The 111,953-nt window shown below is 63.2% G+C and carries 111 protein-coding genes and 1 pseudogene (2 of these 112 cut by a window edge); 52 read left to right on the top strand and 60 right to left on the bottom strand.

Features of this window, described 5'->3' with window-relative positions:
• Window positions 1-1,234, bottom strand: the 5' portion of a protein-coding gene (gene argH / locus WBF69_RS02415) for an argininosuccinate lyase (protein WP_424260830.1). It extends 182 nt beyond the left edge of the window; only the first 1,234 of its 1,416 coding nucleotides appear in the window; the start codon lies at window positions 1,232-1,234; its stop codon lies off the left edge, out of view.
• 83 nt (window positions 1,235-1,317) lie between these two features.
• On the opposite strand from argH, the gene WBF69_RS02410 reads away from it, so the two are divergent.
• Window positions 1,318-1,656 carry a P-II family nitrogen regulator gene (locus WBF69_RS02410; RefSeq protein ID WP_424260885.1) on the top strand — a complete coding sequence of 113 codons (339 nt, stop codon included), beginning with the start codon at window positions 1,318-1,320 and terminating at the stop codon, window positions 1,654-1,656.
• Here WBF69_RS02410 and WBF69_RS02405 read toward each other — a convergent pair.
• Window positions 1,595-2,203 (bottom strand): chorismate--pyruvate lyase family protein, encoded by a 609-nt coding sequence (locus tag WBF69_RS02405; protein WP_424260828.1) that lies wholly within the window; start codon window positions 2,201-2,203, stop codon window positions 1,595-1,597. The genes WBF69_RS02410 and WBF69_RS02405 overlap by 62 nt on opposite strands.
• A gap of 44 nt (window positions 2,204-2,247) precedes the next feature.
• Here WBF69_RS02405 and WBF69_RS02400 point away from each other — a divergent pair, with 44 nt between their 5' ends.
• The gene (locus WBF69_RS02400; protein WP_424260883.1) at window positions 2,248-2,979 is read left to right on the top strand and encodes a pseudouridine synthase; all 732 of its coding nucleotides are present in this window, start codon (window positions 2,248-2,250) and stop codon (window positions 2,977-2,979) included.
• Window positions 2,980-3,083: 104 nt separating this feature from the next.
• Here WBF69_RS02400 and WBF69_RS02395 read toward each other — a convergent pair.
• Together WBF69_RS02395 and ugpQ are read right to left on the bottom strand one after the other, a co-directional pair.
• Window positions 3,084-3,938, bottom strand: a pseudogene (locus tag WBF69_RS02395) (23S rRNA (adenine(2030)-N(6))-methyltransferase RlmJ); the annotation flags it as partial.
• A gap of 7 nt (window positions 3,939-3,945) precedes the next feature.
• A complete protein-coding gene (gene ugpQ / locus WBF69_RS02390; protein WP_424260826.1) occupies window positions 3,946-4,713 on the bottom strand; it encodes a glycerophosphodiester phosphodiesterase in 768 nt (255 codons plus the stop codon).
• Window positions 4,714-4,985: 272 nt separating this feature from the next.
• On the opposite strand from ugpQ, the gene WBF69_RS02385 reads away from it, so the two are divergent.
• A complete protein-coding gene (locus WBF69_RS02385) occupies window positions 4,986-6,941 on the top strand; it encodes a SurA N-terminal domain-containing protein (RefSeq protein ID WP_424260824.1) in 1,956 nt (651 codons plus the stop codon).
• 119 nt (window positions 6,942-7,060) lie between these two features.
• Here WBF69_RS02385 and WBF69_RS02380 read toward each other — a convergent pair whose 3' ends face one another.
• The 8 genes from WBF69_RS02380 to WBF69_RS02345 form a co-directional block, all read right to left on the bottom strand.
• Window positions 7,061-9,325, bottom strand: a complete 2,265-nt coding sequence (locus tag WBF69_RS02380; protein WP_424260822.1) for a RelA/SpoT family protein — start codon at window positions 9,323-9,325, stop codon at window positions 7,061-7,063.
• 17 nt (window positions 9,326-9,342) lie between these two features.
• Entirely contained in the window at window positions 9,343-9,546 is a 204-nt protein-coding gene (gene rpoZ / locus WBF69_RS02375; protein WP_424260820.1) for a DNA-directed RNA polymerase subunit omega, read from the bottom strand.
• Window positions 9,547-9,557: 11 nt separating this feature from the next.
• The gene (gene gmk / locus WBF69_RS02370) at window positions 9,558-10,220 is read right to left on the bottom strand and encodes a guanylate kinase (RefSeq protein WP_424260818.1); all 663 of its coding nucleotides are present in this window, start codon (window positions 10,218-10,220) and stop codon (window positions 9,558-9,560) included.
• A complete protein-coding gene (locus WBF69_RS02365) occupies window positions 10,217-10,561 on the bottom strand; it encodes a hypothetical protein (protein WP_424260816.1) in 345 nt (114 codons plus the stop codon). The genes gmk and WBF69_RS02365 overlap by 4 nt, the downstream gene beginning before the upstream one ends.
• A 33-nt stretch (window positions 10,562-10,594) precedes the next feature.
• Complete coding sequence (xth, locus tag WBF69_RS02360) at window positions 10,595-11,389, bottom strand: exodeoxyribonuclease III (protein WP_424260814.1); 795 nt, start codon at window positions 11,387-11,389, stop codon at window positions 10,595-10,597.
• A gap of 190 nt (window positions 11,390-11,579) precedes the next feature.
• Window positions 11,580-12,140 carry a type I restriction endonuclease subunit R, EcoR124 family gene (locus WBF69_RS02355; RefSeq protein ID WP_424260881.1) on the bottom strand — a complete coding sequence of 187 codons (561 nt, stop codon included), beginning with the start codon at window positions 12,138-12,140 and terminating at the stop codon, window positions 11,580-11,582.
• A complete protein-coding gene (locus WBF69_RS02350) occupies window positions 12,133-12,567 on the bottom strand; it encodes a nucleotidyl transferase AbiEii/AbiGii toxin family protein (protein ID WP_424260812.1) in 435 nt (144 codons plus the stop codon). The genes WBF69_RS02355 and WBF69_RS02350 overlap by 8 nt, the downstream gene beginning before the upstream one ends.
• A complete protein-coding gene (locus tag WBF69_RS02345; protein WP_424260810.1) occupies window positions 12,560-13,156 on the bottom strand; it encodes a DUF6088 family protein in 597 nt (198 codons plus the stop codon). Before WBF69_RS02345 ends, WBF69_RS02350 begins: the two co-directional genes overlap by 8 nt.
• A 259-nt stretch (window positions 13,157-13,415) precedes the next feature.
• Here WBF69_RS02345 and WBF69_RS02340 point away from each other — a divergent pair, with 259 nt between their 5' ends.
• On the top strand, window positions 13,416-13,610 hold the full coding sequence (locus WBF69_RS02340; protein WP_424260808.1) for a hypothetical protein: 195 nt from the start codon (window positions 13,416-13,418) through the stop codon (window positions 13,608-13,610).
• A 32-nt stretch (window positions 13,611-13,642) separates the two neighbouring features.
• Here the strand turns inward: WBF69_RS02340 and WBF69_RS02335 are convergent, their stop codons facing one another.
• Window positions 13,643-14,260: an ABC transporter ATP-binding protein gene (locus WBF69_RS02335; protein WP_424260806.1), complete on the bottom strand. Its 618-nt coding sequence runs from the start codon at window positions 14,258-14,260 to the stop codon at window positions 13,643-13,645.
• 143 nt (window positions 14,261-14,403) lie between these two features.
• Here WBF69_RS02335 and asnB point away from each other — a divergent pair, with 143 nt between their 5' ends.
• Entirely contained in the window at window positions 14,404-16,383 is a 1,980-nt protein-coding gene (gene asnB, locus WBF69_RS02330; protein ID WP_424260804.1) for an asparagine synthase (glutamine-hydrolyzing), read from the top strand.
• Between the two features lie 6 nt (window positions 16,384-16,389).
• On the opposite strand, the gene WBF69_RS02325 is transcribed toward asnB, so the two are convergent.
• The 12 genes from WBF69_RS02325 to WBF69_RS02270 form a co-directional block, all read right to left on the bottom strand.
• Complete coding sequence (locus tag WBF69_RS02325; protein WP_424260803.1) at window positions 16,390-17,388, bottom strand: quinone oxidoreductase family protein; 999 nt, start codon at window positions 17,386-17,388, stop codon at window positions 16,390-16,392.
• Between the two features lie 56 nt (window positions 17,389-17,444).
• The gene (locus WBF69_RS02320; RefSeq protein ID WP_424260801.1) at window positions 17,445-18,671 is read right to left on the bottom strand and encodes an ABC transporter substrate-binding protein; all 1,227 of its coding nucleotides are present in this window, start codon (window positions 18,669-18,671) and stop codon (window positions 17,445-17,447) included.
• A 91-nt stretch (window positions 18,672-18,762) separates the two neighbouring features.
• On the bottom strand, window positions 18,763-20,145 hold the full coding sequence (locus tag WBF69_RS02315) for an MFS transporter (RefSeq protein ID WP_424260799.1): 1,383 nt from the start codon (window positions 20,143-20,145) through the stop codon (window positions 18,763-18,765).
• A gap of 12 nt (window positions 20,146-20,157) precedes the next feature.
• The gene (locus WBF69_RS02310; protein WP_424260797.1) at window positions 20,158-20,847 is read right to left on the bottom strand and encodes a hypothetical protein; all 690 of its coding nucleotides are present in this window, start codon (window positions 20,845-20,847) and stop codon (window positions 20,158-20,160) included.
• Between the two features lie 127 nt (window positions 20,848-20,974).
• Window positions 20,975-22,261, bottom strand: coding sequence for a GDSL-type esterase/lipase family protein (locus tag WBF69_RS02305; RefSeq protein WP_424260795.1), 1,287 nt, complete (start codon window positions 22,259-22,261; stop codon window positions 20,975-20,977).
• Window positions 22,258-23,619, bottom strand: a complete 1,362-nt coding sequence (locus tag WBF69_RS02300) for a DUF459 domain-containing protein (RefSeq protein ID WP_424260793.1) — start codon at window positions 23,617-23,619, stop codon at window positions 22,258-22,260. The genes WBF69_RS02305 and WBF69_RS02300 overlap by 4 nt, the downstream gene beginning before the upstream one ends.
• A complete protein-coding gene (locus WBF69_RS02295) occupies window positions 23,606-25,006 on the bottom strand; it encodes an MBOAT family O-acyltransferase (RefSeq protein WP_424260791.1) in 1,401 nt (466 codons plus the stop codon). The genes WBF69_RS02300 and WBF69_RS02295 overlap by 14 nt, the downstream gene beginning before the upstream one ends.
• 2 nt (window positions 25,007-25,008) lie before the next feature.
• Complete coding sequence (locus tag WBF69_RS02290) at window positions 25,009-25,692, bottom strand: ABC transporter permease (protein ID WP_424260789.1); 684 nt, start codon at window positions 25,690-25,692, stop codon at window positions 25,009-25,011.
• Complete coding sequence (locus WBF69_RS02285; RefSeq protein ID WP_424260787.1) at window positions 25,689-26,405, bottom strand: ABC transporter permease; 717 nt, start codon at window positions 26,403-26,405, stop codon at window positions 25,689-25,691. Before WBF69_RS02285 ends, WBF69_RS02290 begins: the two co-directional genes overlap by 4 nt.
• A 116-nt stretch (window positions 26,406-26,521) precedes the next feature.
• Window positions 26,522-27,337: a transporter substrate-binding domain-containing protein gene (locus WBF69_RS02280; protein WP_424260786.1), complete on the bottom strand. Its 816-nt coding sequence runs from the start codon at window positions 27,335-27,337 to the stop codon at window positions 26,522-26,524.
• Between the two features lie 60 nt (window positions 27,338-27,397).
• On the bottom strand, window positions 27,398-28,762 hold the full coding sequence (locus WBF69_RS02275) for a TrkH family potassium uptake protein (RefSeq protein WP_424260784.1): 1,365 nt from the start codon (window positions 28,760-28,762) through the stop codon (window positions 27,398-27,400).
• Window positions 28,763-28,771: 9 nt separating this feature from the next.
• Window positions 28,772-29,428, bottom strand: coding sequence for a potassium channel family protein (locus tag WBF69_RS02270; RefSeq protein WP_424260782.1), 657 nt, complete (start codon window positions 29,426-29,428; stop codon window positions 28,772-28,774).
• Window positions 29,429-29,571: 143 nt separating this feature from the next.
• Here WBF69_RS02270 and WBF69_RS02265 point away from each other — a divergent pair, with 143 nt between their 5' ends.
• Entirely contained in the window at window positions 29,572-30,588 is a 1,017-nt protein-coding gene (locus WBF69_RS02265) for an alkene reductase (RefSeq protein ID WP_424260780.1), read from the top strand.
• Window positions 30,589-30,599: 11 nt separating this feature from the next.
• Here WBF69_RS02265 and WBF69_RS02260 read toward each other — a convergent pair whose 3' ends face one another.
• Both WBF69_RS02260 and WBF69_RS02255 read right to left on the bottom strand, forming a co-directional pair.
• Window positions 30,600-31,061 carry a GatB/YqeY domain-containing protein gene (locus WBF69_RS02260; RefSeq protein WP_424260778.1) on the bottom strand — a complete coding sequence of 154 codons (462 nt, stop codon included), beginning with the start codon at window positions 31,059-31,061 and terminating at the stop codon, window positions 30,600-30,602.
• A 57-nt stretch (window positions 31,062-31,118) separates the two neighbouring features.
• Window positions 31,119-31,916 (bottom strand): NRDE family protein, encoded by a 798-nt coding sequence (locus WBF69_RS02255; protein ID WP_424260776.1) that lies wholly within the window; start codon window positions 31,914-31,916, stop codon window positions 31,119-31,121.
• Here WBF69_RS02255 and WBF69_RS02250 point away from each other — a divergent pair.
• The 3 genes from WBF69_RS02250 to fabB all read left to right on the top strand — a co-directional run bounded on the left by WBF69_RS02250 (window position 31,915) and on the right by fabB (window position 34,208).
• The gene (locus WBF69_RS02250; RefSeq protein WP_424260774.1) at window positions 31,915-32,358 is read left to right on the top strand and encodes a hypothetical protein; all 444 of its coding nucleotides are present in this window, start codon (window positions 31,915-31,917) and stop codon (window positions 32,356-32,358) included. The genes WBF69_RS02255 and WBF69_RS02250 overlap by 2 nt on opposite strands.
• Window positions 32,359-32,466: 108 nt before the next feature.
• On the top strand, window positions 32,467-32,979 hold the full coding sequence (fabA, locus tag WBF69_RS02245; RefSeq protein ID WP_424260772.1) for a 3-hydroxyacyl-[acyl-carrier-protein] dehydratase FabA: 513 nt from the start codon (window positions 32,467-32,469) through the stop codon (window positions 32,977-32,979).
• An 11-nt stretch (window positions 32,980-32,990) separates the two neighbouring features.
• Window positions 32,991-34,208 carry a beta-ketoacyl-ACP synthase I gene (gene fabB / locus WBF69_RS02240; RefSeq protein ID WP_424260770.1) on the top strand — a complete coding sequence of 406 codons (1,218 nt, stop codon included), beginning with the start codon at window positions 32,991-32,993 and terminating at the stop codon, window positions 34,206-34,208.
• 91 nt (window positions 34,209-34,299) lie between these two features.
• Here the strand turns inward: fabB and WBF69_RS02235 are convergent, their stop codons facing one another.
• Both WBF69_RS02235 and WBF69_RS02230 read right to left on the bottom strand, forming a co-directional pair.
• A complete protein-coding gene (locus tag WBF69_RS02235; RefSeq protein WP_424260768.1) occupies window positions 34,300-35,514 on the bottom strand; it encodes a CynX/NimT family MFS transporter in 1,215 nt (404 codons plus the stop codon).
• Window positions 35,511-36,737 carry an MFS transporter gene (locus WBF69_RS02230; RefSeq protein ID WP_424260766.1) on the bottom strand — a complete coding sequence of 409 codons (1,227 nt, stop codon included), beginning with the start codon at window positions 36,735-36,737 and terminating at the stop codon, window positions 35,511-35,513. The genes WBF69_RS02235 and WBF69_RS02230 overlap by 4 nt, the downstream gene beginning before the upstream one ends.
• A 193-nt stretch (window positions 36,738-36,930) precedes the next feature.
• Between WBF69_RS02230 and WBF69_RS02225 the strand changes: the two genes are divergently transcribed.
• Complete coding sequence (locus tag WBF69_RS02225) at window positions 36,931-37,800, top strand: urea transporter (RefSeq protein WP_424260764.1); 870 nt, start codon at window positions 36,931-36,933, stop codon at window positions 37,798-37,800.
• A 38-nt stretch (window positions 37,801-37,838) separates the two neighbouring features.
• Here WBF69_RS02225 and WBF69_RS02220 read toward each other — a convergent pair whose 3' ends face one another.
• From WBF69_RS02220 to WBF69_RS02205, 4 genes are all read right to left on the bottom strand, one after another.
• On the bottom strand, window positions 37,839-39,536 hold the full coding sequence (locus tag WBF69_RS02220; protein WP_424260762.1) for a cbb3-type cytochrome c oxidase subunit I: 1,698 nt from the start codon (window positions 39,534-39,536) through the stop codon (window positions 37,839-37,841).
• 13 nt (window positions 39,537-39,549) lie between these two features.
• Window positions 39,550-40,509, bottom strand: coding sequence for a c-type cytochrome (locus WBF69_RS02215; RefSeq protein ID WP_424260760.1), 960 nt, complete (start codon window positions 40,507-40,509; stop codon window positions 39,550-39,552).
• Window positions 40,506-40,766 (bottom strand): hypothetical protein, encoded by a 261-nt coding sequence (locus WBF69_RS02210; protein ID WP_424260758.1) that lies wholly within the window; start codon window positions 40,764-40,766, stop codon window positions 40,506-40,508. Before WBF69_RS02210 ends, WBF69_RS02215 begins: the two co-directional genes overlap by 4 nt.
• Before the next feature lie 326 nt (window positions 40,767-41,092).
• The gene (locus tag WBF69_RS02205) at window positions 41,093-42,001 is read right to left on the bottom strand and encodes a YicC/YloC family endoribonuclease (RefSeq protein WP_424260756.1); all 909 of its coding nucleotides are present in this window, start codon (window positions 41,999-42,001) and stop codon (window positions 41,093-41,095) included.
• Window positions 42,002-42,072: 71 nt separating this feature from the next.
• Between WBF69_RS02205 and rph the strand changes: the two genes are divergently transcribed.
• The 6 genes from rph (at window position 42,073) to ntrC (ending at window position 48,754) form a co-directional block, all read left to right on the top strand.
• Window positions 42,073-42,825, top strand: coding sequence for a ribonuclease PH (gene rph, locus WBF69_RS02200; protein WP_424260754.1), 753 nt, complete (start codon window positions 42,073-42,075; stop codon window positions 42,823-42,825).
• Window positions 42,822-43,436, top strand: coding sequence for an RdgB/HAM1 family non-canonical purine NTP pyrophosphatase (gene rdgB / locus WBF69_RS02195; RefSeq protein WP_424260752.1), 615 nt, complete (start codon window positions 42,822-42,824; stop codon window positions 43,434-43,436). The genes rph and rdgB overlap by 4 nt, the downstream gene beginning before the upstream one ends.
• A 10-nt stretch (window positions 43,437-43,446) precedes the next feature.
• A complete protein-coding gene (gene hemW, locus WBF69_RS02190; protein ID WP_424260750.1) occupies window positions 43,447-44,667 on the top strand; it encodes a radical SAM family heme chaperone HemW in 1,221 nt (406 codons plus the stop codon).
• A 218-nt stretch (window positions 44,668-44,885) separates the two neighbouring features.
• Window positions 44,886-46,298 carry a type I glutamate--ammonia ligase gene (gene glnA, locus WBF69_RS02185; RefSeq protein WP_424260748.1) on the top strand — a complete coding sequence of 471 codons (1,413 nt, stop codon included), beginning with the start codon at window positions 44,886-44,888 and terminating at the stop codon, window positions 46,296-46,298.
• 12 nt (window positions 46,299-46,310) lie between these two features.
• Window positions 46,311-47,264, top strand: coding sequence for a nitrogen regulation protein NR(II) (glnL, locus tag WBF69_RS02180; protein WP_424260746.1), 954 nt, complete (start codon window positions 46,311-46,313; stop codon window positions 47,262-47,264).
• Window positions 47,261-48,754, top strand: coding sequence for a nitrogen regulation protein NR(I) (ntrC, locus tag WBF69_RS02175; protein ID WP_424260744.1), 1,494 nt, complete (start codon window positions 47,261-47,263; stop codon window positions 48,752-48,754). Before glnL ends, ntrC begins: the two co-directional genes overlap by 4 nt.
• A 24-nt stretch (window positions 48,755-48,778) precedes the next feature.
• On the opposite strand, the gene WBF69_RS02170 is transcribed toward ntrC, so the two are convergent.
• From WBF69_RS02170 to WBF69_RS02160, 3 genes are read right to left on the bottom strand one after another with little or no spacing between them, the layout of a single operon-like run.
• Window positions 48,779-49,567 (bottom strand): ABC transporter ATP-binding protein, encoded by a 789-nt coding sequence (locus WBF69_RS02170; RefSeq protein WP_424260742.1) that lies wholly within the window; start codon window positions 49,565-49,567, stop codon window positions 48,779-48,781.
• Window positions 49,568-49,578: 11 nt separating this feature from the next.
• On the bottom strand, window positions 49,579-51,186 hold the full coding sequence (locus tag WBF69_RS02165; protein ID WP_424260740.1) for an ABC transporter permease: 1,608 nt from the start codon (window positions 51,184-51,186) through the stop codon (window positions 49,579-49,581).
• A 51-nt stretch (window positions 51,187-51,237) separates the two neighbouring features.
• Window positions 51,238-52,281, bottom strand: coding sequence for a Fe(3+) ABC transporter substrate-binding protein (locus tag WBF69_RS02160; RefSeq protein ID WP_424260738.1), 1,044 nt, complete (start codon window positions 52,279-52,281; stop codon window positions 51,238-51,240).
• 250 nt (window positions 52,282-52,531) lie between these two features.
• Between WBF69_RS02160 and WBF69_RS02155 the strand changes: the two genes are divergently transcribed.
• The 6 genes from WBF69_RS02155 to WBF69_RS02130 all read left to right on the top strand — a co-directional run bounded on the left by WBF69_RS02155 (window position 52,532) and on the right by WBF69_RS02130 (window position 58,686).
• Window positions 52,532-53,308 carry a ferredoxin--NADP reductase gene (locus WBF69_RS02155; protein WP_424260736.1) on the top strand — a complete coding sequence of 259 codons (777 nt, stop codon included), beginning with the start codon at window positions 52,532-52,534 and terminating at the stop codon, window positions 53,306-53,308.
• A gap of 70 nt (window positions 53,309-53,378) precedes the next feature.
• Window positions 53,379-53,765, top strand: coding sequence for a Rid family detoxifying hydrolase (locus WBF69_RS02150; protein ID WP_424260734.1), 387 nt, complete (start codon window positions 53,379-53,381; stop codon window positions 53,763-53,765).
• A 22-nt stretch (window positions 53,766-53,787) separates the two neighbouring features.
• Entirely contained in the window at window positions 53,788-55,851 is a 2,064-nt protein-coding gene (gene recG, locus WBF69_RS02145) for an ATP-dependent DNA helicase RecG (RefSeq protein WP_424260732.1), read from the top strand.
• Between the two features lie 25 nt (window positions 55,852-55,876).
• Window positions 55,877-56,833 (top strand): LysR substrate-binding domain-containing protein, encoded by a 957-nt coding sequence (locus tag WBF69_RS02140; RefSeq protein ID WP_424260730.1) that lies wholly within the window; start codon window positions 55,877-55,879, stop codon window positions 56,831-56,833.
• A gap of 86 nt (window positions 56,834-56,919) precedes the next feature.
• Window positions 56,920-57,444, top strand: a complete 525-nt coding sequence (locus WBF69_RS02135) for a Dps family protein (protein WP_424260728.1) — start codon at window positions 56,920-56,922, stop codon at window positions 57,442-57,444.
• Between the two features lie 120 nt (window positions 57,445-57,564).
• Window positions 57,565-58,686, top strand: a complete 1,122-nt coding sequence (locus tag WBF69_RS02130) for a branched-chain amino acid ABC transporter substrate-binding protein (RefSeq protein WP_424260726.1) — start codon at window positions 57,565-57,567, stop codon at window positions 58,684-58,686.
• Between the two features lie 81 nt (window positions 58,687-58,767).
• Here the strand turns inward: WBF69_RS02130 and WBF69_RS02125 are convergent, their stop codons facing one another.
• The 4 genes from WBF69_RS02125 to ugpB are packed head-to-tail and all read right to left on the bottom strand — an operon-like array spanning window position 58,768 to window position 62,914.
• Window positions 58,768-59,847: a sn-glycerol-3-phosphate import ATP-binding protein UgpC gene (locus WBF69_RS02125; protein ID WP_424260724.1), complete on the bottom strand. Its 1,080-nt coding sequence runs from the start codon at window positions 59,845-59,847 to the stop codon at window positions 58,768-58,770.
• A gap of 13 nt (window positions 59,848-59,860) precedes the next feature.
• Entirely contained in the window at window positions 59,861-60,703 is an 843-nt protein-coding gene (gene ugpE, locus WBF69_RS02120) for a sn-glycerol-3-phosphate ABC transporter permease UgpE (protein ID WP_424260722.1), read from the bottom strand.
• Window positions 60,704-60,718: 15 nt separating this feature from the next.
• Window positions 60,719-61,600, bottom strand: coding sequence for a sn-glycerol-3-phosphate ABC transporter permease UgpA (ugpA, locus tag WBF69_RS02115; RefSeq protein ID WP_424260720.1), 882 nt, complete (start codon window positions 61,598-61,600; stop codon window positions 60,719-60,721).
• Window positions 61,601-61,603: 3 nt separating this feature from the next.
• A complete protein-coding gene (ugpB, locus tag WBF69_RS02110) occupies window positions 61,604-62,914 on the bottom strand; it encodes a sn-glycerol-3-phosphate ABC transporter substrate-binding protein UgpB (protein WP_424260718.1) in 1,311 nt (436 codons plus the stop codon).
• A 235-nt stretch (window positions 62,915-63,149) separates the two neighbouring features.
• Between ugpB and proC the strand changes: the two genes are divergently transcribed.
• The 6 genes from proC to WBF69_RS02080 all read left to right on the top strand — a co-directional run bounded on the left by proC (window position 63,150) and on the right by WBF69_RS02080 (window position 69,039).
• Window positions 63,150-63,983 carry a pyrroline-5-carboxylate reductase gene (proC, locus tag WBF69_RS02105; protein WP_424260716.1) on the top strand — a complete coding sequence of 278 codons (834 nt, stop codon included), beginning with the start codon at window positions 63,150-63,152 and terminating at the stop codon, window positions 63,981-63,983.
• 229 nt (window positions 63,984-64,212) lie between these two features.
• Window positions 64,213-65,331, top strand: a complete 1,119-nt coding sequence (locus tag WBF69_RS02100; RefSeq protein WP_424260714.1) for a high-affinity branched-chain amino acid ABC transporter substrate-binding protein — start codon at window positions 64,213-64,215, stop codon at window positions 65,329-65,331.
• An 87-nt stretch (window positions 65,332-65,418) separates the two neighbouring features.
• Window positions 65,419-66,348, top strand: coding sequence for a high-affinity branched-chain amino acid ABC transporter permease LivH (livH, locus tag WBF69_RS02095; protein WP_424260712.1), 930 nt, complete (start codon window positions 65,419-65,421; stop codon window positions 66,346-66,348).
• Window positions 66,348-67,574 (top strand): high-affinity branched-chain amino acid ABC transporter permease LivM, encoded by a 1,227-nt coding sequence (locus tag WBF69_RS02090; RefSeq protein WP_424260710.1) that lies wholly within the window; start codon window positions 66,348-66,350, stop codon window positions 67,572-67,574. The genes livH and WBF69_RS02090 overlap by 1 nt, the downstream gene beginning before the upstream one ends.
• On the top strand, window positions 67,571-68,335 hold the full coding sequence (livG, locus tag WBF69_RS02085; RefSeq protein WP_424260708.1) for a high-affinity branched-chain amino acid ABC transporter ATP-binding protein LivG: 765 nt from the start codon (window positions 67,571-67,573) through the stop codon (window positions 68,333-68,335). Before WBF69_RS02090 ends, livG begins: the two co-directional genes overlap by 4 nt.
• A 2-nt stretch (window positions 68,336-68,337) precedes the next feature.
• Window positions 68,338-69,039, top strand: a complete 702-nt coding sequence (locus WBF69_RS02080; RefSeq protein WP_424260706.1) for an ABC transporter ATP-binding protein — start codon at window positions 68,338-68,340, stop codon at window positions 69,037-69,039.
• A 127-nt stretch (window positions 69,040-69,166) separates the two neighbouring features.
• On the opposite strand, the gene WBF69_RS02075 is transcribed toward WBF69_RS02080, so the two are convergent.
• Window positions 69,167-69,778, bottom strand: coding sequence for a glutathione S-transferase family protein (locus WBF69_RS02075; protein ID WP_424260704.1), 612 nt, complete (start codon window positions 69,776-69,778; stop codon window positions 69,167-69,169).
• A gap of 106 nt (window positions 69,779-69,884) precedes the next feature.
• Between WBF69_RS02075 and WBF69_RS02070 the strand changes: the two genes are divergently transcribed.
• From WBF69_RS02070 to WBF69_RS02045, 6 genes are read left to right on the top strand one after another with little or no spacing between them, the layout of a single operon-like run.
• A complete protein-coding gene (locus WBF69_RS02070) occupies window positions 69,885-70,859 on the top strand; it encodes a D-2-hydroxyacid dehydrogenase (protein ID WP_424260702.1) in 975 nt (324 codons plus the stop codon).
• Between the two features lie 59 nt (window positions 70,860-70,918).
• On the top strand, window positions 70,919-71,965 hold the full coding sequence (locus tag WBF69_RS02065; protein ID WP_424260700.1) for a type I glyceraldehyde-3-phosphate dehydrogenase: 1,047 nt from the start codon (window positions 70,919-70,921) through the stop codon (window positions 71,963-71,965).
• Between the two features lie 35 nt (window positions 71,966-72,000).
• Entirely contained in the window at window positions 72,001-73,404 is a 1,404-nt protein-coding gene (gene fumC, locus WBF69_RS02060) for a class II fumarate hydratase (RefSeq protein WP_424260879.1), read from the top strand.
• 3 nt (window positions 73,405-73,407) lie between these two features.
• Complete coding sequence (locus WBF69_RS02055) at window positions 73,408-73,797, top strand: DUF488 domain-containing protein (RefSeq protein ID WP_424260698.1); 390 nt, start codon at window positions 73,408-73,410, stop codon at window positions 73,795-73,797.
• A gap of 48 nt (window positions 73,798-73,845) precedes the next feature.
• Window positions 73,846-74,175, top strand: coding sequence for an NfeD family protein (locus tag WBF69_RS02050; RefSeq protein WP_424260697.1), 330 nt, complete (start codon window positions 73,846-73,848; stop codon window positions 74,173-74,175).
• A complete protein-coding gene (locus tag WBF69_RS02045) occupies window positions 74,172-75,032 on the top strand; it encodes a slipin family protein (protein WP_424260695.1) in 861 nt (286 codons plus the stop codon). The genes WBF69_RS02050 and WBF69_RS02045 overlap by 4 nt, the downstream gene beginning before the upstream one ends.
• Here the strand turns inward: WBF69_RS02045 and WBF69_RS02040 are convergent.
• Window positions 74,917-75,390 (bottom strand): redoxin domain-containing protein, encoded by a 474-nt coding sequence (locus tag WBF69_RS02040; protein WP_424260693.1) that lies wholly within the window; start codon window positions 75,388-75,390, stop codon window positions 74,917-74,919. The genes WBF69_RS02045 and WBF69_RS02040 overlap by 116 nt on opposite strands.
• Window positions 75,391-75,623: 233 nt before the next feature.
• On the opposite strand from WBF69_RS02040, the gene WBF69_RS02035 reads away from it, so the two are divergent.
• From WBF69_RS02035 to nadB, 3 genes are all read left to right on the top strand, one after another.
• Window positions 75,624-75,950: a c-type cytochrome gene (locus WBF69_RS02035; protein ID WP_424260877.1), complete on the top strand. Its 327-nt coding sequence runs from the start codon at window positions 75,624-75,626 to the stop codon at window positions 75,948-75,950.
• Window positions 75,951-76,033: 83 nt separating this feature from the next.
• Window positions 76,034-78,901 (top strand): adenosylcobalamin-dependent ribonucleoside-diphosphate reductase, encoded by a 2,868-nt coding sequence (locus tag WBF69_RS02030; RefSeq protein WP_424260691.1) that lies wholly within the window; start codon window positions 76,034-76,036, stop codon window positions 78,899-78,901.
• A 4-nt stretch (window positions 78,902-78,905) separates the two neighbouring features.
• A complete protein-coding gene (nadB, locus tag WBF69_RS02025) occupies window positions 78,906-80,543 on the top strand; it encodes an L-aspartate oxidase (RefSeq protein ID WP_424260689.1) in 1,638 nt (545 codons plus the stop codon).
• A gap of 12 nt (window positions 80,544-80,555) precedes the next feature.
• On the opposite strand, the gene nadC is transcribed toward nadB, so the two are convergent.
• Both nadC and nadA read right to left on the bottom strand, forming a co-directional pair.
• On the bottom strand, window positions 80,556-81,425 hold the full coding sequence (nadC, locus tag WBF69_RS02020) for a carboxylating nicotinate-nucleotide diphosphorylase (protein WP_424260687.1): 870 nt from the start codon (window positions 81,423-81,425) through the stop codon (window positions 80,556-80,558).
• Window positions 81,422-82,558: a quinolinate synthase NadA gene (gene nadA / locus WBF69_RS02015; RefSeq protein WP_424260685.1), complete on the bottom strand. Its 1,137-nt coding sequence runs from the start codon at window positions 82,556-82,558 to the stop codon at window positions 81,422-81,424. The genes nadC and nadA overlap by 4 nt, the downstream gene beginning before the upstream one ends.
• Before the next feature lie 209 nt (window positions 82,559-82,767).
• Here nadA and WBF69_RS02010 point away from each other — a divergent pair, with 209 nt between their 5' ends.
• The 4 genes from WBF69_RS02010 (at window position 82,768) to WBF69_RS01995 (ending at window position 86,383) form a co-directional block, all read left to right on the top strand.
• Window positions 82,768-83,331: a sterol desaturase family protein gene (locus WBF69_RS02010; protein ID WP_424260683.1), complete on the top strand. Its 564-nt coding sequence runs from the start codon at window positions 82,768-82,770 to the stop codon at window positions 83,329-83,331.
• Window positions 83,332-83,357: 26 nt separating this feature from the next.
• Window positions 83,358-83,996, top strand: coding sequence for a glutathione transferase (gene yfcF / locus WBF69_RS02005; RefSeq protein WP_424260681.1), 639 nt, complete (start codon window positions 83,358-83,360; stop codon window positions 83,994-83,996).
• Between the two features lie 261 nt (window positions 83,997-84,257).
• Complete coding sequence (locus tag WBF69_RS02000) at window positions 84,258-85,064, top strand: motility protein A (protein ID WP_424260875.1); 807 nt, start codon at window positions 84,258-84,260, stop codon at window positions 85,062-85,064.
• A complete protein-coding gene (locus WBF69_RS01995; protein ID WP_424260679.1) occupies window positions 85,061-86,383 on the top strand; it encodes an OmpA family protein in 1,323 nt (440 codons plus the stop codon). The genes WBF69_RS02000 and WBF69_RS01995 overlap by 4 nt, the downstream gene beginning before the upstream one ends.
• Before the next feature lie 27 nt (window positions 86,384-86,410).
• On the opposite strand, the gene WBF69_RS01990 is transcribed toward WBF69_RS01995, so the two are convergent.
• Together WBF69_RS01990 and WBF69_RS01985 are read right to left on the bottom strand one after the other, a co-directional pair.
• Window positions 86,411-86,836, bottom strand: a complete 426-nt coding sequence (locus tag WBF69_RS01990; RefSeq protein WP_424260677.1) for a DUF411 domain-containing protein — start codon at window positions 86,834-86,836, stop codon at window positions 86,411-86,413.
• Between the two features lie 90 nt (window positions 86,837-86,926).
• Complete coding sequence (locus WBF69_RS01985) at window positions 86,927-87,223, bottom strand: acylphosphatase (protein WP_424260873.1); 297 nt, start codon at window positions 87,221-87,223, stop codon at window positions 86,927-86,929.
• A gap of 157 nt (window positions 87,224-87,380) precedes the next feature.
• On the opposite strand from WBF69_RS01985, the gene WBF69_RS01980 reads away from it, so the two are divergent.
• From WBF69_RS01980 to WBF69_RS01970, 3 genes are all read left to right on the top strand, one after another.
• Window positions 87,381-89,267 (top strand): methyl-accepting chemotaxis protein, encoded by a 1,887-nt coding sequence (locus WBF69_RS01980; RefSeq protein WP_424260675.1) that lies wholly within the window; start codon window positions 87,381-87,383, stop codon window positions 89,265-89,267.
• Window positions 89,268-89,419: 152 nt separating this feature from the next.
• The gene (locus WBF69_RS01975) at window positions 89,420-90,685 is read left to right on the top strand and encodes an NAD(P)/FAD-dependent oxidoreductase (RefSeq protein WP_424260673.1); all 1,266 of its coding nucleotides are present in this window, start codon (window positions 89,420-89,422) and stop codon (window positions 90,683-90,685) included.
• A 92-nt stretch (window positions 90,686-90,777) separates the two neighbouring features.
• On the top strand, window positions 90,778-91,539 hold the full coding sequence (locus tag WBF69_RS01970; RefSeq protein ID WP_424260671.1) for an SDR family NAD(P)-dependent oxidoreductase: 762 nt from the start codon (window positions 90,778-90,780) through the stop codon (window positions 91,537-91,539).
• A gap of 83 nt (window positions 91,540-91,622) precedes the next feature.
• Here WBF69_RS01970 and WBF69_RS01965 read toward each other — a convergent pair whose 3' ends face one another.
• Window positions 91,623-92,408, bottom strand: coding sequence for a hypothetical protein (locus WBF69_RS01965; RefSeq protein ID WP_424260669.1), 786 nt, complete (start codon window positions 92,406-92,408; stop codon window positions 91,623-91,625).
• A gap of 196 nt (window positions 92,409-92,604) precedes the next feature.
• Between WBF69_RS01965 and WBF69_RS01960 the strand changes: the two genes are divergently transcribed.
• The 5 genes from WBF69_RS01960 to WBF69_RS01940 all read left to right on the top strand — a co-directional run bounded on the left by WBF69_RS01960 (window position 92,605) and on the right by WBF69_RS01940 (window position 97,416).
• Window positions 92,605-93,429 (top strand): RsiV family protein, encoded by an 825-nt coding sequence (locus tag WBF69_RS01960; RefSeq protein WP_424260668.1) that lies wholly within the window; start codon window positions 92,605-92,607, stop codon window positions 93,427-93,429.
• 153 nt (window positions 93,430-93,582) lie between these two features.
• Window positions 93,583-94,587: a sulfate ABC transporter substrate-binding protein gene (locus WBF69_RS01955; protein ID WP_424260666.1), complete on the top strand. Its 1,005-nt coding sequence runs from the start codon at window positions 93,583-93,585 to the stop codon at window positions 94,585-94,587.
• Between the two features lie 3 nt (window positions 94,588-94,590).
• A complete protein-coding gene (gene cysT, locus WBF69_RS01950) occupies window positions 94,591-95,445 on the top strand; it encodes a sulfate ABC transporter permease subunit CysT (protein ID WP_424260664.1) in 855 nt (284 codons plus the stop codon).
• Window positions 95,446-95,461: 16 nt separating this feature from the next.
• A complete protein-coding gene (gene cysW / locus WBF69_RS01945) occupies window positions 95,462-96,346 on the top strand; it encodes a sulfate ABC transporter permease subunit CysW (RefSeq protein WP_424260662.1) in 885 nt (294 codons plus the stop codon).
• Window positions 96,343-97,416 (top strand): sulfate/molybdate ABC transporter ATP-binding protein, encoded by a 1,074-nt coding sequence (locus tag WBF69_RS01940; protein WP_424260660.1) that lies wholly within the window; start codon window positions 96,343-96,345, stop codon window positions 97,414-97,416. The genes cysW and WBF69_RS01940 overlap by 4 nt, the downstream gene beginning before the upstream one ends.
• Window positions 97,417-97,426: 10 nt before the next feature.
• Here WBF69_RS01940 and WBF69_RS01935 read toward each other — a convergent pair whose 3' ends face one another.
• The 5 genes from WBF69_RS01935 to mltG form a co-directional block, all read right to left on the bottom strand.
• Window positions 97,427-98,305 carry an ankyrin repeat domain-containing protein gene (locus WBF69_RS01935; protein WP_424260658.1) on the bottom strand — a complete coding sequence of 293 codons (879 nt, stop codon included), beginning with the start codon at window positions 98,303-98,305 and terminating at the stop codon, window positions 97,427-97,429.
• A gap of 85 nt (window positions 98,306-98,390) precedes the next feature.
• Complete coding sequence (locus WBF69_RS01930) at window positions 98,391-99,167, bottom strand: TatD family hydrolase (RefSeq protein WP_424260656.1); 777 nt, start codon at window positions 99,165-99,167, stop codon at window positions 98,391-98,393.
• A 15-nt stretch (window positions 99,168-99,182) separates the two neighbouring features.
• Window positions 99,183-100,229 (bottom strand): DNA polymerase III subunit delta', encoded by a 1,047-nt coding sequence (gene holB / locus WBF69_RS01925; RefSeq protein ID WP_424260654.1) that lies wholly within the window; start codon window positions 100,227-100,229, stop codon window positions 99,183-99,185.
• Window positions 100,226-100,888 carry a dTMP kinase gene (tmk, locus tag WBF69_RS01920; protein WP_424260652.1) on the bottom strand — a complete coding sequence of 221 codons (663 nt, stop codon included), beginning with the start codon at window positions 100,886-100,888 and terminating at the stop codon, window positions 100,226-100,228. The genes holB and tmk overlap by 4 nt, the downstream gene beginning before the upstream one ends.
• A 4-nt stretch (window positions 100,889-100,892) precedes the next feature.
• Window positions 100,893-101,903, bottom strand: a complete 1,011-nt coding sequence (gene mltG / locus WBF69_RS01915) for an endolytic transglycosylase MltG (protein ID WP_424260650.1) — start codon at window positions 101,901-101,903, stop codon at window positions 100,893-100,895.
• Between the two features lie 179 nt (window positions 101,904-102,082).
• On the opposite strand from mltG, the gene WBF69_RS01910 reads away from it, so the two are divergent.
• Window positions 102,083-103,027: a YgfZ/GcvT domain-containing protein gene (locus tag WBF69_RS01910; protein WP_424260648.1), complete on the top strand. Its 945-nt coding sequence runs from the start codon at window positions 102,083-102,085 to the stop codon at window positions 103,025-103,027.
• 7 nt (window positions 103,028-103,034) lie between these two features.
• On the opposite strand, the gene mmsB is transcribed toward WBF69_RS01910, so the two are convergent.
• The 4 genes from mmsB to WBF69_RS01890 form a co-directional block, all read right to left on the bottom strand.
• Entirely contained in the window at window positions 103,035-103,934 is a 900-nt protein-coding gene (mmsB, locus tag WBF69_RS01905; RefSeq protein ID WP_424260646.1) for a 3-hydroxyisobutyrate dehydrogenase, read from the bottom strand.
• A 47-nt stretch (window positions 103,935-103,981) separates the two neighbouring features.
• Window positions 103,982-105,142 carry an enoyl-CoA hydratase/isomerase family protein gene (locus WBF69_RS01900; protein ID WP_424260645.1) on the bottom strand — a complete coding sequence of 387 codons (1,161 nt, stop codon included), beginning with the start codon at window positions 105,140-105,142 and terminating at the stop codon, window positions 103,982-103,984.
• Window positions 105,139-106,293, bottom strand: coding sequence for an acyl-CoA dehydrogenase family protein (locus WBF69_RS01895; protein ID WP_424260643.1), 1,155 nt, complete (start codon window positions 106,291-106,293; stop codon window positions 105,139-105,141). Before WBF69_RS01895 ends, WBF69_RS01900 begins: the two co-directional genes overlap by 4 nt.
• 199 nt (window positions 106,294-106,492) lie before the next feature.
• Window positions 106,493-107,506, bottom strand: coding sequence for a zinc-binding alcohol dehydrogenase family protein (locus WBF69_RS01890; RefSeq protein WP_424260641.1), 1,014 nt, complete (start codon window positions 107,504-107,506; stop codon window positions 106,493-106,495).
• Between the two features lie 105 nt (window positions 107,507-107,611).
• Between WBF69_RS01890 and WBF69_RS01885 the strand changes: the two genes are divergently transcribed.
• Window positions 107,612-108,010: a winged helix-turn-helix transcriptional regulator gene (locus WBF69_RS01885; protein ID WP_424260639.1), complete on the top strand. Its 399-nt coding sequence runs from the start codon at window positions 107,612-107,614 to the stop codon at window positions 108,008-108,010.
• A 22-nt stretch (window positions 108,011-108,032) separates the two neighbouring features.
• Here WBF69_RS01885 and WBF69_RS01880 read toward each other — a convergent pair whose 3' ends face one another.
• Together WBF69_RS01880 and WBF69_RS01875 are read right to left on the bottom strand one after the other, a co-directional pair.
• On the bottom strand, window positions 108,033-108,326 hold the full coding sequence (locus tag WBF69_RS01880; RefSeq protein WP_424260637.1) for an RnfH family protein: 294 nt from the start codon (window positions 108,324-108,326) through the stop codon (window positions 108,033-108,035).
• Between the two features lies 1 nt (window position 108,327).
• Window positions 108,328-108,762: a type II toxin-antitoxin system RatA family toxin gene (locus WBF69_RS01875; RefSeq protein WP_424260635.1), complete on the bottom strand. Its 435-nt coding sequence runs from the start codon at window positions 108,760-108,762 to the stop codon at window positions 108,328-108,330.
• Window positions 108,763-108,837: 75 nt separating this feature from the next.
• Between WBF69_RS01875 and smpB the strand changes: the two genes are divergently transcribed.
• On the top strand, window positions 108,838-109,302 hold the full coding sequence (gene smpB / locus WBF69_RS01870; RefSeq protein ID WP_424260633.1) for an SsrA-binding protein SmpB: 465 nt from the start codon (window positions 108,838-108,840) through the stop codon (window positions 109,300-109,302).
• Between the two features lie 27 nt (window positions 109,303-109,329).
• Here the strand turns inward: smpB and WBF69_RS01865 are convergent, their stop codons facing one another.
• Together WBF69_RS01865 and ppsA are read right to left on the bottom strand one after the other, a co-directional pair.
• A complete protein-coding gene (locus WBF69_RS01865) occupies window positions 109,330-110,004 on the bottom strand; it encodes a methylated-DNA--[protein]-cysteine S-methyltransferase (protein ID WP_424260631.1) in 675 nt (224 codons plus the stop codon).
• An 87-nt stretch (window positions 110,005-110,091) separates the two neighbouring features.
• Window positions 110,092-111,953, bottom strand: the 3' portion of a protein-coding gene (ppsA, locus tag WBF69_RS01860) for a phosphoenolpyruvate synthase (protein WP_424260629.1). It continues 517 nt past the right edge of the window; the window shows 1,862 of its 2,379 coding nt (coding positions 518-2,379); its start codon lies off the right edge, out of view; the stop codon is at window positions 110,092-110,094.

The following is a 111,953-nucleotide window of genomic DNA, read 5'->3' as shown; positions in this document are numbered from 1 at the left end:
CGCGTTGTTCGCAGGATCGCACGGCCAGCGCCACGGTTTCGTGCGCATCGCGAAACGGCAGACCACGTTTGACCAGATAGTCGGCCAGGTCGGTGGCGGTGGCGTAGCCCTGCAGGGCGGCGGCGCGCATGGCATCGGCCTTGACGCGGATGCCGCCGATCATGTCGGCGAAGATCGTCAGCGTGTCGCGGATGGTGTCGGCGGTGTCGAACAGGCCTTCCTTGTCTTCCTGGTTGTCCTTGTTGTAGGCCAGGGGCTGGCCTTTCATCAGGGTCAGCAGGGCCACCAGGTGACCATGCACGCGACCGGTCTTGCCGCGCGCCAATTCGGGCACATCGGGGTTTTTCTTTTGCGGCATGATGGAACTGCCGGTGCAGAAACGGTCGGCCAGGTCGATGAAGCCCACGCGCGGGCTCATCCACAGGACGAGTTCTTCGGACAGGCGCGAGATGTGCGTCATGATCAGCGCCGCCGCCGCGCAGAATTCAATGGCGAAGTCGCGATCGGACACGGCGTCCAGGGAATTGCGGCAGACTTCGTCGAAGCCCAGGGTGCGGGCGACCCGTTCGCGGTCGATGGGATAGCTGGTGCCCGCCAGCGCGGCGGCGCCCAGCGGCAGACGGTTGGTGCGGCGGCGGCAGTCGGCCAGGCGTTCAGCATCGCGGCCAAACATTTCGGCATAGGCCAGCAGGTGGTGGCCGAACGTCACGGGCTGCGCGACCTGCAGATGGGTGAAACCCGGCAGGATGGTGTCGGCGTGTTCCAGCGCCAGCGCGGCCAGGCGGGCGCGCAATTGGGCCAGCAGATCGATGGCCAGGTCGATTTCATGGCGCAGCCACAGGCGGATGTCGGTGGCGACCTGGTCGTTGCGCGAACGCCCGGTGTGCAGACGTTTGCCGGCGTCGCCGATCAGTTCCACCAACCGCTTTTCGATGTTCAGGTGGACGTCTTCCAGATCCAGCGACCACTGGAATTGTCCCGCCTGGATTTCTTGCAGGACCTGCGCCATGCCGCGTTGAATGTCGGCCAGGTCGGTGGCGCTGATGACGCCGACGGCAGCCAGCATGTCGGCGTGCGCCAGGGAACCCTGGATGTCGAAGGCGGCCATGCGCTGGTCAAAGTTCACCGACGCGGTGTAGCGTTTGACCAGGTCGGAAACCGGTTCCGAAAAACGGGCCGACCAGGCCTGGGACTTGTTGTCGAACTGATTGTGGGGGGGCTGGGTATTAGGCATAGTGCGGAAATTATAAGGGAGGCGCGACCTGCGCTATATTAAAAGCTTTTCAGCGGAAGCCGGAGATCATGGCGCAACCCGACATGAAGCAGATTACAGCCATCGTCAAACCCTTTAAATTGGACGAAGTGCGCGAGGCCTTGTCCGAATTGGGCGTCAATGGTTTGACCGTCACCGAGGTCAAGGGGTTCGGTCGCCAGAAAGGTCATACCGAACTGTATCGCGGGGCGGAATACGTGGTCGATTTTCTGCCGAAAATCCGTATCGATGTGGTGGTGGCCGCCGATCAGACCGACGGCGTCATCGAGGCCATCATTCGCGCGGCTCGTACCGGCAAAATCGGCGATGGGAAAATCTTCGTCACGCCGGTCGAGCAGGCGATCCGCATCCGCACCGGGGAAAGCGGCGCCGAGGTGCTGTAGCGCCGGGCTGCTCGGCCAGCAGCCAGAAGGCCGGCAAGAAATACTCCGCCACCAGCAGTGGCGCCCCTTTCAGGGTAAAGACGGAATGCCGGGCCTCGATGGGCGCGTGGATCTTGGGTACCGCCCAGGGCTGATCGGCACGCCGGGTGTGCAGGGATCCAAAGCGAAAAGCGCTGCGCAGAATGCGGGGGTCTTGATACAGGATGTCGGCCAGTGGTCGGCTGCCCAGGCCGCGCATGGCCTTCCAGGCCCCCAGGCTGGCCGTCCAGGGCGTGAAACTGCAGGCCTGCACGCAGGGGATGTCGTCGATCGTCATCAGAATCTCACGCCACCAGACCGTCGCGCCCGCCTGCAAGCCGGATTCGATCGCCCAGCAGCGGGGCAGGGCCAGCACGGCTTCGTCGCGCACGAACAGACGCACTTCGCCCAGTCGGCGCAAACCGGCCGTCAGAGCACCCGGCTGGCGCAGCCACGCCTGCTGCCGGCGGCCCAGGCTGGGGGCCGGTTCGGGGCGCCAATCGCGCGGGCAGGCAGTTTGGGGCATCATCGGGGCGACACGATAACATGCTGGACGCTACAATGCGCTTCATCATGGAACCCGTTCGAATTTCAAAATTAATGGCCCAGCGCGGCCTGTGTTCCCGCCGCGAGGCCGACGCTTATATCGAGCGCGGCTGGGTGCGGGTCGATGGCCAGATCGTGAAAGAGCTGGGCACCAAGGCCATGCCCAACGCGCGCATTTCGCTGGAACGCCAGGCGGCCCGCCGTCAGACCGACAAGGCCACCATCATCCTGAACAAGCCCGTGGGCTATGTCTCGCATCAGGCGGATCACGGCTATCGTCTGGCGGCCTCGCTGATCCGGGCCGATACCCAGTTTCATGCCGATCGGGCGCGCCGCGTCTTCGACCCGGCGCATCTGCGCGGTCTGGCGCCTGCTGGCCGCCTGGATATCGATTCTCAGGGGCTGTTGGTGCTGACGCAAGACGGGCGGATCGCCCGCCAATTGATCGGCGATGATTCCGGCATCGAAAAAGAATATCTGGTGCGGGTCGAAGGCCGCCTGTCGTCGGGCGGTCTGGCGCAGCTCAACCACGGTTTGATGCTGGATGGCCAGGCGCTGCGCCCGGCCAAGGTCCGCTGGCAGAACGAAGACCAGCTGCAGTTCATTCTGAACGAAGGCCGTAAACGGCAGATCCGGCGCATGTGCGAACAGGTCGGTCTGAAGGTCGTCGGTCTGAAAAGAGTGCGCATGGGGCAGATCGTATTGGGCGATCTGCCCATGGGCCAGTGGCGCTATTTGCGCGAAGGCGAGCGCTTCTGATGCGGGCTGCGCCCCGCCGCTGGCCGCGCGGGGCGATCCGGTCGGGCGGGTGATCCGCCGGCGGCGGGGCCCTGGGCCATCGCGGTGCGGTGGTTTCCGGCCCCAGGCTTGGCGCGGCTCGTCAGGCTAAATTTCGCCTGGTTATCCTGCTTGAGCGTCGTTTGCAGCCAGGGCAAGGCATCGCGCAGTTCGGCTTCCAGTGTCCAGGGCGGATTGACGATGAACATGCCGCTGCCGTGCAGGCCCAGGCCGTCGGCGGATGGCTTGCAGACCGTCAGGCTGGCATTGATCCAATCCACCGGCAGGCGTTCCAGGGCGCGCACCATGTCGTGCGCCTGGACGCGCTGCACCAGCGGGTACCAGACCGCGAAACAGCCCTGGGCAAAACGCTGCAAGCCATCGCGCAACACCTGCTGGACGGAGCGGTAGTCCTGCTTGTTTTCGTATGACGGGTCGATCAAGACCAGGCCGCGTCTGGACGGCGGGGGCAGCAGGCGCTTCAGGCCGGTGAAACCGTCTTCGAATGCGACCGCGACCTGGCGGCGCGAGGCATTCATTTGATGGTGCAGGGTTTCTTCCAGCACCTGGCCTTCGGTGGGGTGCAGTTCGAACAGGCGCAAGCGATCGTCAGGGCGCATGGCATGCAGGGTCAGGCACGGGGAACCGGGATACAGATTCGCCACCCCATCCGGGTTGAAATCCTGGATGGCCCGCAGGTAGCGCTCGATCAGCGCGGGCGGGTGCGCGGCGCCCAGCAGGCGGTCCAGGCCATCGGTGACCTCGCCGCTTTGGCCCGCCCAGTCGCCGTCCAGCGCGTACAACCCGGCGCCTGCATGCGTGTCGATCACCCAGTAGGGGGTGTCCTTGCGGTTCAGATAATCCAGAATCTGCACCAGGATGGCGTGCTTCAGGACGTCGGCGTGATTGCCGGCATGAAAGGCATGGCGGTAGCTGAACATGGCTTTCCTAGCGGGACGGGGCCAGAGTATCGGCGCTGAGCAGATCGAGCGCGTCGGTGAAGATCGCCTGGCAGCCCCAGGCAAGCAGCTCGCGGGCGCGGTCCAGGTCGTTGACGGTCCAGACCGACAGGGTGGCGCCCTGATCCAGAATGTCGCGCACCACGGCCTGATCGGCGTGACGCGTATCGATGTTCAGGCCGATGCAACCCAGGCCGTTCATGCGGGCGCGCCAATCCGACGGCACCGGGCCTTCGATCAACAGGGCGCGGGGCAGGTCCGGCGCGGCAGTGCGGGCGGCTTCCAGGGCGGTTTCGGAAAACGAGGACAGCAGCGGCGGCAGTGGGGCAGCGGCCCATAGCTGGGCGGCTGCCTGGGCGACGGCCAGGCCGGTGTCGTGTTCTACGCCGGTGGTCGGCTTGATTTCTATATTGCTGTGCATGCCGTTTGCCAGCGTGTAGCGAGCAATCGACAACAGGGTCGGTGCGGGTTCCCCGGCGAAATTCGGCCCTTTCCAGGCGCCGAAATCAAAGCGGGCCAGATCTTTCCAGTCCAGTTCGCTGGCCAGACCCTGGCCATCGCAGGTGCGGTCGATCCGGTCATCGTGCAGCAGGAAAGGCACCCCATCCTGGCTGAGCTTGACGTCATATTCCGCCATGTGAAAGCCGCGGGCGACGCCGGTGCGCATGGCCGCCAGGGTGTTTTCAGGAGCCAGGCGACCCCCGCCGCGATGGGCAATGAGGGCGGGCCAGGGCCAGGCAGGATGCGAGCTTGTCATGGTGATGGGCATGGCGAAATGAAGGAAACCCTTGTATTTTAGCGGTTTGCCGTGAAGCGCAGCAGACGGGCTCTTGCTCGGCAGGCCTCTCTATCCTTTTTGCAGAGAGCCGCCTGGATGGGCGCGACTCACGCAGCCGGGGCCTCACAGTGTTAAACTGCGTGGCATTTCAGGCTGTCGCTTTGCTCAGCCGGTGGGGCGACGGTGTTCGCCTTTTTTGTTTCGAATGACCCCGGCTCTGTCGTTCGCCATTCTTTGCGGGACCTTCGCCCATGTTCGATTTCATACGCACGCACCAGCGCCTGATGCAGTTGATCCTCTTGATCCTGGTGGTGCCGTCCTTTGTGTTTCTTGGCATCAGCGGGTATTCCGTCGCGACTGCCGATCCCGCCATCGCCGAGATCGGCACCTTGTCTGTGACCAAGGAAGAATTCATCCAGGCGCAGCGCAATCAGTTGCAGCAGATGCAGGAAAGCACCCAGGGGCGCTTTGATCCGGCCTTGCTGGATAATCCCCAGGCGCGCCAGGCCTTGCTGGACCAGTTGATCGATCGCAAGATCCAGATCGCCGTGGCGACGCAGGAACGCTTCAGTATTTCGGACAATACCCTGCGCCGCGCCATCGCCGCCATGCCGCAGGTGCAGGTGGACGGCCAGTTTTCCGCTGACCGCTACCACGAGGTCCTGGCATCGATTGGCGCGAGCCCCCGGGATTTCGAAGCCAGTCAACGGGCTGAACTGGCTTTGGATACCGTGTTGGGGCCGGTGCGCGATACCGCCGCCTTGCCGCAGCCGGTGCTGGATGGTCTGAAGCAGGCGCTGACGGAAGAACGCACGGTGCGCCTGCGGGTGTTTCAGGCCAAAGACTACGCCAAAGACGTCAAGGTCACGCCCCAGGACATCAAGGCCTGGTACGACGCGCACCAAGACGATCTGCGCCTGCCCGAGCAGGTGTCCGCCGACTATCTGGTGCTGGACGAAGCCGCTGCCGTGGCCAGCGTGTCCGATGTCACCGAGGCTCAGCTGAAGGATTATTACGAACAGAACAAGACCCGTTATGTGGTCCCGGCGCGGGTCAATGTCAGCCATATTCTGGTCAAGCTGCCTGCCGGGGCCTCGGACGAGGCCGACAAGACCGCGCTGAAGGCCGCCCAGGACATCAGCCGCCGGGCGCGCACGGAACCTTCGCAGTTCGGGGATCTGGCCCGCAAGGAATCCCAGGATGCGGGCACGGCGCGCGATGGCGGTCAGTTAGGCTGGATCCAGCGCGGCACCTTGCCGCTGCCCATGGAACAAGCTGTTTTTGCGCTCAAGCAAGGCGAGATTTCCGACCCGGTCAAAGGCCCGGACGGCTATCACGTCTTCATCGCCAACGAGGTTCAGCCTGAAAAGGGTGAAACCTTTGACGAAGCCCGCACCAAGGTCGAAGCCGAAGTCCGCCGACAACTGGCCGCCGAGCGTTTCGCCGATATGGCGACCAAGCTGACCGGCCTGGTCTACGACAATCCGTCCAGCCTGGACCCGGCTGGCAAGGAACTGGGCTTGCAGGTGCGGCAGGTCCAAGGCATCGCCCGCGACCGCCTGCTGAGCGCCGACGAAGCCGGCCCTCAGGCTGCTGCCGCATCCCCGGATGCCGCCATGCTGGGCGATGTGCGAGTGCGCCAGGCCCTGTTCAGCCGCCAGGTGCTGACCGACAAGCAGAATTCGGGCGTGATCGAGATTTCCCCCGATGCGATGGTGGTGGTGCGCGTGAACACCGTGACGCCGGCTCATGTGCCGGATCTGGACAAGGTGCAGGCGCATATCCAGACGCAACTGGAAGCCGAACAGGCCCAAGCCGCTGCAGTGGCCGCCGGTGAAAAAGCCTTGGCGCAGCTGAAGGAAACCGCCTCGACCGAGGGCTTTCTGGACCCGATTACGATCAGCCGCCTGGATCCTGCCGGCCTGAGCAAATCCGTGATGGATGCGGCCTTCTCGTTGCCCCGTCAGCCTCTGCCGACTTATGGCGGGGTGTCTCTGCCCGACGCCTATGCCGTCATCCTGGTGGATCAGGTCAAGCCAGGCACGATCGAGCAGCCCGCGCTGGCCGGCCTGGGCGCTCAGTTGGCCCGCGTCTGGGGCAGCGTCGAAGAGCAGGCCGTGCTGACGGACCTGCGCCGTTCCCTGGGGGTAAAGGTCACAGAGGAAGGCCGCAAACTGATTCAACAGGGTGACAGCGGATCGAACTGATCGTCGTTGCCATAGGGGGCTGCTCCAGGGGCAGCCATCCTGATCCCGGCGTGTCATTCATGCCGGAAAAACAAAGACCGCTTCATGATGAAGCGGTCTTTGTTTTCATGCCTGAGTTTTTATCCTTTTGCCCGGACGATCTTCTGGACCTGAGGGACATGCCGGATCGCCCGGATGACCTGCGCCAGGTGTTTCCGGCTGTCGACCTGGACAGTCAGGTGCAGCAGGGCGGTGGAGGCTGCCTCGTCGGGCATGGTCAGCTGCGTGATGTTCGAATCCGCTGCCGTGATTTCGGCGGCCAGGCGCCCCAGCACGCCGCGTTCGTTCAGGACGGTGACGTCCAGGCGGGTGCTGAGGTGTCGGGCCGTGGTGGAGTCCCAGATGACGGGAATCCAGCGTTCCGGTTCTTTTGCCTGCTGGCGTAGCGCCACGGGGCAGTCGGCCATGTGCACCACCAGGCCGTGGCCTAGACGGATGCCGCCGATGATGGCATCGCCCGGCAGCGGGCCGCAACACGGCGCCAACTGCACGGCCTGGCCTTCGTTGCCGTGGATGACGATGGGCGCGCCGCTGACGGCGTTGAATTCGTCCACCGCCATGGCGGTGGTTTCCAGCATGGCGTTTTCGGGCGCGAAGCGCCGCGCCACGACGGCGGCGAGACGTTTTCCCAGACCGATATCAGCCAGGATTTCGGTGCGCGAAGCGCCGCCCGAGCCTTTGGCCAGGCGTTCCCATTGGGGATCGTCGTCCTTGGGGTAGGGGATGCCCAGCTGGTCGAAAGCCTGATTCAGCAGGCGCCGGCCAAAGGCCACGGATTCCTCGTAGCGTTCGGTGCGCAGGTAGTGGCGGATTTCAGAGCGCGCCCGACCGGTGCGCACATAGTTCAGCCATTGGGCGCTGGGCCGCGAGGCCGCGGATGTCATGATCTCGACGGCATCGCCGCTGTGCAGTTCGGTGCGCAGCGGCACGAAATCGCCGTTGATTTTGCAGGCGACGGCGTGGTTGCCGACGTCGGTGTGAATGGCGTAGGCGAAATCCACCGGCGTGGCGCCGCGCGGCAGCGACAGGATTTTCCCCTGTGGCGTGAAAACATACACGGCATCGGGGAAGAGATCGACCTTGACGTGTTCCAGGAATTCACCGGAATCGCCCGTCTGGCTTTGGATGTCCAGCAGGGATTGCAGCCACTGGTGGGTGCGTTTCTGCAGGTCGTTCAGGGATGTGCCCTGTTCTTTGTAGAGCCAATGGGATGCCACGCCTTCTTCGGCGATGTGGTCCATGTCCCGGGTGCGGAACTGGAATTCCACTGGCGTGCCATAGGGGCCGATCAGCGTGGTGTGCAGGGACTGGTAGCCATTGATTTTCGGGATGGCGATGTAGTCTTTGAATTTGCCTGGCACAGGCCGGTACAGCTGGTGCAGCGTGCCCAGCGCCAGATAGCATTCCGGCAGGGTATGCACCACGATGCGAAAGCCGTAGATATCGAGCACGTCGGAAAACGACTTTTTCTGCTCGATCATCTTTTTGTAGATGCTGTACAGGGATTTCTCGCGACCGCTGACTTCAGCGTCCAGCCCTGCCGCCGGCAGTGCGGTGCGCACGGATTCTGCGATTTTGGTGATGACCTCGCGCCGGTTGCCGCGCGCCGCCATCATGGCTTTGTACAGGACGTCGTAGCGGTTCGGGTAGATGGCTTTGAAGCAGCGATCCTGCAGTTCGCGGAACAGGGCGTTCAAGCCCAGGCGATGCGCGATCGGCGTGTAGATATCCAGGGTTTCGCGGGCCACCCGGCGGCGCTTTTCGGGCACGACGGCGTCCAGCGTGCGCATATTGTGCAGCCGGTCGGCCAGTTTGATCAGGATGACGCGCACGTCGCGCGCCATCGCCAGCAGCATCTTGCGGAAGGATTCCGCCTGCTGTTCGGCTTTGGTGGCGTATTCCAGCCGTTCCAGTTTGGTCAGGCCATCGACGATGTCTGCGACGTCGGCGCCGAATTTCTCGGCCAGTTCCTGTTTGGTGACCCCTTGGTCCTCGATCACGTCGTGCAGCAGCGCCGCCATCAGGGAATCGGCGTCGAGCTTCCAGCCGGCGCAGATTTCCGTGACCGTGATGGGGTGGGAAATGTAGGGTTCGCCGCTTTCGCGGAACTGGCCCAGGTGGGCGTTATCCGCAAAGCGATAGGCCTCGCGCACCCGTTCGATATCGCGGGGCGACAGATAGCCGGAAATGATTTGCTGCAGCCCTGCCAGCGAGGCGATCGGGCTGGGCGCAGCGGCGGGCAGCGAGGCCGGGGCGCTATGGGGTTTTCGCCGGCGCAGCCTGGGGCCTTTGCGGAGGACCGCCAGCAGGCCTGATGATGCGCCGCGTATGCCGGAAAACGCCATGAGCCGCCCTTATCCGATCAGGTCGGGACCTTGCGCAGCATTTCTACGCCGACCTGGCCCTGGGCGATTTCGCGCAAGGCGGTCACGGTGGGTTTGTTGTGGCTGTCGATACGCGATTCGTGGCCCTGGGCCAGTTCGCGGGCGCGGTAGGTGGCCGCCAGAGTCAGATCAAAGCGGTTGGGGATCTGCTCGAGGCAGTCTTCGACGGTGATGCGGGCCATAGGTTTCCTGATCAGCTAGCGTTGATGTAAGGTTTGCGGATGCCTAGCTGCATGAATAGATCAGCATGGCGGACGGATTGCGACGCATAACGTAGACGAGCAGCGGCAACGATTGCCTGCAACTGCTGTGACGCGACGCTAAAGTCTTGATTAATAATAACATATTCGCAGTCTGACGCATGCGCCATTTCGCCGCCAGCCGCCAGCAGACGGCGAGCGATGACCTGGGGGGCGTCCTGGCCGCGTTTGTTCAGCCGGGTTTCCAGCGCCTCGATGGAAGGCGGCAGGATGAAGATGCCGATGGCCTGGGGATAGTGCTGGCGCACCTGGCGCGCGCCCTGCCAATCGATTTCCAGAATGATGTCGGTGCCGCCGGCAATCGCCTGGGCGACCCGGTCGCGCGGCGTACCGTAGAAATGCCCGTGGACTTCCGCCCATTCCAGCATGTCGCCCCGGTCGCGCAGCGCCAGGAAAGTATCCGTCGACACGAAGCGATAGTGTTCGCCGTCGAGTTCGCCGGGCCTGGGGTCGCGGGTCGTGCAAGAAACCGACAGGCCCAGGGTGTCGTCCTGGGCCAGCAGGGCATTGACCAGACTGGATTTGCCGGCCCCGCTGGGCGCGACCACCATGAAGAGGTTGCCGGCAGTCGGCGAGGTGTGCGTGTCGGTCGTCATTGCGGCGCCCCTTCGTGCGCATCCGGGCTTGGCGCCTGGCCCAGTTCGGCCAGCGCATCCGCGTAGGCCTGCGGCCCGGTGCACAGAAAGACGATGGCATCGCCTGGATTCAGATTGAACAGCACGTCCTGAATCTGTTCCGACGCATCGTCGCCATCGTGGATCGCCGCCACGTGCACATCGCCTTCGCCCTGGAACTGTTCCGCCGGCACCAGATCCGCCACCTGTTCGACATCAGCCTGGCGCTGCGCCACATAGACGCGGAAAGGCAGGTCTTCCAGGGTGATGTCCAGGACCATGCCTTGGTCCAGGTGGGCGATCAATCGGCTGTCAAGCGGCATGAGGATGAGATTTGTAGTTGATACTTACTACAATTATAGACGGTCGGATGGCGCAAATTCGGCCACCACGGGCGCGTGATCCGACGGTTTTTCCCAACCACGGGGTTCTTTGTCCACCACGCAGCCAGTGCAGCGTGCCGTCAGATCCGCCGTCGTCAGAATATGGTCGATGCGCACCCCGGCGTTGCGCCGGAAGGACATCATGCGGTAATCCCACCAGCTGAAGATCTTCGGCGGCTGGTCGAACAGGCGGAAGGTGTCTTTCAAACCCAGGTCCAGCAGGTCCTGAAAGGCCGCGCGTTCGGGGTCCGAGACCAGAATGCCGCCCGCCCAGGCCGCCGGGTCGTGGACATCGGCATCCGCCGGGGCCACGTTGTAGTCCCCCAGAATCGCCAGATCCGGATGAGCGCTGATTTCCTGATCCAGCCAGTGCCGCAGCGCGCCGAACCAGTCCAGCTTGTAGGCGTATTTGTCGCTGTCCACGGCCTGGCCGTTGGGGCAGTAGGCGCTGATGATGCGCACAGGCCGCCCCTGATGATCAGGCAGGGTAGCGGCGATGATGCGCTGCTGGGGGTCGTCATAGCCGGGGATGTTGCGCTGCACGTCCAGCGGTTCGGCCTTGCTGATGATGGCCACGCCGTTATAGGTCTTTTGCCCCGCCCAGCAGGCGTGATAGCCGATGTCCTGCAGCGCGGCGTGCGGGAATTTTTCGTCGGGCAGCTTCAGTTCCTGCAGGCACAGGGCGTCCACGGGATTGGCCTGCAGCCAATCGATGACGTGCCCCAGGCGGACATTCAGGGAATTGACGTTCCAGGTGGCGAGTTTCATGGGGTTTAGCGTAGCGGAAATGGGGGTATGGTATCAGGATGGCTCTTTGTATTGCCCGGTCATGACATGGTCCACTCTAGCGATTCAGGAACTGACAGGGGAGGGGCTGTCACCCGGAAGCAGTTGCGTCCGGGTGACTGGTGGTAGATTTGGCTGGAGTTGCGGGGGGCGGATTAATCGACGGGCCGCGTTAGATCTGGCCGCCCACGCCTTTGAATTTTTCCACGAAGGCGGCGATTTTCTGAAATACACCTTGCTTTTTCGTCAGGTACTGCGGATTGAGTGGACTCATCTTGGGCAGGATAGCATTCAGTTCTGTGCCGTTTTCACTGGCGAATTCGCGCTTCAGTGAGGCGCTGATGTAGCGCTTGGCGGCCTCGGCATTCAGTTGCTCGTCCTGGATCAGCATTTGTGCTTCGCGTCGTTGCTCGGCCTGAGCAAAGGTGAAGAAGGCTTCGATCAGGCTGGCTTTGTTGTCGATCTGGTTCAGGTCGGTCTGATTGATGAAATCGACCACCAAACTTTCTTTGGCGCGATTGCCCAGGCTGGCGCGGATCACACGGCGCGTGTCTTCCACCAAAGCGGCTTTGTCCTTCGTCTTCTTGTTGTTTTCGAAGATCAGTTCCAGGATGTAATCCAGATTGATCTCTTGGGACTTTAGCAGATCCACTTCGAAGACCACATCGTCCCAGTCGATGGTGGATTTGTCTTCTTCGTCAGCGTCTTTTTGGCGGCGCTGCCAATCACGGATGTCGTTGTAGATGGATCGGTAGTCCTGAACGGTCCGTTCGGGCAGAACTTTGATCGCTTGCAGCGTGGTCAGGTTCTCGTCGCTCAGGTAGCCGATGCCGTACCGCCTGGGTCCATTTGCTGGCCTGACTACGGCTGGCGGGAAGATCGCTATGCTGGCCGATCAGGTCGGGAATGAGCTTGCGGATGTTGTAAGTCAGGTCCAGGTCTTCTGAAAACCGATCGATGACCTTGTAGACTTTTGATAGCGAGGTGCCGCCTTTGAAGGTCAGATCCGCTGCAAGCGATGACCGGAAAATCGCACCCAGTGCCCAGACGACCCAGATATCCTTTTCGAGCAGGTGGGCAGGCCGCCCCGTTTTGGCGCGGCCATATTCCAGTGCCTCGCGCCGGTCTTGTTCAGTCAAGCTGAAGAAGGAGTCAGCCACGAGCGGCTTCCTTGCCGATGGCTTGCGCCATCCAGCCAGGCAGCATGGCCCGCGAAGATGCGAGTGCCTGCCATTCTGCAGCAGGCAGAGTTTGCCGCAACGAAACCAGTGACTGTTGGACAAGGCCGGGGCCTATCCAGGCCAGTGCCCGGACGGCGGCCCCTGCCTGTCGTGTGCCCAGGGCCAGCATCCAGCGGGGGGCATGCCTGACCAGGATTTCAGAGTGGTCGAGCTGCAGCTTGTGCGTGCGCCCGGATGTGAGATAGACCTCGCGGATGGGAACCTGCTGTGTGAGCCCTAGCGAGTTTGCTGCGCTGGCACCATGAGACACGACGACTTCGCCATGGTGTTCGGCCAGCGCATGGACGATCTTTTCTGGGGCAGGGGCCCGCGAGCCGAAACGGCTAGTGACGGGGGCTGTGTAGGTGCCCCGTGCAACACGCAGCAGCTTGCCTTCCTTGGCAAAACGGCAGAACGCCTGATCTACGGCGGATCGGCTGCCCAGGTGCAGGAACTCTTTGGGCGACAGTACCCCCCCTTCGGGCAGGGATAGCGCGTGTTTCAGGATGGCTTTGGGCAGCGATTTCATAAGGCACCTCATTGACAGAGAAACTATACATCAGTTTCTGACATTTTTATAGGAGATTATGGATTTGTATTTGAATGGGGTTACCCGATTTCCAGCTCGGCTTCTGTTGGGGATTGTGTCAGGTTGAGGGCATTTCGATCTGTTGCCAGTTTGGCGAAGGGTAGGGGATGGCTTGTCATCGCAGGCCCATGACCCCCCCAATCCGCAGCATTCCCCCCTTATGGCATACTCCCCCCAACCCATTCACACGGAGGCCCGTATGTCAGGACCGCAGGACAAGATCAAAGAAAGCAGAATCAGCAAAAAGAGCCGGGCGCGCGCAGCCAGGGTCGTCGGGCAGTTTCTGGCGATCAGGGATTGCCTGAAAGAAGCCGAGGCCAATGGCGACGAAATCGACGATATCGACGAAGTCGCCGCTCAGCTCACGGTCGCCGCGTTCAAGCCGGCTAAATAAGCATAACGGGCGGTCTCAGGCAGCGCTGACGCCTAACGCAGCAGCGCCGCCACGTCTACAATGCGCGCCCCGCAGGCCCGCACCAGTTCACGGTCGTGGCTGGCGAACAGCACGACGCGGCCCTGGGCCCAGATCCTGAACTGCTCGGCCAGGACGGCGCAGGCTTTGGCATCCAGGCCATTACTGGGGCCGTCCGCGATGATGACGGCGGGGTCGCCCAGGGCGGCCGCCGTCAGAAAGACTTTGCGGCGCGTGCCGGTCGACATTTGTTCAAAGCGTTTGTCCAGGTGTGGCGTCAGGCCCAGGCGGTCCGCCAGATTCAGCGCTGTGTCGTCCAGGGAAACACGCTTTTGCGCAGCGATCTGTTCCAGCAATCCGCGTCCGGTCTGTTCGGGGAATGCCAGGCAGTCGTCGGGCACCCAGGCCAGGCGGGCTTTGGCTTGTTGTGGCGTCAGGGTCAGGGAATGGCCGTCGATCCATACGTCCCCCGTATCCGGTGCGATCAGGCCCGCGACGATGCCCAGCAGGGTGGATTTTCCGGTGCTGTCCTCCTCGCAAAACGCTATGCAGCCAGGGGGGAACTGATGGGTCAGCCCTTGGAAGACCAGATGATCGCCGTAGCGTTTGCTGAGATTGTCGATGCGTAGCATGTCGGCAGTGTACGCAGGAATACGGTCCGCTGGCGAATCGCGCAGGGGCCATGCCTGAGCCGCATTCGCCTTAAAATGTCGCGTCGATGATCCGGGCAGGCCGGTCATGAGCGTCGGGACGCGAAAATCAAGGGGAAGGCCGGATGTGCGGGTTGGCAGGATTTCTGAATAGCGTGCGGGGCAGCGACCGGGCTGCGGCGAACGCCGTGCTGGAACGCATGGCTGACACCATCGTGTCGCGCGGGCCGGATGACGCCGGGGCCTGGTCGGACGAGACCGGCATCGGTTTGGCCCACAGGCGTCTGTCGATTCTGGATCTGTCGCCCGCCGGCCATCAGCCCATGGCCTGCGCGTCGGGCCGCTACATGATCGTCTTCAATGGCGAAATCTATAACCACCTGGACTTGCGGCGGGAACTGGATGCTGCCGGTGCGCTGGCCTGGCGCGGCCATTCCGACACGGAAACGCTGCTGGCGGGTTTTCTTGCCTGGGGCATCCGGGCGACGGTCGAACGTTGCACGGGCATGTTTGCATTTGCCGTCTGGGACCGCCAGGATCAGACCTTGACCCTGGGGCGGGACCGCCTGGGGGAAAAGCCGCTGTACTACGGTTGGCAAGGGCAGGGGGATGCCGCCTGCTTTCTGTTTGGTTCGGAACTGAAGGCGCTGCGGGCGCACCCGCGTTTCGCGGCGGCGATCGACCGGGATGCTTTGTGCCTGCTGATGCGCCACAACTATATTCCGGCGCCGCATTCCATCTATCAGGGAATTCGCAAGCTGCCGGCGGCTTGCTTGTTGACGGTTTCCCAGCGCCAGCGCGAACCGCGGATCGAGAGCTATTGGTCCTTGGCGGATGTCGCCGTCGCGGGCGTCCGGGCGCCGTTTGCCGGTTCTGCCGAGCAGGCTACCGATGCGCTGGAAGATCTGCTGATGTCCGCCGTGGGCCGGCAGATGATGGCCGACGTGCCGCTGGGCGCTTTTCTGTCGGGCGGGATTGATTCTTCCACGGTGGTGGCTCTGATGCAGGCGCAATCCAGCCGCCGGGTGAAGACCTTTTCCATCGGTTTCCGCGAAGACGCCTACAACGAGGCCGAGCATGCCAAGGCCGTGGCGCGGCATCTGGGTACCGATCACACCGAACTCTATGTCACTGCGCAGCAGGCGCTGGATGTCATTCCCGGTTTGCCTCGCCTGTACTGCGAGCCTTTTGCCGATTCGTCGCAGATTCCGACCTTTCTGGTGTCGCAACTGGCGCGCCGGCAGGTGACGGTGTCGCTGTCGGGTGATGCGGGCGATGAACTGTTTGCCGGTTATGGCCGCTATGCGCGCAACAGCCGGCGCTGGGCGCAGGTGGCGCGCCTGCCGTACGGGCTGCGCCGCGTGGCGGCTGCCGGGATGCGCAGCCTGTCGCCGGCGGCCTGGCAGGCGGTGTTGGGGCCTGCGCGTCCTTTGATGCCGGCTTCGTTGCGGCGCGCCCATCTGGGCGAAAAGCTGCATCAGGGCGCCGGCATGCTGGCTGCCCGGCGTATCGACGAGCTGTATCTGGAATCGATTTCCCGCTGGGATCCCGCCGATCTTGTGATCGGTGGACGTGAACCCATGACCTATCTGAATGGACAGCCGCCGGCGCTGGACGGCCTGGACCCGATGCAACGCCTGATGGCGCTGGATGCGCTGGTCTATCTGCCCGACGACATCCTGGCCAAGGTGGATCGGGCGGCAATGGGGGTATCGCTGGAAAGCCGTGTGCCCTTTCTGGATCATGAGGTGGTGGAATTTGCCTGGCAGTTGCCGCAATCCCTGAAACTGCGCGACGGCGCCGCCAAATGGATTTTGCGCCAGGTGCTGTACCGGCATGTGCCCAGGGAATTGATCGAACGGCCCAAGATGGGTTTTGGCGTGCCGGTCGGCAGTTGGCTGCGCGGCCCTCTGCGCGACTGGGCGGAACAGCTGCTGGACGCCTCGCGTCTGCGGCGAGAAGGCTTTTTCCGCCCGGAACCCATCCGGAAAAAATGGGATGAGCATCTGGCGGGCCGCCGCAATTGGCAGTACCACCTGTGGGGAGTGTTGATGTTCCAGGCATGGCTGGAGGAATGGGGCGGTGCCGACGATGGCGCCGCCTGATCGGTGTCAGGCGGCGCTTGCCGCCTGGCCGGCCTGCTGATGGACGACCACGATCTTGCCGATCTGGGTGTTGGATTCCATCAGGGTGATGGCCTGCGCCAGATCGTCAAAAGAGAACACCCGGTCGATCAGCGGCGGCATGCGTCCGCCAGCGATGGCGGGCAGCATGTCGTTGACGACGCCCTGGACGATCTGCCGCCGCTGGGCGGCGTCCAGGCCTTTGCTGGACACGCCGAACAACTGCAGGCGCCTGCCATGCAGGGCGCCCAGGTCCAGCGGGCTGCTGCGCACGCCATCGACGTGGCCGACCATGGCCAGACGCCCCTGGAATGCCAGGGAACGCACGCATTCGGCCAGCATCGAACCGCCGACGATATTGACGATCAGATTGGCCCCACGGCCATCGGTGGCCTGCATCACGGCATCGTGAAAGTCGGGGGCGCGCGTGGGAATGCCCAAGTCCAATCCCTGGCTCGCCAGAGCCGCCAGCTTGGCCGCCGACCCCGAGGTGCCGATCACTCGGGCGCCCAGTGTCTTGGCCAGCTGCAGCGCCGCCACGCCCACGCCGGATGAAATGCCGGTGATCAGCAGCCATTCATGCGCGGCCAGGCGGCCCTGGGCGATCAGCATGTCGTAGACCACCATGCTGACGATGGGAATGGCCGCTGCCTGGACCCAGGACAGGGTCTCGGGCACCAGCATGGCGTCGTGCGCGTCCATCAGGGCGTAGTCGGCAAAGGCATTTTTGCAGCGCCCCATGACGCGTTGCCCGGCCTGGAAAGCGCCGCTGCCCGTGCCGACCGCGACGATTTCGCCGGCGGCTTCGATCCCCAGGCTGACGGGGGTGTCGGCGGGGGACTGGCGCAGCGTCAGGATTTCCCCCCGGTTCAGGCCGGCGGCCTGGACCCGCACCAGCAACTGCTGGGGGCCGGCGAATGGCAGGGGGGTGTCCTGTGCCGTCACGTGAAGATGGCCATCGGAGATCTGCGTCAGGTAGCGTTGCATGGCGTTTCGCAAAAAAGGGCGGATGCAGCAGTCTAACGCGACTGACGCAGCATGGTTCAGGATGCCGGGGCAGTGTGATGCAGATAGGGGCAGGTCGATTCGCTCAAGGGGCCGTAGGCGGTTTCGGCCGGGATGGTGGTGACGACCTTATGCAGATCCCAAGGGCCGGTGCTCTCGGCGGGGGTCTTGACCTGCAGCAGCGTCAGGTCGTTCATCATGCGGCCATCGGCGCGGATGACGCCGTGGTCGACGAAGAAGTCCTGCACGGGATGGGATTTCAGCCAGGCCATGATGGTGTTTGCATCGTCTGTGCCGGTCTGACGCACCGCGTTCAGATAGGCGGTGGCCGCTGAATAGTCGCCGGCCTGACCGTAGGTGGGCATGCGCCCCATCTTGCCGAAATAGCGCTGCGACCAGGCTTCTGATGCGGGGTTTTTGTTCCAATACCAGGGCACGGTGAAATACATGCCTTGGGTGACTTCCAATCCCAGCGCGTGAATATCCAGCAGCGTGGCCGTCAGACCGACTGGCGTCATGGTGCGGGTCAGGTCGAATTCCACTGCGGTTTTCAGGGAATTGACGAAATCGGCGGTGGCATTGGCCAGCGCCAATACCTTTGCGCCCGACTGCTGCGCCTGCAGCAGGAATGATGAAAAATCCGCTGCGCCCAGGGGAGTGCGCACCGACCCCAGGACCTGGCCGCCTGCCGCGCGTACGACGGCGCTGGTATCGCGTTCCAGTTCATGGCCGAAGGTGTAGTCCGTGGTCAGGAAGAACCAGGTGTCGCCGCCGTGCTGGACCAGGGCGGATCCCGTCCCCCTGGCCAGGCCTCGGGTGGAGTAGGTGTACTGGATGGTGTAGGGGTTGCATTGGGCGTTGGTAAAGGCCGATGCCCCTGCGCCGGAGGTGATGAACGGCTTTTGCTTTTCCGCTGCGACGGCGGACATGGCCAGGCTGGCGGCGGAATTGGTGCCCCCGATCAGCAGGTCCAGCTGTTGTGTGTCGAACCAGTCGCGGGCCAGGGCGGACGACACATCGGCTTTGTTGCGGCTGTCGGCGACCAGCAGCTCGATTTTTTTGCCATCGATGGCGCCGCCTGCGTCGGCGATCGCCATGCGGATGGCATGCGCGCCGCCGGGGCCGTCGCCATCGGCATACACGCCGGACATATCGGTGATGAATCCGATGCGGATCACATCGTCGGAAATCGGGGCGGCTGTTGCCGAAAAGGCGCTCAGGGCCAGCGCCAGGGCCGGGCCAAGAGAGATGCTGCGTCTGTGCATGGGGACTCCTTCAGAACCAGGCCTATGATGCCACCCTGTCAGCCGGCGCGAACCAGTATGCACGCCGGTGGCGGGGTTGATTCAGCGGACTTTACCAGGCGCCCCGGTGTTCGGGCACGCGAGCGATCAAGGGCAATGAAGCCAGGACCAGCACACTCCAGGTGCCGTAAATCCAGGCCTGGCTAAGGCCCGGGTCGGAAGACGTGGACAGCACCATGGTCACGACCGAGACGAAGGTGATGGTGCCGATCTGGATCGCCAGAGTGCGCAAGGCGGCCAGCGTAGAGGCAGCCTGCGGCGCCAGTTGCAGGCCGGCGTTGCGACTGGCCGGGTTGACCGTGCCGGTGCCCATGCCCAGCAGAAAGGCCGTGGCAGCCAGCCAGGCAAAGGGCGGCGCGCCCGGAACGGGCGGCAGCGCCAGCAGGACCATGCCCAGGGCGATCAACGCGCCGCCGACATACAGGGGCCGGCGGTAGCCGGTGCGCCGGATGGCCAGGGTGCAGAGCAGCGAGAACAGGATGGCGGCAGCGCCCTGGGAGATCAGCAGGGACCCCGAATCCAGCACTCCCATGCCGTAGCGGTTGGTCGCATACAAGGGGATCAAGGCGACGGCGCCGATGGTGACGCCGCCAAACAGCATATTGATCAGGTTGACGACGCCAAAGCCGGGGCCGTGGATCAGATGCGGGGCAATGAAGGGGTGGCTGTTGCGATGGATGTGGCGGAAGAACAGCCATCCTGCCACCAGCGCCACGGCGGCGGGCAGCAGAATCCGGGGCGAGGTAAAGGGCAGGTTTTTTTCGCCTAGAAAGCTGGTGGCCAGCATGCCGGCCAGCAGGCACAGCCCCATGTATCCCAGGCCCAGGTAATCCATGCCTGAGCGGGTCTTCTGTGTCTTGGGCGGGTCGGGCGGAATATAGCGCAGCGTCATCCACAGGATGAGCAGGCCGATGGGGACGTTGACGAAGAAGATGCCGCGCCAGTTCCAGTAGGTGACGAACAGACCGCCGAAGATCGGGCCGATCATGGCGCCGATGGGAAAGATGCTGCCGAACAGGCTGACCGCCCGGTCACGGCTGTCACCGAAATAATCCACCACGATGCCGGTCGCCGAGGGCGTGATGCCGGCGCCGCCGACTGCCTGCAGCGCCCGCAGCACGATCAGGGCGGCGATGCTGTTGCTCAGCCCGCACAGCAGAGAAGCCAGGGTAAAGAGGGCAATGGATGCCAGAAACACACGCCGTCGACCCAGGCGTTCGCTGAGTTTGCCGCTGACCGGCAACATCAGGACGAAGCCAAAGGCAAAGGCGGTGATGGTCCAGCCCGCCCAGTTGATCGATGTGTCCAGGCCCTGCTGCAGTTCGTGCAGCGCGGTTGCGACGATGGTGGCGTCCACCGACATCATCAGCAGCGCCAGAGAGATCGTGATAAAGACTGGAATGCGGCGGATGGCGGGGCTGGGCGAGTCGGGCATGCCCCCAGTCTACTACTGCTTTTGCAAGCCCTGCAGGCCTTGTAGAAGATTTTGCAGATTGACGGGCTGGGCCGGCAGGACGAACCGATCAGCGGCGGGTTCCTGGCCGGAAATGGACTGCAGGACGAAATCATTTCCCAGGCGCAGGATGCCGCGCCGGTCGGCGGGCAAGGCCCCGGCCAGTTGCTGAACCTTGGCCGGACCCAGCAAGGTCCGCATGCTGTCCAGGTAGCTGTTGCTCATGTCGACGACGCGAGGGTCGTCCGTCAGGACCGCGTCGGTGACATGCGTCTTGCCCTGAGCATCCGCCACGGTCAGTTGATAGGTGTGCCCGAGGATGCCTGCGACGGTTTCGGTCTTTCGCAGGTCCTTGATCTGCTCGACCCGTTCCGGCAGGTATTGATTGGGGCGCGACTGGGCCAGCGCGTCCAGGCCCTGCAGCAGCCCGCCGACTTCCATGACCACGGGGGCGCCGCCCCGTACAGACACGGAATAGGCCTTGCCATCGCGCACGAGCAGATAATCCGGTCTGGACGTCTGCCCCAGGCGCACGGCCCCCTGGGTTTGCCAGGCCAGTTGCGCGGTGTTGCCGCCTGCCTGCACTTGCGCGGTGCCGCCTGCCCACGCGAAAGGGGTCGGCAGCCAGGCGGTCAACAGGAAGGGCAGGCAGGCCAGGGAATGCAGCGGGAAGGGCAAGCGCATGGGGACGGCTCCTGAAGCTGGGCCGACGATCCGGTTTGGGCATGGGAGGGATCGTCGGCAGGAAAGGGCGCAGACATTGTCCGGCATCCGGGCCAGGTCCGCTGTATGGAAGGGTAACGGCGCGACGTCAGGGAGACGCCGGGTCGCGGCGCAGGAAGCGGCTGAGATCCAGGTACAGGCGTCGAGCGCTTTCCTGGTAGCCCGCCAGGGTGAAGTGCACCAGATCGCGGCCTACCCAGTCGCGCTGCTGCCAGGCCAGCATGGGGCAGTCGTCCCTGCCCATGGCCTGCTGCCAGTCCCAGTACAAGGTGCGTTCGGCTTGGGCGACGTCCAACTGGATACGCTTGACGACATCGTGCCCCGTAGGGCGCCGCGCCGCGCAAGCCAGTGACGGGTCGCTGGAGACGACCATCGCATCGGGAGAGCCGATCAGCAGAATCGCGGCCTGAGGCAAGGCTCTGCGCACCGAGCGGATCCCCTGAGTCAGGCTGTTGCGCATGGCCTCGGGGTTCAGCGTCTCGTCAAAGGCTTCATTAGTGCCGTAGGCCAGGATGATCAGGTCGGCCTGCGTGTCGGCCAGTTGGGACAGCCAGTCTGGCGACCAGCGATCCCAGATCGTCTGGCGGGCGCCATTGCTGCCGATGGGGGACACCAGAGCGCCTTGCGCCCGCTGACGGATCAGCTGGATGCCGCCCAGGGCGACCGCCTGGGTGTGCCGGGCCGTGATGGTGAAGGGCAGACGAACGGGAACGTGGACCGTCTGCCAGCTGCCGGGCGGGTGTGTCGGACCCGACGGTGCTGCCAGCAGCTGTCGCCCGCCGGCGCTGTCCACCGTCAGCGCGTCGGGCGCGGCACCCGTCTGTATGAGAACGCGTGCCAGATAGGGCGCAGCATCGGCTTGCCGGGATTCGACGCGGATGGTGGCGCCCGGTTTGTCCGGCGTGGCGATATAGCCCCCCAGGGGAAAATCGGGGTTTTCGTCGGTGCGGCTGCTGCTCAGGTGCCACTGGCGGGATTGGGTCTTGAGCCGCAGATGGCTCATGCCGCGCACGTTCATCGGCGTGATCCAGCCGATACCGGCATCGCCCAGATCCGCTTGCAGCCGCGTGCGCAGGTCCGCGGTCAGTGTGTCCGAGGCCGTGTGCGAATCCCCCAGCTGGATGACGGTCAGAATGGATGGCTCGGCGCGGGTACGCGCGCGGTGCGCGGCGGCCAGCAGGCGGTAGCGATCCGCCAGGCGTGCCGCGTTGGGGTCGCCGAAATCCTGCAGGCCGGGCGCTCGGACGGCGGCCCGGTCCGTCTGCCCGGCAGCCGACGCGGGAATGGTGTCCGGCGGACGGGTTTGGCAGCTGGCGGTCGTCAGCAGCGTGGCGGCCAGCAGCGGCAGCACTAGCAGGCGCAGGCTGTTTTTCATGGTCTGGTTTGTCCTGTCTGGGCGGCGACCGAGCCGGCGGGCCGGGGCGCTGGGGCCGGCTGCGGTTCGAGCGTCGGCGCATCAATGTGGGCCAGGATCGCCTGGGCGATCAGACGCTGGCCTTTGAGGGTGAAATGCACGCCATCGTCGATTCTGACCTTGGTTTTTTTGTCCTCTACCAGAGCATGGAAGGAAAAATCGGTATCCGGATAGCCTAGCGCCAGGTGGCCAGGAATGAACTGTCCTCCGCCCTGTTCGACCTCGGCCTGATACAAGGTATTCAAATACCGCATGCCTTTGTCGAGCACCTCTCTTTTCATCGGCGGCGCACCCACCCACAACACACGGGCGTGATGTTTTGCGGCGGTGCTCAGCAGCAGGCGGATGCGTTCCCGATAGACGGTTTCCCATTGTTCGGAACGGAATCGCAGATAGGTTTCACCCTTTTTGACCGGAAAATCCCAGGGGTCGTTGGGGCCCAGGAATACCACCATCAGAGCGATATGCGGGTGCTGCTCGAAGGCTTTTTCCACGGTTGCCGGCCAGTTGAAAAAGCCTTGATAGGACAGGCCGGTGCTTTGCTTGCTCAGATCGATGCTGTCGATGCCGTGTTTCTTCAGCAGGGCGCGGCGGACATGGGGGGCGACCCCCTGCATCATGGAATCCCCGACGAAAAAGACTTGATCGCCGGCGGTCAGCGTAATCCGGCCTGCCGCGTCCTGGGGCGGCAGCGGGTCAATGACCGGTTCGGGCGCGGCGACGGCAGTGGCGGGTCTGCTCCGCGATGCAGAGACAGATTGACGGGATGATGCAGAGGCAGCCTTGTTTGGCGCTGCAGAAGTGGCCTTGCTCGAGGATGCAGAAGTGGCCTTGTTCGACGATACCGGAGCAGGCTTGCCCGGCGCTGCCGGGGCGGGTTGGTCCGCGGATGCCGGCTCTGGAAGCACGGGCGGCGGCGCGATCCAGATCTGGTTGAGGGTGGCGATGGCCTTGTCATCGAAGCGGGACAGATCCTGTGCGCGGTCTGCGCGCCAGGTGTCCCACGCGGTTTGCCAGTGACCGCCGATCCGCCACGCCGTCCACCATGCCGCCAGCAGGGCGGTGCGAAGGTCCGCTGCATCCGCAGCGCTGGTATCGGCTGGGGCGAGGGGGCTGTGATATGTCTGCTGCCAGTACAGACGGATGGAATCCTGCATCAACCAGGCCAGCGGCAGGGCGCATAGCAGCAGGACGGCCAGCGCCCGTCCCAGCGGTGCGGGATGCTGCGGATGGGGTTCCGGGGCACTTGCGGCTGCGGGCTCGCCGACGTCGAGGCCGCCAGGTGGCAGAGGGGGGCCAAAGGCCTCAGAAGCCTGCATAGATGAACCCGGGAATGCCGGCAGGAGACAAGAACAACGCCACCCAGGCCAAGGGCGTCAGCAGCAGCGGCTGCAGTCCCCAGGGCAGGCGGCCGATGTGATCGAGCAGCCAGTCGCCGCTCTGCGCGATCAGGGGGTAGCTGCGCAGCGCCAGCCACATCAGCAGCAGGTATAGGGGTGAGTTGAACTGCAAGGGCTGGTCGAACTGCGTGCCCAGCGTCTGCAGGAACAACAGGCTTTGATCCAGGGTCGGGCTGCGAAAGAAGATCCAGGCCAGTGCGATGAACAGAAAGGTCGTCGTATTGGCCAGGACGGGCAGGCGGGCCGCCACCTGGTCCCGCCCCCACAAGCGGTCGCCCAGGTTCAGCAGCACCATGCCCGCCCCATGTACGGCCCCCCAGATCAGGAAATTGCCGCTGGCGCCGTGCCACAGGCCCGAGAGCACCATGGCCACCATCAGATTGATCTGGGTGCGTGTGAAGCCCCGGCGCGATCCGCCCAGGGGGATATAGAGATAGTCGCGGATCCAGGTCGACAGGCTGATGTGCCAGCGTGACCAGAAATGGCGCAGATTGGTCGCCAGATAGGGGGCGCGGAAATTGGGCGGCAGCTGGAACCCCAGCAGCAGCGCCAGTCCTGTGACCAGGTCGGTGTAACCGGAAAAATTCAGGTACAGCTGCCAGGTGTAGGCCAGCAGGCCTAGCAGCGCATCCAGGGCGTGGTATTGCTGCGGGTTGGCGAATACCGGATCGGCCCAGGTGTTGGCCAGCCAGGCGCTCAGCCACACCACTTTCAGGATGGCCAGCACGATCAGCAGCAGGGCTTTGGGGTATTGCGTCAGGCTGCGGGGGGCGGTGGTCTGGATCTGCGGCAGAAAATCCCGCGCCCGATTGATGGGGCCGGCCACGACGCTGGGGAAGAACCCCAGGAACAAGGCCAGATCGGCCAGGGGGACGGCGGGGATTTCCTTGCGCCAGACGGACACCAGATAGCTGACTGAATGAAAGGTATAAAAAGAAATGCCCAATGGCGCCATGATCTGGATGGCGGGTACCCAGGCCGTCAGGCCCCAGGCGGTCAGCACCGCATTGATGGCGTCGCGGAAGAAATCAAAGTATTTGAAAATGGCCAGATTCAGGACGGCCAGGGCCAGGGAAACGATCAGGCCGATGCGGCCCGGCCTGCTTTGGATCAGCCAGGCGCAGGCATGGATGCCCAGCGTGTAGAGTCCCAGGATCAAGGCGAACCAGGGGTGCAGATTGGCGAGAAAAAAGTATCCGGCAGCCAGCGTCAGCAGATTCTGTATGTCCGGGAATCGTCGGCAGGCCCAGTAGGGGATCAGAAACAGCGCAAAGGCCCCTGCGAATTCCAGAGACAGGAAGCCCATGCTCAGCGCTCCGCCTGGATGCCCAGACTACGCTCGACCAGCCATGCGCAGCCCAGCAGGGTGATGTTGATGGCCAGGTACAGCAGGCCTGCGATGATGAAAGTCTCGACGATCAGGTAGCTCTGGCTCATCAGGCGGCGGGCGAAGCCGGTGAGTTCCATGACGGCAATGGTCGAGGCCAGGCTGGTGCCTTTGATGGCCAGGACCAGTTCGTTGCTGTAGGCGGGAAAGGCCTGGCGGATGGCCAGCGGAAAACGGATCCGCCGGAGCACCTGCAGGCGATTCATGCCACAGGACAGCGCCGCGTCGATCTGCCCGGTCGGCACGGATTGCAGGCCGCCCCGGATGGCTTCGCTCATGTAGGCGCCGCTGTTCAGGCTGATGGCCAGGATGGCGCAGCGGGCGCCGTCGGAAAACAACCACCACAGCAGCGGCTGGTCGCGCACGAAGCTCAGGGTGCCGATGCCGTAATACAGCAGGAACAGTTGAATCAGCAAGGGGGTGCCGCGGAACACCGTGCTGTAGACAAAGGACAGGCCCGCAACGAGGCGATTGTCCGAGGTGCGCATCAAGGCGGCGGCCAGTCCTAGCAGCGAGGCGCACAGAATCGAGAACAGGCCGATGCGCAGCGTGATCCAGAAACCCTCGACCAGTACCGGGACGGCTTTGCCAAAGAGTTCGATCATGACGCCGACCCCTGCATGCCGCGCCCGAAATGGCGTTCAGCCCAGACGAACAGCGCCTGGCTGCAGGCGCCGATCAGAAAGTACAGGATGCCGGCCAGCAAATAGAGCGTCAGCGGCGCTCGGGTGGCAGCCGCTCCCAGCACGGCGGCGCGCATCAGTTCCACCAGGCCGACCAGGGAAATCAGGGCGGTGTCCTTCAATGCGTTTTGCCAGACGTTGTTGGCGCCCGGCAAGGCGTACCAGAACAGTTGCGGCAGGGTGATGCGGCGCAGTATCTGGTGGCGGCGCATACCGGTGGATCGGGCGGCTTCGATCTGGCCCGGATTGATGGCTTTGAACGCGCCGCGAAAGACCTCGACGCTGTACGAGCCGGAAATCAGGCCGATGGCGAGAATGCCCACCAGCATCGGGAAGACTTTGCTCATCAGGTCGTCCCATTCCAACCAATCCGCCAGATTGGCCGCCGATTGCACCGTGCCAAAGAACAGCAGGTAGATGATGAGCAGTTCGGGGACGCTGCGCACCAGCAGCGTATAGAGGCTGATCAGGCCTCGGGTCAGCCAGCCGCCATTCGATTTCAGGGCAGCGCCGGCGATGCCGATGCACATGCCCAGGGCGATGCCGCACAGACTGATGAACACTGTCATGCCGGCACCGCGCAGCAGCAGGGTGCCCCAGCCAGCGCTCAGGATGTCGTACAGGGAAGCGTTCATCGAATCAGCGGCGCGGGAACGCCGCGTCGGAGGGTAGCAGGTTGGCAGTCAGGACAGCCTTGGCTGCTGTCTGACATACGCCAGAGGGCGGCCAAGGCTGCTGAAAGAACCGGATTTTACTTGCAGGCGGCGTAGTTGGACAGGTCCACGCCAAACCATTTCTGGCTGGAGGTCTTGATGGAGCCGTCCTGGATCAGTTCACACAGCGCCTTGTCGACCTTGGCCTTGAGTTCGGTGTTTTTCTGGTTGATGCCGGCGCCGATGCCCAGGCCGAGGATTTCGGGGTCGGCGCTGCTCTTCACGACGTAGTCGGCCAGGGCGAATTTGCCCTTGCCCGTCGTATCCAGGAACTGGCTTTGCGGCGTGACTTCAGAGAACGTGGCGTCCAGGCGGCCGGCGGACAGATCCATCTGCATCTGGTCCTGGGTTTCGTAGCTCTTGAGCTTCATGTCCGGCGCATATTTCTGCAGGAAAGCACCCTGGGTGGTGCCGCTTTGCACGCCGACGGTTTTGCCCGCCAGGCCTTGCAGCAGGGCTTTCTGGTCCGCGGCTTTCAGCAGCGAGCTGCCTGCGGGCAACACGAAGGCGGAGTCTTCGGTGGCGTAGGGGATGCTGAAGGAGATCACCTTGGCGCGTTCCGCCGTGACGGACATGCCGGAGATCACCAGATCGAAGCGGTCTGCTTCGAGCGCCGGGATCAGGCTGTCGAAGGCCTGCACCACGAAACGGCATTTCATGTCGAGTTTCTGGCACAGGGCGGCGCCGACGTCGGCATCGAAACCGGTGACCTTGCCTTGGGCGTCGACCATGCTCCAGGGCGGATAGCCGCCCTCGGTGCCGATCTTCAGGGTGGCCGCCGAAGCGGCAGTGGCCAGGCCCGCGAGGCCCAGTGCGGCGCACAGCACCGCCTGTCGTGCAATGGTTGTCACCATGGATGATCCTTTGAGTGTGAGGGTCGGGAAAGAGCTAATAGTAGTACATCGATGCCGGCCTCAGCCAATCTGCATGGACGCTTCCGGATAGCGGACGCGGCTGTAGCGCTGAGTGCCCAGGCTGTAGACCAGAGTCAGGGGGCCCAGGCGACCGATGAACATCAGCAGCATCAGCACGATCTGGCTGGGCAGGCTCAATGAGCGCGTCAGATCGGGGCTGAGGCCGGTGGTGCTGAAGGCCGCCATGACTTCCATGGCGATGGCGATGAAGGGTTGGGATTCGAACAGGCTGACGAGAAAGATGCCGATGCACACCAAAAGGCCCGACACCATCAACAGCGCCAGGGCTTTGTGAATGGTTTCCGGCGTAATCGTGCGGTGCATCAGCACGACTTCCTTGCGCTGCAGGACATAGGTGCGGACCACCGCCAGCAAGATGATGAAGGTGCCCAGCTTGATCCCGCTGGCGGTGGACAGAGACCCGCCGCCGATGAACATCAGCGCCATCAGCAGCAGGCGCGAGCTGTCGCGCAGCTGATCCACGTCCATGCTGGAGAACCCCGCCGTGCGCGCGCCGACCACCTGGGTCCAGGCAGCCAGGCCCTGGCTGGGCAGGGGCAGGGGCGCCAAGGTGGCCGCATTCTGGGATTCGATCAGCCAGAAGATCGCCAGGGCGACCAGATTCAGGATCAGCGTGCCGATCAGCATCAGGCGGGTGTAATACGCCAGGGTCTGCCAGGCCCGTTTTTGGTAGATGTCCGCCAGGACGCTGAAGCCCAGGCCACCCAGGATGATGCAGCCGGTGATGACGAAGGTCGTGACCGGGTCCCCGGCGAAACCCGCCAGACTGTCGGGAAACAGACTGATGCCGGCATTGTTGAATGCCGAGATGGCATGAAAGCCCGCCATCAGAAAGGCGTGTTCCAGCGTATTGGTGCGCCACCACCAGAGCGTCAGGATGAGGATGGCCGCGCCTTCGATCGCCAGGGAAAACTTCAGGACGGTCAGCGCGGTTTGGCGGATGCGCGCCACGCTGGTCTGATTGAAGGCTTCCAGGGCCAGCGCCTGGTACTTCAGGCTGACGCGTTTACCCAGCGTCAGCGAGGCGATGATGGCGAAGGTGACGAAACCGATGCCGCCCACCTGCACCAGCCCCAATACGACCGCCTGCCCCAGGTGACTGAGATCCCGGGCGGGATCGATGACCATCAGGCCGGTGACGGTCACCGACGAGGTCGCGGTGAACAACGCTTCGAATATGCTGAGGGGCCGTTGCTGCGCCGCCGGCAGCAACAGCAGCGCGGTGCCCAGCAGGATCAGGAACAGAAAGCTGCCGGCCAGGACGGCGGGCGGGCTGGCCTGCAGCTGTCCCGTATGCCGGGCATGACGGTAGGCGCGCAGGGGATGGACGGTCAGTCTGGCCATGAGGCGGCTTCAGCTCAGTTTCGGGGCGGCGCGCTTCAGTTGCTGCAGGGGGCCGAACAAGATCAGGGTGTCTTTGGCCTGCAGGACGAATTGTTCAGGGGGGCGCGGGGTGGCTGTGCCCTTGCGCTTGACCAGCAGTGCCTGGATCAGCCCCCGGGGTTCCGTGGTCAAGGCGTCGCCCAGTGTGCGTCCGGCCAGTTGTTCGCTGGCCTCGATCTCGACGACGAAGTCGCCGTTGCCCAGGGCGATGTAATCGTTGACCATCGGGTAGCTCAGCACCTGGGCGATGCGGATGCCCATTTCTTCTTCGGGGTGGATGACGCGGTTGACGCCCAGCTTGGTCAGGATCAGGTGATGGGCGCGGGACGAGGCCTTGACCCATAATTCTTTGACCCCCAAGGACTTCAAGTGCACCGTGCAGACCAGGCTGGATTGCAGGTCTTCGCCGATCGCCACCAGGACGACATCGTATTCCTGCAATCCCAGTTCGGTCAGGGCATTGCGGTCGGTCACATCGGCGATCGCAGCGCGCGTCAGCTGGTCGGCGTGCTGGTCGATCACACGGTTGTCCGCATCCACGCCCAGCACGGAATGGCCCAGGCGCATCAGTTCCAGCGAAGTGGCGGAGCCAAAGCGCCCCAATCCGATGACGGCAAACTGTCCCATAGGTTTCGACGGCCTCTCCAATAGTCAAATGGTGAAAAATCTGGTAAAAACCCTGATGGTTTTTTAAAGATTTTTGATGTCTGGATTGTGCGTTGCAGCAAACTGTGTCGCAGTTCCGGGGTTCCTTGTTTTGATCGCATGATATGACAAGTTTGCTTGATCCGCTGCTGCTGGGCGATGTGTGGTTGCGCAACCGCATCATCATGGCGCCATCCGCAGGCATCCGGCCCGCCCAGGGGCGTGTGCCCAGTGACGCCTTGCGCACATATTACGCGCAGCGAGCGGCGGCGGGGCTGATCGTGACCGAAGCGGCATCGGTGTCGCCTCTGGGGCTGGGTTATCCGAACATGCCCGGCATCTGGAATTCCGACCAGGTTCAGGGCTGGCGTCGCGTCACCGAAGCCGTCCACGAGCGCGGCGGGCGCATTTTCCTGCGTCTGTGGCATGCCGGTCGGGTATCGGACCCCGAATTCCTGTCGGGAGAAATGCCGGTGGCCCCCAGCGCCATTCCGTGTCGGGAAACCGGCGTCTGCAGCTCGGTCGATGCTGCCGGATATGTAGTGCCACGCAGCCTGCATCCGGATGAAATCCGTCGCATCGTGGCGGATTTCGATCAGGCGGCGCGCTATGCGCGGCAGGCGGAATTCGACGGGGTGGAAATCCATGCCGGCGACGGCTACTTGATCGATCAGTTCCTGCATGATGGCTCGAACCGGCGTCAGGACGAATACGGCGGGTCGATCGGCAATCGCAGCCGCTTCCTGATGGACGTCATCGACGCCTGCATCGGTGTCTGGAGCGCCGGGCGCATTGGCGTGCATCTGTCGCCCAGAGGCGATCGGCATGATATGCGGGATTCCGACCCGGTGGCGTTGTACCGCCATGTGGCGAGCGAACTGTGCAAGCGGCGACTGGCCTTCATCTGCGTGCGGGAATATCCCGGTGCCGATGCCTTGACGCCGGTGATCCGCCAGGCCTTTGGCGGGGCGCTGATCCTGAACGAGGGCTACGACCTGGAGTTGGCGCAACAGGCGGTCGAAACCCGCGAGGGCGACGCCGTGGCCTTTGGTCGGGCTTTTGTGTCGAATCCCGACCTGGTCCAGCGCCTGGCGGACGGCGTCGCGCTGCGGCCCTGTGCCGAAGCGGCATCCGTCGCCTAGTGTGCTGAAATTTATGCTGCCAGGCGGGTCTTGACCTGCGCCGACACGGCTGCCATATCGGCGCGTCCGGCCAGCGCGGTTTTCAGTTGGCCCATGATGGCGCCCATGGCGGCTCCGCCTTGCAGGCCCTTGGCTTGCACTTGCGCCACTGCGGCGTCGATGGCGGCAGCGATCTCTTCCGGGGTGGCCCCCTGGGGCAGAAACTCCTTCAGGATGTCCAGTTCGGCGCGTTCCTGATTGGCGCTGTCGGTACGTCCGGCAGAATCAAAGGCAGCGATGGACTCACGGCGCTGCTTGGCCTGCTTTTCGATGATGGCGATGATCATGGCGTCGTCAAGCTCGATGCGCTCGTCCACCATTTTCTGTTTCATGGCCGCCTGCAAGAGACGCAGCGTTCCCAGGCGCACACTGTCGTGTGCTCGCATGGCGGATTTGATGGCGTCCGAAATCTGACTGGCAAGGCCGGTGCTCATGAGTAGTGTCCTGTAGGGGTGTAAAGCGGTATTTTAGCGTTTGCGATCCGGCTGAAATCAGGCCTGTGCCGTCAGATGCGGGTAATGGGCAGTCAGGCGCCAGTCGTGCCGTTCGGTCGGCTGGCCGGCAGCATCGAAGTTCTGTTCGCTAAACAGCGTGGCGCCGTCTGCACGGATGGCGATCAGGGTCGAGCAGCGCGTGCCATAGTCGGGGCTGATGATGAAGGGGCTGCTCAACAGTTGTTCTTGATCCGCCGCCAGTCCCGTGGCCGGCAGATCGGCCCCCTGAGCCTGGGTGGTATCGCGCAGCAAGGCGAACACGGCATCGGGCGCCTGGGCCCAGCGATCGGCGGGCAGGGCATCCAATGCTGCGCGCAGGCGTTTGGCCTTGGGCCAGGGGGTATCCAGCAGATGGTTGGACAGCACGTAGCGCCCCCGCGCCAAAAGACGGGCGGTGCCGGCAGGGTCCCGGTTGCCCAGATACCAGACCTGGCGCGCATCGCCCACAATCAGATTGAAGCCAGCACAATCCTGCGCCCGCAGGGCCGAGGCCCGACTATAATCGGCAGCGCTGGTCTGGCCCAGCAGGTAGTCGCGCACCAGCACACCGCGCGACGGCGCGCCAGGCGGCGTCGGCAAGCCGGGTTCGCGATAATTGGTCAGCAGGGCAAAGCGTCCATCCGCCGCCCATCCCAGCCAGGTTCCCCCGGCGCTCAGGTCCTGGCCGGCGATGACATCAGGGCGGGCAGGCCAAGGACCCGCCGCCCGCGTGGGGCGGGCGTGAAATTCATCCCGATTGGCGGCGATCAGGACAGGCCATTGCGGATGGCCCAGCGATAAATAGGCGATGCACATGAGGCACAATATACTCGTTCGGCTGCTGGTTCTGGCAGGAGCGACGGTCTGGTCTGGTCTGGCGGCATCAGCGTCTGCAGAGCAGGCCTGGACCAGGGATCAGGTCAGCCACGGCCTGCAATCTGTGGATCGAGCCGTGACGGTGGTTTTTCAGCCTGGAAAAACGGATGCGCCGATTCCTTCCGGGGCGCGCATCACCCGTGTCTATGCCTCGCGCGACTATGCGGGGTCCGCCCAGGTTGCTACCGACTTGTGCTGGGATTCGGGGCAGGGGCCTTGCGTTTCCCTGCAGGGCAGGCATCTGACGACGCGCGCCTTCGAGGGGCGCTCGGCCCAGGCGCCCATGCTGCTCAGGCACCGCGTGCTGCGCTGGGGCAATGACAGCCCGCCCTTGTTCGTGCGCGGGACGGTGACCGTCTGGTATGTCCTGGATCCGCCTTGATCGGGTGTCGGGAAGCCTCGGGTTATACTGCTAGGCTTATTTACTTTGTAGGCTTGCGTCCGACCAATGGGCGCAGTCGCTGGCACACCGGTTTTGACACGGGGCATCATGGAAAAAAACAGCTACAGCTACGACGAATTGTTGGCGTGCGGACGCGGAGAACTCTTTGGTCCGGGCAACGCCCAATTGCCGTTGCCACCCATGTTGATGTGTGATCGCATCGTGCATATCGATGACCAGGGCGGTTCGCATGGCAAGGGCGAAATCATCGCCGAACTCGATATTCGCCCCGATCTCTGGTTTTTTGGCTGCCATTTCCAGGGCGATCCGGTGATGCCGGGCTGCCTGGGCCTGGACGCCATGTGGCAGCTGGTCGGGTTCTTCCTGGGCTGTTGCGGCGGCCAGGGGCGCGGTCGCGCCCTGGGTGTGGGCGAGGTCAAATTCACCGGCCAGGTCCTGCCGACGGCGCAGAAAGTGCGCTATCACATCGATATGAAGCGTGTCATGATGCGCAAGCTCGTCATGGGGATTGCGGACGCGCGCATGGAAGTCGACGGCCACGAAATCTACGTGGCTCATGATCTGCGGGTGGGGCTTTTCACCCGCACGGACAATTTCTAGGAGGCCCGATTATGCGTCGTGTGGTTATCACCGGCATGGGCATCGTATCCAGCCTGGGCAACAATCAGTCCGAAGTCCTCGACAGCCTGCGCACAGGCCGTTCCGGCATCACCTATCAATCCGAATACGCCAAGCAGGGACTGCGTTCCCATGTGGCGGGTTCCGTCCATTTGGATGCGCTCGAGAAGATCGACCGCAAGCTCAGCCGCTTCATGGCCGATGGCCATGCCTATGCCTGGCTGGCCATGCAGGAAGCCATCCAGGACGCCGGCCTCACGCCGGAACTGGTGTCCAATCCTCGTACCGGCCTGATCGTCGGTGCGGGTGGCGCCTCGCATTCCGCCATCAATGACGGCATCCAGGTCCTGCACGACAAGGGCGTGCGCCGCGTCGGCCCTTATATGGTCACCAAGGCCATGGCCAGCGGCGTGTCTGCCTGCCTGGCGACCGGCGCCCAGATCAAGGGCGTGAACTACTCCATCAGCTCGGCCTGCTCCACCAGCGCGCATTGCATCGGCAATGCCGTGGAACAGATTCAGTTGGGTAAACAGGACATCGTCTTTGCCGGCGGCGCCGAAGAAGAACACTGGTCCTTGTCGTTCATGTTCGATGCGATGGGGGCTTTGTCCACGCGCTACAACGACACGCCGGACCGCGCTTCGCGCACCTATGACGCGGATCGGGACGGTTTTGTGATTTCCGGCGGCGGTGGCATCGTTGTCGTCGAGGAATACGAACACGCCAAGGCCCGGGGCGCCAACATCCTGGCTGAAATCGTCGGCTATGGGGCGACGTCCGATGGCTACGACATGGTTGCACCGTCCGGCGAAGGCGCCGAACGTTGCATGCGCCAGGCCCTGGCCGGTTTCCAGGGCAAGGTCGATTACATCAACACCCACGGCACCAGCACGCCGGTGGGCGATGTCAAAGAACTGGAAGCCATCCGTGCGGTGTTCGGTGCCGACCAACCCTGGATCGCATCGACCAAGTCCTTGTCCGGTCATGCCCTGGGGGCGGCCGGCGTGAACGAGGCGGTCTACACCTTGTTGATGATGAAGCATGGCTTCGTGGCGGCATCCGCCAACATCGACACGCTGGACCCGGCAGCCGAAGGCATGAACATCCTGCGCGAAACCCTGTCCAACACCAACATCCAGACGGCCTTGTCCAATAGCTTCGGCTTTGGCGGCACCAATGCGACGCTGGTGTTTTCGCGCGCGGATCTGTAACGCCGTGCGTATTCCGGGCTAGCCCGGAAAAGCAAAAAGGCCTGCGATATATATCGCAGGCCTTTTTGCTTTCACATGGGCGTCCAGTCGTTTAGGCGCCGCTGCTGTCCGTGACCGTGTGCGCCTGCACCAGGGCATTGCGCCCGGCATACCATCCGGCCAGGGCGGTCGCCAGCCCCAGGAAGCCGATCAGCCCGGTGGCGGCCCGAAAGCTGCCGGTCCAGGCATACAGGATGCCGATCAAGAGCGGCCCGCTGGCGGCCAGCATATAACCCGTCGTCTGCGCCATGCTGGACAGGTGCGCTGCCACGTGCGCATCGCGGGAACGCAACACGATCAGCATCAGCGCCAGAGCGAACAGGCCGCCCTGGCCCAGACCCTGCACGATGGCCAGCGGCCAGATCGCCCAGGACGGTCCCAGCACCATGCCAATCAGTGCCAGTGTGGCTGTGACGGCCAGCCAGACGGCCAGACTGCGCTGGTCACGCCCCCGCGCAGCCAGTAGCGGCGTCAGCAGGCAGGACACGACCTGCAGCAGAATGGAGGCAGAGGTGATCAGGCCGGATTCGGTGCCGCTCAGGCCCCGATCGCGCAGCATGGGCGCCATCCAGCCCAGCACACAGTAGGCCAGCGCCGATTGCAGGCCCATGAATAGCGTGACCGCCCAGGCCAGACGGTCACGGCGCAACCCCCGGACTGGAAGGATGTGGGGGCCGCTGGATTGGCGGGCGCCGGCCTTCCATGCAACGGGCGCCCAGGCAAGCAGCGCCAGCAAAGCCGGGATCGACCAGATCGCCAGCCCCCAGGTCCATTGCCCCTGCAGAGCGTCGGTCAAGGGCAGGGTAGTGGCAGCCGCCAGGGCGGCCCCGCCGACCAGGCTCATGGTGTAGAGCCCCGTCATCAGCGCCGCCCGGTCAGAGAAATCCCGCTTGACCACGCTGGGCAAGAGCACATTGCCCAGGGCGATGCCTGCCCCGCCCAGCGCGGTGCCCAGGAACAGGCCGGTGGCATCCAGCACGCCGCGCAGCGCGGTGCCGATCAGAATCAACACCAGGACCAGCAGCAGCGTGCGTTCCACCCCGATGTGTCGGGCGCAGCGCGGCGCCAGCGGGGCGAAGATCCCCATGCACAGGACCGGCAGAGTGGTCAGATAGCCGACGGCGGCTGGCGTCAGCCCCAGGCCCTGGCTGATGTCCGGCAGCAACACCGCGGTGCTGGGGAATAACGGTCGCAGATTGGCAGCCAGCAGGAGCAGACTGGCCGCCATCAGCCAGCGTCCAGGCGCGGCGGATTTATCGACGTTCATGCAGGGCGGCGCCGCATGTCGGGCAGGAAAAAGGCGGCGATGCCGAGCAGGGGCAGAAAGGCGCACAAATGGTAGACGAAGGCGATGCTGGTGGCATCCGCCAGGCTGCCCAGGAGCGCTGCACCGATGCCGGCCATGCCGAAGGCCAGCCCGAAGAACAGACCGGACACCGTACCGGTTTTACCGGGCATGAGTTCCTGCGCATAGACGATGATCGCGGGGAAGGCAGAGGCGATCATGACGCCGGCGCAAAATACCAGGATCAGCGTCCATTGCAGATCGACGTAAGGCAGCGCCAGGGAAAACGGCGCGGTACCCAGGATCGAGCCCCAGATGACACGCTTTCTACCGATGCGGTCACCCACGGGGCCGCCCACCAGAGTCCCGGTGGCCACACCGGCCAGAAAGACAAACAGGGAATATTGCGCCTGCTGGATGTTCAAACCGAATCGGTCCATCAGGAAAAAGGTGAAGTAGCTGTTGAGGCCTGCCAGATAGAAGTATTTGCTGAAAATCAGCAGCAATAGAATCAACAGCGCCCCCCGGACCTGTCGAGGGGACAGGCCGTTGTCGACCTTGCTCAGGGAACTGCGTCCGCGACTGCTGGACAGGTTGGCGGCATACCAGCGGCTGACGCCCACCAGGATGCAGATTCCGGCCAGTGCCGCCAGCGACACCCAGGCCACGCTGCTCTGGCCGTGCGGCACGATCAGCAAGGCGGCCAGCAGTGGGCCGATGGAAGAGCCGATATTGCCGCCGACCTGGAAGATCGACTGGGCCAGCCCGTGATGACCGGCAGACGCCATGCGGGCTACGCGGGAGGATTCAGGATGGAATACCGAAGAACCCGCGCCCACCAGGGTAGCGGCCAGGACGACCAGCGGGAAGTTCCAGGCCTGCGAGAGCAGCAGCAGACCGCAGCAGGTGAAGCCCATGCCGATAGGCAGGGAATACGGCATCGGGCGGCGATCCGTGAAACGCCCCACCAGCGGCTGCAGCAACGAAGAGGAAAACTGAAAGGCCAGGGTGATGAAGCCGACCTGCGCAAAACTGAGATCGAACCGCCCCTGCAAGACCGGATAAATAGCCAGCAGCACCGACTGCATCATATCGTTGAGCAGGTGGGTCAGGCTGATCGCCCCCAGCACCGGATAGGCGACACCCTGGGCCGGTGGAGAGTCAGGGCGAATCAGGGGCGCTGCGGGCGCAAGCGAGTTTTTCATAAGAGATCCGGGCAGAGGCGCACCTGCCGGATTGTACGCCGGGAAGCCCAGGCCGAGACAGTGGCGTCCGGGGAGGGGGGATCGCCCATGAATCGCATATGGCGGGTATATGCCAGGGGTGATGGAGAGAGGAGGCTGCAGGAGTACGATGGCGGATTTTCCGGCTCTGCCGCCCTTTGCTGGAGTGAGTGTCGTGACGGTTCGTGTGTTTGCCTGGACAACCGCGGTGAGCCAGCGGGTGCTGCGGGGCCTGTCTCAGGTGTTTCTGCAGGCGCATGCCGGGATGGGGGGCTGTCTGTTGGCGGCGGTTGCCTGGCAATCTCTGCTGTTGGCGCTGGGCTGCTTGCTGGGCGCGCTGGCCGGTACATTGTGCGGCCAGCGCCTGGGCGCTCGGGTGGATGCCGATGATGCGGGCCTGCATGGCTATAACGGGGCCTTGGTGGGGATCGGCGTACTGACCGTCTTGCCGCCCACGGGACTGGCCTGGGCGCTGGTGATCGTCCTATCCTGTCTGGCGACGTGGCTGGCTCAGGCATGGCGCCGTCATCTGCCGGTATCGCCCTATACGGCTCCCTTCGTCCTGATGATCTGGTTGCTGCAGGCCTTGATACCCTTGACGGGCTGGCTGACGGCGGATGTCGTGCCGCCGGGTCTGCCGGCGGATGGGTGGGGTGGCGTGGCGAACGCGGTATTGCGGGGTGTCGGCCAAGTCATGTTCCTGGCGGATCCCTGGGCTGGTGCCGTGTGTCTGCTAGGCTTGGCGTTGGCAGGCCCGCGTGTCCTTATCCGGGCGCTGCTGGCCAGCGCGGCGGCGTCTGGCCTGGCCTGGGCGGGCGGTTTTCCCGACGAGGCAGTGCTGCTGGGGCTGTATGGTTTCAATGCCGTCCTGCTGGTAGAAGCCGTGCATCAGGCGCTTCCCGGTCGGTTTTCCGCCCTCTGTCTGGGGGTGTGCGCGAGCCTGCTGTTCATGCGGGCATTCCAGTGGCTGGATTTGCCGCCCTTGACTGCGCCGTTCGTTCTGGCCACCTGGTTGACCTGCGGTGTGTATCGCGTGCGCCGGTAAGCCACAGGGCGGCTCGCAGGGCCGCCCTGTGAGGGTCCTCAGGTTTGAGCCACGGCTTCTTGTCCCAGGGCGACGGGCCTTGGCTGGATATCGGGTCGCGCCTGCAGCGCTGCCAGGAACCGCCAGACGAACAGCAATGTGATCAGCAGCAGTCCTGGGTAGCCCAGCCCCGCCAGCACATAGGGGATGGTGGGATCGCCCAGAGCCACGGATTCCAGATTGAAGCTCAGCAATCCCAGGGTGATGATGGCGCCGAAGATCCACATGCCCATCAGCCACAGACTGGCTTCGCTGCCGCGCAGGGTAGACCGCCAGCCGGTCAGGGGCGCCGTTCTGGCGCGGACAGGCAGGTCACGCGCTGCGGTCGAACTCTGCCGCAGGCCGAGGGTCAACAGATCGTAGACCAGCAGGCCGGCCCCTACGGCGAAGACCAGACCGAACAGCGGGATCAGGACCTTGAAGAACTGCATGGCTGGGAAGATCTGTCCGCCAAACCAGCTCAGCCCCATCGAACGGTATAGAAATACCTGGACCGTGCCGCCGATGGCAAAAGCGAAGGCGATGCCCAGCATGCCGGTCAGCACCAGCCAGAAGGCGACCCGTCCCAGGCGTTGGTCGAATTCCTTGACGCCGCGCAGCAGTGGCACGGCGTAGTAGGCCGCGGCAATACCCAACATGCCGAAGGTGCCGAACATGGCCAGGTGGGCATGGCTGGGCGTCACCCAGGTGCCGTGCGACCAGACATTGGTCAAGGCAAAGGTCATGGTAAAGCCCAGGATGCCGGCGCCGACCTGTTCCAACACCACCGAGCCCAGGATGAAATAGAAGGCCGGTGCGTTTTCAAGCGGGCGCTTGTCCTGGTGGGCGTCCAGATAGATGTGCCAGAAGCAGAACACCAGGGGCAAGGGTTCCAGGGCGCTGAACAGGGATCCCCAGAACTGCCAGAATTCGGGTGTGCCGATCCAGAAATAATGGTGCGCATTGCCGATCAGGCCCGACAGCCACACCATGGCGACACCCCAGAACACGGCGTAGCCGACTGCTTTGACTTCCGCCCTGAACATCAACACCAGCAGGAAACCTACCAGGCTGATGTGGATGACTTCCCAGACGCCTTCCACCCAGTAGTGCACGACATACCAGCGGAAATATTCCTGCATATCCAGACGGTCGATGAAAAATACGCCGAACAGCCAGACGAAGGTCAGAGCGGTGACGCCGATCGCCAGCCCCCAGTGGATTTCGTTCCAGTCACGACGCGGCGGAAAGGTGCGCAATACGACGTAGGCCAGGATGGCGAAGCCGATGAAAATCACGATATCGGCGGTGCGGCCTGCTTCTAGATATTCCAGTCCTTCCTGCAGCCAGGGCTGGCCTATCCACCAGCCGGCTATGCCATCCGCAGCCAGAGCCTGGGTGGCTACATTCCAGACGGTGACCGCGATCAAGGCGTAGAACAGAATGTGAATCAGCCAGGGGGCGGCCAGTTCACGGCGCGATAGCAAAGGGCCGACGAACAGGATGGTGCCGATAAAACCGGACAAGATCCAGAGTATTCCCAGATTGGTGTGTTCCGCCCGCAGGATATTGAAATTGGCAATGCCGGCGAGCAATGCAGGATCCGCGTGCTGGATGGCGATCAGCAGGCCGAACAGCATCTGGAACAGAAACAGGACCAGCATCAGCAGGAAGAATCGCAGACTCAGGCGCTGCGTGCGGTATTCGATCTTGATCATGATGGCTTCCCCGTCAAAGGCTGCGCAGATAGGCCACGATGGCCTTCATGTCGGACTCGTTGATCAGCGTGCTGTCATAAGGCGGCATCACGTGGGGCGGATAACCCGCCACCAGTTTGGCGTCGGGCTGGCGGATCGATTCGATCAGATAATTGTCATCCGCCGTCACCGAGGTGCCGTCCGCCAGTGCGACCGTGGAGTCGCTCAGACCGCCCCAGCCCGGTCCCACCAGGCGGTTCTGATCGGTCGCGTGACAGGCGACGCAGCCCAGCTCCCCGACCAGCCTTTTACCCAGCGCGACAGGGTCCTGAGCGTCGGCAGCGGCAGCGGCGGGGGCCGGCGCCGATGTCGGACCAGCAGCGGCGGCTGCGGCCACTGATTGCGCCGGGGCGGGCAGGCGCCGGTCGGTGTGCGGTTTCGGCGGCCAGCCTTCGGTGTTCATGGCGGAGGTATATTTCAGAAACGCCATCAGGGCTGTGATTTCGGACGCCTGTAGCGGCAGGTTGGGCATCAACGTGTGCCGGCCCCCGCGTTGCTGCACGCGCTCGGCGGCCCCTGGATAGCGGGTCAGGTATTCCTGCGGATCCGCTGTGCCCGCTTCTTTCTGGACCGTGGCGTTTTGCAGCTGCACCTGAATTGCGGTCGCCGTCGGCCAGCCCGCCGCCGAGGGCAGGAACGCCGCCAGCCATGCCGGCCCCGCGTCTGCATAGATGCGCGTCAGATCCGGGCCGAAGTAGGCTCCGTTACCCACGATGGTGTGGCAGCCCATGCAGTTATAGGCCTGAAAGACGCGTTTCCCCTGGACGGCATCGGCTTCGCCGTAATGGATGAGTGTGGGCAGGGCCTGCTGGCGCGATGGCAGGAATGACCACAGGGAAAGAATCAGGAAAATCGCCAGCATCAGGGCCAGGATGGCCAGCGCCGTGCGGCGTTTGGCGGTTTCCCGGCAGTCGGTTCCGTTCAGGCAGCTCATGAGCGTTTCTCCCCGGAAGAGGCGTCAGGAGCCGTTTCCTGTCGGCCCTGGCTGTCATGCAGGAACAAGGTGCGCAGACTGCCCAGGAAGGCATAGAAGACGTAGACCGCCAGGCAGTATCCCAGGATGAAATACAGCCACCAAAGGGCCGGGGATTCCGGCCAATATTCAAAGTCTCGCCAATAGGGCCAGGACAACAGAACACTGACCAGACTGGCCAGTGCGGATAAGACCAGATCAATGATGCGCTGCGCCATGTCTTCCTCCCCGATCGGGCTGATGGTCGGGCTAGTCTAGAAAGGTGGGCGAGGGGAAACGCAGATGCCCTTACTGGCGGCTTGGGGAATGCGCGCTACAGAACGAGCCCGGTTTGCAACAGACGTTGATTTTTAATATTGCATTGCAATGTCAGTTGCCGAGCCACGAGGAAGAGGGAAGTGCGGCACGACTGTGCACGCCGACATGGGATTATCGCAGATGAGAAATCATCACCTTGATTCGAATCAAGTCTGCAAGGAAACAGGGATTTTCCATTAGTCTGAGCATTCCAGAGGCGGGCGCACGCCGTATCCTGGACGGCGGATCACTCGATGTTCTGCGCCTGCTCGCGCATCTGCTCGATCAGCAGCTTCAGGTCGATGGCGGCCTGGGTCACAGTCAGGGCGGCGGCTTTGGAACCCAGGGTATTGGCTTCGCGATTCATTTCCTGGAACAGGAAGTCCAGGCGCTTGCCGCTGCCGCGCGTCGCCGAGGCATGGGCGCCGTTCAGGATATCGCGCAGTTCCTGCAGGTGCGAACGCAAGCGGGTGATTTCCTCGGCCACATCCACGCGCAGCCCGAACAGACTGGCTTCCTGGGCGATGCGGGCGGTCAGTTCGGCGCCGCTGATGGCGGAAAACCCTTCCGGACTGGCCGCCAGCAGAGCTTCGCGCAGCCGCTGGGCGATGCGGTCCTGATGCTGCCGCACCAGCTCGGGCAGCTCGGCCTGCACACGGTCCACAATGTCCGTGATGTCCTCGGCCATCTGCAGCATGGCCTGGGCCAGGCGGGCGCCTTCGCGTTCGCGGGCGGCCTGGAATTCCTTGAGAGCCTGGGTACAGGCCTGTTCGCACAGCGGTTGCCAGATTGCCGCATCCAGACCGCTGCGGGCCAGGCCTTCACGGGGCAGTTCGGCCAGGGTCGGGGCAGGCAGATCGGGGATATGGCGGCGCGCCCAGGCCAGTTGCCCGGCCAACGCCTGGACGGCGGCCTCGTCAAAGGGGCGCAGCGCATCTCGTTCAACGACGCTGTAGCTGAGCTTGATTTCGACCTTGCCACGCAGGGCATGGCGATTGACCAGCTCGCGCACGGCGCCTTCGGCGAAGCGCAGGTCCTCGGGGATCCGCAGGTTCAGGTCCAGAAAGCGGTTGTTGACGCTGCGCACTTCGGCGGCCAGGACACCCTGTTCGGCTTCCAGGCGGCTGGCGCCATAGGCAGTCATGCTACGGATCATCGGGGCGCTCTCGGGATTCTCTACAATAAGGGCGTCATTGTAGTCTGCTCCTTCAGCCTGGAAATCCACTCATGTCCGAATCCCCTCTATCCGTCTCCGCTGCCCGCCCCTCCGGGCGAGCGGCCAACGCTCTGCGTCCGGTTCAGCTGCTGACCGGCTATACGCGCCATGCCGAAGGGTCCGTGCTGGCTTGTATGGGCGATACCCGCGTGCTGTGTACCGCCAGCGTGCTGGAAAAAGTACCGCCGTTCCTGAAGGGCAAAGGCCAGGGCTGGGTGACGGCGGAATACGGCATGCTGCCGCGCGCCACGCACACCCGCGGCGAACGCGAGGCCGCCCGGGGCAAGCAAAGCGGGCGCACTCAGGAAATCCAGCGCTTGATCGGTCGCAGTCTGCGGGCGGTGTTCGATCTGCAGGCGCTGGGGGAACGTTCCCTGCACCTGGATTGCGACGTCCTGCAGGCCGATGGCGGCACGCGTTGCGCCAGCATCACCGGCGCCTGGCTGGCGGCGGCGCTGGCGGTGCGCGGCCTGCAGGCGCGCGGCTTATTGACGGCCAATCCTTTGCGCGGTCAGGTGGCGGCGGTCTCGGTGGGGCTGATCGGCGAAGCGGCTGTCCTGGATCTGGACTACGCCGAGGACTCGCAGTGCGATACCGACATGAATGTCGTCATGACCGGCGCCGGGGATTTCGTCGAAGTCCAGGGTACGGGCGAGGGCGGCAGTTTCCGGCGTCAACAGCTGGATGCCTTGCTGGATCTGGCCGATGGCGGGATCCGCCAACTGATCCAGGCCCAGTCCCTGGCCCTGGAGTCCGCGTCATGAAGCGCGTCGTCCTGGCGTCCAATAACCCCGGCAAACTCAAGGAATTTTCAGCCAGCCTGGCAGCGGCAGGGATCGACATGGTGCCCCAGGGCGCGCTGGGGGTCCCCGAGGCCGAAGAGCCGTTTGGCACCTTTGTGGAAAATGCTCTGGCCAAGGCGCGGCATGCCAGCCAAAGCACCGGCCTGCCCGCGCTGGCCGATGATTCCGGGCTGTGCGTCCGGGCCCTGGGCGGCGCGCCTGGCGTGCAATCGGCTCGATATGCCGCATCCGCCGATGGCACGCGCTCGGATGCGGCGAACAATGCGCGCCTGGTGGCCGATCTGGCAAACCAGCCGGACCGGCGCGGCTGCTACGTTGCCGTGCTGGTCTACATCCGCAGCGCCGACGATCCGCGTCCCATCGTCGTCGAGGGCAGCTGGGACGGCGAAATCCTGATGGCGCCCAGAGGCGCCAATGGCTTTGGCTACGATCCGTATTTTTATCTGCCCGATCTGGGCATGACGGCGGCTGAACTGCCGCTGGAACAGAAAAACCGGCTCAGTCACCGCGCGCGCGCGCTGCGCCAGTTGCTGCAGGCTTTGCGCAGCGAATACGGCGACTTGCCCTGCTGAAGGTGCTTCCATGAAAAAACTTGTCCGTGTACCGCAGGCCGAGCCAGCCAGCGATGGCCGTCCCGGCGTGCGAGGCCGGCCCGGTCTGGCGGCCTTGCCGCCGCTGTCCATTTATATCCACGTGCCCTGGTGCGTGCACAAATGTCCGTACTGCGATTTCAATTCGCACGAGCGCAACGGAGACATCCCGGAACAGGCCTATTTGCAGGCGCTGCAGGCAGATCTGGAACAAGCGCTGCCCGATGTCTGGGGGCGACAGGTGTCCACGGTATTTTTCGGCGGCGGCACCCCCAGCCTGCTGTCCGCCGATGCGGTAGACCAGATCATCAGCCTGCTGCGCGCGACGCTCAGCCTGCCGCCGGATGCGGAAATCACGCTGGAGGCCAATCCCGGCACGGCCGAGGCGGCCCGTTTCCAGGGCTATGCCAAGGCCGGCGTGAATCGCATTTCGCTGGGCATTCAAAGCTTCGACGATGACAAATTGAAGCGCCTGGGGCGCATTCACGATGCCGCTCAGGCCAAGGCGGCGATCGAGATGGCGCAGCGCGCCGTGGACCGTGTGAACCTGGATCTGATGTTCGCCTTGCCGCAGCAGACGTTGACCCAATGTGAACAGGACGTGCGCGAGGCGCTGGCGTTCGAGACCGGGCATCTGTCGCTGTATCACCTGACGCTGGAACCCAATACCGTATTCGCCAAATATCCGCCGCGACTGCCCGACGACGAACAGAGCGCGGTCATGCAGGATAGGGTGGCGGCCTTGGCCGAGGCCGCCGGATTCGAGCGCTACGAGGTATCCGCCTATGCGCGGCCCGGCCAGGTCTGCCAGCACAACATGAATTATTGGCAGTTCGGCGACTATCTGGGCATAGGGCCAGGCGCACATTCCAAGATTTCTTTTCAGAATCGCATCATTCGTCAGGCCCGTGCGCGCATGCCCGACGCCTGGATGCGCCTGGCTCAGGAACGCCAGGGCAAGCACATCGTCGAGCAGCGCGAACTCAATCATGGGGATCTGGGCTTTGAGTTCATGCTCAATGCCTTGCGATTGAAGCAGGGGGTCGAAGGCGGGCTGTTCATCGAACGCACCGGCCTGTCCTTGATGGCCATCTTGCCGGCCATGCGCCGCGCGGTGGATCGGGGCTTGCTGCAGCCGGGGCTGGACCGCGTGCAGGCCACTTCTCAGGGTTGGCGCTTTTTGAATGATTTGCAAATGGAATTTTTGCCCTGATGCGGTGCATCCTGTTTTAAAATGTGCACCAATTTGGTGCGTTTCGCCGTTGAATCAGGATCCTGCGCCTGGCTGGCGCGGGCAGCAGCGACGGCTCGCACGGTGCTCGATAGTTGGCACGGCATTTGCTTTATGAAAAACCGACGACGCCTCGCACCGTCGCACATGGCAAAGCCCCCGGGCTTGCATCCTTTTTATTTTTTGGCGCAGGAGCCCGTATGTCCACCCCTGAAAACGTCGTCCAGATGATTGTCGATCGCGAAGTCGCGTTCGTGGATTTCCGCTTTACCGATACCTTGGGCCGTGAGCACCACCTGACGGTGCCCGCCGGCCTGGTGGACGAAGACCGCATGGAATCCGGCGTGGCCTTCGACGGCTCTTCGCTGCCCGGCTGGAAGGGCATCGAAGCCTCGGACATGATTCTGGTCCCGGATGCCGCCACCGCCCGCATGGATCCCTTCCGCGAGGAAAGCACGCTGATCCTGACCTGCGATGTGGTCGAGCCTTCCGACCTGAAGGGCTATGACCGCGACCCGCGTTCCCTGGCGCGCCGCGCGGAAGCCTATCTGAAATCCAGCGGTCTGGGCGATACCGCCTATTTCGGCCCGGAACCCGAATTCTTCGTCTTTGACGGCATCAGCTGGAATTCCGATATGGCGGGCAGCTTCGTCAAGATCCATTCCAACGAAGGCGCCTGGTCCAATGCGGACGATGCCAACGGCACCAACCAAGGCTATCGGCCCGCCGTCAAGGGCGGCTACGTGCCCGTGCCGCCCATCGATTCTTTCGCCGACATGCGCTCCGAAATGTGCTTGTTGATGGAACAGATGGGCGTACCCGTCGAGATCCACCACCACGAGGTCGGCAACTGCGGCCAGCTGGAAATCGGCACCCGCTTTTCCACGCTGGTGCAGCGCGCCGACTGGACGCAGATCATGAAATACGTGATCCGCAACGTCGCCCACGTTTATGGCAAGACAGCGACCTTCATGCCCAAACCCGTCGTCGGCGATAACGGCTCGGGCATGCACGTGCACCAGTCGATCTGGAAGGACGGCCAGAACCTGTTTGCGGGCAACGGTTACGGCGGCCTGTCGGAATTCGCGCTGTACTACATCGGCGGCATCATCCATCATGCCCGCGCCCTGAACGCCCTGACCAATCCGGGCACGAATTCCTACAAGCGCCTGGTGCCGCACTACGAAGCCCCCGTAAAGCTGGCGTATTCGGCCCGCAACCGTTCGGCCTCGATCCGCATCCCCTACGTCAGCAATCCCAAGGCCCGCCGGGTGGAAGCCCGCTTCCCGGATCCTCTGGCCAATCCCTATCTGGCGTTTTCGGCGCTGATGATGGCGGGTCTGGACGGCGTGCAGAACAAGATCCACCCGGGCGACCCGGCAGATAAAAACCTGTACGATCTGCCGCCCGAAGAAGACGCCAAGATCCCGACCGTCTGCTCCTCGCTGGAACAAGCCCTGGAAGCCCTGGACCGCGACCGTGAATTCCTGACGCGCGGCGGTGTCTTCAGCAACGACTTGCTGGATGCCTACCTGCACCTGAAGGAAAGCGAACTCAATCGCCTGCGCGTGACGCCGCATCCCGTCGAGTTCGACATGTACTACGCCCTGTAAAAGGCCGTCCCCATGGATCCGTCCGGCTTCGAGCTGCTGCAAACGGCGGTGCTGTTGCTGGACGAATCCGAACGGATTGTGTACGCCAACAGCGCCGCCGAGGAACTGCTGGGGGCGTCCAGGCGGCAGCTGGTCGGGCAAAGTCCGGCGATCTTTCTCGGCGGCCTGACCAGCGTTTTGAAGACTCCGCTGTCGGGGCAGCCTTGGGCCTGGCTGCTGGAAATTCCGGTGCATCAGGCGGCCCGTTTCGACGACCAGCAGCAGGCGCTGGCCGATCAGGCCGCGCAACGCGAAACGCTGCGCAATCTGGCCCACGAGGTTCGCAATCCCCTGACCGGTCTGCGCGTGGCCGCGCAGTTGCTGGAGATGGAATTGGCCGACCGCAACCTGCAGGATTACACCCGGGTCATCATCGAAGAAGCCGATCGCCTGGCCAATCTGGTCGCCAGGCTGGTGTCGCCCCAGCGGCAGGACATCGAACCGCACTGCTTCAATGTGCACGAGATCTGCGAGCGGGCGCTGGCCCTGATCGAGCTGGAATTCGGCCAGCGGCTGACGCTGGTGCGCGATTACGATACCTCGGTGCCCGACATCGTCGCCGACCGCGACCGCCTGTTGCAAGCGCTGCTGAACGTGGTGCGCAACGGGGCGCAGGCCTTGACCGAGGCTGCGGATCTGTCCGCGCCTGTGCTGCAACTGCGCACGCGCATCGTGCACCAGCCAGTGCTGTTGCGCACCCCGCATCGCATGGGGCTGATGATCACGGTGATCGACAACGGCCCCGGCGTGCCCGAAGCCTTGCAAAACAAGCTCTTTCATCCCCTGGTGACGGGTCGCGCCCAGGGCACGGGGCTGGGGCTGAATCTGGCCCAGGCCTGCCTGCAACTGCATGGCGGCGTACTGGAATTCGATTCGCGGCCGGGTCATACCGAATTCCGTCTGCTGCTGCCTCTGGAGACGCCATGAAGCCTGTCTGGGTCCTGGATGACGAGCCCGGCATGCGCTGGGTGCTGGAACGCGCCCTGGGCAAGGCAGGCTGGGAGCCGCACTGCTTTGCCGACGGTGCAGCCCTGCTGGCGGCCCTGGACGATCTGGATGACCTGCAAGACCCGAAGCGTCCCGTCGTGCTGCTATCCGACGTCCGGATGCCAGGGATGGACGGCTTCGAGGTTCTGGCCGGAATTCGCGCCCGTCTGCCGGATCTGCCGGTCATTCTGATGACGGCCTATACCGATCTGGACACCACCGTCGCCGCATTTTCCCAGGGCGCTTTCGATTATCTGGCCAAGCCCTTTGATATCCAGGCGGCTATGGATTTGATCAGCCGCGCGGCGCAGGCGGCGAGGGACTCGACGACCGTCCCGTCCGCGCCTGAACAGGAAGCCGGTAGCCCGGTGGTGTCGGCGGACATCGAGCGCACGGAAGAAAGCGGCATGCTGCTTTCGCATTCGCCAGCCATGCAGGAAGTTTTTCGCGCCATCGGACGCCTGGCCCAGTCCAGCGTCACGGTGCTCATTACCGGCGAATCGGGCACCGGCAAAGAACTGGTGGCAAGAGCCTTGCACCAGCACAGCCGGCGCGCGGCTGGGCCATTCGTGGCGGTCAATGCCGCGGCGATTCCGCGCGATCTGCTGGAAGCCGAGCTGTTCGGCCACGAGCGTGGCGCTTTTACCGGCGCCGTCCAGATGCGCAAGGGCCGCTTCGAAGAGGCCGATGGCGGCACACTGTTTCTGGATGAGATCGGCGATATGCCCGCCGAGCTGCAGACGCGCCTGCTGCGTGTGTTGGCGGAAAACAGCTTTTACCGGGTAGGGGGCAGCCGTGCCATTCAGGTCGACGTCCGCATCGTGGCAGCCACGCACCAGCCCCTGGAAGACCGCGTGCAGGCCGGCCTGTTTCGCGCCGATCTGTTCCATCGCCTGAACGTCATCCGTTTGCGTCTGCCGGCCCTGCGGGCGCGGCGCGAAGACATCGAGACGCTGGCACGCCATTTTCTGGCGCGCAGCGCAGCCCAGCTGGGTGTGCCTGTGCGCACGCTCGACCCTGACGCCCTGCGGGCCCTGCAGCAGTTCGACTATCCCGGCAATATCCGCCAGCTGGAAAATATCTGCCAATGGCTGACCGTCATGACCGCCAGCCCCCAGGTGCACGCCCAGGACCTGCCGCCGGACATCCACGCGGACGGCGGCGCCCCTGGGGGGCGGTCAGACGCGGAGCCGCAAAATGACTGGCAGGCTGCTCTGGCCCACGAGGTTAGGCTCCGTTTGCAGCGGCAGGACCTTGATCTGACGGATGTCTTGCGGCAGGATTTTGAACGCGTGCTATTGCGCCAGGCCTTGGCGCTGGCGGGCGGGCAACGGGGACGGGCGGCGCTGATGCTGGGGATAGGCCGCAATACGCTGACGCGCAAATGCCAGGAATTGGGGCTGGATCCTCAGGAACCGCCGGGCGCCTGAGAAACAGCGTTCAGCCGGCTGCGGTCAGGCGGCGGCGCAGGCCGCAGGCGCGCCGCGCAGGCAGGCCTGGGTGCGTTGGGCCAGCAGCGCCTCGCGGCGGACGAAGGCCGATATTTCCGGGCTGACCGGATGATGATAGGTGTCGTAAGGGGTCGCCCATTGGATCAGGTGGCCTTGTTGCAGGATGCCGATCCTGTCGGCGACGGCAAAGGCTTCGGCCTGATTGTGGGTGACCACCAGCGCAGTGCTGCCGGCGGCCTTCAGCAGATCGCGCAGCTCGAACGCCAGTCGTTCCCGCGCATCGACGTCCAGATTCGAAAACGGCTCGTCCAGCAGCAGCAGGGCGGGGGCGGGCGCCAGCGCCCGGGCCAGCGCGACGCGCTGTTGCTGACCGCCGGATAGCTCGTGCGGATAGCGCTTGTCCAGGCCGCTCATGCCGACCAGAGCCAGCATGTCGTGGATACGCTGCCGCCGTTCGTGACTGGACTGGCGGCGCAGGCCAAAGCCCACGTTGTCGGCGATGTTCAGATGGGGAAACAGCGCATAGTCCTGGAACATCATGCCCACGCGCCGGAATTCAGGCGCCATGCAGCATTTCTGATCGGACAGCAGGCAGCCGTCCAGGCGGATCGTTCCGGCGTCCAGCGGTTCGAAGCCGGCGATGGCCCTGAGCACACTGGTCTTGCCGCACCCCGAGGCGCCCAACAGGCAGGCGATCTCGCCGCTGTCCAGAGACAGATTCAGATCTCGCAGGACGGTGTTGCGACCGTGATCTGTGGCGTAGCTCAGAGAGATGTGATCAAGTTCCAGCATATCGTGGTTTCTCAGGCGTTCGGGCGGTCAAGCAGCCGGGCCAGGATAAGGACAGGGATCAGGCCCGCGGCGACGATGCCCAGCGCCGCGATGGCGCCTTCTTCGTAAGACCCCCGGGCTGCTTCACCATATAACCAGGTGGCGAGCGTGTCAAAGTTTAAAGGGCGCAGCAGCAAGGTGGCCGGCAGCTCTTTCATGGCATCGACGAACACCAGCAATGCCGAGGCGATCAGGGCCGGGCGCAGCAGCGGCAGGTGCACGCGTCTCAAGGTGCCATGCACATTTTCGCCCAGCAGGCGGGCGGCCTGCTCAAAAGAAGGGGGAATCCGATCCAGCCCGGATTCCAGCGTTCCTACCGGGATGGTCAGAAAACGGATCACATAGGCCAGCGTCAGCGCGACGGGCGTGCCCAGCAAAATCAGGCCGACAGGGTCCTGACCCATGACGGTGCGCAGCCAGGCCAGGCCGTGTTCAGCCGCCATGATCGGAAACAGCAGCCCGATGGCCAGGACGGTGCCGGGCAGGGCGTAGCCCAGGGTCGCCAATCGGGGAAAGGCCCGCAGCCAGGCCGGGACGCGGTGCATAATGCGCCGGCTCCAGACCACGATCAGGCCGATTGCCAGGGCGGCGATCGTGGCCAACGCGGACACGCTGACGGTTTGCCAGGCCGCGTTCAGCAAAGCGGATGAGGGCCATAGCCCGGATCCCAGACGTTCCAGCGTCAGCGCCAGCAAATATCCTGCCGGCGCGACAAAGCCGATCAGGATCGGCACCAGGCAGAGCACGGTGGCCAGCCATCCGGCTGAACCGTGCAGCCGGCGCGGGTGGATGGCGGCGCTACGTCGGCTGCCCGTGTAGCGCAGATGGCGGCGACCGTGGCGCTCGATGGCGATCAGCGCCGTCACCAGCGCGAGCGCAACCAGCGCGATCTGCGCGGCGCCGGCCAGATCGGATCGCGTGACCCAGGTGGTGTAGATCGCCACCGTCAGGGTCTGGACGCCCAGAAATTCGGATGCGCCGATGTCATTCAGAGTTTCCAGCAGCACCAGGCACAGGCCGACGGCGATGGCCGGTCTGGCCATGGGCAGGGCCACACGCCAGAACGCTGCCCAGGGGCCATGACCCAGCAGGCGGGCGGCTTCCATCAGATGCGCCGCCTGATTGGCGAACATGCTGCGCGTCGTCAGATAGACGTAGGGATACAGGACAAACGCCAGCAACACGCTGGCCCCGGCCAGGCCGCGCACATCGGGCAGGCGGAATTCTCGCGGGCTGGAATAGCCCAGCAGGCCGCGGATGGCTTCCTGGACAGGACCGATGGGGTGCAAAATATCCAGGTAGGCGTAGGCGACGATATAGGTCGGCACGGCCAGCGGCAGCAACAGCCCCCAGGACAGCAGGGCGCGCCCAGGGAAATCATGGGCGGTCACCAGCCATGCGGCGCCTACACCCAAGGCGCCGGCCAGCAAGCCGACACCGGCCAGCAGGGTCAGGGTCTGAGCCAAGGCATCGGGCAACACGAACTGCAGCAGATGGCTCCAGTGTTCGCTGCCGCCCTGGGTGGCCTGGCCGACCAGCGCCAGGATCGGCGCCAGAACGGCCAGGGCGGCCACCAGCATGCCGGCATGCCATGGCCAAGACCTGATGTCGACTGCCGGCATCGCGGATGCCTACTGGTTCAGACCAGCGCGATCAACCAATTCGCTGGCTTGTTTGCGGTGACGGGCGATTTCGCCCAGCGGCAGGGTATCGATGTGCAAGGGGCCGAAGCTCTCGACGGTCGGGTCCAGCTTGACGCCTGCCTTGACCGGGTATTCGTAGTTGGCTTGGGCATAGAGGCTCTGCGCCTTGTCGGATACCAGGTATTCCAGCAGTTGAACGGCTTGCGTGCGATTGGGGGCATGCTGCGCCACCGATGCGCCGGAAATATTGACGTGGGTGCCTTGAGACGCCTTGAACGTCGGGCGGATGACGCGGATCGCGTCGCCCCAGCGGCGGGCATCGGTACCGGGCTCGGCATTCTTCATGCGACCGACATAATAGGCATTGGCGATGCCGACATCGCAGATCCCGCCCAGAATGTCGCGTGCCACATCGCGGTCGCCGCCGGTGGCCGCGCGCCCCAGATTGGCCTTCACACCCCGCAGCCATTGTTCGGTCGCCTCTGCGCCGTCATGGGCGATCATGGCAGCGATCATGGCCGTGTTGTAGGGATGTTGGCCGGAACGGATGCAGACCTTGCCCTTCCAGCGCGGATCGGCAAAGTCTTCATAGTTCATGGCCTGGATGTCCAGGTCTTTAGCGACATAGGCGACCCGGTCGCGCAGCGACAGGGTGAACCACTTGCCATCGGCACCCCGCAGGTGGGCGGGGATGGCGGATTCCAGGGCGGCGGACTGCACGGGCTGCGTGACGCCCCCATCGACCAGGTCCAGCAGATTGCCGATGTCCACCGTCATCAGGACGTCCGCCGGGGATTGTGCGCCTTCCGTGCGCACTCGCTCCAACAGGCCGTCCTTGACGAATACCGTATTGACCTTGACGCCTGTGTCCTGGGTAAAGGCGGCCAGCAGGGGTTCGATCAGTTTGGGCTCGCGCGTGGTATACAGATTGACTTCAGCCGCCATGGCCGCGCTGCCTGCCAGCAAGGGCAGTGCGACAGCCCACAGGGATAGGCGGCGAGCAAGGGCGGACGGATTGAAGCGATGCGTCATGGTCGTGGTTCCGTGAATTGGATACAATGAATGATAATGATTCTCAAAATCAGCACGAAAATTTAGCATGTCGAAGGGCCGAAAGCAAGCGCACCACGCTACAATGCCCTAAAAACAACCGCCGTTGCCCGCTGTCGGCCCATGATCTTGCGCCAGATCAAGAAACCTCCCGCCTATACGGGGTTATCCTGGTTTTTGACAGCCTGCGCTGTACCATTTCCATTCCTCTGAATTCCACTCGACCTTTCTCATGGCCGCTTTTCTTTCCGAACATGTCCTCAGCGTGCATCACTGGAATGACACGCTGTTTTCCTTCAAGACCACCCGTGATCCCGGTCTGCGTTTTCACAACGGTCATTTCGTCATGCTCGGCCTTGAAGTCGAAGGCAAGCCGTTGATGCGCGCCTACAGCATCGCCAGCGCCAACCACGAGGAAAACCTGGAATTCTTCAGCATCAAGGTCCCCAACGGTCCGCTGACGTCCCGGCTGCAGCATCTGCAACCCGGCGATGCCGTGCTGGTCAGCAAGAAACCGGTCGGCACCCTGGTCGTGGACGATCTGAAGCCGGGCCGCCATCTGTATTTGTTCGCGACCGGCACGGGCCTGGCGCCCTTCATGAGCATCATCAAGGATCCCGACGTCTACGACCGCTTCGACAAGGTCATCCTGATGCACGGGGTGCGCTTCATCAGCGAACTGGCCTATGCGGACTACATTACGCGCGAACTGCCGCAGGATGAATTCCTGGGCGAACTGGTGCGGGACAAGCTGATTTACTATCCCAGCGTGACCCGCGAACCCCACGAACACCAGGGGCGCTTGACGACGCTGGTGGAAAGCGGTCAGCTTTTCCAGGATATCGGCCTGCCGCCGTTGGACCCCGCCACCGATCGCGCCATGATTTGCGGCAGCCCCGCCATGCTGGCCGATATCCGGGCCATGCTCGATGCGCGCGGCTTCGTCGTCTCTCCTGGCGTCGGCGAACCCGGTGATTACGTGTTCGAGCGCGCCTTTGCCGAAAAATAATCCCACTTTTATTTTTTGCTATTGATCAGTAAACTCTGATAGTTATAAAACTCACTCAGGGAAGTCCATCATGAGCAAGACCATCATCCACTCCGACGCTGCGCCGGCCGCCGTGGGTCCGTACTCTCAGGCAGTCGCCACCACGTCGGGCCGCCTGGTCTTCCTGTCGGGGCAGATCGGGCTGGAACCCGGCACCGGCGAACTGGTCTCGGAAAACTTCGAAGGCCAGGTGCGCCAGTCTTTCGCCAATATGCAGGCAGTCATCGAGGCCGCTGGCGGTTCTTTGGACAACATCGTCAAACTGACCTTGTTCCTGACGGACCTCAGCAAATTCGCCAGCGCCAACGCCATCATGGCGGAAATCATTCCCCAGCCCTATCCGGCGCGCTCCACTCTCGGAGTCGCCAGCCTGCCCAAGGGCGCCCAGTTCGAAGTCGAGGCCATTCTGGCGCTTTGATTGCGTCTCCCGGATCGCCGTCATGGCTTCGGTCGGCGCTACCCGGGCGCCCAAGCGCTCGGGACAGCCATCCGCCAGTACACAGGCACGCCTGTTCGAACGCCTGGGCCTGCGCTCACCAGCGGATTTCATCGTCCATCTGCCGTTGCGCTACGAGGACGAAACCCGCGTCACGCCCATCGCCCAGGCCAGGCCGGGGGTCTATGCCTTGTTCGAGGGCGATGTCCTCGACAGCGACATCCGGCTCAGACCGCGTCGTGAACTGTATGCCACGCTGGCCGACGAGACTGGTCAGTTGCAGTTGCGCTGGCTGCATGTCTATCCTGGGCAGCAGGCGCGGCTGCGGGCCGGGCGCCGCATCCGCATCCGCGGAGAAGTCCGTCTAGGCTACCAGGGGCTGGAGATGATCCATCCCTTGGTGACGGAACCCGGCACGCCTCTGCCGGACACCCTGACGCCTGTTTATCCCACGACGCAGGGCCTATCCCAGGCCAGCTTACGAAAGGCCATCGCGCGGGCGCTGGACCAGGCCGACCTGGGCGACACGCTGCCCGAGGCGGTGCGCCAGGCCTATGATCTGGCGGATTTCGAGACGTCCCTGAGGCTGTTGCATCATCCGGGGCCGGAGATTTCCCTGGCGTCGCTGGCGGAACACGAACATCCAGCCTGGCGGCGCATCAAATTCGACGAACTGCTGGCGCAGCAACTGGCCCTGGCCAATGCCAGAGCCGCGCGGCGCGCCATGCGCAGCCAGCCCTTGACGGGCGACGGGCAGCTCAGCCGGCAGTTGCGAGCTGCTTTGCCGTTTAGTCCCACGGCGGCGCAGGAACGCGCCATTCGCGAGATTCAGGCCGACCTGAGTTGCGCGCATCCCATGCACAGGCTGTTGCAAGGCGATGTGGGCAGCGGCAAAACTTTGGTGGCCGCCTGGGCTGCCGCGCAGGCTATCGATGCCGGCGCTCAAGTAGCCGTCATGGCGCCCACCGAGATTCTGGCGGAACAGCTATGGCGGAAATTTTCTGAATGGTTCGAACCCCTGGGCGTGTCCATCGCCTGGCTGACGGGCGCTCTGCCGGCGGCCAAACGCCGCCAGGCGCTGCAGGATATCGCTTCTGGGCAGGCCCGGTTGGCCATCGGCACCCAGGCGCTGATCCAGGACAAAGTGCAGTTCCAGGCGCTGGGGCTGGTGATCAGCGACGAACAGCACCGTTTCGGCGTCGGTCAACGCCTGGCGCTCAACCGCAAGGGCGACATGCTCGCGCAGGTACCGCACCAGCTCAGCATGAGCGCCACCCCGATTCCGCGCACCCTGGCCATGGCCTTTTTCGCCGACATGGACGTCTCGGTCCTGGACGAACTGCCGCCGGGCCGCACGCCGGTGCGCACCCGCTTGTTTGCGGATCAGCGGCGCGATGAAGTGCTGATGCACGTGGCCGCCGCCGTGCGCGAAGGGCAACAGGCGTACTGGGTGTGCCCCCTGGTCGAAGAAAGCGAAGCCCTGCAACTGCAGACCGCGGTCGATACGTGGGAACATCTGCGGGCCGAACTGCCGGATCTGAGCATCGGCCTGATGCACGGGCGCCTGCCCGCACAGGAAAAAACCGACACCATGACGGCCTTTCGCAGAGGCGAACTCGACCTGCTGGTCAGCACCACCGTGATCGAAGTCGGGGTGGATGTGCCCAACGCCAGCCTGATGGTGATCGAGCACGCCGAGCGCTTCGGTCTGGCCCAGCTGCATCAGTTGCGGGGCCGGGTGGGGCGCGGGGCGCGTGAATCGACGTGCGTCTTGCTGTACCAGCCGCCGCTGTCCGCTCTGGCCAGAGAACGTCTGCGCGCCCTGTATGAGACCACGGACGGCTTCGAAATCGCCCGGCGCGACCTGGCGCAGCGAGGGCCCGGCGAACTGCTGGGGGTGCGCCAGTCGGGGCAGACGCTGCTGCGCTTTGCCGATTTGAATGAGGACGAAGATCTGCTGGACCAGGCGCGGGCCGCCGCCGGCTGGCTGGCCCGCGATTTTCCGGATGCGGCCCAGGCGCACCAGCAGCGCTGGATGGCCGGCGCCACTCAGTATCTGCGCAGTTGAGATCACACAATAAAACGGGGATGTCATGACTCTGACCGAATTGAAATACATCGTCGCCGTGGCGCGGGAACGCCATTTCGGTCGGGCTGCCGAGGCCTGCTTCGTCAGTCAGCCGACCTTGTCCGTGGCCATCCGCAAGCTGGAAGAAGAACTGGGGGTAGTGCTGTTCGAACGCGGCGGCGCCGAGATCGGCATCACGCCCATCGGTCTGCGGGTGGTGGCCCAGGCGCAAAAGGTATTGGAAGAGGGCGCGAATCTGCGTGAAATCGCCCGCCAGGGACACGACCCGCTGGAAGGCCCGCTGCGCGTGGGGGTGATCTACACGATCGGCCCCTATTTGCTGCCGCATCTGGTGCCGGAGCAGATTCGCCGCACGCCGCAGATGCCGTTGCTGCTGCAGGAAAACTATACGACGCGGCTGCTGGAACTCCTGCGCCAGGGCGAAATCGACTGCGCCATCGTGGCGCTGCCGCTGCCGGAAACCGGTCTGGCGCAATGCGCTCTGTATGACGAGCCTTTTTATGTCGCTCTGCCGCACGATCACCCCTGGGCGCATGAAAAACGCATCGCTTCGCAGCGCCTGAAAGAAGAAACCATGTTGCTGCTGGGAGCCGGCCACTGCTTTCGCGACCAGGTGCTCGAGGTCTGCCCGGAACTGTCCCGTTACTCGGCATCCAGCGAAGGCATCCAACGGACCTTCGAAGGCTCGTCGCTGGAAACCATTCGACATATGGTGGCAGCCGGGATCGGCATCACCGTGATGCCGGCGAGCGCCTTGGGCATGCAGGGCGCCGAGAGCAAGCTGCTGCGCTTCATTCCGTTCGCACCGCCAGCGCCTGACCGGCGAGTGGTCCTGATCTGGCGCAAGAGCTTTCCCCGGCTGGCGGCCATCGAGGCGCTGGTCGAGGCCATCCGAGGCTGCGGCATGCCCGGCGTCACGATGGCGCAAGACCCGATCGCGGCTGCCGTGGCGGTGGATTGACCTGAGGCAAGCCGCCGGTTTACCCCCCGGTGGCGCGCCATCGCTGCGTGCTATGCTGGAACAACCACGTTTTAACGGAGTACTTCATGCCAAAAGCTGCCAAAAAGACCACGTCCCTCAAGGCCAATACAATCCCGTCCGGTCTGCCGATCGACATCGGTATTTCCGATAAGGACCGCGCCGCCGTTGCGGCGGAGCTTGCGCATACCCTGGCTGATACGTATACGCTGTACCTGATGACGCACAATTTCCACTGGAACGTGACCGGCCCCATGTTCAGCACCCTGCATCAATTGTTCATGACGCAGTACACGGAAGCCTGGCAGGCGCTCGACGCGATTGCCGAGCGTATCCGCGCGCTGGGCCATTACGCACCGGGCACCTATGCAGAATATGCCCGTCTCAGCTCGATCCAGGAACCCGCCGCCGTGCCGTCGGCGGAAGAAATGCTGCGCCTGCTGGTCTCCGGCAACGAAGCCGTCGCCAAGACCGCCCGCAAAGCCTTCCAGCGCGCCGATGCCGTCAATGATCAGCCGACCGCGGATCTGCTGACCCAGCGCCTGGACGTCCACGAGAAGAACGCCTGGATGCTGCGCAGCTTGCTGGCCTGATTGATTCATGCGCGCAGACGTGCCCGTCTGCACCTGAGTGTCGGGAAAACCCCCGTATGTGGCATGATCCGCCTTACGGGGGTTTCGTGTATTCTTTCTGGGTCTTTCAAAGGAGGTTGTATGAACATTCGCTTAACGCCGATGGTTGCCGCTCTTGGGCTCGCCACCGGTCTGATGATGTCTTCCGCGGCGAACGCTGACACAATCAAGATCGCCATTGCGGGGCCTTACACCGGGGCACTGACGCAATACGGCGATATGGTCAAAGAAGGCGTGGACACGGCAATCGAAACCATCAACGCCAATGGCGGCGTGCTGGGCAACAAGCTGGAAGCCGTGGTCATGGATGACGCGTGCGAACCCAAACAGGGTCCGGTCGTCGCCAACCGCGTCGTCAATGAAAAGATCCATTATGTGGTCGGCCACGTGTGCTCGGGTGCGACGATTGCCGCAGCGCCCGTCTACAACAACGAAGGCATCGTGATGGTGTCCCCATCCGCGACCTCGCCCGCCGTGACCGACGGCAAGAACTACGACATGATTTTCCGCACCATCGGCCGCGACGACCAACAAGGTCCCGCCGCTGCCGAATTCATCGCGCAAAAAATCAAACCCACCGCAGTTGCCGTGCTGCATGACAAACAGTCATACGGCCAGGGCATCGCGACCGCCGTCAAGAACGACCTGGAAAAGGCCGGGATCAAGGTCGTGCTGTTCGAAGGCATCAACGCCGGTGACAGCGACTATTCCGCCGTCATCACGAAACTGAAATCCGCGGGCGCCGACTTCGTCTATTACGGCGGCTACCACCCCGAAATGGGTCTGCTGCTGCGCCAGGGCGCCGAACAAGGCCTGCAGGCCAAATTCATGGGTCCGGAAGGCGTGGGCAATCCCGACATCAACGCCATCGCCGGCCCGGCTGTCGAAGGCATGTTGGTCACGCTGCCCGCAGACTTCACGACCGACCCCGCCAACGCATCCGTGGTCAAGGCCTTCAAGGACAAAAACCGCAATCCGGGCGGCGCGTTCCAGCTGACTGCTTATTCCGCACTGGAATCGATCGTGGCAGGCATCAAGGGCGTGGGCAAGGATGATCCGGCCAAGGTCGCGGCCTGGCTGCATGCCAATTCGGTCAAGACCCCGATCGGTGAAATCTCCTGGAACAAGCAGGGCGACCTGAAGTCCTTCAAGTTCGACGTCTTCACCTGGCACGCCGACGGCTCGAAATCCGTCTTCAAATAAGTCCTTGTGACGGCATGAAAAAGGGATCCCGATCGGGATCCCTTTTTCATGGTGCGCCCCAGGTGCAGAGCGCCACCGGTATCAGGCGTCGATGCGTTTGCCTGAATCGACATCAAACCAATGGGGGGCGTGCTGCGCGTCAGGGCCCAAGGTGATGACGTCGCCGTGCCGCAAGGGGCGGTCCTGGGTTTCCGCGACAGCGCAACGCAGGATCAGGGGTTGATCCCCCCAACGGGCGTGGATGAGCTGTTCCGATCCCAGGATTTCGACGGTTTCCACCAGAACCTGCAGGCCGGGCGCGTTCAAGCGCAGGTGTTCCGGGCGCAGACCCAGGGTCAAGCGCGACGAGCGCGCCGCCGAGGCGGGGGCTTGTACGGGCAGGGCGGCGCCATCCAGGCCCACAGCCCGGCCCTGGGCGTCGATATTCACCTGCAACAGATTCATGGGCGGCGAGCCGATGAAGCTGGCGACGAACGTGGTGGCGGGACGCTCGAAGACCTGGGCCGGGGTGCCGATCTGTTCAGGGATGCCCTGATTCATGACGATCATGCGGTGCGCCAGCGTCATGGCTTCCACCTGGTCGTGGGTGACGTACAGGCTGGTGGTTTTCAGGCGTTGATGCAGTTTCTGGATTTCCAGGCGCATCTGCACGCGCAGTTTGGCGTCCAGGTTCGACAGAGGCTCGTCGAACAGGAAAACAGAGGGTTCGCGCACGATGGCGCGGCCCATGGCCACGCGTTGGCGCTGGCCGCCTGAGAGCTGGCGCGGGCGACGATCCAGCAGATGGTCCAGTTCCAGGATGCGGGCGGCGTCCTCGACGCGCTGGCGGATCTCTGCTTTGTCCATACGGCGGATCTTCAGGCCGTAAGCCATGTTGTCGAACACGCTCATGTGAGGGTACAGCGCGTAATTCTGGAACACCATGGCGATGTTGCGTTCGGCGGGTTCCAAGGTATTGACGACCCGGTCGCCGATGGCGATTTCGCCTTCGGTGATGGTTTCCAGGCCTGCGACCATGCGCATCAACGTGGATTTGCCGCAGCCTGACGGGCCGACGATCACGACGAATTCCCCATCCTGGATTTCCATATCGATGCCATGGATGACAGCGACGCCGCCAGGGTAGGTCTTGCGCACATTGCGAAAACTCAGGGTTGCCATGTAAACGTTTATCCTATTTTTCTGTGTCGACCAGGCCCTTGACGAACCATTTCTGCATCAGGATGACCACCGCCGCAGGCGGAATCATGGCCAGCAAGGCGGTGGCCATGACCAGATTCCATTCGGTCACGCTGTCGCCTCCGGCGATCATGCGGCGGATGCCGACCACGATCGGGTACATGTTTTCCTGGGTGGTGATGATCAGCGGCCACAGGTATTGATTCCAGCCGTAGATGAACTGGATGACGAAAAGGGCGGCAATGCTGGTGCGCGACAGAGGGAACAGGATGTCCTTGAAGAACCGCATGGGGCCGGCGCCATCGATGCGCGCGGCCTCGGCCAGTTCGTCGGGCACCGTCAGGAAGAACTGCCGGAACAGGAACGTGGCCGTGGCCGAGGCGATCAAGGGCAGCGTCAGGCCGGCGTAACTGTTCAGCATGCCCAGATCAGCGACCACCGCGTAAGTGGGGGCGATACGCACTTCCACGGGCAGCATCAGGGTGACGAAGATCATCCAGAAGCACAGCATGCGGAAAGGAAAGCGGAAATACACCACGGCAAAGGCCGACATCATGGAAATCACGATTTTGCCGACGGCAATCGCCAGCGCCATGAAGGTGCTGATCCACAACATGCGGCCCACCGGCGGGGTATTGACGGCGCTGCCGGTCAGGACCGTCCAGTAGTTGCTGAAAAAGTGGCTGCCGGGAATCAGCGACATGGGGGCCTGGGCGACTTCCTGGGCCGTCTGTGTCGAGGCGACAAACGCCACGTAGATCGGAAAGGCCACCACGGCCACGCCCAGGATCAATACAGCGTGGGAGATCAGATCCAGAAGAGGACGACGTTCAACCATGACGATGGGTCCTCATCAGTAATTGACCTTGCGGTCTACGTAGCGGAACTGAATGGCGGTCAGAGCAATCACGATCAGCATGAGAATGACGGACTGGGCAGCGGATGCGCCCAGGTCCAGTCCTTTGAATCCGGCGTTGTATACCTTGTAGACCAGAATATCGGTCGCCCGGCCCGGGCCGCCCTGGGTCACGACGTCGATGACGGCAAAGGTATCGAAGAAGGCGTAGATGAAATTGATCACCAGCAAAAAGAAACTGGTGGGGGACAGCAGCGGAAACACGATCGTCCAGAAACGGCGTGCCGGACCGGCTCCGTCGATGGCGGCGGCTTCGATCAGGGACCTGGGAATGGATTGCAATCCGGCCAGGAAAAACAGGAAGTTATACGAGATCTGCTTCCAGACAGAGGCAAAGACGATCAGCGCCATGGCGTCCTGACCGTCCAGACGGGGATTCCAGCCCCAGCCCATTTGCACCATGGCGACCGCCAGGATGCCCACGGACGGAGAAAACAAAAACAGCCACAAGACACCTGCCACGGCCGCTGCCACGGCATACGGCCAGATGAGCAGGGTCTTGTAGATCGCGGCGCCGCGCACCACCCGATCCGCCATCACCGCCAGCAGCAGCGAAATGGCCAGACCGCCGACCGCCACCAAAGTGGAAAACCAGGCCGTCGTGCGAAACGAGGCCAGGTAATCCGCATTGGAGAACAAGTCGGCGAAGTTGGCCAGCCCGACAAACTGCGAGGACAGGCCAAACGGGTCTTCCAGACGGAACGACTGCCACATGGCCTGCCCAGCCGGCCAGAAGAAAAAGATCAAAGTCACGGCTAGCTGGGGAGCCAGCAACAGCCAAGGCAGGGTCCGGTGGCGGAAGACGACGCGTTTTTCCATCGTTTACTTCACGCTTTTCTCAAAACGTTCCAGCAAAGCGTTGCCTTCGGTGGTCATTTTCTTCAGACCGTCTTCCGGCGTCGTCTTGCCGGCGAAGATCTGTTCCATCGTGGCATCCTCGATATCGCGGATCTGCGGCAGATACCCCAGGCGGATGCCGCGGGAATTGGCCGTGGTGTCGGCGTTCAGCTGCTGCACGGCGACTTCCGTACCGGGGTTCTTATCGTAGAAACCGGATTTTTTCGTCAGCTCGTAGCCGGCCTTGGTCACCGGAACATAGCCTGTGCCCTGGTGCCAGGCAGCGGACTGTTCCGGGCTGGCCAGATATTTGAAGAACTTGATCACGCCTTTGTAGGCGGCGTCGGATTTGCCGCTGAACACCCACAGCGAAGCCCCACCGATGATGGAGTTCTGGGGAGCGCCCTGGACGTCCGGGTAATAGGGCAGGGTGGAGGTGCCAAAGGCGAACTGGCCGTTCTTGATGACCGACGCGCGCATGCCGCTGGAACCCGTGTACATGCCGCATTTGCCGGAAGTGAACAGGGCGTTGCCAGCGTCGCCGCGGCCGCCGTAGGTGAATTCACCCGCTTTGGCCATATTGGCCAAGAAGGTCAGGTGCTTCTTGAACAAGGGGCTGTCCAGCAGCAAGCGGGCATCCAGGCCCCCGAAACCGTTGTCCTGGGAGGCGTAGGGGACGTTGTGCCAAGCGGCGAAGTTTTCCAGCAGTACCCAGGACGGCCAGGCGCTGGAATAGCCGCATTCCATGCCGGCGGCGCGCAGTTTTTTAGCGGCATCGGCGAGTTCGGGCCAGGTCTTGGGCGGCGCATCCGGATTCAGGCCGGCTTTCTTGAAGGCGTCCTTGTTGTAGTACAGCACGGGCGTCGAGCTGTTGAACGGCATGGACACGAGCTTGCCTTCCGGCGAGGAATAGTAGCCGCCGACGGCGCCCAGGAATGCCTTGGGATCGATCGGATCGCCGATGGATTCGGACAGTTCCTGCACAGGTTTGACGGCGCCCTTGGCGTACATCATGGTGGCGGTGCCGACCTCGAAGACCTGCAGGATGTCGGGGGCGTTGCCCGCCCGGAACGCCGCGATACCGGCATTCATGGATTCGCCGTAGGCGCCTTTGTAGACGGCATGCACGACATAGTCGGATTGGCTGGCATTGAAGGCTTTGGCGATCGAGTCGACGCGTTCACCCAGGGGGCCTTCCATGGAATGCCAGAAGGTGATGTCGGTCGCTGCCTGGGCAGCTCCGGCGCTGGCCAGCAGGGCAGCCAAGACGGTCATGCGGGAAAGAGAAAGTGCCATCAGAGTCTCCTGTGTATGCCACCCCGGTAACGCCAAGGTGGCGGCGGGGGGATTGTAGGCAAGTATTGTGACCAGTTCATGTCGGCTTTGACAATCCCTGTTTGCCGCAATACTCGCCATCCCTGGCGAACAATCGGCGTCGTTGTAGCATGAATGGTCGGACATGTCCGGAAAAGCGGGCAGAAATAAAAGAAGCATTCTGCGGATCGCAGACATGATCGTACAATGATCCGCTATGGAAAAAGGACTCTCTCTCGCATTGATTGGCGGCGGCAATATGGCCAACGCCCTGGCCAGCGGCCTGATCGGGCGGCGCTGCGCCGCCGCTGGCGTGCATGTCATCGATCCGGGCGAAGAAACCCGCGACCGTTGGAATGCACTAGGCACGACGACCGCGCCGGCGCCCGACGACAGGCTGTCGGATTGCCGCGTCTGGTTCTTCGCCGTCAAACCGCAGATCATGGCGGAAGTCGTCCAGCAATGTCGCCCCTGGCTGCAGCCCGACACCCTGATCATCAGCATCGCGGCCGGCATTCCCGGGGCTGCCATTGCCCGCTGGCTGGGAGATCAAGACACCCCCTACGAGCGGGTGGTGCGTTGCATGCCCAATACCCCGGCGCTGATCGCCAGCGGCATGACCGGCATGGCTGCCCTGGCCGGGGTGGATGCCCACGACCGCGCGCTGGCCGAAGAACTGCTGCGCGCGGTGGGCGATGTGTTGTGGGTGGCCGATGACGCCGCCATCGACGCCGTCACTGCGGTGTCCGGCAGCGGCCCCGCCTATGTCTTTCTGTTCCTCGAAGCCCTGATCGAGGCGGGCATCCATCAGGGCCTGACGCCTGAACAAGCGCGGCAGCTGGCGCTCGCGACCTTCCACGGGGCCACGCAACTGGCGACTTTGTCTCCGGACTCGCCCGCCGTGCTGCGGGAACGAGTGACCTCGAAGGGCGGCACCACGGCAGCGGCATTGGCTGTGTTCCAGCAGCGTGGCCAGACAGCCATCGTGTGCGACGCCGTCGCCGCCGCCGCCAAACGAGCAGGCGAGCTGGCGCGCGAATTTGCCGCCTGACCGACAGACCATCTGCCGCCGGGCGATTCGTCATCTTGCGCTGCGTCAAGACGTGCAGCCCGTTACACCTGCTCATCAGGGATTAACCGTAGTGACACGTCCGGGTCAAGTCGTCAGAATACGCCTGCCTCTCAGGGCGGAAGCAAAAAACCAAGGCTTGACGCTCCTGGCTACAGTGCCGTATCCGGCATGACTACGGCCAGTGGCGCCTCTACCGGAGACATACCTAATGAAGTTCACCTTGCGCATCACCCCCGTCGTTCTGGCATTTGGCGCGCTGTCGCTGGCTGCTGGCGCTCATGCCGATACACTGAAGATTGGCATCCCCCAGCCGATGACCGGTCCCAACACCCAGTACGGCGATCAGATTCAGGCTGGCGCTCTTACCGCCATCGATGCGTTTAATGCTGCTGGCGGGATCAAGGGGATGAAAATCGAACCCCTGCTGATCGACGATGGCTGCGAACCCAAACAGGCCGTGCCGGCAGCCAACCGCGTGGTGAACGCGGGGGCGAAATTCGCCATTGCGCACGCATGCTCCGGCACCACGGTGCCTGCCGTCAACGTCTACGAACAGGAAGGCATCGTCGCCATCACCCCGGGCGCCACCTCGCCCCTGGTCACGGACACGATCAAACCGCACTTCTTCTTCCGCACCATCGGGCGCGACGACCAGCAAGGCCCGTTCGCCGCGGCCTACATCGCCAAGCAGCTCAAGCCTCAGAAAATCGCCATCCTGCACGACAAGCAGACCTATGGCTCGGGCGTGGCTTCTCAGGTGCAGAAAGCTCTGGAAAAAGACGGCGTGAACATCGCCATGTTCGAAGGCATCAACGTCGGCGACAGCGATTATTCCGCAGTGATTTCCAAACTCAAGGCCCTGGGGCCCGACCTGATCTATTTCGGCGGCTACCACCCCGAACTGGGTCTGTTGCTGCGTCAGGCGCGCGAACAAGGGCTGGACACCCAGTTCATGGGCCCCGAAGGCGTTGCCAACAAGGACCTGGCCGCCATCGCCGGTCCGGCGGTGGACAAGCTGCTGGTGACACTGCCGGCCGATTTCACCAAGCGCAAGGGCAACGAGCAGATCCTGGAACAATTCAAGCAATATAATCGCAGCCCCGACGGCGCCTTTACGATGACGGCGTATGCCGCCATGCAGGTGCTGGCCGACAGCATCAATGCGGTGGGCACCGACCCGGCGAAAGTCGCCGACTACATGCACAGCAACAGCTTCGATACGGCCATCGGCAAAGTTGATTACGATGCCAAGGGCGACCTGAAGCAGTTCGAGTTCGCGGTCTTCCGCTGGGATGCCAACGGCAACCTGACCCAGATCCAGCCCTAAGGGCTCGGCAGGCCCCGGCATGCGCCGGGGCTGTTTCCCTGACCGGGCCGTCAGGCCCGGTCTTCATCCTGAAAGTCCCCCGCTATTATGTCCGACTTGCTTCCTTTATTGACGCAACAGCTGTTTAACGGCTTGTCGCTGGGCGCTATTTATGCGCTGATCGCAATTGGCTACACCATGGTCTACGGCATCATCGGCATGATCAATTTCGCGCACGGCGAAATTTATATGATCGGCGCCTATGTCGGCCTAGTGACGCTGTCCGCCATCGGGGTCAATAGTGGCCTGCCTTTACCCCTGATGATCCTGATCATGCTGATCGTCGCGGTCCTCGTCACTGCCGTCTATGGCTTTGCCGTTGAAAAGATCGCCTATGCTCCTTTGCGCAGCAGCCCGCGGCTGGTGCCTCTGATTTCCGCCATCGGGATGTCGATCTTCCTGCAGAACTGGGTCGCCACAGGGCAGGGCGCCCGCGACATGGCAGTGCCTGCCTTGATCAGCGGTTCGATCGATTTCACCATCGGCGTCAGTGATTTCTCGGTCACTGCGCCGTATTCGCGCATCCTGATCATCGTCGTGACGGTGCTGATGATGCTGGGGCTGACGCTCTTCATCAAATATTCGCGTACCGGTCAAGCCTCGCGGGCCTGCTCCCAGGATCTGCACATGGCCAACCTGCTGGGCATCGATACCAGCCGAATCATTTCCCTCACGTTCGTGATCGGCGCCATGCTGGCCGCCGTGGGCGGTGTGCTGATCGCCTTGGCCATCGGCAAGCTCAACCCCTTCATCGGTTTCATCGCCGGCATCAAGGCCTTCACAGCCGCCGTGCTGGGCGGCATCGGCAGCATTCCCGGCGCCATGCTGGGCGGGATTCTGCTGGGGCTGGCCGAAACCTTTGCCGCTGCTTTTATTTCCTCGCAGTACAAGGACATCGTGGCCTTCCTGCTGCTCGTCTTCATCCTGATGTTCCGTCCCACGGGGCTGTTGGGTAAACCCGAGGTGGAAAAGGTCTGATGATGCAGAACTTCAAAAATTCCTTGATCGCCGCCATCATGGCGGGCGTCATCATCGCGCCCGTCTATGGTCTGCAGATCCTGCGCCGCGGCCAGGAAACCTATCTGCAGCCGGACTGGAAGATGATCATCGGCGGCATGCTGCTGGTGTTCGCCGTCCAGATGCTGCGCCCCCTGATCAAACGCCGCAAAACCGGCGCCGCGCCGCGCTTCTCGCTGCCCACGTTCTCTGACAAGACGCGTCACAAAGCCATCCTGGTGCTGGTGCTTTTCGCCGTCATCTGGCCGTTCTTTACCGGGCGCGCCCAGGTGGATATCGCGACGCTGGTCCTGATCTACGTGATGCTCGGCCTGGGCTTGAACATCGTGGTCGGCTTCGCCGGTCTGCTGGATCTGGGGTTCGTGGGCTTCTATGCCACCGGCGCTTACACCTACGCACTGCTGTATCACTGGGCGGGCTGGGGCTTCTGGGAAGCTCTGCCGTTCGCCGGCATGGTGTCGGCCTTGTTCGGTTACGTGCTGGGCTTCCCGGTGCTGCGGTTGCGCGGCGACTATCTGGCCATCGTCACGCTGGGCTTTGGCGAGATCATCCGGCTGATGCTGATCAATCTGTATGGCTTCACCGGCGGCCCCGACGGGATCTCCGGCATTCCCAAGCCCTCGTTCTTCGGTTACCAGATGGTGCGCCGCTCGGTGGACGGGTCCCCGACTTTCCACGAGATGATGGGCTGGTCTTTCAATAGCCAAGACGTGGTGACCTATCTGTATCTCATGGCCTTGATATTGGTCCTGATCACGCTGTACGTCACCAGCCGTCTGATCCGCATGCCGATCGGGCGCGCCTGGGAAGCTCTGCGCGAAGACGAGATCGCCTGCCGATCGCTAGGTCTGAACCCGCGCAACATCAAGCTGTCCGCCTTCACGCTGGGCGCGATGTTCGCAGGTTTCGGCGGGGCATTTTTTGCCGCGCGCCAAGGGCTGGTCAACCCGGAATCCTTCACCTTCATCGAATCGGCTCTGATCCTGGCCATCGTGGTGCTGGGCGGCATGGGTTCGCAGCTGGGGGTCATCCTGGCCGCCGTGCTGCTGACGGTGGTGCCGGAAATCGCCCGGGAATTCGCCGAATATCGCATGTTGATCTTCGGTCTGGTGATGGTGGTCATGATGGTGTGGCGCCCGCAGGGCCTGCTGCCGGTGAAACGTCCGCAAGTGGAATTGGAATCATGAGTGAATCTTTGCTGGAAGTCAGCGGACTGACCATGCGCTTTGGCGGCCTGCTGGCTGTCGATCAGGTAGCATTCGAAGTTCGTAAAAACGAAGTCTTTGCCATCATCGGCCCCAACGGCGCCGGCAAGACCACCGTGTTCAACTGCGTGGGCGGGTTCTACAAGCCCACGACAGGCTCCATCACGATGGATGGCAAATCGATTACCGGTCTGCCCAGTCACCGGGTGGCGCGGCATGGTCTGGTGCGCACGTTTCAGAACGTGCGCCTGTTCAAAAACCTGACCGCGCTCGAAAACCTGCTGGTGGCCCAGCACACGCTGATGCAGACCGGTTTGCTGTCGGGCTTGCTGAAGCTGCCTTCTTTCCGGCATTCCGAGGCCGATGCCAAAAAGCGTGCGGTGCAGTGGCTGGATTTCATGGATATCCGCCAGTACGCCAACCGCGAGGCCGGCAACCTGGCCTACGGTCACCAGCGCCGCCTGGAAATCGCCCGCTGCATGATCACCCAGCCGCGCTTGCTGATGCTGGACGAACCGGCTGCCGGTCTGAATCCCCAGGAAAAACGCGACCTATCGGCGCTGATCGACCAGCTGCGACGTGAATACGGCGTGGCGGTGCTGCTGATCGAGCACGACATGAGCCTGATCATGGAAGTCTCGGACCGCATTCTGGTCATGGAACACGGCAAGCCCATCACCACCGGCTTGCCCCAGGAGGTCCGCACGGATCCCCGCGTCATCAAAGCTTATCTGGGGGAATAACCGTGCTCAAACTGGAAAACGTCAGCACGTTCTACGGCGCCATTCAGGCCTTGAACGAGGTCTCGGTCGAAGTCAAGCAAGGCGAGATCGTCACCCTGATCGGCGCCAACGGCGCCGGCAAGACCACCTTGCTCATGACGGTCTGCGGCAACCCCAGGGCTCGCTCGGGGCGCATCAGCTTTCTGGGCGAGGACATCACCGAACAGCCCACCCATACCGTGATGCAGCGCGGCATCGCGATCTCTCCGGAAGGCCGCCGCGTGTTTCCGGACCTGACCGTGGCGGAAAACCTGAACATGGGGGCTTTCTTTCTGGACAAAACCCAGACAGCGGAAAGCATGGATCACATCTTCGAGCTGTTTCCACGGCTGAAGGAACGCGCCAACCAGCGAGCCGGCACCATGTCCGGGGGGGAACAGCAGATGCTGGCTATTGGGCGGGCGCTGATGACTCGCCCGAAACTGTTGCTGCTGGACGAACCCACGCTGGGGCTGGCGCCTTTGATCATCGCGCAGATCTTCGACATCATCCGCACGATTCGTGACGAAGGCGTCACGGTGTTCCTGGTCGAACAGAACGCCAACAAGGCGCTGCAGGTGGCTGATCGGGGCTACGTGCTGGAAACCGGCAAAGTCGTGCTGGCCGACACCGGCGAAAACCTGCTCAGCAACGACGAAGTCCGCAAGGCGTATCTGGGGGCTTGACCGTCTCTGCAGGTACGGAAATGCCCGGCTTTGCCGGGCATTTTTTTCCGCCGGGCCGCCCCAAGGCAAAAACGCCCCCTCGGGGAGCAGCGAGCAGCCGTAAGGCTGCGCGGGCTGTTAGCTGGTGTCAGATCAATCCCTGCGCTTTCAACGCTGCCTGGACTCCTGGGTCGGCCTGCATGCGCTGCTGGAATTTGCGCAGTTCTTCCATGCCGGGCAGGGTGACCTGCTTGAAGTCGGCCCACATCAGCATGACGAACAGATAGGCGTCCGCCACCGAGCGTTCGCCCGTCAGCCAGTTGCGGCCTTTCAGGCGGTCGTTGGTGATAACGAACAGGCTTTTCAGTTTTTCACTGGCCTTGGCGATCAGGACCTTGCCGACTGCCTCGTCGCCGCCGCTGAAATAGGGGGCTGCGAACACCAGATTGAAGGTTCGGTGAATATCGGAATTGCACAGGCTTAGCCAACGGCGGGTTTCCGCGCGGGCGCGGGGGGTGTCGCCCAGCAGTTTGGCTTCGGGATTCAATTCGGCCAAATAGTCCAGGATGGCCGCGCTTTGCGTCAGCACAAAATCACCGTCCACCAGAGTCGGCACGGCGCCTGCGGGGTTCAGTTTCAGGTAGGCCGGTTCCTTGGTTTGTTCGCGAGTCAGGCGCTCGGTTTCATAGGGTTTGCCTATCCATTCCAGCACGATATGAGACACCAGAGGGCAAGCGCCCGGGAAATAATAAAGTTTCATGTGATTCTCGGTAAGAGGTTCAACACCCGTCCCCGTTATACCACCGCGTGACTAGAGTAGACTAGGGTTTCCCTGAATACTTCATGTTCATTGAAAGGCCCTGCACATGGACCCACTGCGTATCGTCTTTCTGGATCGCGACACCTTCCCTGAATCCATCGATATCCCTGCGCCCAGCGTGCCACACGAATGGATAGTCCATGCGCGCACCACCGCCGAACAGGTGGTCGAGCGCATCCGGGATGCGGACATCGTCGTCACCAACAAGGTCGTCCTGACTGCGGCCATGCTGCAGCACGCCCCCCGCCTGCGCATGATCGCGCTGGCCGCCACTGGCACCGACAACATCGATCTGGATGCCTGCAACCTGCGCCGCATCATCGTGTCCAATGTGCGCGACTATGCCGCGCACACTGTGCCAGAGCATACGTTTTCCCTGATCCTGGCGCTGCGGCGCAATCTGCTGGCCTATCGGCAATCGGTGGTCGATGGCCGTTGGCACGACAGCGGTCAGTTTTGCTATTTCGATTATCCGGTGCGCGATCTGGCCGGCGCCACGCTGGGCATCATCGGGCGGGGCGCTTTGGGCGAAGCTGTGGCGGAAATCGCCCGGGCCTTTGACATGCGCGTGCAGTTTGCCGCCCGACGGGATGCCGGAGCGCCGGCGGACGACTACACATCATTCACGCACTTCCTGCGCACCAGCGACGTCATCAGTCTGCACTGCCCGCTGAACGAACAAACGCGGGGCATGATCGGCGCCGAGGAATTTGCGCTGATGGAACGCCGGCCCTTGCTGATCAATACTGCCCGAGGCGGCCTGGTCAATGAACAAGCGCTCGAACATGCCTTGGAAAGCGGCCAGATCAGCGGCGCGGGTTTCGACGTCGCCACCCAGGAACCTCCAGGCCCCGATCATCCGATCATGAAACTCCTGCGCTTTCCCAATTTCATCCTGACACCGCACGTGGCCTGGGCCAGCCAGGAAGCCATTCGCGCGATGGCGACTCAGGTGCGCGACAACATCGAGGCCTTTTGCCGCGACGCGCCGCGCAATGTGGTGGCCGGCTTTCATGGCTGAACACGATGGACAACAGCAATCTGCGATTGAGCGACCCAGGACGCACTGACACGGAAGCCATGTCTCTGCCTTTACGACTGGCCATCAACGGTTATGGCCGCATCGGGCGCTGTGTGCTGCGGGCCTGGATGGAATCGGCGGACCCCGATGCCATCCAGATCGTTGCCATCAACGAACCGGCTGATCTGGAATCCATGGCCTATCTGACACGATTCGATTCCACGCACGGAGTGTTTCCGGGCGAGGTGCAGATCCTGGACGATGGCTTGCGGGTCCAAGGACGGGATATCCGGATTTTCCATGCGCGGGAACCCGCTGACGTACCCTGGGCGTCGCTAGACCTGGATCTGGTGCTGGAATGCTCCGGCATCTACGGCACGCGTCAGCAGCTGCAGGGGTTTCTGGATGCGGGTTGCCGACGCCTGCTGGTTTCGAATCCCGGCCATAGCGCCACCGATGTCGATTGCACCATCGTGCACGGCATCAACGATGCCGATCTGCAGGCCGGGCAGCACATCGTCTCGGCGGCATCATGCACCACCAATGCCATAGTGCCGGTGCTCAGCCTGCTGGACCGCCATCTGGGGGTGCAAAGCGCTTTCCTGACCACGCTGCATTCGGTGATGAACGACCAGCCCATGATTGACGGCTATCACCATTCCGATCTGCGGCGCACCCGATCGGCCATGCAGTCCATCGTGCCGGTGACGACAGGGCTGGCCCAGGGCGTAGAGCGCCTGTTGCCTCAGCTGTCCGGTCGCATCCAGGCCAAGGCCGTCCGGGTGCCGATCCTGAACGTGTCGGCCATCGATCTGACGGTCAACCTGTCTCGGGACACATCGGTCGAGGCCTTGAATGCCTTGTTGGCCGATGCCGCTCAGGCCTGTCCCAGTTTGCTGGCCTGTACCCGGCAGCCGCATGCTTCGGTCGACTTCAACCATGATGCGCATTCCGCCATCCTGGACCTGGGGCAGACGCGGGTGAACAACGGGCGTTTCGCCAATCTGCTGGTCTGGTTTGACAATGAATGGGGCTTTGCCAATCGCATGTTGGACATCGCCAAAGTCTGGGCGGGCCTATTCAAGCCGGTCAGCTACCCCGGATAAGGATTTTTATCGACATGACACAGGAGTCTCACATCATGGCAGACAGCCGCACCGAAACCGATTCCATGGGGCCCATCGAGGTCCCCACCGCACATTACTGGGGCGCTCAGACACAGCGATCCATCCAGAATTTTCCGATTGGCGTGGATCGCTTTCGCTGGCAGGCCCCGATCATTCATGCCCTGGGCGTGCTGAAAAAGGCGGCGGCCCAGGCCAATGCCGAATTAGGTGAATTGCCTGCCGACATCGGCAATCTGGTCGTGCGCGCCGCCGACGAAGTCATCGATGGCAAGCTGAATGCGGAATTTCCGCTGGTGGTCTTTCAGACCGGTTCGGGTACGCAGTCCAATATGAATGCCAACGAAGTCATCGCCAATCGCGCGATCGAACTGGCGGGCGGCGTCGTCGGCAGCAAGACCCCCGTGCACCCCAACGACCACGTGAACCGAGGCCAGTCGTCCAACGACACCTTCCCCACCGCCATGCACATTGCGGTGGCCACGGAACTGGCGCAGAAATTCTTCCCGGCGGTCGGCCAGTTGCGCGCCACGCTGGATGCCAAAGCCAAGGCCTACCAGAACATCGTCAAGACCGGACGTACCCACCTGCAAGACGCCACGCCCATCACCCTGGGGCAGGAGATCAGCGCCTGGGTCGCGCAACTGGACTTCGCCCTGGACGCCGTCCAGGCGGCGCTGCCCGGCGTATATGATTTGGCGATCGGCGGCACGGCAGTCGGCACCGGCCTGAATGCTCATCCGCGCTTTGGCGAGCTGGCCGCCGCCCGCATCGCCGATATCACGGGTCTGCCTTTCCGCAGCGCTGAAAACAAATTCTTCGCCCTGTCGGCCCACGACGCCCTGGTCAATCTGTCGGCGGCCCTGCGCACCCTGGCCGGCGCCCTGATGAAAATCGCCAACGACGTGCGCTGGCTGGCCAGCGGCCCGCGCTGCGGGATCGGCGAACTGGTCATTCCCGAAAACGAACCGGGTTCGTCCATCATGCCGGGCAAGGTCAATCCGACCCAGTGCGAAGCCATGACCATGGTCTGCGTGCAGGTGTACGGCAATGATGCGGCGGTCGCCTTTGCCGGGTCTCAGGGCAATTTTCAGTTGAACGTCTATAAGCCCGTCATGGTGCACAACGTGCTGGAAAGCATTGAACTGCTGGCCGATGCCTGCCTGTCCTTTGACGAGCACTGCGCCCAGGGGATCGAACCCAACACCCCGCGCATCGAGGAAAACCTGAACAAGAACCTGATGCTGGTCACGGCCCTGAATCGGCATATCGGCTACGACAAGGCCGCCGCCATTGCCAAAAAGGCCCACAAGGAACACAGCACCCTGCGCCAAGCCGCGCTGGCGCTGGGCTTCCTGACCGATGCGCAGTACGATGAATGGATCGTCCCTCTGGATATGACGCATCCCAGCAAAGGCTGAACCATGAACACCCCTGTGCAGATCAAGCGTGCCTACGAGCCGCCGGCTGACGACGACGGCTTGCGTGTGCTGGTGGACCGATTGTGGCCCAGGGGCTTGTCCAAAGCATCCTTTCAGCATGATCGGTGGTGCAAGGATCTGGCGCCCAGCACCGAACTGCGCCGCTGGTTCGGGCATCAGCCCGAACGCTGGGAACAGTTTCAGCGCGACTATCGGGCTGAACTTCGATCCCACGCCGCGCTGGGTCTGATGGACGAGATCCTGACGACTGCGCAGGGCCGTCCCGTGACGCTGCTGTACGGCGCGCGCGACACGGAACACAATCAGGCCGTCGTGTTGGCGCAGGCGCTGCAGGATCGCGCCCGCCGCCGGGCCAAGGACACGTCGCCGTAACAGGCGCTACGCATGCAGGCTTCTGGCCTGCGGCAAGCAGGAGATCGAATGCTGCTGGTCTATTTCGGTGCTCAATCGGCCTGGGCATTGAGTCTGCTGGCTCTGGTGCTGCTGCTGGGGGTGGTGATCGCCATCCAGGCGCATCGCAGCCGGGCACAGGGCGGTAACGAAGAACTGCCCGGTATGCTGGGCGAAGTCACTGACCCGCCGGATGCCCGCGGGCGAGGGCGGGCGCTGGTGCGCGGCGAAATCTGGCAGATACGTTGCAAAGCTCCTTTGCAACAGGGACAGACGGTGCGTGTCATCCGCGCACGCGACCTGACGCTGTGGGTGGAACCCGTCGATGCCTCTCATGATTCCTTAGGAGAATCCACATGATGTTTCTGGATCTGGGCTCGGGCATGAGCCTGCTGGTACTGATTTTTCTATTGCTGGTGCTGTTCAAGCTCTTCCATATTCTGCGCGAATACGAACGAGCAGTGATCTTCACCCTGGGGCGCTACACCGGCATCAAGGGGCCTGGCCTGATCATCGTCATCCCGTTTTTGCAGCAGATGGTCCGCGTGGACATGCGCGTCGTGACACTGGATATTCCGCCTCAGGATGTCATTTCCCGCGACAACGTCTCGGTGCAGGTCAATGCGGTCGTGTATTTCCGGGTGGTGGATCCTAGCAAGGCCATCATTCAGGTGGAACACTATCTGGAAGCCTCCAGCCAGTTGGCGCAGACGACGCTGCGGGCCGTGCTGGGCAAACACGAACTCGATGAAATGCTGACCGAGCGCGAAAAGCTGAATCTGGACGTGCAGACCATTCTGGATGCTCAGACCGACGGCTGGGGCATCAAGATCACCAACGTCGAAATCAAGCATATCGATCTGAACGAAACCATGGTGCGGGCGATGGCCAGGCAGGCCGAGGCCGAACGCGACCGGCGAGCCAAGGTCATCCACGCCGAAGGCGAACGCCAAGCCGCCCAGGCGCTGGCCGAGGCCGCCAATACCCTGGCTCGAGAGCCGTCTGCCATGCAGCTGCGCTACCTGGAAACCCTGACCCAAGTGGCAGGGGATAAGTCATCCACGCTGGTGTTTCCGATTCCGATCGATCTGCTGGCCGGTTTCATGGGGCGGTCGCATCCGCTTCCGCCAGCAGTTGACCAATCACCGCGCCCACCCGCAGATCGTCCAGCTGACCAAAGTGATGCAGGCGAATCCGACCCTGCTCGTCCAGAATGAAGAGGGTAGGGGTGCCTTGCATGCGCCAGGCCTGCATGGTCAGGGGAATGGGATTGCCTTTGGGGTCGGCGCGATCGATGCCGACCGGGAAATGAATCCGGTATTCGTGCAGAAAGGCTCTTAGGGCGACTTCGGTCATCGCGGCGTGGTGTTCGAACACCGTGTGCAGGCCGATGACCTGCACACGACCGGGCGGAAAGGCTTGGTGGATGGCTTTGGCCTGCGGGATGCCGTGCGACACGCAGCCTGGGCACAGCATCTGGAAGGCATGCACGACGACGACCGATCCTCGCAGCTCGGTCAGCGACAGCGGATTGTCGGTATTCAACCAGCTGGCCACATCCCATTCGGGAGCCATGTCGCCCGAGATCATCGCGTTTCTCCAGATTGCGCTGCTTTCCCATCATAGGTCGCCTGTCTGTTCAAGGGAAGACCTACAATTTATAGTAGTATTTTTATGTTTCACCCCAAGCTATGGTGTAATCTGGATGCATTCCTTAAGTGGCTTGCCTGTCGGCGACGGCTAGCCTATCCTAGCTGCCGATTGCAAACTGACATTACCTTCTGCGTACGGAGATATCGCTCATGAAACTGTCTGCACTGGCTTTGTGCATTCCCCTGTTGGCCCTGGGCCAGACCGCCGTGGCGGCGCCCGACTATGCTCAAGTCAAGGACATCTTGACGAAAAACGCCTGTCTGGCCTGCCATACCGTTGATAAAAAAGTCATCGGTCCCGCCTACCAAGAAGTCGCCGCCAAACACAAAGGCCAAGCGGATGCGGTCGCCGTTCTGACCAAGAGCATCAAGGAAGGCAGCAGCGGCCAGTACGGCCCGATCCCGATGCCGCCCAATGCCGGTATTTCGGATGCCGACATCAAGACCGTGGTCGAATGGCTGGTGGCAGGCGCCCCCAACTGATTACCGCTGTCCATCGAACCCTGCGCGTGGCCACAGGCTGCCGCAGGGTTTTTGCTTGAATCCCTGAATTTCCCGGAGCCAGCATGAAACGTGCGCAGATCACCCAGGGGCTGGAGCCCCAGTCCATTTCCACAGAAGTCCTGCTGGAAAAATACGCCAAAGGCGGTGAAACCACGATCACCGAGATCCAGCAACGGGTCGCACGGGCGCTGGCAGCCGTTGAAAAACCGCGTCAACGCAAGCACTGGCAGGCCGTATTTCTGGATGCTCAGCAGCGCGGCTTCATCCCTGCCGGGCGGATCAATTCAGCCGCCGGCACCGACCTGGCGGCGACGCTGATCAACTGCTTCGTTCAGCCGGTGGGCGATTCCGTATCCAGCGCCGTCGACGGGCGTCCAGGCATCTACGACGCCCTGCAAAAAGCAGCCGAAACCATGCGCCGAGGCGGCGGGGTCGGCTATAACTTCAGCCACATCCGGCCGGCAGGGGCCGCGGTCAAGGGCACGGCATCCAAGGCGTCGGGGCCGGTGTCCTATATGCGGGTCTTCGACCGCTCCTGCGAGACCGTCGAGTCCGCCGGCGCGCGGCGGGGCGCGCAAATGGGGGTCCTGAGCGTCACCCATCCCGATATCGAGGCTTTCATCCGGGCCAAACAAACCCCGGGCGAGCTCACCAATTTCAACGTCTCGGTCAGCGTCACCGACGACTTCATGCGGGCAGTCGAAGCCGACGCCCTGTTTCCCCTGACGCACCCAGCCGAACCTAGCCGGGACATCAAGGACGCAGGCGCCTATCAGCGTCAGGACGGCCTATGGGTCTACCGCGAGATCCGCGCTCGCGAGCTCTGGGACCTGATCATGCAGTCGACCTACGACTACGCTGAACCCGGCGTGCTGTTCCATGATCAGATCAATCGCGAAAACAATCTGCATTACATGGAAACGCTGGACGCCACCAATCCGTGCGGTGAACAGCCGCTGCCCGGCTATGGCTGCTGCTGCCTGGGTTCCATCGATCTGACCCGTTTCGTGCGCAACCCCTTTGGCCTGCAAGGCGAAGCGGACGTCGATTGGGACGGCCTGGCGGAAGTCACCGGCGTCGCGATCCGGATGCTGGACAATGTGCTGGACGCCACCGTCTGGCCCCTGGCCGAGCAGGCTGCCGAAGCCGCCCAAAAGCGCCGGGTGGGGCTGGGCGTCACCGGTCTGGGCGACGCCCTGATTATGCTGGGGCTGGCCTATGACAGCGACCCGGCGCGCAGCATGGCGGCGCGTTTCGCCCGCGAGGTCGCGCATGCGGCCTATCGCGCATCGTCGGCCCTGGCGCAGGAAAAGGGCGCCTTTCCGGGGTTTGTCGCGCGCGACTACCTGCAAAGCGGCTTCGCTCAGCGCCTGCCGGAAGACATCCGGGCCTCGATCGCAGAACACGGCATCCGCAACAGCCATTTGACCTCGATCGCCCCCACCGGCACGATTTCCCTGGCCTTTGCCGACAATGCATCCAATGGCATCGAACCGCCGTTTTCCTGGACCTATACCCGCACCAAGCGCATGGCCGACGGCAGCAAGCAGGATTATGCGGTCGAGGATCACGCTTACCGCTTGTACCGCCTGATGGGCGGAGACGTCTCGGGGCAGTTGCCGCCGGCGTTCCGCACGGCGCTGGAAATCTCCGCCCAGGATCACGCCTTGATGGTCGCGGCGGTCAAAGACCACGTCGATGCGGCGATTTCCAAAACGGTCAACGTGGCGGTGGACTATCCCTACGACGACTTCAAGGATCTGTATCTGCAGGCCTGGAAGCTGGGCCTGAAGGGCATCACGACCTATCGCCCCAGCGGCAAGCGCGGCGCCGTGCTGTCGGTGGCGCCGACCGCCGGCGCCCCGGCGCAGCCTGAAGCCATCTCCTTGTCTGAAGCCGATCGCCGTCTGGTGCTCAAGCGCACCATCGAACCGGTCCTGAACAGCCTGCGCTGGCCTAACCGTCCCCGCTTGCCGCGCGGCGCGTCGTGCTGGGCGTCCGACGCCATCGAAACCGCCGAAGGCAGCTTCGTGGTATTCGTGTCCGACCTGCAGAACCGGCCTTTTGAAATCTGGGTCAATGGCGCGCGGCCCCCACGCGGGCTGGGTTCCGTGGCGAAAATGCTCAGCCTGGACATGTACACCGACGATTTCCCCTGGTTGAACCGCAAGCTGGAAGTCTTGGCCCGCACCAATGGCGGCGCGGATTTCCCGATCATCGACCCGGAAACTGGCGAATCCGTCTGGATGCCATCCACCGTTGCGGCGCTGGCCCGATTGGTGGCCTTCCGGCACCGCACACTGGGCATCGCCGCCCAGGCGGACGCCTCGTCGGCCATGATGGACGCCCTGATCGCGCCACGCGAACCCAAAACGGGGACCGACGGCACCATGGGCTGGATCTGCGATGTGCTGAACCCCGTCACCGGAGACGATTTCGTCCTGATGGTCAAGGAACTGCGCATGCCGGACGGCTCGACCCGACCGTATTCCGTCTGGGGCGCCGGAAAATTCCCCAGGGCCTTCGAGGGCCTGTTCAAACTGCTCAGCCTGGACATGCGGATCGTCGATCCGGCCTGGATCAGCATGAAGCTGCGCAAGCTGATGCGATACGCCGAACCTCAGGGCGATTTCCTGGCACGGGAACCTGGCAGCGAAAAATCCCGCGCCTTCCCTTCCACCGAAGCCTATATCGCCCGTTTGCTGATTCATCGTTACGCCATGCTGGGCATTCTGGACGAGCAGGGCATGCCGATCGAGCAAATGGGCGTGGTGCAGGCCGAAACCGACCCCAGCGCTGCCGTCACTCCCGTGCCGGCTGCTCCGGTGCTGCAGGGCAGCGAATGTCCGGAATGCCATCTGCACCGGGTGATCAAAAAAGACGGCTGCCAGTTTTGCACCAACTGCGGCTACACGGGGGTATGTGGGTAAACCCATGAACCAAGCTCATTACGATGTCCTGATCATCGGCAGCGGCCTGGCCGGCCTGACCGTCGCCCTGCATCTGGCTGCCGATAAAAAGGTGGCCGTGCTGTCGAAAAAGGCCTTGCTCGACGGCGCCAGCAACTGGGCGCAGGGTGGCATTGCCGCCGTGCTGGATTCCCAGGACAGCCATGACAAGCACATGAGTGATACTCAGGTGGCCGGCGCCGGTCTGTGCGATGTGGAAGCCACGCGCCACATCGTCGAACAAGGCCCCTCGGCGATCGATTGGCTGATCGAACTGGGTGTGCCCTTTACGCCTGATCAGGGCGCCGAACTGGGCTTTCACCTGACCCGCGAGGGCGGGCACAGCCAGCGGCGCATCATCCACGCCGCCGACGAGACCGGCCATCTGGTGCAGCTGACACTGGAACAACAAGTTCGCGCGCACCGCAACATTACCTTGCTGGAATACCATTCCGGCGTCGAGCTGATCACCAGCCGCATCCTGGAACCCCAGGCGCCGGCCCGTCCCGAAGCGCCGGCGCGCTGCCTGGGGGCGTATGTCTACGACGAACACAACGACCAGGTGCGCACCATCCTGGCCAGCCATGTGGTGCTGGCCACCGGCGGCGCGGGCAAGGTCTATCTGCACACCAGCAATCCCGATACCTCCACGGGGGATGGCATTGCCATGGCCTGGCGCGCCGGCTGCCGGGTCGCCAATATGGAATTCATGCAATTCCATCCGACCTGCATGTACCACCCGCAGGCTAAATCCTTCCTGATTTCCGAAGCCGTGCGCGGCGAGGGCGGGGTGCTGCGCCTTCCCGCAGGCGCGGGGGCACAGGCGGGCGAACGTTTCATGCAATGGCACGATGAACGACTGGAGCTGGCCCCGCGCGACGTGGTGGCCCGCGCCATCGACTTCGAAATCAAAAAACGCGGCTTGACGCACGTGGAACTGGACATCAGTCACCGGTCGCCTGAATTCATCCGCGAACACTTTCCCTCCATCCATGCGCATTGCCTGGAATTCGGCATCGATATGACGCGCGAGCCGATTCCCGTCGTGCCCGCCATGCACTTCACCTGTGGTGGCGTGGTGATCAATCTGGATGGCCGCACGGACATCCCCGGCTTGTACGCAGTGGGTGAAACCGCGTACACGGGGCTGCATGGGGCTAATCGCCTGGCCAGCAATTCACTGCTGGAATGCCTGGTGATCGGTCGCAATGCCGCGCACGCGATCGACGCCCAGGCAAGGCCCGAGGCCATTGCAGGGCAGGTCCCGGACTGGGATGACAGTCGCGCTCGAGACGGCGCGGAAGCGGTGCTGGTCACCCATGCGTGGGACGAAGTCCGTCGCCTGATGTCCAACTATGTGGGCATTGTGCGCACGCAAAAGCGCCTGAACCGCGCCCGCCAGCGCATCAATCTGCTGGAACAGGAAATCGAGGCCTACTACCAGGAATACCGCGTCACCAGCGATCTGCTGGAATGCCGCAACCTGATCCAGGTGGCGGCGATGGTCGTGGCGGCGGCGCTATCGCGCAAGGAAAGCCGGGGGCTGCACTACTGTCAGGATTACCCCTGGACGCTGCCGCGGGCTTTGCCCACGGTGATGACGCCGGAAGAGGGCTTTCGCTGACAGGATGCGGATTCAAAGAATCCGCATCGAATAATCGACCGCTTTGATGTCCTTGGTCAGGCTGCCGACCGAAATCCGGTCGACGCCCGTCTGCGCGATGGCGCGGACCGTCTCGTGCGTGATGCCGCCGGACGCTTCCAGCAGGGCGCGGCCCTGGTTCAATGCCACCGCTGCCCGCAGATCGTCCAGGGTGAAATTGTCCAGCAGCACGGATACCGCACCGGCATCCAGAGCCTGCTGCAATTCGTCCAGACTTTCGACTTCGATTTGCACCGGCACATCGTAGGGCAGGGCTTGGGCCGCCTGAAGCGCGTGGGCGATCCCACCGGCAGCGGCGATGTGGTTTTCCTTGATCAATACCCCGTCATACAAGGCCAGGCGCTGATTTCGACCGCCGCCGACACGCACGGCATATTTCTGCCCCTGGCGCAGGCCGGGCAACGTCTTGCGCGTATCCAGCACGGTAGCGCGCGTACCGCTGGTCAGATCCGCATAGCGACGAGTGGCGGTCGCCACACCGGAAAATAACTGCAGAAAATTCAGGGCGGTGCGTTCCGCCGTCAGCAGAGCGCGGGCCGGACCGTGCAGCCGACAGACCACCGAACCCGCTTCCATCCAGTCGCCTTCGGCATACGCCCAATCCAGCAGGATGCGCTCGTCGATCCGGTGCATGACGGCTTCGAACCAGGGGGCGCCGCACAGCACCGCCGGTTCGCGCACGATGACCTGGGCGGCTTCGACCTGCTCTTCGGGGATCAGCAGCCCGGTGACGTCGCCGGTACCGATGTCTTCCGCCAAGGCCTGATCGATATGGGCATCGAATGCCGCTTGCAGACCAGGAGGGAAGGGTGCATGGGGATTGCGCAAGGTAGAAGTGCTCATGCAGGGCCTACCTTGGCGAACAGGGCCTGTTCCTGCGCCAGATCGGCGCTGGGGCGGATCTGACGGCGATGGGTCGCCGCGAAATCCAGCATCCGGTCGATGCAGACCTTGGCTTGCCGACCCAGGGCAGGGTCCAAGTGGACTTCGTTGTGATTGAATTCCAGCGCATCTGCAATGCCCTTGAGGGAATTCATGGCCATCCAGGGGCAGTGGGCGCAGCTCTTGCAGGTGGCCGATTCGCCGGCGGTGGGGGCCGCGATGAAAGTTTTACCGGGCGCGGCCAGCCGCATTTTATGCAGCAGCCCCTGATCGGTGGCGACGATGAAGGTCGTGGCCGGAAATTCCGTGACGGCAGCCAGCAGGCGTGACGTGGAACCGACGACGTCCGCCTGGGCCACCACGCCCGCCGGGGATTCCGGGTGCACCAGAATCAGGGCGTCGGGGTGTTCCTGACGCAGCAGGTCGAGTTCGATGCCTTTGAATTCATCGTGCACGGTACAGGAACCCTGCCAAAGCACCATGTCGGCGCCCGTCTGTCGCTGGATGTAGGAACCCAGATGGCGATCCGGCGCCCAGAGGATCTTTTTCCCCTGGCGATGCAGGTCCGCCACGATGTCCAGCCCGATCGAGGACGTTACCATCCAATCGGCCTGAGCTTTTACCGCCGCGCTGGTATTGGCATAGACCACGACGACCCGATCCGGGTGTTGCGCCCGAAACTGGCGAAAGGCGATCGGATCGCAGCCCAGGTCCAGGGAACAGGTCGCATCCAGATCGGGCATCAGGATGCGCTTTTCAGGGCTGAGGATCTTGGCCGTTTCGCCCATGAACCGCACCCCGGACACCACCAGAGTGTCGGCGGCGTGATCGCGTCCGAAGCGCGCCATTTCCAGCGAATCCGACACGCAGCCGCCGGTTTCCTCGGCCAGGTCCTGGATATCGGCATCGACATAATAGTGAGCCACCAACACCGCATTGCGTGATTTCAGCAGGGCGCGGATGCGGTCTTTCTGGAATTCGCGGTCTTCGGGGGACAGGGGAGGGTTGACCCGGGCCCAGGCTTCGGCGACGCCCAGGGTTCCGCTGGCCATGTCCGGGCGGTCGAATTCAACGATTCGGGTACCTGAAGGCATGATGGATGCAAGCTTAAAAAAAGAGAAAATGAACCCAACGATCATACGACAAAGCCACTGGGCATGTCGGCCATCCCCACTGCGGGGCGCGCATCCGCTCGACCAAACTCGCATTCTTTATACGATGGAGTCATCAATCGACGTTTAAGGTTAGGGATTTCCCGAGGGACACCCTATACTGGTAACAGTCCATCGAATATGAGTTCGCCATGGCGCTTTTCAAGCTGGAACAACCTCGGGTCGTGTACTTTGCGGATTTTGTCCTGTACCCCACTGTCATTGCCGGGGGAATCGGGATCATGCTGTGGCGGGATCCCGGCCCGGTCTGGGTCTTGCTGCTGGCGGCGATCCTGGGGTTCTTTGCCTGGAGTCTGATCGAATACGGCCTGCACCGGTTCGTGCTGCACGGTCTGCAGCCTTTCAAGAGGTGGCACGAACAGCACCACCAGCGCCCCTTTGCCTTGATCGGCACGTCCACGCCCGCGAGCCTGCTGCTGTTTGGCGTGCTGGTGTTCTGGCCGCTGTCGCTGGGCACCGATCGTTGGGTGGCGCTGGCCGCCACGCTGGGCGTGGTGACGGGTTACCTGCTGTACACCATCGTCCATCATGCCTCGCATCACTGGAAAGCGCGCTCTGGTTCCTGGATGCAGGCTCGTAAAAAAGACCATGCACGGCACCACCACCCAGGCGTCGAGGGCTGGTATGGCGTCACGACCCCGTTCTGGGATCATGTATTCAGAACCGATTCATGCACGACCACTAAACTACGCTGACCATTTCCTTTGCATGGAGCCTCGCCATGTCTGATTCCCTGATGCTGTACACCGATTCCCGCTTCATCAGCCCGTATGCCATGTCGGTATTCGTGGCCTTGACCGAAAAAGGCTTGACGTTCGAGATGACTCCGGTCGACCTGGGGCGGGGAGAGCAGCGTCAGGCCGCCTACGGCGCGCTGTCCGTGACGGGCAAGGTGCCGGCGCTAGTGCATGACGGCTACGGCCTGGCGGAATCGACCGCGATCATCGAATACGTGAACGAAGCCTTTGCCGGGCCGGCGCTGTTGCCTCAGGATCCCCGGCAGCGCGCCAGGGCTCGCCAGATTCAGGCCTGGGTGCGTTCGGACCTGATGCCCTTGCGTCAGGAACGATCATCGGAAATTTTGTTCGAGCGCCCATCCCAAACTTTGCCACCTCTTGGCGACGGCGCCCGCCAGGCCGCCGACAAACTGATTCAGGTCGCCGAACAACTGCTGCCGGCGGCAGGCAAATCACTATTCGGCGCCTGGTGCATCGCCGACTTCGATCTGGCGTTCATGCTGAACCGTTTAGTGTCAGGCGGGGATACGGTGCCACAAAGACTGGCCGACTATGTGCACCACCAGTGGGCCAGATCCTCGGTGCAGCGCTGGGTGGGCTTCAACGAAAGGCAGCGGGCGTGATGTCGATGCCGGTGTCCCGCCGATATGCCGTTCTGATCGGCAGCGACAGGACGGCATGACCATGCATGGCCACTGCCATTTATGACTTTACATAATACACATTATACGAATTACCTGAGGGCTTGGAATCCAGCTCATCCGGGCATTCCTGCTTGAACAGCATGCCGATGGTGACGCTCATTGCCGGTATGGCCTCAAGGCGGATCACGGTAAGATGCTAACTTCCTTGTTCTTCTGCAGGCCTTGCTGACCGCCATGCGTATCAATCCTTCGACTCTGATCGGCATCGTCGCCAGCATCTTGCTGTTGGCTGTCGTCCTGGCGTTTTCCACGGAAGATCCCCAGCTGTTCATCGATCTGCCCGGCCTGGGTATCGTGCTGCTGGGTACGGCAGCGGCGACGTTCATCGCCTATCCGCTGCGTGAAGTCATGCGCATCTTCGGCCTGATGCGCAGCGTCGTGCACAACGAAAAACTGCATGTGGACCGCGACCTGGAAGATCTGGTGGCCATCGCCAAGATCTGGATGCAAAGCGACATCCGCTCTGTTGAACAGGCGCTGGAAAAAGTCTCCAATCCCTTTTTGCGCAGCGGCGTGCAGCTGGTCATCGACAATGTCCCGGAACAGGACATCATCGATCTGCTGCAATGGCGCACCGCCCGCATGAAAGCCAAAGAACACGCCGAAGCACAGCTGTTTCGCGTCATGGCGGGCTTTGCGCCGGCCTTTGGGATGGTCGGCACACTGGTCGGCCTGGTGAATCTGCTGTTCCTGCTGGGCGGCGGCGACATTACCGCCATCGGGCGGCAGATGGCTCTGGCCCTGATGACCACGTTCTACGGGGTGCTGCTGGCCAATCTGGTCTTCAAACCCATCGCCGTCAAGCTCGAACGCCGCACGGAACAGCGGCTGGTGCTGATGAACACCATCATGCAAGGCATTTCCATGATGAGCCAGAAACGCAGCCCCACGCTGATGCGCGAAACGCTCAAAGCCTTCGTCGCCGATGTGCGCGACGAAATCAAGGACAGTGATTCCGCGCCCCGCACGGCGGAACAGACCTCATGAAATCCGGGCCGCTTGAACTGCAACCCGCCCGCGAGTTCGCGCAGCGCATGCACGAACTCGAGGCCGAACTGCAGCGGGCCCGCCAGGCGCAGCGCCGCCTGAAGGCCCATCCCGATTCCGCCGCACGCTGGGGGCTGGAAGCCGGTGCGCCGCTTCAGCAGGAAGAAGGCTGGTTTCTGACGTATCTGGACATGATGACGCTGCTGCTGGTCGCCATGATCGTCATGCTGGCGTTCTCCGGCACCCTGGCGCGACACGACCAGCCAGGCGCAGCGGCGCCCGCTCCCATCGTGGCGGCGGCCCCCGCATCCACGAAAGACCCCGCCCCGCAGGCTGCGTCCGCCCTGCCCGACCCGACACCAGCCGACACGCTGCCGACCGACATCCCTGCTCCGGATGTTGCGTCCCCCTACCCGGCTGCTCCCGATTCCGCCTTCGAGCAATCCGGCTATCCCCCGGCTTCTGTCGCTGCGCTGGCATCCGCCTATCCGACGCCGATGGACCTGGCGCCGAAACCCGCACCGGTTCCTGAACCGGCGCCCGAACCCGCTATTCAGACAGCCCCGCCTGCATCAGAACCCGCGCCCGCCGCTGCACCTGCCGCCACAGAACCCGCCGCGACGCCTGCGCCTCACGGCGCGGCGGTCGCTTCCCCGGCAGCGGAATCCGCCACACCGCCAACGGCGGAAGCCAAGACACCGCCGACCGCCGCACCAGCGTCGGTGCAGAACACGTCCCAGACGCCCCCGCCGGCCCCTCATGCACAATCCGCCCCGCCCGCGCCGCCGGCGGATGACTCGCATTCCGAAGGCGAATCCCTGGCGGCGGCCCTGCCGCTGGACGAACTGGGCAGCGAGGTTGAGGTCATCATCAATCAGCGCTCGGTGAGCCTGCGCATCAATAATGAAATCCTCTTTGGCACCGGCCAGGCGGATCTCAGCCCGCACGGGCTGGCGGTGCTCAAGCGCATGGCCGAAGTCTTATCCAAGGACGGCTACGACATCGTGGTCGAGGGGCATACCGATTCCGTGCCGGTCCGCAATAACGGGCGCTACCCGTCCAACTGGGAGTTGTCCACCGCCCGGGCGGGCAGCGTGGTGCGCTATCTCGAAGCCAACGGCATCGACAAGGCGCACCTGAAGGCGGTCGGCTATGCGGATACCCGGTCGATCGCCAGCAATCGGACAGCCGATGGGCGGGCGCGCAACCGCCGGGTGGAACTGGTCGTTGAAAAGCCCGCAGCTGGCGATGCGCCCAAGGCATCGGCCCAGCCCAAGCCTGCCGATGGGGCGCCGCCTGGCGCGGGACGCCCGAACTGATCCGTCGGGATCAGCCCGGACCGGGGCTTAGTCCCGGGAAAACGGCTTGCCCTGGAAGTCCACTGTCACCAGATTGCCGTCCAGCGCGCCCATGCCGGGCGCGTTCTGGGGCATGCCGGGCGCAGCCACACCTCGCACCTGAGGCGCGGCCAGCAGCTTGCGCACCACCGATGCCGGCACATGGCCTTCGACGATCTGGCCGCTGGATTCGATTTTGGCCGTATGGCAGGACGCCAGTTCCATCGGGACGCCTGACTGGGTCTTGATCTGCACGATATCGTTCGTCAACACCTCGCGGACGTCGAAGCCTTCGGCCCGCATGTGTTCCGCCCAGCCGTGGCAGCAACCGCAATTCGGATCCTGGTGAACCGTGATGGCTTGGCCTGCATGGACGTTCAGGCCCATGCCCAGCGTGCCGATGGCCAACAGGCCGGACAGTGAAAGGGATTTCATAAGATGTATTTCTTGGTCGTGGAAAGGATGCAGGATTGGACGCACTTGACGCGGATTAGTTCCTGTAACGTGATGAACAGCCCCTGATCCCTACATTTGTTCAAAACGATCATAGTGCCGTTCGGTCTGGATTTCCTGGTGCTGAACGTGGGTGACTTGTGCCGCCGGCGGCCCTTGCAGCAACCAGGACAGCATCTGATCGACTTCCGCATGATTCCCCTGCAGCAGCGCTTCCACGCGGCCATCGGGCACATTGCGCACCCAGCCGCCCAGCTTCAAATCGTGCGCGCGCCGCACGGTGGCCGCCCGGAATCCCACCCCCTGGACTTTGCCTTCGATGAAGACCGACAGGGTTTCGAGCGTATGAGAAGGATGCAGATGTTTCATGGTCAGCAGGACGAGGTGGGGCAAGGAATACGCGTTAATCAGCCAAAGGCGACGACAAGGCAATCACTACAATACGCCCGGTCCTCAGGATTGTCGTAACTCCTTATCAGGACTTTCAATAAACTCATTCTTCTTTATATCTATAGGAAATTAGGCCGTGGGTATTCGTTCCTTATCCATTCGCGCCAAAGTTGTGCTGGCGTCGACACTGACGATTGCGGTCGCCATGATTTTGCTGGCGACGGCTAACGTTCTGTCCGCTCAGCAAACCATCAAAGACCTGGTCGGATCACAGACCAGCAGCCTGATCCACAGCAACGCGCGCGAAATCGAAAGCTGGGCCCGAGACAAGACCGACATCCTGGTCTCGCTGACCCCGGTGGCCTTGTCGGAGCAACCCGAATCATACCTGCAACAAGCGCAGCAATCGGGGCGCTTCCTGCAGACTTATGTAGGCCGGGCGGGAATCCCGCAGATGAAGTCCAATGCGCCGATGAATCTGCCGCCGGACTATGACCCCGGCAAACGCCCCTGGTACATGGACGCGACCAAGGCCGGCAAACCCATTCTGACGACCCCCTATCAGGACGCCGCGTCCGACGCCCTGGTCCTGAGCGTCGCCGTGCCGCTGCAGGCCAATGGCAAGACCCAGGCAGTAATCGCCGGCGACATCACCCTGGACGACATCATTGCCAGCACGCGCGCCCTGCGCCCGACTGAAAACAGCTTCGCCTATCTGGTGGCGGGCGACGGAAAAATCATCGCCCACCCCGATCCGGGGCTTACCCTGAAGCCCGCCACCGATGTGTTCCCGCGCTACGACGTCCCACGCCTGCGCACACTGGCCGATCACCCAGGCGAGATGGGCGACACCATCATCGCCGGCCCCGTCTATTGGCTATCGGCCACGCGCATCCAGGGTACGGACTGGACGCTGGTGATAGCGCTGAACCAAGATGACGTGCTGGCCGGGGTGCGCCAAATGCGCACCCAAGCCATCATCACCGGCGTGCTGATGATTCTGCTGGCCGCCGCAGTGCTGGCAACCCTGACACGCGTATTGTTGCGTCGCCTGGGCAACTTGAAAGACGCCTTGCAGGACATCGCTTCCGGCGAAGGCGACCTGACCCGGCGCCTGGACCAAACCGGCCAGGACGAACTGGCCCAGGTCGGCGCCTCGTTCAACCAGTTCGTGGACAAGATCGCCGGCACGCTGCGCAGCATCCGCCAGACCACGGATTCCGTGCATATCGCATCCGACGAGATTGCCGCCGGCAATACCGATCTGGCGCGCCGCACCGAAGGCGCTGCCGCCAGCCTGCAGGAAACTTCCAGCTCCATGGAAGAACTCTCCAGCACGGTCAAACAGACGGCCGATGCCGGCAACGCCGCCGTGGCCCTGGCCGACAGCGCGCGCGACGCGGCCAACCAGGGCGGCGCCCTGATGAACCAGGTCGTCGAAACCATGCAGGCCATCAACGACAACGCCGGCAAGATCGGCGACATCATCGGCGTGATCGACAGCATCGCCTTCCAGACCAATATCCTGGCGCTGAACGCCGCGGTCGAGGCGGCCCGCGCGGGCGAACATGGCAAAGGCTTTGCCGTGGTGGCATCCGAGGTCCGCGCCCTGGCGCAGCGCAGCGCCCAGTCTGCCCGCGAGATCAAGGGACTGATCGACACCAACGTCACCCAGGTGTCGCATGGCGGCGAACAGGTCCGTCAGGCAGGCGCGGCCATGGACAAGATCGTCTCCGAAGTGCAGCGCGTGACCGATATCATCAACGAGATCAAGGTCGCCACCAACGAGCAGAGCCTGGGAATCAGCCAGATCGAAATCGCCGTCCAGCAACTGGATGGGGCCACTCAGCAAAATGCTGCTCTGGTGCAGGAATCCGCAGCCGCTGCCGACAGCCTGCGCGACCAGGCGCAGACCCTGGCGCGGGCCGTGGCAGGCTTCCGGCTGGATGCGCAGTCGGCGGATGGCGCTCATGCCGGCCAGCCGGGTGCCATCCGGCATGCCCTGCCCGCGCCGCGCAAATAGCGTATCCCCCTGACGCAGGATGGGTTGTTGTCGAAATCAGTCATATCGACATAGCCCATCCATCGTTTTGTTTCATCTGCTGACTGCCTAGAATGGCGTCATCGCCTGCCGTGCCGTCCGCACCAGGCTCCCCTGACCCATTCGAGGCCTTCATGAGCAAACCCGCGTCGTCCATCCGCAAGCACACGGTCGTGATTATCGGCGCCGGCACCGGCGGAGCCGCCGTGGCCGCCCGCCTGCGCCGCAATCAATCCGATCTGGATATCGCCGTCATCGACCCTTCCCGCCACCACGACTACCAGCCGGCCTGGACGCTGGTGGGCGGCGGCGCCTATCGGGCGGAAGACACGCGGCGCACCCTGCACGACTGCCTGCCCGCCGGCGTGCGTCACATTGCTCATCGCGTCGAGCGTCTGCTGCCTGACGAACGCCAGATCGTGCTGGACGATGACAGCCGAGTGACCTATGACTATCTGGTCGTGGCCGCTGGCATTCAGATCAACTGGCAGGCGATCGACGGCCTCAGCGAAGCGCTGGGCAAAAACGGCGTCACCAGCAACTACCGCTATGATCTGGCCCCTTATACATGGGAATTGGTCCGCCAGTTCCAGGGCGGCAATGCCGTCTTCACTCAGCCTGCAGGCGCGGTGAAATGCCCTGGCGCGCCGCAAAAAGCCTTGTATCTGGCAGCGGATCATCTTCGCCGCCGCGGCATCACATCCGCCAAGCTGCAATTCCGCTCGGGCGGAGCATCGATCTTTGGCATCCCCTTTTATGCCCAGGCGCTGGATAAGGTCATGGCGTCTTACGGAGCGGATCCGCATTACGGCAACAATCTGATCCAGGTGCGCGGCGAGGACAAAATCGCCGTCTTCGAATCCGTGGTGGACGGTCAGACCGTGCGCGAGGAAGTCGCGTACGACATCCTGCACGTGGTGCCGCCGCAAAGTGCGCCTGATTTCATTCGCGAAAGCCCGCTGGCCGATGCCAATGGCTGGCTGGAAGTCGACAAGCAGACCCTGCGCCACCCCCGCTATCCGAACGTGTTCGGGCTGGGCGACTGCACGTCCACCCCCAACAGCAAGACAGCGGCTGCCATCAAGAGCCAGGCGCCGGTCTTGACCTGCAATCTGCTCAGCGCCCTGCGCGGCGCGGGCAATGTGGAATCATATGACGGCTATGCCGCCTGCCCTTTGACGACCTCGCGGGGCAAGGTGCTGCTGGCGGAATTCACCTACGGCGGCACGATCACCCCCAGCCTGCCGCTGGACCCGCGTGTGCCCCGGCGCTTTTACTGGTGGCTCAAACGCTCGCTGCTGCCCTGGTTCTACTGGAATATCCTGATCAAGGGACGCGGCCTGCCCGTCACGCACAAACTGCGCCAGTTCCCTGCCGGGGCACCCTCGGTCCAGCCCTGATGGACAAGGCCCGGCACCCCGCCGATGCCGGGCGAATCCTTCTGCTAGGATGATGCTTTTCATTCATCCCGTTTGTTGCGCAAAGGATCACCATGTCTAAGATCGCTCTGGTCACCGGCGCGTCCGCCGGTTTCGGCGCCGCCATTTCCCGTCGCCTGATTGCCGAAGGCTATACCGTTGTCGGCGCGGCGCGCCGCCTGGATCGCTTGCACACCTTGCAGGCGGAACTAGGTAGCGCCTTTCACCCGTTGGTGATGGACGTGACCGATGCCGCAGCCATCGACCAGGGCTGCGCCTGGATCGCGCAACAATTTCCAGGCCTGGATCTGCTGGTGAACAACGCTGGCTTGGCGCTGGGCGTGGCGCCCGCACAAGAAGCCTCCCTGAACGACTGGGAACGCATGATCGCCACCAACGTGCTGGGTCTGACGCGACTGGTGCACGCGGTGTTGCCTGGCATGGTGAAGCGCAATCAGGGGCATATCGTCAATATCGGGTCCACGGCAGGCAGCCATCCCTATCCGGGCGGCAATGTCTACGGGGCGACCAAGGCCTTCGTGCGGCAGCTCAGCCTGAATTTGCGCGCCGATCTGTGGGGCACCCAGGTGCGGGTGACCAATATCGAACCGGGGCTGTGCGGCGGCACTGAATTCTCTTTGGTGCGCTTGGGCGACACCGACCGCGCGGCTGCCGTCTACGAAGGCGCCGATCCCTTGACGGCGGACGACATTGCCGATGCCGTCGTCTGGACGGCCACCCGTCCAGCCCGCGTCAACATCAATACGCTGGAACTGATGCCGGTATCGCAGTCCTTTGCGGGGTTGAAGATCCACCGCGAGACGCCGGCTGCTTGATTACGCGCCCACCTCGCCGCCTGCATGCGGCGCGGATTCATCAGGCGCAACACAGTCCGCAGGGGGCTGTGTTGCGTCCGGACTCATCCTCGTATCAGCAGCAGTGATAGAGATTCCGGCTGGATCTGGTTGGTGCCCATGAAGGGGCGGTCGAACGACATGATCAGGTAAAGCGTGGCGCCGAAACTGAGGGAAAACAGCAACATCGCTATGGCCAGCGACCGCCGTTGGTGCAGATGCAGTTCACACAGCACGCAGGCGGCGACGAACAGCAGCATCAGCACCACGGTTCCTTTTGCGGACATGATCCCCGGACTGCGCGCAATCAGCAGCCGATCATCGCGAGCTCTTTCGATGTCATGCGCATAGCGCCGCAGTTCTTCTGCGGCGCGGCGCTGGCCCAGCCGATCGGCTGCGGCCTCGATCTGCACGGATGCGACGACCAGCGCTTCCAGCAAGTCCTCGGCGGCCGGGCTCCAACGACCTGACGACATGATCGGCCATTCATTTTCGACTACCTCGCGGATGTAGTCGTCGGTCAAACCCGTGACGTTTTCACGTTGATCGCCAGGCAGGAATTTGGCAACGCGCAGCACGTCGATCACGGCGCTGGCCTCGTGCTCGACGGCGGCATGACCCTTGGCATCCTGCTGCCAGATATCCGCCGCCACCAAGGCAACGACCATGCCCGTAGGCACCAGAATGCCCGACAGCATGGTAGCGACCATATTGTGCCCGTGGGGTCCGGGCGGCCAGAAGCGGCGCAAGGCGCTCATCATGCCCAGGGCAGCAACGGTAATCAGACCGACAAACAGCACGCACGCCACAAACTTGAGCCATGCGGGCAGCAGATGGATGAACTCGAACACGGGCGCCTCGTGAGTGGTTGGAAGCTGGAGGAGGTGGCTTGGATATGTTCAGGCTGGCATGCTGCGATGCGGGTTGTGGTAGATTCTGATCATGGACTCTCCCGGATGGAAAGCCCATATTATCCACGATTAGGCTGGCTGAAACCCTCTCTCCGCCAACGATCTTGCACACGTATCACCCTCCTCGATGAGCCCCATGCCGATACACTCGCCGTCTACACCCCGCTCGCCGTTTGCCTGGCGCGTCGCCCTGCCCGTCTTGGCGACGGCGCTGGCGCTGGCTGGTTGCGCCAGCGGGCCGCAGGACAACCTTTCCTTGATCCCGGCGCAGTTGGATCAGCAAACGCAGCAGCAAGGCCTGTTCGTACAGCCCGTGAAATGGACGGCGCAACGCCCTGGCTGCACAGGCGACTGCCCCAAGCTGGTCGTCGATTCCCTGGCCTTCCCGGGGCACCCACGCCTGACGGAACTCGTGGATCATGCCTTGGCCGCCATGACCTGGCTGGATGCACAGCGCCCGGCGCCATACGATACCGTGCTGGCCTACCAGGACTATTTCTGGAAAACCGCTGGATTGCGCGATGAAACCCAGCTCGCGGCCCGCACCCGCTATCGCAACAACCGCCTGACCGTGGTCGAATTGAATGCCGGCCAGTACCGCACCGGCATGGCGCATGGGATGACGGGATCGCAGTTTCTGAACTGGGACAACCAAACCGAAAAAGCGCTGACCATTGATCATCTGCTGGCGCCCGGCGCACGCCCGGCCTTCGACGAGGCCTTGAAAAAAGCACATGCCATCTGGCTGCAAAGCCACCGCGATGCCGTCCAGAGCCTCGACACCTTTTCCCGCATGTGGCCTTTCGTGTCCAGCGACAATGTGGCGTTGACCGACCAGGGCGTGGTCGTGAAATACCAGCCCTATGAAATCGCCCCCTATGCCTGGGGCCAGCCCGAACTGCTGATCCCCTACCCCGCGCTGCAAGGCATTCTGCGCCCGGCCTTCCTGCCGCCCACCTGATCGGCGTCGGCGCCATCCCCGGCGGGGTATACCTATATAGCAGGGCCGCATTATGCGCGCCCTTCATATCGTTTGACGAAACGATTCGTTCAATCTCAGGCCGGAACTCCTTAAGCTGGTATCTCGATTCACTGGAATGACGAGACACCCTTGATGCGATTGCGCTTGCTGCTGACCCTGGCAGCAGCTGTCGGCCTGGCGAGCATGGCCCATGCCGCCGACCTGACGCTGCTGAATGTTTCCTACGACCCCACCCGCGAACTGTACCAGGCCTACAACCAGGCCTTCGCCCAGTACTGGCAGGACAAGACCGGGGATCACGTCACGATCCGCCAATCACACGGGGGATCCGGCAAGCAGGCGCGTTCCGTCATCGACGGTCTGCAGGCCGATGTCGTCACCCTGGCCCTGGCGCCGGATATCGACGCGATTGCCGCCCGTGGGCCCATCCGCGCGGATTGGCAGTCGCAACTGCCCGAACACAGCGCCCCCTACACATCCACCATCGTGTTCCTGGTGCGCAAGGGCAATCCCAAAGGCATACATGACTGGCCCGACCTGATCCAGCCAGGCGTGCAGATCATCACCCCGAATCCCAAGACCTCAGGCGGCGCCCGCTGGAACTACCTGGCGGCCTGGGGCTATGCCCTGCGCCAGCCGGGGGGCGATGAAGCCAAGGCGCGGCAGTTCGTCAGCCAGATCTACCGGCAGGTGCCGGTGCTGGATTCCGGTGCGCGCGGAGCGACGACGACCTTCGTCGAACGCGGCATCGGTGATGTCTTGTTGAGCTGGGAAAATGAAGCGTTATTGGCCATCCAGGAATTGGGCCCCGACAAGGTGGATATCGTCGTGCCATCCGTCAGCATCCTGGCCGAACCGCCTGTGGCCGTGGTGGACAAGGTCGTGGATGCCAAGGGCACCCGTCTTGTGGCGCAGGCCTACCTGAGCTACCTGTATTCCGAGGCCGGCCAGGAAATTGCGGCGACACACTACTATCGCCCCACCCTGCCCGCAGTCGCCCAACGTCATGCCGGGCAGTTCCCGCCGGTCGAGCTGTTCAGACTGAGCGATGTGGCGGCCAACTGGGCCGAGGCGCAAAAGCGGCACTTCGCCGATGGCGGTACCTTCGATCAAATCTATCAACCGGGCGAGCACTGAACCATGCCGCGCCCGCCTGTCTTGCGCGCCTTCGTGCGTCCCGTCCTGCCAGGGCGCAATCTGACCCTGGGTCTGACCCTGAGCTATCTGGGGCTGATAGTCCTCTTGCCCCTGTCCGCCGTTGTCTTGAGTGCCGGCACGATGGGGATGGACGCCTTCTGGCGAGCGGTCAGCGCCCCCAGGGTGCTGGCCTCGTACCGCCTCAGTTTCGGCAGCGCTTTGCTGGCGGCGGCGGTGAACGTCGCCTTTGGCGGCATCGTCGCCTGGGTGCTGGTGCGCTACCGCTTTCCCGGCAAACGTCTGATCGACGCGCTGGTGGACCTGCCCTTCGCCTTGCCGACCGCCGTCGCGGGGATCGCCCTGACCGCGCTGTACGCCCCCAAAGGCTGGCTGGGAGGATTGCTGGCGCCGCTGGGCATCCAGGTCGCCTTCAAACCGCTGGGCGTCGTGGTGGCGCTGATCTTCATCGGCCTGCCGTTTGTGGTGCGCACCGTTCAACCGGTGCTGGAAGACATGGCCGCCGAATACGAGGAGGCCGCCAGCAGCCTGGGGGCCTCGCGCCTGCAGGTCTTCGCCCGCGTGGTATTCCCGACCATCCTGCCGGCGCTGCTGACGGGTTTCGCCTTGGCCTTCGCCAGAGCAGCGGGTGAATATGGATCGGTCATTTTCATCGCCGGCAACATGCCCATGGTGTCCGAAATCGCGCCCCTCCTGATCATCACCAAGCTTGAGCAGTACGACTACGCGGGCGCCACGGCCATCGCCGTGGTGATGCTGGGCATCTCATTTACCCTGCTGCTGCTGATCAACCTGCTGCAGGCCTGGGTGCGCCAACACTCGACTGCCCGTCCGGATTAAGGATGCACCCCACGCCATGACTGCCATCGCACTCGATCCCGTCAGCCTGAGCGCAACGCGCCCGGATGCTGAAGGCCGCTGGGTCCGTCTGATCCTGATGGGCACCGCCTTTGTCTTTCTGCTGCTGTTTCTGTTCATTCCCCTGCTGGCAGTCTTTCACGCGGCACTGGCCAAGGGCTGGGCGGCCTGCATGGCGGCGATCACCGACCCCGATGCGCTGGCCGCCGTCCGCCTGACCCTGACAGCGGCAGGCATTGCCGTGCCCCTGAATCTGGTGTTCGGGGTATGCGCGGCCTGGTCGGTCACCCGTTTCGAATTCCGGGGCAAGCACCTGCTGATCACCCTGATCGATCTGCCCTTTTCAGTATCCCCCGTGATTGCGGGCCTGATCTACGTGCTGCTGTTCGGCGCTCAGGGCTGGTTCGGCGCCTGGCTGCAGGCGCACGACATCCAGATCCTGTTTGCCGTGCCCGGCATCGTGCTGGCCACGGTGTTTGTCACGGTTCCGTTTGTGGCGCGCGAACTGATTCCGCTGATGCAGTCTCAGGGCAGCGACGAGGAAGAAGCCGCCATCGTGCTGGGCGCATCCGGCTGGCGGGTGTTTTGGCACGTTACCCTGCCCAATATCCGCTGGGGCCTGTTCTATGGCGTCATCCTGTGCAACGCCCGCGCCATGGGCGAATTCGGCGCGGTATCGGTGGTGTCCGGCCATATTCGCGGCCTGACCAACACCCTGCCCTTGCACGTGGAGATTCTATACAACGAATACAACTTCGCCGCGGCCTTTTCCGTGGCATCCCTATTGGCGCTGTTGGCGTTGCTGACCCTGGCCCTGAAATCCCTGGCGGAATGGCATTTGCATGCTCAGGCCGCCCACACCGCATCGGAACTGTCCTCATGAGCATTGAAGTCCGCCACATCCACAAGCAGTTTGGCGCTTTCACGGCGCTGAACGATGTGTCTCTGGCCTTTCCCGATGGCCGCCTGACGGCCTTGCTGGGGCCATCGGGCTGCGGCAAGACCACCCTGCTGCGCATCATCGCCGGGCTGGAGCATCCCGACCAGGGCCAGGTGCTGCTGCACGGGCTGGATGCGTCTCGCACGCATGTGCGCCAGCGCCAGGTCGGCTTCGTCTTTCAGCACTATGCCTTGTTCAAACATATGACGGTGTTTGAGAACGTCGCCTTCGGCCTGCGCGTCAAGCCGCGCCGGGATCGGCCCTGCGAACGCCAGATTCGGGACAAGGTCATGGGACTGCTGGATCTGGTGCAACTGGCCTGGCTGGCCGACCGCCGTCCGGCAGCCTTATCGGGCGGGCAACGTCAGCGTATCGCCCTGGCGCGGGCGCTAGCGGTAGAGCCGCGCGTCCTGCTGCTGGACGAACCCTTTGGCGCACTGGATGCCAAGGTCCGCAAAGAACTGCGCCGCTGGCTGCGGCGGCTGCACGATGAACTGCACATGACCAGCCTGTTTGTCACTCATGACCAGGAAGAAGCCCTGGAAGTCGCCGATGAAGTCGTCATCATGAACAAGGGCCGGGTCGAGCAGTGCGGCGCGCCGCAAACCGTGTATGACCAGCCGGAAACCGCCTTCGTCTACGGCTTTCTGGGCCATGTGAATCTGTTTCATGGCCGTGTGCGCGACGGGCGGCTGCATACGGGGGGCGCCGCGTTTGAAATGCCGGGCCTGGATGGCGCTGCCGACGCGCCGGGCACCGCCTATGTGCGGCCTCACGACATCCAGATCGAACCGGTGCCGACGGCTGGGCAGTCGCCCTCGGACACAGGCCTGCTGGTCGATCTGCAGCGCGCTCATGCCTTCGGGCCTTTGGCCCAGTTGGAACTGCGGCGCGAAGACACGCAGGAAATCATCGAAGTCGTGATGCCCAGCCGGGAATTCGACCAGATCCGGGCGCAGGGCCATCGACGCTTCATCGCCCGGCCCCGTCATGCCCGTATTTTTTTGAATTAATGCCCCTGCGTCACGGGGTATCCTCGAAACGGTTCAGGTCGAAATAACGCGAGAACGAGGATTGCTCTTCTGCCGCCTTGGGAACCGCTTTAGGCGTCGCCTGATTGACCGCGGCATCCGGCGCTGTCGGGGCGCTGGCTGCAGGCCCTTGCCGGCGTTGCGCCACCTTGTCAGCCAGGGTTTCCAGCTGGGCCGCCAGCGCCGTGTGATTGCGCTTGAGCGCCCAGGCGGCGGCGGTTTCGTGCGCCGCATTGAACATGGTTGGATCGGCGCCATGCGACAACAGCAACTGCGCCATGTCCGGATTGCCCGACAGGGCCGCCATCATCAGGGGCGTAGTGCCGTCCGGCCCCGGCGCATTGACGATCGCGCCCCAGTCGATCAGTTGACGGGCCATGGCGATCTGCGCCTTGGACGCGGCGTAATGCAGCGGCGTCCACCCCAGGCGATTGACCTGGGCGCCTGCGCGGATCAAGGCTGCCGCACGACCCGTTTGCCCCAGGATGGACAGGTACATCAAAGCGGTCTCGTCGCGGGCATTGGGCTGATCGACTTGCACGCCGGGCGCGATCAGCAGCACATCGAAGACGCGCCAGGACTGATCGCGGGCGGCCTGCGTCAAGGCCGGATTGCCCTGTTGGCTAAACGCGGTCGGGTCCGTGCCCCGCAGCAACATGCCCTGGACAGTGGAAAGGTCATCGCGGCGGATGGCCGACCACCAGTCCGAGGTCGGCGCCGTCTGAGCGTGGACCGCCGGCGCGCTCAGCAAACCGACCAGCGCCAGCATCAGCAGCCGCGCGCTTCCGATCCGCACGACGGTCGCGATGCGCGAAACCGGCGCCCGCAGGATGGACATCCAGGGATATGGCGTTTCTTGATAAAACGACATGGCGAAAGACCTCCAACAAGAAAAGTGCAGGCGGCGCATGAACGCTGCCCGCCCCGCTGCCGGGCGCGTGAGCGACCGGGTGCCGCTAGCGCGGAATTTTATCGAACAAGGCGAAGTAGTTGTCCGTCGTGGCCTGTTCGATGGCAGAGACCGGCACGCCCCGCAATTCAGCGATTTTTTCCGCCACGTGAATGACCTTGGACGGATCGTTGAGCTTGCCGCGATACGGCACCGGCGCCAGGTACGGGGAATCGGTTTCGATCAGCATGCGATCCAGCGGCACTTTGCGCGCCACATCCTGCAGCGACACCGCGTTCTTGAACGTCACGATACCCGAAAAGGAAATATAAAAACCCAGATTCATGGCCGCCCGCGCGACTTCCCACGATTCGGTGAAGCAGTGCATCACCCCGCGATCGGCGTGTTCCTCGCGCATCAGGCGGATCGTGTCGTCGGCTGCGGAACGGGTGTGGATGATCAGCGGCAGCCCCGTCTGCCGGGCGGCCCGGATATGGGTGCGAAAGCGCTCGCGCTGCCAATCCAGGGGTTCCGCCAGCCGGTAGTAGTCCAGCCCGGTTTCGCCGATGGCCACGACCTTGGAGTGCGCCGCCCTGGTCAGCAGGTCGTCCAAAGTCGGCTCTGCCGTATCGTCGTCTTCGGCATCGTTGTCCGGGTGCACGCCAACCGAGGCATACAGATGGGGGTGGGCCTCGACCAGCGCCATCAGCCCCGGCCAGTCGCGCAGATTGACGCTGACCACCAAAGCGTGGCCGACGTTGTTGGCCTGCATATTGCTCAAGACTTCCGGCAGCTTGGCCGTCAGGTCGGGAAAGTTCAGGTGGCAATGAGAATCGACGTACATATCAGGATCGAGCAATCAGGATGAATGGCCGCTTGCCACAGGGCGCACGGCCTGCAGCAAGCGCTGGGCGGCGTGGTCGCTGAGCAGCTTGGGATTCAGGGGATGCTGAGCCAAGCGGCGCTGTGCTTGCAGCCACTGAGCCGTGCGGGCCAGCGCCTGCTTATCCACTGCGCCGGCAATCCGGCGAATGCTCGCATCCTGTTCAGGATAGTATCGCGCCGGCAGGCCATGCGTGGCTAGACTCAGATCCAGCCAAAGCCGCTGGAAGCCATCCAGCCAGACTGCCGGTTCCAGTGCCGCCAGGGCATCGGCCAAGGGCGCCGACGCCCCACCGCTGCCGGCCAGGTCCAGGAATTGGCTCAACCAGACCGGGGCGACCGGCTGCTGCGCCCTGGCTTGCTGTAAAGCCGACAAAGGGGCGCCGCCCGTTGCCGCCAGCCGCGCGGCGGCATGATCCACATTCTGCGCTTGCAACCAGGCCAGGGCCTGAGCAGTATCGGGCACCGGCAGCGGCAGGCGCCTGCAGCGCGAGACCAGAGTGGGCAGCAGCCGGTCCGGCGCCTGCGCGACCAATAGGAAAATCGTGTGGGCCGGGGGTTCTTCCAGCACTTTCAGCAGCGCATTGGCTGCGATGATATTCATCGATTCAGCGGGATACAGCAGCGCCACCCGCCAGCCTCCCCGGTGCGTCGCCGTATTGAACCAGGGCAGCAGGCTGCGGATCTGTTCGATGCGGATATCTCGGGAAGGCTGTTTTTTGTTGCTGGATTCCTCGGTGTCTTCGGCGGCCTCGCCTTCCTGGACGGCCACCGCGTCAGGGCGGATCCGGCGCAGATCGGGATGGTTGCCCGCCTGCACCCAGCGGCAGGCCTGGCACTGCCCGCAGGCCAGGCCGGATTGCGGAGACTCGCACAACAAGCTGGCCGCGCCCGCCGCCGCGAATTCCTGTTGACCGATGCCCGGCAAGCCATGAATCAACCAGGCATGCGCAAACCGCTCGCGATCCGCCAGCCAGTCGCTGGCCAGGGACTGCTGCCAGGGCAGGAAATCAAAGAGTGTCATGCGTCTTGCACTCGGCGATGCATGGCGGGGTCCCCATGTGTGCGCAGCAGGTCCCGCAGACTGGCATCCAGATGCACCCGGATGTCCTGGATGCTTTGCCGTGCATCGATCACCCGGAAGCGCGCCTGGTCTTCGGCCACCCGCGCATGGTAGGCCTGGCGAGTGCGCTCGAAGAACGCTGCGCCTTCCTGTTCGAAGCGATCGGCGGTGTCCCGCCCTTGTTGCAGCCTGGCCCGGGCGGTTTCCAGCGGTACGTCGAATAGAAAGGTGCAATCCGGCCCCTGGCCCTGCTGCACCCAGTCTTCCAGCAAGCGCACGGCAGGCGCGCCCAGTTCACGACCGCCGCCCTGATAGGCGAAAGAGGCATCCGTATAGCGATCGCACAGCACCCACTGGCCGCGCTCCAAGGCCGGCAGGATACGGGTGCGCCAATGCTCGTTGCGCGCCGCGAACATCAACAGGGTTTCCGTGCGCAGGTCCATTGACTGATGCAGCACCAGCGTGCGCAACTGTTCACCCACCGGGGTGCCGCCCGGTTCGCGGGTTTCCAGCAGGCTGACCCCGGCCTGGCGCAGCCAGTCGGCCATCCAGCCCGCATGCGTGCTTTTGCCGGCCCCGTCCAGACCTTCCAGGGTAATGAAACAGCCGCGCCGCGTCATGAGATCACTTCCGTTTCAGAATATATTTGCCGACGGCCTGATTATGCGCCGACAAGTTCTTGGAAAATTCGCTGGTACCGTCGCCCCGCGAGACAAAATACAGATAGTCATGCTGTTCCGGATGCAGCGCGGCCATCAGCGCTGCCTTGCCGGGATTGGCGATGGGCGTGGGCGGCAGGCCGGGCCTGGTGTAGGTGTTCCAGGGCGTATCCTGTTCCAGGTCTTTCTTGCGCAGGCGACCCTGATAGCGTTCGCCCATGCCGTAGATGACGGTGGGGTCGGTCTGCAGCGGCATACCGATGCGCAGCCGGTTAACAAAGACCCCGGCGATGCGGGCCCGGTCGCTGCCATGCCCGGTTTCTTTTTCCACGATTGAGGCCAGAATCAGGGCCTGGTAAGGATCTGCCAGCGGCAGATCCTTGTCTCGCTGCGCCCACAGGCGCTCCAGCGTCTGGCGGCTGGCATGATCCGCGCGGCGCAGAATGTCCAGATCGGAAGACCCAGGGGTGAACACATAGGTATCCGGATAGAACAAGCCTTCGAGCTCGGTCCGCTCCAGGCCCAGCTTGCCGGCGATGGCAGCCTCGTCCATGCCCAGGGTATCGTGACGCACCTGGGGATTCTGATCCAGGGCTGCGCGCATCTGGGCGAAGGTCCAGCCCTCGGGGAAGGTCAGGCGCACCTGGGTCATATCGCCATTGGCCATGCGTTCCAGCAGCAGCCAGGGCGTATCCCCTGCCCGCGCCTCGTAAGCGCCGGCCTTCAAGAGCGTGTCGCGGCCGCTGATGCGCGCCAGCAAGACAAACGCCGTCGGCTCGATCTGGATGCCGGCCGTCTGCATGGCCTGAGCGATCTGGCGCGGCGTGCTGCCCGCATCGATCAGGTAATCCACCACGGGCGTGCTCATGGGGACGGGCCGCTGCCAGCCCCACCAGGCCGCACCGCCGATGCCGACGCCAATCAGGGCCAAGCCTGCAATCAGCAACCAGATGAACAATCGCAGTAACTTTTTCATGGACGCCAGTTTACCCGAGGGATCGTCTCCTCAGATGTCCGGATGTTCCATATCCTCAGGCCGCGACGCCGGTGCCGGCATCCGCAAAGGCATCTGGAAAACAAGGTCTTGGTTTGGAAGACCGCGGGCGGACCGCTATGATGGGAGCTTCTTTTGAACTTGTTCTGCAGGGTTGGATCATGAGCATATCTGGTGTCGAAGGGCAATGGCGCTTGCCCGAGCAGGCCGTCATCCGTCTCGAGGGGCCGGATGCGGTTGAATTCCTGCATGGGCAATTGAGCAACGCCGTTCAGGGTCTGCCCGACGACCAGGCTCGGCCTGCCGGCTACTGCACGGCTCAGGGCCGATTGCTGGCCAACGGCATCCTGTGGTCGGCAGGGCCGCAAGCCCTGGACCTGATGGTATCGCGCGACCTCGCCGAAGGCCTGCTGCGGCGCCTGCGCATGTTCGTGCTGCGGGCGAAAGTCACGCTGACACTGGACGACACGCGCCCGATTATGGGAGTATGCGGCGCATCCCACATGCCGACAGCCCTGCACGGCCTGCCGGCCTGGTCCCGCCGCGACGTGGCGGGCGACACCTGGATCATGGCCGCGCATACCAGCAGTCACGCGCCGGCAGCCTGGCGTATCGCCGCCCCGACTGCCGGGTCCGCGCCGGCGGATCATTCCCCTGCTGCCGATTCAGATGCATGGCGGGCGGCTTGTTTAAGCCAGGGCTGGCCCTGGATACGGACAGCCAGTCAGGATATTTTCCTGCCCAGCGCCTTGAACATGGACCTGAACGGCAGTATCGATTTCCACAAGGGCTGCTATCCCGGCCAAGAAGTCGTGGCCCGCAGCCACTACCGGGGCACGGTCAAACGTCGGATGGCCATCGGCACCGCCCCCTGGCCCGCTGAACGGCCCGCTCCCGCCGCTGCCAGCGATCTGTACGCTGCCGGCGGCGATGCCGGTCGGCCCGTGGGGCGTTTGATCGAGGTCGCCGTCTGGCGCGAACAGCTATATGCGGCTGCCGAAATCACGCTGTCCGACTGGCCTGCCATGACATACGCCGTAGGATCGCCGGACGGGCCGGTACTGACACTGCAAGCGCCGCAGGAGACGGACGCATCCCCCGCCTGATCGGTCGCTATTTATTGCGCGGCTGATGGTATAGCTTCAGGATGCTGGAAAAATCCAGCGTGCCGTGCCCCTGGGTGCTGTGCAGCGCATACAGATTGCGGGCCAGTTCCCCCAAAGGCGTCGTGGCGCGCGCCTGCATGGATGCTTCCGCCGCCAGACCCAAATCCTTCAGCATCAGATCCACGCCAAAGCCGCCCTCGTATTCGTGCGAAGCGGGTGCATGGTCCATGACGCCGGGCCAGGGGTTGTAGAGTTCCGTCGCCCAGTTGCGTCCTGAGCTTTTGGCGATGATGTCCGACAGAGTCTTGGGATCCAGGCCATTGGCCACGCCCAAGGCCAGAGCTTCCGCCGTGCCGGCCATCTGAATGCCCAGCAGCATATTGTTGCAGATCTTCGCGACCTGCCCCGCCCCCGCCTCGCCGGCATGGAAGATGTTTTTGCCCATGACCTGCAGATAAGGCATGGCTGCTTCCAGGTCGGCAGCCGCTCCGCCGACGATAAAGGTCAGGGTGCCTGCCACTGCCCCGCCGGTCCCCCCGGACACCGGCGCATCCAGCATGCGGATGCCGCGCCCGGCGGCGGCCTTGGAGACCTTGCGCGCCGATTCCGGCGCAATCGTGCTGCACTCCAGAACCAGCGTGCCTTTGGCGATGGTGTTCAGCAAGCCCTGGTCGCCCAGGTACAGGCCTTCGACATGGCGGCTGGCCGGCAGCATGCTGACGACCAGATCCACGCCGCTGGCCGCTTCAGCGGCGGACGCTGTCGCCGTCGCGCCTGCCTGGGTCGCTACCTGCAGCGCGGCGGGGACCAAGTCGAAAACCTTCAGGGCATGGCCCGCTTTCAACAAGTTCTGCGCCATCGGACCGCCCATGTGGCCCAGACCGATAAAACCAATCGTGCTGCTCATCGATGTCTCCTTGAAATGATCGTGCGTGTCAGTTCGGTGAAGTCTCGTCAGCCTCTGAGATCGGCCAGCGGGTGTTCTTGTCCCGCCGGCCAGGGCTGTGACAGGAAGCGTCGCGCCCAGTCCGCCGTGGCCAGTTCCAGAGAGGCAGGCCGCCAGCGGGGCTGTCGGTCTTTATCGATCAGCAGCGCCCGGATGCCTTCGCGGAAATCCGGTTCGGCGCAGCAGCGCAGCGACGCGATGTATTCCATGCGGAAGACGTCGGCCAGGGACTGGTGCCGCGCTCGGGCCAGCAGCATAAAACCGAGTCGCGCGGAGCCGGGCGACCCTGCCAGAAAGGTGGTGGCCGCCCGAGACAGCCAGGGGTCCGCATGGCGCTTCCAGCCGGCGATGCCCGCCCCGATCTGCTGAAGATCGGCACGACCGCATGTCTGGCGGATGAGGGCGGCATGCAATTGCAAAGGGCCGGGCTCAGGGGCCGGCATCTGCAGCCCATCCAGCACGGCATCCACTTGCGCAGCATGAGCGGCGGCATTGCCCGACCATTCGGTGGCGGCCAGGGCGTCCGTCAGCGCCTCGAAACCGTCGGCTGAGCAGAGCCGGTCGGCCAGACCATAGTGCAGACAGTCCCCCGCCCCCAGTTGCGCGCCGGTCAAGGCCAGGAATTCGCCGATGCCGCGCGGCAAACGGCTGAGCATCCAGGTACCCGCCACGTCGGGGTACAGGCCGATGCTGATTTCCGGCATGGCGAACCGGGTGGTGTCGGTGACCAGGCGATGACTGGCCCCCAGCATCAGCCCGACGCCGCCGCCCATCACGATGCCGCTGCCCCAGCACAGGATAGGCTTGGCATACCGGTGAATCTGGTAATCCAGGCGGTATTCGGTTTCAAAAAAACTGCGGGCATGCACATTGGCCCAGGCGTCTTCGGATGGGCTGTCCAGCATGCTGCGATACAGCGCCTGCAGATCGCCGCCTGCGCAAAACGCCTTGTCCCCCGCCCCGCGCAGCACGATGGCAACGACCCGATCGTCATCGGCCCAATCCTGCAGCCGCTCGTCCAGCAAACGGCACATGGCCAGGGACAGGCCATTGAGCGTCTGCGGACTATTCAGCGTGGCTACGCCGATCCGTTTGCCGTTCTGGCCGGCTAATTCCTGGAACAGCACAGGTTCCAGATCATGGTCGGCGGAAGCATCCACAGCGCTCATCTCAGGTCCGCCTCTTGGGTCAGGATATGACGCGCCAGGATGACGCGCATGATTTCGTTCGTGCCTTCCAGGATCTGATGGACGCGGGTATCGCGCACCAGGCGTTCCAGCGGGTAGTCCTTCAGGTAGCCATAGCCGCCGTGGATCTGCTGCGCATCCAGACAGGACTGGAAGCACAGATCGGTGGCGAAACGCTTGGCCATCGCGCAATAGGCGCTGGCCTGGGGATCGCCCTCGTCCAGCTTCGCGGCGGCCAGACGCACCATCTGGCGGGACGCCACGATATTGGTCAGCAGATCGGCCAGTTTGAACTGCAGCGCCTGGAAGTCCGCCAGCGGGCGCCCGAACTGATGGCGCTCGGTCATGTAGCGGCGGGCTGATTCATAGGCGCCCTGCGCCGCCCCCACCGAGCAGGTGGCGATGTTGATGCGCCCGCCGTCCAGGCCCTTCATGGCGAATTTAAAGCCCTCGCCCTCGTCGCCCAAGCGGTTTTCCACCGGCACGCGCACGTTCTCGAACGTGATGGGGCGCGTGGACTGGCTGTTCCAGCCCATTTTATTTTCCTTGCGGCCATAGGTGATGCCGGCGCAGTCAGCCGGCACGACCAGGGCGGAAATGCCGCGTGCGCCCTCGCCGCCTGTGCGCGCCATCACGACCAGCACATCCGTGTCCCCTGCCCCGGAAATAAAGGCTTTGGCGCCATTCAACACGTAGTGATCGCCGTCACGGCGGGCGCTGGTGATCAGCGACGCCGCATCCGAACCCGCGCCGGGTTCGGTCAGGCAGTAGGACGCCAGCTTTTCACCGCTGGCCAAGAGCGGCCCCCAATGATCTCGCACCGCCGGCTGCGCCCAGCTGCCGACCATCCAGGTCGCCATATTGTGGATGGTGATGAAGGCAGCGGTGGACGGGTCCACTGCCGCCATTTCCTCGAATACCAGAGTGGCGTCCAGGCGGGGAAGCCCCAAGCCGCCGATGGATTCCGGCGCGTACATGGCGCAAAACCCCAGTTCACCGGCTTTGGCAAAGGCTGTGCGCGGGAAGATGTGTTCTTCGTCCCATTGCGCCGCATACGGGGCCAATTCCCCTTGGGCGAATTCGCGGGCAGCCTGCGCAAAAGCGTGTTGTTCTTCGCTGAGGCGAAAATCCATAGTGCTTGTCTCCGGATTCATGGTCGTCACGGTCGCGGGACGCGGGTAGCGTCATCCGACGTGGTCGGACCTGATCAAGGCCCGCCACTGCGTTGCAAACTTACTGTAGCACTTGGCGTCAGCGTCTGTTTGAACAGGACCACCTTAAATCAGCCCAAGCGCAACGGCTGTCAATCGGGCGACAATCCCCAGCGGTGGCCTAGAACCCTTCTAGGACGATCTTGCCGCAGGCGCGACCGCTTTCCAGCACGGTATGCGCCTGCTTCAGATTCTCCGCATTGATCGGGCTGATGCGCTGCGTCAGGGTGCTGCGGACGCGCCCGGCATCGACCAGGCGGGCAAGCTCGTCCAGCAGGCGGCCCTGCGCATCCATGTCCGCCGTGCCGAACATCGAGCGGGTGAACATGAATTCCCAGTGGACAGAGACGGACTTTCGCTTGAAGCCGCTGATGTCCAGGGTATCCGGGTCGTCAATCAATCCGAAGCGCCCCTGGGGGGCAATCAGTTCCACCACATCCGCCAGGTGCTGCGCAGTGGCGGTGGTGGAAAACACAAAGGCCGGCGATCCCAGACCCAACGCGCTCAGTTGCGGCGCCAGGGGCTGGCGGTGGTTCACGACATGATCGGCTCCCAGGGACCGCACCCATTCTTGTGTGTCGGAACGAGAGGCCGTGGCGATGACGGTCAGATCAGTCAGCGCCTTGAGCAGTTGAATCGCCATGGATCCCACGCCGCCCGCCCCGCCGATGATCAGGACCGCATTCGCCGCGCCAGGCACGGGCCGGCGCACATCCAGGCGATCGAACAGCATCTCCCATGCAGTCAATGTCGTCAGGGGCAAAGCGGCGGCCTGAGCATGATCCAGCGTGGCGGGTTTATGCCCGACGATCCGTTCATCCACCAGATGGAATTCGCTGTTGGTGCCGGGCCGGGTCAAGGCGCCTGCATAAAAGACCTCGTCGCCCGGTTTGAAGCGGCTGACCTCGGCGCCCACCGACACCACCCGGCCCGAGGCATCCCAGCCCAGCACCTTCCAGTCCGCGCCCTCGGGGCCGACGCGCTGGCGAATCTTGGTGTCCACCGGGTTGACGGCGATGGCTTCGATCTGAACCAGCACATCGTGCCCGCCGGGATCGGGGCGATCCAGCTCGATATCCACGAGCGCGTCCGGCCTGTCGATAGGACCTGTTTGGCGGTATCCAATCGCTTTCATGAGAACTCCTGCTTGTCTGGCATTGAACATGCTTGGAGAATACTGTTATTTATGATTTTGTCTCTACGCACAAAATCAGCCTATAGTGACAAAAAGGATACTGTGATGGCCAAATCCAGACATTCACGTTTCGACTGCAGCCCCGGCTGCGCCGTCGAGGCCGCCATCGGCCTGATCGATGGCAAGTGGAAATCCGTCGTCCTGTTTCATCTGCTGGGCGGCACCCTGCGTTTCAACGAGATCCGCCGCCAGATTGTGAATGTGTCGCCGCGCATGCTGACGCGCCAATTGCGGGAACTCGAAGAAGACGGCCTGATCGAGCGCACCGTCTACGCCCAGGTGCCGCCCAGGGTGGACTACTGCCTGTCGCCGCTCGGGCACAGCATGACCCCTATTTTGTTGGCGCTGAAATCCTGGGGGGACGAACACATCGGTTTGTATGGCAAACCGCTGGCCCACACGCAGCAGCCTGCAGCACAAGATTCTTGCGCCACCCCGGCTTAGCGGGGCAAAACAGCCAAAGCGCCTAGGCGGGCCGCTTGCTTTTCGCCCGGCGATGCGCCGCCCGGCGGCGCCGGGATTCCAGGGGGTCGAATACCAGGGGACGGCACAGTTCCACACGATCGCCTTCCTGCAGCACACGCTGAGGGTCGCAGCGCTCGCCGTAGATGGCCGTGCTCAGGTCCCGATCGGTGAATTCCGGGAATTCTTGGGCGAATCCGCCCAGGGCGATGGCCTGCTCGACCGTGGCGCCGTCAGGGACATCCAGCGTCAAACGCCACAGGCGCGTCGGCGCCGCAAAGGCCAGATGCACGCGCATCCTAGCCCTCGTAAACCGCGTGAGCGCGCTGCGTAAAGGAATCGATGAAGCTTGTGGCGATGCGATTGAACACCGGCCCGATCACGGCCGACAAGGCGCGGCTGGAAAACGCGTATTCCATGGTGTAGAGGACTTTGCAGCCGTCTTCGCCCAAGGCCTGGAATGCCCAGTGTCCGGTCAGGTTGGAAAACGGCCCATCCACCAGATGAAAGACGATCTTGTTCGGATAGTGATGCTCGTTGCGCGTGGTGAAGCTCTGGCGGATACCGGCAAAATGGATCTGCACGGTCGCCTGCATGCCGTCTTCGTTTTCCCATTGCACTGTCGACCCGCCGCACCAGGGCATGAATTCCGGGTAGCGCGCGACATCGGCCACCAGGTCGAACATCTGTTCGCAGCGGTAGGGAACTAGAACGGAACGTTGAATGGAATGCATCGGCAAGACGGGTGCTTAGGCTAGAATGGGGGGATTTTATCAGCGCCTGCGCCCTTTTCCAGAAAGACCGGACTCATGAGTATTGTAGATAACCGCAAAGCCACCCACGATTACTTCATCGAGGAACGCTTCGAAGCCGGCTTGGTCCTGGAAGGCTGGGAAGTCAAAGCCATTCGCGCGGGCCACGTCCAATTGAAAGAATCCTACGTCATCGTGCGCGATGGCGCGCTGTGGATCCTGGGCATGCACATCAGCCCCCTGCCTACAGCGTCCACTCACATCCACCCCAATGCCACGCGCACTCGCAAACTGCTGCTGCACCGCCAGGAAATCAGCAAACTGATCGGCAAGGTCGAACAGCGCGGCTATGCCCTGGTACCGCTGAACCTGCACTACAAGGGCGGGCGCATCAAACTGGATTTCGGCCTGGGACGCGGCAAAAAATTGCACGACAAACGCGACACCCAGCGCGACAAGGACTGGGCGCGCGAAAAAGAACGCCTGATGAAGCACGACACCCGGCAGGAACGTAAGGCCTGAACACAACGGCCTGCCGTGGCGGCGCGATCACTGAATCGCAAACCCTTCCAGCGCCAATAGCTGCGCCTTGCGGCTCAAGCCCCCGCCGTAGCCGTTCAGAGTGCCGTTGCGCGCCAGGATGCGGTGGCAGGGAATGATGATGCTGATGGGATTGCTGCCCACAGCGGTTCCCACCGCTCGGCCATGCCCTGCCCCCAGTCCGGCGCACTCACCCAGTTCGCCATAAGACAGCGTATCCCCGCAGGCCACGCCCAGCAGCGCCTGCCAGATGCGTTGCTGAAAGGCCGTGCCCTGGGGTGCCAGCGGCACGTCGAACACCTGGCGTTTTCCGCGCCAGTATTCATCCAGTTCCTGGCGGGCCTGCTCCAGAACGGCCAAGGCGCCAGCGGGCGTATCGGCCTGCAGCATGCGCAGCATCGACGGCTGACTGGCGGATAGTTCCGCCACAGACGTGTCCGCCGGGAACAGTTCACCTGTGGCCGCTGCCGCGCCTCTTTTGACGGCCTTCAAGGCCCGCGCCGCCCTGCCCTGAACGACACCCGCAGAGGGCTGGGAGATGACGTCGGCTTCGGGCGCAGCGGCCAGTCCCGTTAGATGCGGACAATCCCGCTGATCCGTGAAATGCAGACCGGTCAGACCCCGTTCGTCAGCCGATAACAGGATGTCACCCAGAGGGGATGAAAGCAGTGCATGAAACGACATGGCGTGGGTCCCGGAAAACCCCCAGCCGAGGATGCAAAGGCTGGGGGTCGGATCAGCGCCTCGACAGGCGCCGGAGCGTCAGACCAATCAGGCAGCGGCCTTGGTGTCGGCCAGACGCTGCCAGGTGTCCACCACCGTATCCGGGTTCAGGGACATGGACAGAATGCCCTCGTCGCGCAGCCACTGGGCCAGATCCGGGTGATCGCTGGGGCCCTGGCCGCAGATGCCGACATATTTCCCGGCCTTCAGGCAGGCCTGGATGGCACGGCTCAGCATGAATTGCACGGCGGGGTCGCGTTCGTCGAAATCGGCTGCCAGCAGTTCCATGCCCGAATCGCGGTCCAGGCCCAGGGTCAACTGGGTCATGTCGTTGGAACCGATCGAGAAACCGTCGAAATACTGCAGGAATTCGTCGGCCAGGATGGCGTTGGTGGGGACTTCGCACATCATGATCAGGCGCAGGCCGTTTTCACCGCGCTTCAAGCCGTGCGCAGCCAGCAGCTCGACCACGCGTTCGGCCTGTTTCAGAGTGCGCACGAAAGGCACCATGATTTCCACGTTGGTCAGGCCCATCTCGTCGCGGACTTTCTTCAGGGCTTCGCATTCCATGCGGAAGCACTCGGCGAAGTCTTCGGAGATGTAGCGTGACGCCCCGCGAAACCCCAACATGGGGTTTTCTTCCTCGGGTTCGTAACGCGAACCGCCCACCAGCTTGCGATATTCATTGGACTTGAAGTCCGACAGGCGCACGATGACGGGCTTCGGGTAGAAGGCCGCGCCGATGGTGGCGATGCCCTCGGCCAGTTTTTCCACGAAGAAAGCGCGCGGGCTGGCATAGCCGCGGGCGGCGGATTCGACGGCCTTTTTCAGGTCGCTGTCCACGTTCGGATAGTCCAGGATCGCCTTGGGGTGGACGTTGATGTTGTTGTTGATGATGAATTCCAGCCGGGCGAGCCCCACACCGCCGTTGGGGATCTGCGAAAAGTCGAAGGCCAGCTGCGGGTTGCCGACGTTCATCATGACCTTCAGGCCGATATCGGGCATTTCGCCCCAGCGGACTTCTTCGATTTCGGTTTCGATCAGGCCGTCATAGATGTGACCCTCGTCGCCTTCGGCGCAGGATACGGTGACCTCGCGACCATTGCTGAGCACATCCGTGGCGTCGGCGCAGCCGACCACCGCCGGGATGCCCAGTTCGCGGGCGATGATGGCGGCGTGGCAGGTGCGCCCGCCGCGGTTGGTGACGATGGCCGAGGCCAGCTTCATGACCGGTTCCCAGTTGGGATCGGTCATGTCCGTGACCAGAATGTCACCTGCCCGGACCTTGTCCATTTCGGACGCATCGGCGACCACCCGTACGGTGCCCGAGCCGATCTTCTGACCGATGGCGCGACCGCGCACCAGGACTTCGCCAGTGGCTTTCAGGCGATAACGTTCCTGGACGTCGTGGTGGCCCTGTTGGGATTTCACGGTTTCCGGACGCGCCTGCAGAATGTAGAGCTTGCCATCGATGCCGTCACGCCCCCATTCGATATCCATAGGGCGCTGATAGTGCTGTTCGATGATGGTGGCGTACTGCGCCAGTTCGATGATTTCGTCGTCGGTCAGGGAATAGCGATTGCGTTCGGACGCGGGGACTTCGACCGTGCGCACGGCATGGCCGGACGCGCGCTGCTCGTCGAATTCCATCTTGATCAGTTTCGAGCCGATGCGACGGCTGATGATGGGATAGTGACCCGCCGCCAGCGTGGGTTTGAATACATAGAATTCGTCGGGATTCACCGCGCCCTGCACCACCGTTTCGCCCAGACCGTAGGACGAGGTGACGAAGACCACGTCTTTGAAGCCTGACTCGGTATCCAGGGTGAACATCACGCCCGCGCTGCCCTTGTCCGAACGCACCATGCGCTGGATGCCGGCCGACAAAGCGACTTCGGCGTGCGCATAGC

It is taken from the genome of Castellaniella sp., from assembly GCF_049673105.1.
Lineage (GTDB): Bacteria > Pseudomonadota > Gammaproteobacteria > Burkholderiales > Burkholderiaceae_B > Castellaniella.
The sequence above is the reverse complement of the archived record's forward strand: the minus strand, read 5'-3'. Positions and strand labels throughout refer to the sequence as shown.

Coding starts and splice junctions, on each gene's coding strand:
- WBF69_RS02410 (WP_424260885.1), top strand. CDS start 1,318: ATGAAGCAGATTACAGCCATCGTCAAACCCTTTAAATTGGACGAAGTG.
- WBF69_RS02405 (WP_424260828.1), bottom strand. CDS start 2,203: ATGATGCCCCAAACTGCCTGCCCGCGCGATTGGCGCCCCGAACCGGCC.
- WBF69_RS02400 (WP_424260883.1), top strand. CDS start 2,248: ATGGAACCCGTTCGAATTTCAAAATTAATGGCCCAGCGCGGCCTGTGT.
- ugpQ (WP_424260826.1), bottom strand. CDS start 4,713: ATGACAAGCTCGCATCCTGCCTGGCCCTGGCCCGCCCTCATTGCCCAT.
- WBF69_RS02385 (WP_424260824.1), top strand. CDS start 4,986: ATGTTCGATTTCATACGCACGCACCAGCGCCTGATGCAGTTGATCCTC.
- WBF69_RS02380 (WP_424260822.1), bottom strand. CDS start 9,325: ATGGCGTTTTCCGGCATACGCGGCGCATCATCAGGCCTGCTGGCGGTC.
- rpoZ (WP_424260820.1), bottom strand. CDS start 9,546: ATGGCCCGCATCACCGTCGAAGACTGCCTCGAGCAGATCCCCAACCGC.
- gmk (WP_424260818.1), bottom strand. CDS start 10,220: ATGACGACCGACACGCACACCTCGCCGACTGCCGGCAACCTCTTCATG.
- WBF69_RS02365 (WP_424260816.1), bottom strand. CDS start 10,561: ATGCCGCTTGACAGCCGATTGATCGCCCACCTGGACCAAGGCATGGTC.
- xth (WP_424260814.1), bottom strand. CDS start 11,389: ATGAAACTCGCCACCTGGAACGTCAATTCCCTGAATGTCCGCCTGGGG.
- WBF69_RS02345 (WP_424260810.1), bottom strand. CDS start 13,156: ATGAAATCGCTGCCCAAAGCCATCCTGAAACACGCGCTATCCCTGCCC.
- WBF69_RS02340 (WP_424260808.1), top strand. CDS start 13,416: ATGTCAGGACCGCAGGACAAGATCAAAGAAAGCAGAATCAGCAAAAAG.
- WBF69_RS02335 (WP_424260806.1), bottom strand. CDS start 14,260: ATGCTACGCATCGACAATCTCAGCAAACGCTACGGCGATCATCTGGTC.
- asnB (WP_424260804.1), top strand. CDS start 14,404: ATGTGCGGGTTGGCAGGATTTCTGAATAGCGTGCGGGGCAGCGACCGG.
- WBF69_RS02325 (WP_424260803.1), bottom strand. CDS start 17,388: ATGCAACGCTACCTGACGCAGATCTCCGATGGCCATCTTCACGTGACG.
- WBF69_RS02320 (WP_424260801.1), bottom strand. CDS start 18,671: ATGCACAGACGCAGCATCTCTCTTGGCCCGGCCCTGGCGCTGGCCCTG.
- WBF69_RS02315 (WP_424260799.1), bottom strand. CDS start 20,145: ATGCCCGACTCGCCCAGCCCCGCCATCCGCCGCATTCCAGTCTTTATC.
- WBF69_RS02310 (WP_424260797.1), bottom strand. CDS start 20,847: ATGCGCTTGCCCTTCCCGCTGCATTCCCTGGCCTGCCTGCCCTTCCTG.
- WBF69_RS02305 (WP_424260795.1), bottom strand. CDS start 22,261: ATGAAAAACAGCCTGCGCCTGCTAGTGCTGCCGCTGCTGGCCGCCACG.
- WBF69_RS02300 (WP_424260793.1), bottom strand. CDS start 23,619: ATGCAGGCTTCTGAGGCCTTTGGCCCCCCTCTGCCACCTGGCGGCCTC.
- WBF69_RS02295 (WP_424260791.1), bottom strand. CDS start 25,006: ATGGGCTTCCTGTCTCTGGAATTCGCAGGGGCCTTTGCGCTGTTTCTG.
- WBF69_RS02290 (WP_424260789.1), bottom strand. CDS start 25,692: ATGATCGAACTCTTTGGCAAAGCCGTCCCGGTACTGGTCGAGGGTTTC.
- WBF69_RS02285 (WP_424260787.1), bottom strand. CDS start 26,405: ATGAACGCTTCCCTGTACGACATCCTGAGCGCTGGCTGGGGCACCCTG.
- WBF69_RS02280 (WP_424260786.1), bottom strand. CDS start 27,337: ATGGTGACAACCATTGCACGACAGGCGGTGCTGTGCGCCGCACTGGGC.
- WBF69_RS02275 (WP_424260784.1), bottom strand. CDS start 28,762: ATGGCCAGACTGACCGTCCATCCCCTGCGCGCCTACCGTCATGCCCGG.
- WBF69_RS02270 (WP_424260782.1), bottom strand. CDS start 29,428: ATGGGACAGTTTGCCGTCATCGGATTGGGGCGCTTTGGCTCCGCCACT.
- WBF69_RS02265 (WP_424260780.1), top strand. CDS start 29,572: ATGACAAGTTTGCTTGATCCGCTGCTGCTGGGCGATGTGTGGTTGCGC.
- WBF69_RS02260 (WP_424260778.1), bottom strand. CDS start 31,061: ATGAGCACCGGCCTTGCCAGTCAGATTTCGGACGCCATCAAATCCGCC.
- WBF69_RS02250 (WP_424260774.1), top strand. CDS start 31,915: ATGAGGCACAATATACTCGTTCGGCTGCTGGTTCTGGCAGGAGCGACG.
- WBF69_RS02255 (WP_424260776.1), bottom strand. CDS start 31,916: ATGTGCATCGCCTATTTATCGCTGGGCCATCCGCAATGGCCTGTCCTG.
- fabA (WP_424260772.1), top strand. CDS start 32,467: ATGGAAAAAAACAGCTACAGCTACGACGAATTGTTGGCGTGCGGACGC.
- fabB (WP_424260770.1), top strand. CDS start 32,991: ATGCGTCGTGTGGTTATCACCGGCATGGGCATCGTATCCAGCCTGGGC.
- WBF69_RS02235 (WP_424260768.1), bottom strand. CDS start 35,514: ATGAACGTCGATAAATCCGCCGCGCCTGGACGCTGGCTGATGGCGGCC.
- WBF69_RS02230 (WP_424260766.1), bottom strand. CDS start 36,737: ATGAAAAACTCGCTTGCGCCCGCAGCGCCCCTGATTCGCCCTGACTCT.
- WBF69_RS02220 (WP_424260762.1), bottom strand. CDS start 39,536: ATGATCAAGATCGAATACCGCACGCAGCGCCTGAGTCTGCGATTCTTC.
- WBF69_RS02215 (WP_424260760.1), bottom strand. CDS start 40,509: ATGAGCTGCCTGAACGGAACCGACTGCCGGGAAACCGCCAAACGCCGC.
- WBF69_RS02210 (WP_424260758.1), bottom strand. CDS start 40,766: ATGGCGCAGCGCATCATTGATCTGGTCTTATCCGCACTGGCCAGTCTG.
- WBF69_RS02205 (WP_424260756.1), bottom strand. CDS start 42,001: ATGATCCGTAGCATGACTGCCTATGGCGCCAGCCGCCTGGAAGCCGAA.
- rph (WP_424260754.1), top strand. CDS start 42,073: ATGTCCGAATCCCCTCTATCCGTCTCCGCTGCCCGCCCCTCCGGGCGA.
- rdgB (WP_424260752.1), top strand. CDS start 42,822: ATGAAGCGCGTCGTCCTGGCGTCCAATAACCCCGGCAAACTCAAGGAA.
- hemW (WP_424260750.1), top strand. CDS start 43,447: ATGAAAAAACTTGTCCGTGTACCGCAGGCCGAGCCAGCCAGCGATGGC.
- glnA (WP_424260748.1), top strand. CDS start 44,886: ATGTCCACCCCTGAAAACGTCGTCCAGATGATTGTCGATCGCGAAGTC.
- glnL (WP_424260746.1), top strand. CDS start 46,311: ATGGATCCGTCCGGCTTCGAGCTGCTGCAAACGGCGGTGCTGTTGCTG.
- ntrC (WP_424260744.1), top strand. CDS start 47,261: ATGAAGCCTGTCTGGGTCCTGGATGACGAGCCCGGCATGCGCTGGGTG.
- WBF69_RS02170 (WP_424260742.1), bottom strand. CDS start 49,567: ATGCTGGAACTTGATCACATCTCTCTGAGCTACGCCACAGATCACGGT.
- WBF69_RS02165 (WP_424260740.1), bottom strand. CDS start 51,186: ATGCTGGTGGCCGCCCTGGCCGTTCTGGCGCCGATCCTGGCGCTGGTC.
- WBF69_RS02160 (WP_424260738.1), bottom strand. CDS start 52,281: ATGACGCATCGCTTCAATCCGTCCGCCCTTGCTCGCCGCCTATCCCTG.
- WBF69_RS02155 (WP_424260736.1), top strand. CDS start 52,532: ATGGCCGCTTTTCTTTCCGAACATGTCCTCAGCGTGCATCACTGGAAT.
- WBF69_RS02150 (WP_424260734.1), top strand. CDS start 53,379: ATGAGCAAGACCATCATCCACTCCGACGCTGCGCCGGCCGCCGTGGGT.
- recG (WP_424260732.1), top strand. CDS start 53,788: ATGGCTTCGGTCGGCGCTACCCGGGCGCCCAAGCGCTCGGGACAGCCA.
- WBF69_RS02140 (WP_424260730.1), top strand. CDS start 55,877: ATGACTCTGACCGAATTGAAATACATCGTCGCCGTGGCGCGGGAACGC.
- WBF69_RS02135 (WP_424260728.1), top strand. CDS start 56,920: ATGCCAAAAGCTGCCAAAAAGACCACGTCCCTCAAGGCCAATACAATC.
- WBF69_RS02130 (WP_424260726.1), top strand. CDS start 57,565: ATGAACATTCGCTTAACGCCGATGGTTGCCGCTCTTGGGCTCGCCACC.
- WBF69_RS02125 (WP_424260724.1), bottom strand. CDS start 59,847: ATGGCAACCCTGAGTTTTCGCAATGTGCGCAAGACCTACCCTGGCGGC.
- ugpE (WP_424260722.1), bottom strand. CDS start 60,703: ATGGTTGAACGTCGTCCTCTTCTGGATCTGATCTCCCACGCTGTATTG.
- ugpA (WP_424260720.1), bottom strand. CDS start 61,600: ATGGAAAAACGCGTCGTCTTCCGCCACCGGACCCTGCCTTGGCTGTTG.
- ugpB (WP_424260718.1), bottom strand. CDS start 62,914: ATGGCACTTTCTCTTTCCCGCATGACCGTCTTGGCTGCCCTGCTGGCC.
- proC (WP_424260716.1), top strand. CDS start 63,150: ATGGAAAAAGGACTCTCTCTCGCATTGATTGGCGGCGGCAATATGGCC.
- WBF69_RS02100 (WP_424260714.1), top strand. CDS start 64,213: ATGAAGTTCACCTTGCGCATCACCCCCGTCGTTCTGGCATTTGGCGCG.
- livH (WP_424260712.1), top strand. CDS start 65,419: ATGTCCGACTTGCTTCCTTTATTGACGCAACAGCTGTTTAACGGCTTG.
- WBF69_RS02090 (WP_424260710.1), top strand. CDS start 66,348: ATGATGCAGAACTTCAAAAATTCCTTGATCGCCGCCATCATGGCGGGC.
- livG (WP_424260708.1), top strand. CDS start 67,571: ATGAGTGAATCTTTGCTGGAAGTCAGCGGACTGACCATGCGCTTTGGC.
- WBF69_RS02075 (WP_424260704.1), bottom strand. CDS start 69,778: ATGAAACTTTATTATTTCCCGGGCGCTTGCCCTCTGGTGTCTCATATC.
- WBF69_RS02070 (WP_424260702.1), top strand. CDS start 69,885: ATGGACCCACTGCGTATCGTCTTTCTGGATCGCGACACCTTCCCTGAA.
- WBF69_RS02065 (WP_424260700.1), top strand. CDS start 70,919: ATGTCTCTGCCTTTACGACTGGCCATCAACGGTTATGGCCGCATCGGG.
- fumC (WP_424260879.1), top strand. CDS start 72,001: ATGGCAGACAGCCGCACCGAAACCGATTCCATGGGGCCCATCGAGGTC.
- WBF69_RS02055 (WP_424260698.1), top strand. CDS start 73,408: ATGAACACCCCTGTGCAGATCAAGCGTGCCTACGAGCCGCCGGCTGAC.
- WBF69_RS02050 (WP_424260697.1), top strand. CDS start 73,846: ATGCTGCTGGTCTATTTCGGTGCTCAATCGGCCTGGGCATTGAGTCTG.
- WBF69_RS02045 (WP_424260695.1), top strand. CDS start 74,172: ATGATGTTTCTGGATCTGGGCTCGGGCATGAGCCTGCTGGTACTGATT.
- WBF69_RS02040 (WP_424260693.1), bottom strand. CDS start 75,390: ATGGCTCCCGAATGGGATGTGGCCAGCTGGTTGAATACCGACAATCCG.
- WBF69_RS02030 (WP_424260691.1), top strand. CDS start 76,034: ATGAAACGTGCGCAGATCACCCAGGGGCTGGAGCCCCAGTCCATTTCC.
- nadB (WP_424260689.1), top strand. CDS start 78,906: ATGAACCAAGCTCATTACGATGTCCTGATCATCGGCAGCGGCCTGGCC.
- nadC (WP_424260687.1), bottom strand. CDS start 81,425: ATGAGCACTTCTACCTTGCGCAATCCCCATGCACCCTTCCCTCCTGGT.
- nadA (WP_424260685.1), bottom strand. CDS start 82,558: ATGCCTTCAGGTACCCGAATCGTTGAATTCGACCGCCCGGACATGGCC.
- WBF69_RS02010 (WP_424260683.1), top strand. CDS start 82,768: ATGGCGCTTTTCAAGCTGGAACAACCTCGGGTCGTGTACTTTGCGGAT.
- yfcF (WP_424260681.1), top strand. CDS start 83,358: ATGTCTGATTCCCTGATGCTGTACACCGATTCCCGCTTCATCAGCCCG.
- WBF69_RS01995 (WP_424260679.1), top strand. CDS start 85,061: ATGAAATCCGGGCCGCTTGAACTGCAACCCGCCCGCGAGTTCGCGCAG.
- WBF69_RS01990 (WP_424260677.1), bottom strand. CDS start 86,836: ATGAAATCCCTTTCACTGTCCGGCCTGTTGGCCATCGGCACGCTGGGC.
- WBF69_RS01985 (WP_424260873.1), bottom strand. CDS start 87,223: ATGAAACATCTGCATCCTTCTCATACGCTCGAAACCCTGTCGGTCTTC.
- WBF69_RS01975 (WP_424260673.1), top strand. CDS start 89,420: ATGAGCAAACCCGCGTCGTCCATCCGCAAGCACACGGTCGTGATTATC.
- WBF69_RS01970 (WP_424260671.1), top strand. CDS start 90,778: ATGTCTAAGATCGCTCTGGTCACCGGCGCGTCCGCCGGTTTCGGCGCC.
- WBF69_RS01960 (WP_424260668.1), top strand. CDS start 92,605: ATGCCGATACACTCGCCGTCTACACCCCGCTCGCCGTTTGCCTGGCGC.
- WBF69_RS01955 (WP_424260666.1), top strand. CDS start 93,583: ATGCGATTGCGCTTGCTGCTGACCCTGGCAGCAGCTGTCGGCCTGGCG.
- cysT (WP_424260664.1), top strand. CDS start 94,591: ATGCCGCGCCCGCCTGTCTTGCGCGCCTTCGTGCGTCCCGTCCTGCCA.
- cysW (WP_424260662.1), top strand. CDS start 95,462: ATGACTGCCATCGCACTCGATCCCGTCAGCCTGAGCGCAACGCGCCCG.
- WBF69_RS01940 (WP_424260660.1), top strand. CDS start 96,343: ATGAGCATTGAAGTCCGCCACATCCACAAGCAGTTTGGCGCTTTCACG.
- WBF69_RS01935 (WP_424260658.1), bottom strand. CDS start 98,305: ATGTCGTTTTATCAAGAAACGCCATATCCCTGGATGTCCATCCTGCGG.
- WBF69_RS01930 (WP_424260656.1), bottom strand. CDS start 99,167: ATGTACGTCGATTCTCATTGCCACCTGAACTTTCCCGACCTGACGGCC.
- holB (WP_424260654.1), bottom strand. CDS start 100,229: ATGACACTCTTTGATTTCCTGCCCTGGCAGCAGTCCCTGGCCAGCGAC.
- tmk (WP_424260652.1), bottom strand. CDS start 100,888: ATGACGCGGCGCGGCTGTTTCATTACCCTGGAAGGTCTGGACGGGGCC.
- mltG (WP_424260650.1), bottom strand. CDS start 101,903: ATGAAAAAGTTACTGCGATTGTTCATCTGGTTGCTGATTGCAGGCTTG.
- WBF69_RS01910 (WP_424260648.1), top strand. CDS start 102,083: ATGAGCATATCTGGTGTCGAAGGGCAATGGCGCTTGCCCGAGCAGGCC.
- mmsB (WP_424260646.1), bottom strand. CDS start 103,934: ATGAGCAGCACGATTGGTTTTATCGGTCTGGGCCACATGGGCGGTCCG.
- WBF69_RS01900 (WP_424260645.1), bottom strand. CDS start 105,142: ATGAGCGCTGTGGATGCTTCCGCCGACCATGATCTGGAACCTGTGCTG.
- WBF69_RS01895 (WP_424260643.1), bottom strand. CDS start 106,293: ATGGATTTTCGCCTCAGCGAAGAACAACACGCTTTTGCGCAGGCTGCC.
- WBF69_RS01890 (WP_424260641.1), bottom strand. CDS start 107,506: ATGAAAGCGATTGGATACCGCCAAACAGGTCCTATCGACAGGCCGGAC.
- WBF69_RS01885 (WP_424260639.1), top strand. CDS start 107,612: ATGGCCAAATCCAGACATTCACGTTTCGACTGCAGCCCCGGCTGCGCC.
- WBF69_RS01880 (WP_424260637.1), bottom strand. CDS start 108,326: ATGCGCGTGCATCTGGCCTTTGCGGCGCCGACGCGCCTGTGGCGTTTG.
- WBF69_RS01875 (WP_424260635.1), bottom strand. CDS start 108,762: ATGCATTCCATTCAACGTTCCGTTCTAGTTCCCTACCGCTGCGAACAG.
- smpB (WP_424260633.1), top strand. CDS start 108,838: ATGAGTATTGTAGATAACCGCAAAGCCACCCACGATTACTTCATCGAG.
- WBF69_RS01865 (WP_424260631.1), bottom strand. CDS start 110,004: ATGTCGTTTCATGCACTGCTTTCATCCCCTCTGGGTGACATCCTGTTA.